The sequence below is a fragment of the Agrobacterium sp. MCAB5 genome (assembly GCF_052114365.1).
Lineage (GTDB): Bacteria > Pseudomonadota > Alphaproteobacteria > Rhizobiales > Rhizobiaceae > Agrobacterium > Agrobacterium tumefaciens.
The window spans coordinates 115344-230686 of record NZ_JBFREP010000002.1; the positions used below are offsets into that span (position 1 = coordinate 115344).

Here is a 115343-nt window from a genome sequence, read left to right on the forward strand (position 1 = left end):
GCCACGAAGGCCTGGCCGTCTGGCAGGGAATCCACGTTTACCGGCTGGCGGTTGACGTAAACCAGCGGAATCTTGGCTTCAGCAGCAAGTTTCGACATGGCCGCCGTCGCATCCGTATCAACCGGATTGACGATGATCGCATCGACCTTGGAGGCGATGAAATTCTGGATCTGGCTCTGCTGCTTGGCAACGTCGTTCTGCGCGTCCTCAACTTGCAGGGTGACGCCCTTCAGCTCCTTGGAATAATCCTGCATGCCGTTGCGCAGCACGGTCAGGAAGTTGTCGTCGAACAGGGCCATCGAAACACCGACGGTCTCGGCATGTGCCGCCGTGCCCAAAAGCACAGACATAGCCGCACTGATAATAAGCTTTTTCATTGTTTTCTCCTCCTCGGTGTCCAGCGCCACCTCTCCCAGCCGGAAACGGACCCGAGAGCCCGCCGCTAACTCCTCACATCCAGAAAACGGAATAATGAAACCGAATTTCTGTTGTTCGATATATTTATTCCATTTTTGGTTCGAACGTCAATGCTTTCTTCGTGGTCGTGGAGCGAGACGGCACACAAGGCGGTGATGATCAGGAGTTTTCAGAGAAAACGGGGATAGCCCCCTCCGCCCTGGCGTGGGCGGAGGGGGCTCATGCGCTTGCTGAGCACTTTCGCGGAAGTCGCTGGGCTGCCTGCGATAAAACATCACGGACAAATGGAAGAGTTGGACGGGCGCGAAAGACGCCACGTCTTAATCGTGAAAACCGGGCATCACATCCGCCGGAATGGGGCAGACATAATCACTGCCCTCGGTTTTTTCCAGCCATTCTTTTTTGACACTTTCAAGCAGCTCGGGCGAGGTCATCAGCGAAAGACCTGTCGATGCGAGCGTCTTGGCAGCGTGTGCCATAGCTTTGTGGGCGGCCGGGCTTTTGCCCTGCGCCACCACCTGCCATGTATGCGGATTGGTCCCGATTGCCCATGCGGGTGTCCAGCATTGCGCTGTCGGCGTCACCCAACTGACATCACCGACATCGGTCGATCCGGCACGAAAATGCGACTGCCCCTCGAAATCGCGCAGGCCGAGATGCAGCGGCGTCGACCCGTCGATCTTCCCGTTGGAAAAGACGTCGCCCTTGATCTGGTAGAGCCGGATGCTGCTTTTGATCGCCTCTTCCGTGAACGTGTCCTGAATGACCTTGGCGAAGGCCTGATCGGCCTCGTCGAAGGCTATGGGTCCAAGCGCCACCATGTTTTCATGCATCGCCGTTTCGAGTGTGATGTTGGGCAGGAGATTGGTGGAGGCGGTATCGAAGACGATCTCCACCTCTGTTTCGGTCATCATGGCCGCACCACGCGCGACCTTGTCCACACGGGCTGCGAGATCGAGCGCCTGGCGCATTTCAGGTGCGCGGATCAGATAGAGCACTTCGGCCTTTGCCTGCACAACATTTGCCGCTTTGCCGCCGGCATCGGTGATCGCATAATGCACCCGGCAATCCTGCGGCATGTGTTCGCGCAGGAAATTGACGCCAACATTCATCAATTCGACAGCATCTAGCGCCGAGCGACCAAGATGGGCGGCGTTGGAGGCATGGGAAGCAACGCCCTTGAAACGATAAAAATATTCCAGCACCGCGAGATTGTTGGTGGAGCGTACGCCGTTAAAGGGCGCGGGATGCCACGTCAGAGCCGCATCGACATCGTCAAACAGACCGGCGCGCACCATGAAAGTCTTGCCGGAACCGCCCTCTTCGCCGGGGCAGCCATAATAACGCACCGTGCCGGGCAGGTTGTTGGCTTTCAGATGCCGGGCAAGTGCGATGGCGGCCATCAGCGAGCCGACGCCGAGCAGATTGTGGCCGCAGCCATGGCCGGTGGCGTCGGGTTCAAGCGGTTTTGGCTCAGCCACGCCGGCCATCTGACTCATGCCAGCAAGCGCGTCAAATTCGCCTAGGAAGGCAATAACCGGCTTGCCGTGGCCGAATTCACCGATGAAGGCCGTGTCCATGCCAGCTACACCGCGGCGGACCACAAAGCCGTTCTCCTCAAGCGCGTTTGCCAGAACCCCGGCAGATTGCCTCTCCTCGAATTTGAGTTCGGCAAAATCCCAGATGCTGTCGCTCAAAGTGGTGAAATGTGGCTTCATTGACTCGATTTCGGCGGCAATCGACATCACGGCTTCACGGTTCATGGCTTGTCCTCGCATTCCTGCCCTTTAAGGGCGCACGCAAACGCTTCGGCGGGGGGCCGCCAAATCATTACGGTCATGATGGCAAATGCCCGCGCCGGGCTTTGCTTCCGGCGCAGGCAATATTGGATCAGTTGTCGACCGAGACTTCCCAGAGGCGGGCGTTCGACTGCCAGACCGGCTGACCCTTGAGCTTCTTGGTCGCGCCCCAGACATCGACCATGTCGTAAAGGAAGATGCCGGGCATTTCCTTCAGCATCAGTTCGTGGAACTCGTCGAAAATTTTCTGGCGCTTCGCCTGGTCGGCCTCAACATAGGCAGCCTTCATCAGCTCGATCGCCTTCGGATCATCCCACATCAGGGAGGCGTTCTTGTCCTTGTTACCGACGTAGAATGCATACATCAGGGCCGGATCGAGACGCGGCGCGACAGACTGCGAGATCACCTGATAATTGCCGGAACGGCGACGATCCACCTGCGTGGCATAGTCCAGCACCTCGATCTGTACGTTCAGACCCGCCTGCTGCATCATGGCCTGCGCCATGACGGCTGCCGGAAAACTCGGTACATTGCCGCGCTTGTTGGCGATGATAGAGATCGGCTCGCCCTTGTAACCGGCTGCCGCCAGTTCCTTCTTGGCTGCCTCGATGTCATAGGCCGGACGCTTCTTCTGGGTTTCATCGAAATAGACCGAGTCCTGCGAAACCATCGAGCCGTTGGCTTCGCCCGTACCGTTCGATGCGGCGGCGACCAGTTCATCGAGATCAAGCGCCATCGCCATGGCGCGGCGCACGCCGGGATTGCTCAGCACCTTGTCGCGGGTCTGAATATAGAAAAGGTTCTTGCCGTTGTTGCGGGCAACAATGAGCTGCATCTTCTCATTCGTCTTGAACTCCGGAATGAGATCGGGAGAAATCTCGGCGGTGTCGAGCACGCCGGATTCGAGGCCCGCCTTCACGGTCGAGGCGTCCGGAATAACCATGAACTTGATGCCGTCGGCCAGCGGCCGCTTGGAGCCGACCATGCCATCCGGCTTGCCGTCGTTCACAGGCGAAACATAATCCGCAAATTTGGCGAGGCGGATATATTCACCCTTCTTCCATTCGTTCCACTGGAACGGACCGGTGCCGATGGGCTTGACGAAGCTGCCGTCAGCGGCAACAGATTCCGGCGAGATCATGCCGGTATAACCGCATTCGGGCCGCGACATCAGGCCGAGGAAAACGGCTGACGGCTTTTCAAGCGTAATCTGAACCGTGGAGGCGTCCGTAGCCTTGACGCCGGTGACATGCGCGGCACCGCCTTCCACGAAATCATTCAGGCAGGCCCATTTGGTTTCGGGCTTCAGATAGCGCGTCCAGTTCCAGACGACATCTTCTGCGGTGAGCGGCTTGCCGTTATGGAATTTTACGTCCGCGCGCAGCTTGAACGTATAGGTGAGGCCATCTGGCGAAACCTCGAAGCTCTCGGCAAGCAGCGGCTTTACTTCGCCGCCATTGTTGTAACCGACGAGGCCTTCGACGATGTGCAGGATCACCCCGTCCGTATTGCCGTCACGATTGACGCCGGGATTGCTGCTGCGCAGATCGGAGCTCTGCGCGATGGTGATGTCGCGAGCCGCCGCGATATTGGCTGTTACGAGCAGGGCCGCGCCCGCGAGAAGAAGTTTGTTCACTGTTCTACCCTCTTTGTTGTCGTTGATTATCATTGTTGAAAGCCGTCCCAGCAGGCCTGCGCCAGCCGGCCAATCGTTTCGAGCGCGATGGTGTATCCCGGCGTGCCGTCAGGCATCACCTGCGGCACTTCATCGGTATAGGCGGTGATGATGAAAGACGGCGCGCCGTTTCTGTAGACGATGCCGGCGTCCATACGCCCGCGCTTTCCGCGTCCGCTCTTGCTCGCCACCACAGCCTCGAACGGCAGGCGGGAGCGGATTCCGTAGCGCAATATCTGGTTTTTTAGCGTCTGCATTGCCCAGCCGCACAATTGAGGGCTGCAGCCGAGCTTTGCCTGCGCCTCTGGCGAGGACTGGGCATCAAGAATGGTCTGAAGCAGCAGCACCTGGTCCGCCGCCGAGGTGGTGGTGACGGTCTTCAGCGGATGATCGGCCGCCAGCGCCAACGGCGGAATGAGGAAACGGTGGTGGGTATTGGCCATGCCGAGCGTCTTGCAATAGCTGTCCACCTCCTCAAGCGTCAGCCGCTCCAGCACCATCTTGGTGCAGACATTGTCGCTCAGCACCATCATGCCGGCGAGCGCATCGCGCAGGGAAATTACGATGCCTGGCGTCAGATAGCGGAACATGCCGCTGGCCACCTCTTCCGCCAGCCTCTTCTCATAGGTGACGGGCTGGTCGAGATCGAGCCGCCCTTCGCTGGCAGCCTTGAGCACTGCCATCATGATCGACGTCTTGCGGGTGCTGCCCGATGGGGTCTCCTCGTTTTCTCCCCGTCCGATCTCTTCGCCGGTCAGGAGATTGCGCACCATGAAGCGCGTCACAAAAGGCTGTGCATCACAGATAGCATTCAGTTGGGCAGCCACAGTCATTGTCATGTTCCTGTTAAACTTCTTCTTCCAGACGCCATTTGAGTGTCACACCGCCCTTTTCGTTCTGGTCGAGGGCGGGAATGGCCGAGAGGAGCCGGCGTGTGTAGGCCTCTCTCGGGCTGTCGAAAATCGTGTCGCGGTCGCCCTCTTCGATGATACGGCCGTCCTGCATGACGACGACACGGTCGGCCACCTGTTCGACCACGCCGAGATCGTGGCTGATGAACAGGCAGGAAAAGCCGTAACGTTTCTGCAGATCGGAAAAGAGATCGAGCACCTGCGCCCGCACCGTCACGTCAAGGGCGGAAACCGGTTCGTCGGCGATCAGGAACCGCGGACGGCGGGCAATGGCACGGGCAATCGCCACGCGCTGGCGTTGGCCGCCGGAAAGCTCGTGCGGATAACGGCTGGCATAGTCTGCGCCGAGCCCCACCTCTTCCAGCGTTTCCAGCGCCCGCTTGCGCTTGGCAGCCTGATCCAGGCCTGGGACGAGACGCAACGCCTCCTCCACCAGCGCCTGAATGGTCATTCGCGGATCGAGCGAGGAATAGGGATCCTGAAACACCATCTGGCAATTCAGGCGATAGTCGTTCCAGTCTTCTTTGCGTTCCCGCCCCTGAAACTGGATCTGCCCTTCGCTTTCCTTTACGAGACCGGCAATGGTGCGGCCAAGCGTGGTCTTGCCGGAGCCGGAGCCACCGACCAGTGCCACGACCTCACCTTCGTGAATATCGATGCTGACCCCATGCAGCGCCCGCTTCGGCTTGGCTTTCTTCAGCAGTGACTTGCGTCCGGCATAATCGACAACAATGTCTCGGGCTGAAATCATCGGCGCCTTGCTGGTGTCGACGACACGCGGCTCGCCCCGGAAGGGCAAAGAGGAAAGCAGCTTTTTCGTATAGGGATGCTGCGGCGCATCGAGCAGGTCTTCGGTTCGCCCCTGTTCGACAATCGCGCCCTTCTCCATGACCACGATACGGCTCGTATAGCGGGCCACCATCGGCAGGTCATGGCTGATGAGAAGGACGGCTGTTCCCTCCGCCCGTGTCAGTTCGACCATCAGCTCCATGACGTCGCGCTGGATGACGGCATCGAGCGCCGTCGTCGGCTCGTCGGCGATCAGCAGCGCCGGTTTCAGGAGCATGACCGAGGCCAGCATGATGCGCTGGCGCATGCCGCCGGAAAACTCATGCGGATAGGCAGCAAGCGCCCCTTCGGGATCGCGGATACCGACCCGTCTCAGCATCTCGAGAATTTTCTCGCGGCGCTCTTCCGGCGATAACTTGGTGTGAAGGATCAGGCCTTCTTCCAACTGCCGGCCAATCGTCATCGACGGATTGAGAGAGGTCATCGGCTCCTGGAAAACGACGCCGATTTCCGCGCCGCGCAGGCGACGAAGTTCCCTTGCCGGCAGGGACATCACGTCCCTTCCCTTGTAGATGACCGATCCACCGGTGACGGCGATTGCCGGGGGCAGAAGCGAGATGAGTGCGCGGGTGGCCAGCGTCTTTCCCGATCCGCTTTCACCGACGATGCCGAAGATTTCGCCAGGCGCAATATCGAAGGAAACATCCTTGACTACCCGGTGGCCGCTTCCCGCGACCTCCAGCGAAAGGCCGCGCACGGTAAGAAGAGTATTGTCCGTCATTTGAGACCTCTCATGCGCGGGTCAAGCCTGTCGCGAAGGGCATCCCCCAGAAGATTGATGCCGAGCAGTGTCAGCGCGATGCAGAGACCGGGGAAAAGCCCGAGCCAGACGGCCTGCTGGATGAAGGGCCGGCCAGCGGCCAGCATGTTGCCCCAGGTGGGGGCCGGCGGTGGCACGCCAAGGCCGAGGAAGGACAGTGCGCTTTCCGAGAGGATTGCCCAGCCGAACATGGATGTGGCAAGCACCGTGATCGGCGCGATGCAATTGGGCAGGATGTGGCGGAACATGGTGTAGATCTCGCCATTGCCCATCACCAGCGATGCCTCGATGAACTCGCGCTCACGCAGCGACAATACGGCGCCACGCACCACGCGGGCCATTGATGGCGTGTAGGCGATGCCGAGCGCAAAGATGATGCCGTACTGGTTGGCACCAAAGACCGCGAGAAGGCCAAGCGCCAGGAGAATGCCGGGAAAAGCGAGAAGCGCATTGTTGATGGCCATGATGACGCCATCAATCCAGCCGCGCGCATAACCGCTGACAAGACCGATCAGAGTGCCGCAGATCGTCGCGAAGCTGACCGTCAGGAAGCCGATCCAGACGCTGGCACGCGCGCCGACCATCAGGCGGCTGAGAACATCGCGCCCGAATTCGTCGGTGCCGAGAAGATGGCTGGGACCGGGCGCGGCCAGCCGCGAGGCGAAACCGAGCTTCATCGGATCATAGGGCGTCCAGAACAGGCCGGTAATGGCGGTGATGAGCAGGAGGCCGATGAGAACGCCGCCGATAAGCCCGTTGAGTGTGAACTTTTTCATTCGGCAACCACACGCGGATCGAAGAGGGGATAAAGAAGGTCGACGAAGAGATTGACCAGCACGTAGGACAGGGAAACGAACAGCAGGCAGCCCTGTATGACGGGGTAGTCACGCGCAAAGATACTGTCGACCATCAGCCGCCCGAGCCCCGGAATGGTAAAGACCGTCTCGATGACGGCGATGCCGCCGAGAAGATTGCCGAGGATGAGGCCGATCATTGTCCATGTCGGACCAAAGGCATTCTTGAAGGCGTGCCGCCAGAGGACGGCACTCTCCGAAAGTCCCTTGGCGCGGGCATGGGTAATGTAATCCAGCCGCAGCACTTCAAGCGTGGAGGCGCGGGCCATGCGGATCAGAACACCCATTTCGTGGATCACCAGCGTCATGACAGGCAGGACAAGATAGAGCATGCCGCCAACGAGATTGTCGCTGATCGATACGTATCCCAGCACCGGTAGCCAGCCGAGCTTTAGACCGAAGAACAGCAGAAGCAGAAGCCCGAGCCAGAATGTCGGTATGGACAAAAGCAGGGTTGCCGTTCCAACCAGTGCAAGATCGGTCAGGCTGTTCTGTTTCCAGGCGGCGATCACACCCGCCGGAACCGCAATCAGGCTGGCCAGCAGAACGGCGACGACGACGATCTCAGCACTGACGAGGAACCGCGACACGACCAGCGGCAATACTGCCTCGTCGTTGACGATGGACCGGCCGAAATCGCCCTGCACCACATTGCCCGCCCAGATGACGAACTGTTGCGGCATGGACTTGTCGAGACCAAGCTCTGTTCTCATCGCCTCGATCTGTTCCGGTTGCGCCATGTCGCCCAGCATCAGGGCGGCCGGATCACCCGGAATGAAGCGGATGAGCGCAAAGACCGTGATCGACACAAAGGCGATCGTCGGCAGCGCCATCAAAAGACGGCTCAGTATGAATCTTATCATCGGTTCCCCACGATTGATGGCCGGGAACGTGCTCCCGCCTCTATCGGTTTCGTTGCGAATGACTATGACGGATTGATAAATAACGCGCAATATTATGCATAAACGTCATATGCCTATGCAGAATGGTGGCACGTTTCATCCTGACAGGGACAATGAGATTTCTCGTGAAAAACCCTGTTTTCAGTCGATTTTTTGCGAAAGCTGGATTTGCTGCTTCAAGGCGTCGCTGAGTGCCTGCGCCGCGATGGACAGCGGTGCGCCCGATGCCCGGGCAAGACCGAACTCCTGCGTTGATTGCGGAATGAAGGGCAGCGCCACGACGGGGAGGTGCCTGTAGAGGTTAGCATAAAAACTGCTGATGATCGTAACGCCCAGACCATGCGCGACATATGCACATGCGGAACTGTTGGTGTGGGTCTCGATCTTCACCATGGGCTTGACGCCCGCCTTCTTGAAGACCTGCTCGAGCGCCATGCGGTTCGGCCGCTGCCGGCCGATCAGAATGAGCGGAATGTTGCGCAGGTCCTTCACCGTTATCTCGGTAAGCTCGGCTAAAGGGTGATCCTGACGGACCACGCAGACGCTTTTGCCTGTGGCGACACGCTCGACATCAATGCCCGGTCCAATCTCACCTTCCATGCGCAGGAAACCGAGGTCGATCACCCGCTCGCCAACCAGCCTGTTGATGGCGGTGGTCGTTTCAAAAAAAGTCTCGATGCGCACGCCGGGGAAATCCCTGACATAGTCTATCAGCATGGCGGGCGCGAAGTTCTCCCACATGCTGCTCGGCAGGCCGATGCGGACGATTTCCGGACCGGCAGCACCATTGCGCAGATCTTCGGCGTGGCCGGACATGCGATCGACAGCAAGCAGCACATTTTCCGCGTCACGCGCGAGAAGCGCTGCCTCCGGCGTCGGGATCAGCCGCCCCTTGTCACGGGCAAACAGCGTCAGCGACAGGTCCGCCTCGAGCTGAGCCAGAAGCCGGCTGATACCGGACTGGCTTAGCCCCATGGCCTTGGCGGTGGCGATGGTCGAGCCGGTGGAAAGAAGCGTGCGAAGGACTTCGAGCTGCTTGATATTCATGAGGCCAGCACCATGGGATGAAAAGACGAGCCGGTTTCGGTTCAGACCTTTTGCCGCCGATAGGCCTTCATGTCACCGGTTTTTTTAGCATTGTCATTCGGCCCGGTCGGTCGCCGGTTACAATTCCACGTCATAGACCCTGTCGTGGGTGGCAACACGGGCCTCTCCTGTTGGAGTCTCCCAGCCCCGGAACATGCCGGGCGTATTATAGGGTGCGGCAATGCCGCCTTCGGCATCGATGGCGACAAGACCCGCACCGATATCGTAGGGCGCCAGATCCTTGTGGACGAGGTTGCCGGCGGCGGTTTCCAGATCCTGCCCGAGATAGGCGACACGGGACGCGATCTCATGGCCGACGACGTAACGGATGAAAAATTCACCCTTGCCGGTGCCGGAAACGGCGCAGGCGCCGTCGCGTGCATAGGTGCCCGCCCCGATCACAGGGCTGTCACCCACCCGGCCGTCAGGCTTGTTGGTGTAGCCGCCGGTGGATGTCGCGGCTGCGAGATGCCCAGCAGCATCGAGTGCCACGGCACCGACGGTTCCGTGTTTTTCGTTTTCCGTCGCTTCCGTACCTGCCGTGGCATGGGCCTTCATGGCCGCCAGCGCCTCGACACGCTTTTGCGTGGTGAAGTAGGATTGAGGCTCCGTGGCAAGCCCCTTCTCCTGCGCAAACCGGTCAGCCGCTTCACCGGTGAGATAGACTGCGCGTTCGTCCTCCATTAGCACCCGGGCCGCCTTCACCGGGTTGCGGATGGCGCGGGAGGCGCTGATTGCGCCTGCCGCAAGGGTCTTGCCATCCATGATCGACGCGTCGAGTTCGTGAATGCCATTCTCGTTGAGCGCCGCCCCATGGCCTGCGTTGAAATGCGGGCTGTCCTCCATAACGACGACTGCCGCCTCAACCGCTTCCAGCGCAGTTCCGCCAGCCTTGAGCACACCATAACCGGCGCGCAGTGCCCCCGCCAGATCGTGGCGCGCCGCTTCCCATTCCTCCGGAGTCATGCTGTCTTCCGGCATAACCCCGCAACCACCGTGAATGGCCAGTGCGATCTTCGTCATATCCTCACTCCACTGTTGCCCCGCCGCAGGCAGGGCCTCTTACCATCAATGAAAGGCTATATCGCCGATAACACGCACGCGGACCCTGCGAGCGCCGCCTGGCAAATAGGCGATGGGAATATCCTCCACCTCAAGCGTCTTGAGGCTCGCGCGCTCCGCTCCCGAAGCGACCGCTGCGTTCTGCGCTTCGGTCTCGGCTTTCGCAAGGGCCTCGTCGCGGCTCAACCCGGAAAAGACCTGATCCACCTCACCGGACACCTGCGCCATCGCTGCGCCGAGCGCATTGGCAACGCCTGCATTTTCCACACGCAGCACCTCGGATGCGCCCGGCACCTGCTCCGGTATCAGGAATGCGCCGCCGCCGACCGCAACCAGCGGCACGTCTTCGGCTGATGTCTTCATCTGGTCGAAACTGTCGGCCACCATGTCGCGGATACGGCCGAGCGTCGCCTGCACGAATGCCGGATCGAGGCCCTTCACACGATCCCTGTCGCCCATCTCGATCAGGCCTGCCGCAACGGCGATATCCGATGCCGTCAGTGTCTCGCCGCCGAAAACGCGGGCTTCGGTCAGGATGCGATACCCAACCGAGCGCGGGCCGATCTTGCCTGTCTGCGGGTCGACAATGGTGCCGCCGCCCAGTGCTACAGGTAGAAGATCGGGCATGCGGAACAGGGTGCGGACCCCGCCAATATGGACAATATTATTTGCCTCACGCGGAAAACCACCGACAAGGCAACCAATATCGGAGGTAGTGCCGCCGACATCCACCACCATGGCATCGGAAAGCCCGGTGAGAAAAGCCGCACCACGCATCGAATTGGTCGGGCCGGAAGCGAAGCTGTGCACGGGGTTTGCGGCAGCCACATCCGCAAGCGCCACGGTGCCGTCATTCTGTGTAAGATAAAACGGCGCCTTCACACCTGCTTCGCGCAGCGCATCCGAAAATGCCTGTACCGTGGTCCTGCCAAGGGTCTGCAAGGCGGCATTCAGAAGTGCAACGTTTTCGCGCTCCAGAAGCCCGATACGGCCCAGCGTATGGGAAAGCGTGATGCGTGCATCGGGGATCACCGAACGGACAATCTCCGCCGCCCTCACCTCGCACTCCGTGGTCAGCGGCGAAAAGGTTGCCGAAATGGCGATCGAGGTAATGCCTGCATCGCGGATTTTCATCGCCGCTTCACGGATTTCATCCGGGATCATCGGCACCAGCGGACTGCCATCGTATTCATGGCCACCATGAACCATGAAGATCAGCGGATCGACAGCCTCGTAGAGATCCTTCGGCCAGTCGCACATGGGCGGCAGTGAAGAGCCGGTCGGCAACGCGATGCGGATGGCCGCAACTCGCTCCAGCCGGGCGCGCTCCACGACAGCATTGGTGAAATGGGTGGTGCCGATCATAACCGCATCGATCGGGCGATCTGCCGTGCCGACATGGCCAGACATGTGAGCGAGGGCCGCCTTCACGCCGGACAGGACATCCTGCGTGGTCGGAACCTTGATCGAGGCAACGATGGCGTCTCCATCGATCAGAACGGCATCCGTATTGGTGCCGCCAACGTCAATACCGATGCGTTTCATGGGAATACCGATCTGAAATCAATGTCATAACCGAAGGCACGCGGGCCAACGGCAGCAATGCCGGCAGGCGTCGTCAAGAGTTCCGGCGCCCGCAGGGCGATAACCGTGACACGCTGGCCATAGCGCACCGATTCCGTGCCGATGGCGCTGCCCGAAACAGTGTCGAGAAGGCAGATCAAATCCGGCGTCATGGCGACCGGCTGGCCGTCGCGGAAGGCGACCGCCCACTCGTTCTGGAAGGCAAGTTCCATGCGTGAGCCGCGATCGGCGTCGATGCCTTCAATGGTCGTACTGCCGCGCAGAAAGCCACCGGTGGTCTCGCGGGCGACATCCACCACCTTGCCGCGGAACAACTGTTTGCCACCCTCATGGTTGAGAACCGCCTGAACCGGGTCATCATGGCGTGCACGCGCCTCCATCACCGCGCGCCCGAGTTCGGTCGCCTTTGTGACGGTGTAATGAATGCCCCATTCCTTCACTTCCTTGCCGGTGCGCGGCGCCTTGCAGGTGGCGGCGGTGGAACCAACTTCGGTGCAGACCTTGCGCGAGATGCGCTCCATCCATTTCCACGATGCAGCGCGTGTCACGATCACCTCATTGTCTCGTACATCGACCAGCGATAATGGAAACATCGGCAGATTGCCGATGGCGAATGAGGTCATCTGCGCTTCGGGATAAGCACGTCCCATGGCATCGGCATTGACGACGGGACGGTCGAGCATGGCGGCGGCGAGGAAGGACGATAACGCATTCGAACCGCCGATTTCCACGCTCATGATCGCCCGGAAAGGCTTGCCGAGATAATCCTCCATGACCTCGACCGCGCGGGCAAGATGAACGGGGTCTCCCAGCCGTTCCTGACCAACAAGCGGTGCACCCATCTTGGAGACGACCGCAACCATGTCGTCATCAGCAAGCGCCATGGGGTCCATGACCTTCACCCGTCTGCCTTCGGCATAAAGACGGCGCAGATTGAGCGTCGAGATATAGGGATTGCCTCCACCGCCCGTTCCCAGAATCCAGGCGCCGGTGGCAAGAGGTTCGATGTCGTCTTCGGAAAATTCCTGGATCATGCGTCATCCTCGGGCATGCCGCAGCCTTTCCGGCGCAAGCGATGCTCCTTCCCTTTATCGTTCCAAGTCTCATCGGCCCCGCCATGCGGCGGGACCGCTTTTCATGGGACGGAGATCACTCCGCCTTGCAGTCCCAATGGAAGTTGGAGAAGTTCAGGTCCCAGCTCTGCATGGGAATGAACTCGTAACCCTGAAGGCACTTGTTCGCCGCATAACGGCGGTTCGGCGCAACCGCCCACACATCCGGTTGAAGATCGGCGATCTTGGTCTGCAGTTCCTTGTAGGTTGCGTTCTGTTCGCTGGTATCGGTCGTGGCACGGACCTTGTCGACCAACCCGTCGATTTCCGCGTTCTGCAGCCATTCCATCGACATCCATGTGCCTGATGCCTTGGAGTGATACTGGTTGTAGAACATCGCATCCGGAGACGGATAGGTCGGCGAGATATTCACCTGCGTCGACGCAGGCGTCGTTTCAGGCTTGGAGGAAAGCTCAACGATACGGTTCCACGGCTCTGGCTTGATATCGAGCGTAATACCGATTTGCTCGAGGCTGGATTGCAAAAGCAGCGCCACTTCCGCCTCGAAGGCCAGCGAAGCGACATAGCTGTTGACCAGCGTGATTTTCTGGCCGGCATATTTCGACTTCGCCAGTTCTTCCTTCGCCTTTTCCAGATCGTAGACGCCGGGCTGAATATCGCCGTTATGCGCGTCCTTGAAAGCGTCGGATAGCGGCCCCTGCATGTCGAAACCGGGATAGATCACTTCCTGGATCGTCTTGTAATCCGTCGCATAGGCAATGGCGCGACGAACGTGAACGTCGTCGGTCGGGTAAACCTTGGTGTTGAGCTTGATGACGAAACCGCCGGCGGTGCGGGTCTGGATGAGCTTGTAACCCTTCATCCGGCCGATGGATTCATAGGTGTCGTTGCCAAGGCCGTGCGAGGAAAGGCCAAGTTCGCCCTTTTCAGCCAGCGCCTTGACGGTAGCGTCGTCGCTCGTCTGGACGAAGCGTACTTCGTCGATCGGCTTGCCCTTGGTCCAGCCAAGGAAATAGTCCGCATTGCGGGCAATGACCATATCGGCAGAACGGTTGTAGCTGACGAGCTTGTATGGGCCGGAACCGGCGGAATGTTCGCCCACATAGGACTCGCCCCACTTGTCTTCGGGCTTGGCATTGGCTTCGATCAACGTCTTGTTCAACGCCATCATCAGCGGCGTGGAGGCCATGAAGGGCGAAAACTGACGCTCGATCTTCATGACGAGCGTCGCATCATCAGGCGCGCTGACGTTTTCGGGCTTCAGCACGCCGACGATGAGGTTCGACGGACCCTTGTTGATGCCGAGCAGGCGCTGCACCGACCAGACGAGATCGGCAGCCTTGACCGCCGTGCCATCCTGGAACTTCGCATCGTCGCGCAGATGGAAGGTATAGGTCAGGCCGTCTTCAGAAATATCCCAGGACTTTGCCAGATGCGGCACGATTTCGCCCTTGGCATTCACCGTGGTCAGGCCGTCATACATGTTCACGATGGCCATGTAGCCGGTATAGTCAGTCACTTTCGCCGGGTCGAGCGAGCTGAATATCTGCATGGTGTTGACCGCGACCGAAACCTTGTCCTCCGCAAAAGCAGCGGAAGAAACAAGCGGCAACGCGATTGCCGTGCCGAGCGCAAGCACGGCAAGGCGGGAAGGAAGTCCTGGCATTTTCATTGTCGTTCTCCTCTTTATTGCGGGTCATTTGCCCCGCTTATGGTTAGGCAGCCTTGCCGACCGGGACGGGCAGCGGTGAGAAAGGAATGTCCGGGTAACCGAAAGCCGCCGGTCCAACGACTTCGAGCGCGCGGGCGCTGCGCAGCAGATCGTGGCAGGGGATCGCGACCACGGCCACGCGCTGGCCGTAACGCAGGACTTCGGTGGTGATCGGGTAACCGGTATCGACATCGAGCAAAACGATCAGATCAGGAACGGTCACTTCCACCTTGCCGTCACGGCGGAACAGCAGGAATTCGTTCTGGATCGCCACGCTCGCCGTCTGACCCGAGCAATCGTCGAAGCCGGAAAGCTCGACATCGCCCACGGCGAAACCGCCGCGCAGATGGCGTTTCAGATCGGTGATCTTGCCGTTGAAGATGCGCCGTCCGCCTTCAAGCGCGCAGACTGCCGCAATCGGGTCTTCCTGCTGCTTGCGGGCACGGATCACCGCCTCGCCGAGCGCGATCGCCTTGGTGTAGGTTTTCGGAATACCATACTGGTGCACGTAGTGCGCCTGCATCGGCGCGGTCGCCAGCATTGCGCCGCCGCCCTGAGAAACGACGCAGGCACGGGCCATGCGCTCGTGCCAGACTTCGGAAACGGCGTGGCTGAAGATCACGGCATTGCCGTGCAGGTCGCACATCACCGATGGCGTCGAACTGTGGCCGTAGATGGAGAAGGTCGTCATCTGCATCTCTGGGAAAGCCCGGCCCATGCCGTCGCAATCGAGGATCGGCAGGCCACCAAGCGCCGCCGTCACCAGCGGGTTCATGGAGTTCGAGCCACCGATTTCCTCGCAGACGATGGCGTCTACCGGCGTGCGGATCAGCTCTTCCATGGCGCGCAGGCAACGCAGACCCTCACGGCCCTCGCGAATGCGCTCCACGCCGACAACGGGGGCGCCAATGCCGCCGATGGACATGCAAAGCGCGTCCGGCTCGATGGCGTCTGTCGCAAGGATCTTCATCTCGCAACCGGCCTTCATGGCCTCGAGTGCAAGCAGCTTGCCCAGATAGGGATTGCCGCCGCCGCCAGTGCCGAGAATGCCCGCACCGATTTCCAGCGCGTCGAGATCTTCCCTCGTCAGCGTACGCAATGCCGCTTCGTCATATTTCAGCTTGCGCGTCTCAGCCATGATTGGCTCCCATTTCTCCAACGACTTTCACATGAATGCGGGTGGCATTGCCGGGCAGATAGGCAAGCGGCATATCCTCGCGCTCGATGACTTCCAGCGTTTCGGCCACTGCACCAGCCGCAATCGCCTTTTCGCGTGCCTCGGCCTCCGCCTCCGCAAGCGCGCTTTCACGCGTGCGCCCCTCGATCAGCGAGAAGACGCGGTCCGTCTCGCCGCTAATCTGCGCGATCGCTGCACCCACGGCATTCGCCACCGCGAAATTCTCGGGGCGGATGACGTCCAGATCACCGATACGGTCAGGCATGAGAATGGAGCCGCCGCCAACGGCGATCACCGGCACCGGTGATGACGAGATGCGGCTGCGTTCCACACAGGACTCGAGCATGTCGTTGATCTTTTTGACTGCGGCATCCACCAGCCGCTTGTCCAGAGTGGAAACCAGAGCCTTCTCGCCCACGTCCGCCTTGCCGGAGGCGACAGCGATATCGGTTGCAGTCAGGGTCGTGCCGCCGAAGCAGAGCGCCTCACGGCGGACGCGGTAACCGACTGATTTCGGGCCAACGGTGAGGCCATGTTCGCCATTGACCACCAGCGAGCCGCCACCGAGACCGATCGAGAACACATCCGGCATGCGGAAATTGGTGCGCACGCCACCAATATCCACCGTCGTGGACGCCTGGCGCGGAAAGCCGTGCGACAGCGAGCCGACATCGGAGGTGGTGCCGCCGACATCCACGACCACGGCATCCTTGAGGCCGGTGAGGAAAGCAGCGCCGCGCATGGAATTCGTCGGGCCGGAGGCGAAGGTGAGCACAGGGAAGCCGCGCACCACATCCGCCGCCATCAGCGTGCCGTCGTTCTGGGTGATGTAGAACGGGCAGGTTATGCCCGCTGCCTTCAGCGCCTCGCCGAAAGCGGCAACGGTGCGGTCCGCAAGCGAAAGAAGGCTGGCATTCATGATCGCAGCACTTTCGCGGGCGAGCAGACCATGCCGTCCGATATCCTTGGACATAACCACCGGCAGGCCGGGGCAGCGCTCCTGCAGGATATCCTTCGCCCGCACTTCCATCGCATCATTGATGCCGCTGAAGACGCAGGTGACGGCCGCGGCCTTCAGGCCCTTTGCGCGGATATCGGCGGCGATGCGGAAGATTTCGTCCTCATCGAGGGCTGAGATTTCGCGACCGTCGAATTCATATCCGCCGCGGACCTGATAACCGTGGTTACCAACGATTTCCCGGAGGTCATCCGGCCAGTCGACCATCGGCGGCAGGCCGGCGCCGGACGGCAGGCCGATCCGGATGGCGGCGACCTCGTCCATATGCCGCCGCTCGATCACCGCATTGGTGAAATGCGTGGTGCCTATCATCACGGCACCGATGTGTGCCCTGTCGATGCCCGACGCCTCGATCACCTTTTCAAGGGCTTCGATGACACCGGACGTCACATCTTCGGTGGTGGAGGCTTTCACCCCCGCCAGAACAGTCTTTTCCTGTAACACAACGGCATCGGTATTTGTGCCGCCGACGTCAATTCCAACGCGATACACGTCAGGCTCCTCTTTTATCAATCGGTCGTTTTTACGAGGAAGCGCATACGCTCTTCCTCTGTCACGGTGGGTTTCAGGCGCTCTTCCTCGTCGGTGACGACGGGGATCGCCGCGATAAGGGCGCGGGTGTAGGGATGCTTCGGCTCGGCGAAAACCGCAGACGTCACCCCTTCCTCGACGATCTCGCCACGCAGCATGATAGCGATGCGCGAACAGAAATTGCGCATCAGCGAGAGGTCGTGCGAGATCATCAGATAGGTCAGGCCAAGCTCTTCCCGCAGCTGCAGCAGAAGGTCGATAACGGTCTTCTGCACGGAGACATCAAGCGCCGCCGTCGGCTCGTCGAGGATGAGGATCTTCGGTTCAGCCGCGAGTGCACGGGCAATGGCGACACGCTGCTTCTGTCCGCCGGAAAGTTCATGCGGATATTTACCGAGATAGGATTGCGGCAATCGCACCAGCCCCATCAGTTCCTGCATCCGGCGTTCGCGCGCCTCACCGTCCATACCGATGGATTTCAACGGCAGGTTAAGCGTCTGCCTGACCGTGCGCTTCGGATTAAGGGAAGTGCCCGGATTTTGATAGACGATCTGCGTCAGCCGCTTGCCACGCCCGGGAGATGGGGCGTCGATGACAAGATTGCCGGAGGTCGGGCGAGAAAGTCCCATGATCATCCGGGCGACCGAGGTTTTTCCAGAACCGGACTCGCCCGCAAGACCGAAAATTTCGCCGTCCTTCAGCGTCAGGTTCACGTCGCGCACGGCGTGGTAACCGTTGCGTCTGCCGTAAATCTTGTTCAGGCCCTCGATGGTAACGATCGGCGAGCGTGTGCTCTGCGCCAGATCGGCGACACGCGGACCGTAGAGCGGCGGCACCGCATCCAGCAGCGAACGCGTGTAGTCCGCAGCGGGAGCGTGCAGGATTTGCGTGCAGGGACCGGTCTCGACGATGTCGCCATGGTGCATAACCACGACCCGATCCGCCACCTTACGTACGACACCGAGATTATGGGTGATCATCAGCAGCGCCATATTTTCTTCGGCAACCAGCTGGTTGATGAGATTGAGAATTTCGTCCTGCGTGGTGACGTCGAGCGCGGTGCCGGGCTCATCCGCGATGAGGAGCTTCGGCTGATGCAGCAACGCAAGCCCGATCAACACGCGCTGGCGCATGCCGCCCGAAAGCTCGGACGGATAGGCATTCATGACCCGCTCGGTATCGCCAAGCTGCACGCGGCGCAGAACCGCTGCGATACGGGTGCGGCGCTCTGCCTTGGACGAGTTGATGCCGTTGCGCTTGTCGGCAAAGCGCATGACATCATCGAGATGCGTGCCGATCTTGAAGACCGGATTGAAGGAAGACAGCGGGTCCTGCATGATCAGCGAAAACGCCGTTCCCTTCAGCGCCTCGCGTTCCCTTCGCGGCATGGCGAGCACATCCCGCCCGTCGATGACAATGGCGCCGGAGGCAATAGTGGCATTCTTCGGCAAAGTGCCGATGATCGCCTTGGCGGTGACCGATTTACCCGATCCGGTTTCGCCGATCAGCGCCACCCGCTCGCCGGCTGAGACTGTGAAGGCGACATCGCGCAGCACCTGGCGCGTGCGACCGTAGTTGGTGAAGGTGACGTTGAGGTTTTCGACTTTAAGAAGCGGTTCAGTCATGGCTTTAGCTTTCCACGTCGAACATGTCACGCAGGCCGTCGCCCAGCAGATTGAAACCCAGCGTCACGTAAAGCACGGCCGCGCCGGGGCAGAGGACTTCCCACCAGAAATCCGGCATGAACTGGCGCCCATCGGCAACCATTGAGCCGAGATCGGGAGTTGGCGGTTTGACGCCGAAACCGAGGAAACTCAGCGTCGCGCCAAAGAGGATGACGAATGCCGCATCCAGCGTCGTCTTGACTGATATGACCGAGACGCAATTGGGCAGAATTTCGCGAAAGAGAATGTGCAGCGGACCCGCACCTGCAAGACGTGCCGCTTCGATGTAGTCCTCGGATGCGATGGATTTCGACACCGAATAGATCAGCCGCGCATGCCAGGTCCACCATAGAAGCGTGATCGCGATCATGGCGTTCATCAAGGTGGGTTCCAGCAGGTTGGAGACCGCCAGCGCCATGACGAGGGGCGGCATGGCCAGCATCACATTCGTCAGGCCACTGATGATTTTCTCGGTCCAGCCGCCGAAATAACCGGCGACCAGGCCAAGCACAGTGCCGACCGGGACCGAGATGCCGAGCACGCCGATGACGAGAAGAAGCGAGACCCTGAGCCCGAAGACAGTACGGGAAAAGATGTCGCGTCCGGCCTTGTCGGTTCCGAACCAGTGCTCCAGATCCGGCGGCATGTGGCGGGCACGGAAATCGACGACCGCGCCGATATGTTTGGGATAGGGTGTAAGCCAGGGCGCAAAGATCGCCAGAACCAGCACCGACAACAGGATCAGCGAACCGATGACCGCTGCCGGATTGCGGCTGAAGCGGTACCACATCATGTAACCGGCGCTTAAGCCCCGATCGGTGGGTTCGAGCATTTTCATATCAGCCATCAGCGAGCCTCCTTGCGGCGCAGGCGCGGGTCGATGATCGAGATCAGGACATCAACGATCAGGTTCGCAACGATGAAGAACAGGCCGGCCACCAGCACCACGGCAGTCACGGCATTGAGGTCTTTCTGAAGGATGGCGTTCAGCCCGTAGGACGCGAATCCGCCCCAGGCGAAGACCATTTCGATCACGAAGGCATTGCCGATCAGCGAGGCGAATTCGAGCCCCATGATCGTCAGCGGCGCGATGGAGGAAAGCTTCAGCAGATAACGGAAGATGATGACCCGCTCCGGCACGCCGAAGCTTTGCAGGGTGAGCACGTGATCCTTGCGCTGGTTCTCGATCATCGAGGAACGCGTGATGCGGGTGATCTGGCCGATACCGGCCATGGAGAGCGCAAAGGCCGGCAGCGCAAGGTGCTTCAGCGCATCCAGCACTACATCGAACCGTCCGGCAAGCGTACCGTCGATCAGGATGAAGCCCGTCGGGCCACCCTGCCAGCCAAGTGAGTGATCGATCCTACCGATGATCGGCCAGCCGGAGAGAAAGCGAGCGGCCAGCAATTGCAGCGTGATGGCAAACAAAAAGCTCGGGATCGTCACGCCGGTGAGCGAGAGGATACGGCCGATATGGTCGAGCGGACGGTCGCGGTAATGCGCCGTGATGACGCCGAGCGGGATGGCGACGGCAAACATGAAGATGACTGAGACCAGAACCAGTTCGACGGTCGCAGGAACGGTCTGGGCCAGATCGGTGGTGACGGGGCGCTGGGAAACCAGCGAGAAGCCCAGGTCACCGTGCAGGGCGTTGCCGATGTAGTCGAGGTATTGGGCGGAGAGCGGCTTATCGAGACCCATCTCGCCGCGCAGCGCATCAACTTGTTCCTGTGTTGCCGCAGGGCCGAGCGCCATGCGGGCGGGATCACCCGGCACCACACGGGCTAGAGCAAAAATCATGATGGACAGGGCGATCATGACCAGTACGAAAGCGCCGAGCCTGTTCAAAATCGCGACCAGCGGATGTTGCTGCATCGGTGGACCGTTCCTTGTGCATCAGTTTCCTGAGCACAAGTTTTCACCACATGTCCTTTTGAACAATCTCAGAAAGGTATAGTTTTTTGATAAATGAGTATAGGTTTTTGAATTAAGATCTCCTATCCCTGTCTGAATGACGCTTCTGCCGCGCACCACACTCTGCCGCCGTATCGCCAGCGAAACCGCAGGCGTGATCTTTCTGCGCGCGCCGGCGGGCGCCGGGAAAAGCGTTCTTATGGACTTGCTGGCACAAGAGCTGGGGACCGAGGTATGCCGGACGCACCAGCCCAGAAGTGATGAGGCGGCAAAAGGCTGTCTGCTATGGGATGTGCCGGTCTTCGCACGCGCGGTCCGCATGCCCGCCCCTATTCTGGAAACCGTGCGTTTCGTGGTCATCGCCTGCCGTCCGGATCAACGTATCAGCGGGCTGGCGCGGCAAATATTGCATCGTGGTTCGCTGACGATCGGAGCAAATGAACTGGCCTTTGGCCAAGATGAGACCGCGGGCCTTCCAACAGAACAGAAGCGTCTGGCGCTCGATGATTATGCGGGGTGGCCGGCCTTTCTGTCTCTCGCTCGCCTCGCCGACGAAAAACTATGCGTTGACTATCTGCGGGAAAATTATCTGCCGCATCTGTCACCGGCCCAGACGGTCGCGCTTTCGCTCTGGCTGGAAAATCCCTCGGCAGAACCCGACGCTGAATGGGCAGAACTTCTGCCGCCCTTCCTGATCGCAAACCCGGAAAAACACGGCACACTGATAAGGCTTCTGACCGTGGCAGCGGGAGAACGTCTCGCCACATTACAGGCTGGCAGGGCAGTGGTAGAGGTCGCTTCCGCATTCGAGAAGGAAGGGCGGGCGCTTGCGGCAATGGCCATGTTGCTTGACCGCGGTTATGAGACCCACGCCGCGCAAATCCTAGAACGCGCCCATGGGCGCGAACTGATCTACCGAAGCAGCGTCGACAGATTTCGCGAGATCATCATGCGGTTTTCGCAGGACATGATCGCGGCGAATGAAACAGTCCTCTTCGCCGTCACCCGCGCATTGCTGAAACAGGGCGAATTGCAACGCGTGCGCCATCTGCTTGGCAAGAGCCTGGGTTCGGATTATCTCGATCCACTCAAGGTGCTTGCCCGCGGTTCGCGTTTTTCCTTTGCCGCCCGCACCTTCCGGCTGAACCTGATGATTGCCGAGGACCTGACCCCCAATGACGCTGTGATAACGCGCCTCGGGGAATTCATGGCCGATTACCCCATGGACGATCACGGCAAATGGGCGGCCTATTACAATGCGTTGCTGGAATTCGAAATCCGCCGCCGTAATTTTCGCGAGGCCGAGGCCGCTGCCGCCCGCGCGCTTATCTATCTGCGCAAGATGGGCGGGCAGCCGCTGCTCGAATTCTTCATCCATCTGCACCAGATCGTCCTGCGACTGATGAGCGGTGATGTGCTCTTGGCCCGTCGCGCGGCACAGGATGCGCGCACGAGGTTGGAACAGGTGCCACACGACGCCGCGCAGGAGTTCCGAATGCTGCGGCTGGCGGAAGCCTGCCTTGCCTATGAGGCGGGAAAACCGCGCGACCTGTTGCACTTCGTCGAGCATGAATTCGACCACTTCGCCGCCTCCGAGATATGGCCGAGCCTGATGCAGTTTGCCCTGCATTATGCCTCGCAGGTGCTGATCGATCATTTTCCGATGACCGTTCGTCCGGGCTTTCTCGACGGCCTGTGGATTCACCTTTCGGAAGGGCTGCAATTCCATGCGATGATGGAGATCAGAACGGCCATCGCCTACCAGAACGCCAACCGCTGGGCGGATGCGGCAGCAACGCTATCGGCAATTCGCATGCCGATGGGTCGCAACTGGGTGGAGAGCGCAAATGAGGACCTTGCCCGGCTCACGCGGCGCGACGAAATCGCCTATGTGATGGCCTGGCTCCGCGACGCGGTACATCTTTTCACGCCGCGCGCCTATCTCGCCCGGCAGATGGATGCAATGATCGCCAACCCCAAGGTCACCAACCGCGAAAAGGTCGCGCTCAGAATATGGCAGAGCTATGCCGCACACCAGCGTCGTGACAGTGCCGGCGCCCGCGCCCATATCCTCAACGCACTTGAATCGGCGACGCGCCTTGGCTGCAACGGCGTCCTGTCGGAGGAGCGCATATTCCTGTCGCCGCTTCTGAACAATCGCCGTATCCGCGGTTTCATCGAAACCTCTTCCGATGTCCGGAACGCGCTGTCGATTTTCGCCGCCTCGGTCAACTCGCCGCAGGCACGCGCCCTGCATGGCGGGCTTTCACAGCGGGAAGCACAGATGCTGCAATTGCTGGCCAGCGGCATGTCGAACAAGAAGATCGCGCAGACCCTCAACATCTCGGAAGTGACGGTAAAATTCCATCTCGGAAACCTGTTCCGCAAGCTGGATTGCAAACGCCGCGCGGAAGCGATCCGCGCAGCGAAAGCGCTGGGCTGGCTTTGATCTCAAGTCGTGACTGCCGATCAGAAAAGCCAGCTACTCTTCCCGGAAGGCGCGGTTGATCTGGTCCGTCAGCGGCTTGGCGATATAGGACAGCGCGGTGCGCTCGCTGGTCTGGATGAAGGCCTCGGCGGGCATGCCCGGCATCAGCGGCGCATTGTTCAGCTTTTCCCGCTCGGCAACCGGTATGGAAATCCGCGCCAGATAATAGGAGAGGCCGGTCCTCTGGTCGGTGGTGATATCGGCGGCGATGCGGCTGACATGGCCTTCCAGTTCCGGCGTGACGCGCTGGTTGAACGCGGTCATCCGCAGCATCGCTTTTTGCCCTACCTGCAACTGGTCTATATCCTTCGGCACAATCTGCACCTCGAGCGCCAGTTCGTCCCCATCAGGCACGATGAGCATGATCGGGTCGGCCGGCGTCACCACGCCGCCCACTGTATGCACCGCCATTTCATGCACCATGCCGGATTGCGGCGCGATGATATCGATGCGCTTCAGCTCGTCCTCCGCAGCGACCTTCCGCTCAACATATTCACCCGTCTGCGCCTGTATCTCGCGCATTTCCCGGCCCACTTCGGTGCGCAATTCCTGATCGATCTGCAGGATCTGCAGTTTCGTTTCGGTGATCCTGCCCGCCGTCTGCGCCTGATAGGCGATTTTTTCGCCACGCTCACCGCCAAATGTCGCGGCCTGGGTCTGCAGGCTGTTCAGCCGCTGCACGGACACGATGCCCTGCTCCCGTAAGGACTTCTGCGAGGTTATCTCAGCCTGCAAAACCGCAAGCCCGTTGTCGTAGGCGACTTCCTGTGCCCTCAACCCTTCGATTTCATGTTCGAACTGGGTGATACGCTCCACAAGCTGCGCTTTGCGCCCCTCACGGTAGGATTTGCGGAATTCGAACAGCCTGGTTTCGCTGCGCATTGCGGAAGCGACATCGGGATCGTCCTTGCGCGCCACCAGAGCCTGTGGAAAAACGAGTTCCGGCAGATCGTCCCGTTCGGCCTCCAGCCTTGCCATGCGCGCGCTCAGCTCATCCAGCCGCTTGGTCACTATGGCGAGATTAGCGCGGGTCTGGGTGGCGTCGAGACGCATGACGACGTCGCCGGCCTTTACCCTGCCACCTTCGCTCACCAGAATTTCACCGACGACGCCACCCTTGGGGTGCTGTACCTTCTTGATATAGGAATCGACCACAAGATGACCGGACGCGACGACCGCGCCAGCAAGATTTGTCGTCGCTGCCCATCCGCCGACGCCGGCCAGCAGTGCGGCGCTTGCGGCAAGACCGGCAAGAAGATGTTTGCGGATAGAGCGGGACACCTGCGTGCGCTGGTCAATTTTTGACATCCGTATCTCCTTCCTGCCTGTTCTCCTCGCCGCTCTCTTCCACCGCCACCGTCTTAGGTTGGGTATTCGCGACGACACGCAATGGTGAAACCGTGTGCGCGGATGCGGTGAAACCTTTCGCCGCTTGAGCATTCGGAGTGCGCAGCACTTTCGAGAGAACCTCGTCGCGCGGACCGAAGGCCTTCATCCGCCCCTCCTCCATCATCAGAATGAAATCGACGGCACCGATCGCGCTGGGCCGATGCGCGACGACGATGGCGATACCGTTGCGCGCCTTGACCGACGCGATCGCCCTGACGACGGCGGCCTCGCCCTCTGCATCGAGATTGGCATTCGGCTCGTCCAGCACGACGATGAAGGGATCGCCATAAAGCGCACGCGCGAGACCGATACGCTGGCGTTGTCCTGCCGAAAGCGCGGAACCGGCCTCACCTATATCGCTGTCATACCCCTTTTCGAAGCGCAGGATCAGGTCGTGCGCACCGGCGGCTTTCGCAGCGGCAATGATTGCGTCGGGATCGGGATTGTCCTCGAAACGGGAAATGTTTTCGCCGATCGTGCCGTCGAAAAGCTCCACGCCCTGCGGCAGATAACCGATATGGCGGCCGAGGGCTTCGCGATCCCATTGATCGAAGCTCGCACCATCAAGCCGCACCTTGCCGGCGGCGGGCGTCCAGGCTCCGGTGAGAATGCGCGAGAGGGTGGATTTTCCCGAGCCGGACGGGCCGATGACACCGAGCGCATTCCCGGCGGTCATGACGAAACCAAGGCCCGCGACGGTCGGTTTTCTCTCTCCCGGCGGAATGATGGTGACGTTTTCGACTTTCAACTCTCTCTCAGGCTTCGGCAGTGCCATTGCGGTCGCCGTTACCGGCATCTGCGCAAAAAGCTCCCTTAGCCGCGCCCAACTCTGGCGGGCGGCAACAAAGGACTTCCAGTTGGATATTGCAAGATCGACGGGCGCCAAAGCCCGACCCATCATGATCGAACTGGCGATCATCACGCCGCCTGAGGCCTCCTGCTGAATGACCAGCCATGCGCCGACCGCCAAAATGGCCGATTGCAGCACGATCCGCAGGGATTTTGCGATATTGCCGAGGCCGCCGGCCACGTCGCCCGCCTTGCGGTTGGCGGCGAGATAAGCCTCGTTGGAGATTTGCCAGCGTTTGCCAAGCCGGCCGCCGAGCCCCATGGCCTGCACGACTTCGGCGTTGCGGCGCGAGGCTTCCAGCTGCCGGTTGCGCGCCATGTTTTCGACCATGGTGTCGCGGATCGGCTTCTGAGAGAACATATTCGTCAAGATGGTCAGGGATATAAGCAGAACGGCACCGGCAAGAGCCGTCACGCCGATCCAGAAATGGAACAGAAAACATATGCCAAGGTAGAGCGGCATCCAAGGCAGATCGAAAAAGGCGGTGGGCCCCGTGCCGGAAAGAAAACCGCGCACGTTGTCGAGATCGCGCAGCGGCTGCAGGCCGTCCCCCGGCATACGGTTGACGAGCGGCAGGCGCACCACCGCATCATGCACCTTGCCGGAATAGCGCATGTCGAAGTCCTCGCCGATACGGATCAGGACCCGGGCGCGGATGATGTCGAGCAGGCACTGGAAGCCATAGAGGCCGAGCGCAAGAATGGCGATCCCGACAAGTGTCGGCAAACTGCCGCTGGCCAGCACCCGGTCGTAAACCTGAAGCATGAACAGGGGCGACGTCAGCGCCAGGATGTTGACCACACCGCTGACGAGCGCCACACCGAAAAACGTGCTTTTAAGGGGCGAAACAACCGCCGCAGTGAGGGACTGCGGCGGTGTCTGCTGGTGGTTTTGAAAGCCCACAGCCTGATTTTCCTTTAAGCGGCAAGCGCCGATGCGCTGGCGAAAATGAAGTCCGATGCGTCCAGTACGCTTGCATCGACACCGTTGAGCGTGATGGATACGGACGTGTCTGCTGCCGAAAGGATAACGGCATTTCCGTTATCGTTATACCACAACAAATCATTCACCGAAGTTGCACCCCAAGCGGAAACATCAAGCGTATCCGTACCATCCTGATAACCGTAGGTTCCGGTCGGGCCGGCGTTCACGACGTCATTGCCGCCGGAGAATAGGAAGGTGTCCGCGCCGGCAAAGCCCGTCAGGGTATTGGAAGCGGCCGTATCCTCGATCACCGTGCCGGTGGCCGCGAAGTAGTCATAGAAGCCGGACAGAGAGCCGAAACGGGCAAGCTGGTAAACGGCGAGATCGAGAAGATCGCGAGCGCCTGCGAGCGAGTAGGAGCCGTCGGGATCGATCAACAGTTCCTGCTGGCTGACGGCGATGCCGCTAGTGGACTGGCTGTAGCCGGTGCCGAGAACGATGCTGTCGACCGAACCTGTCAGGTTGCCCTGGGAGTATTGCAGGGCACCGCTCATGACAATGCCCTTGCCACCGTTGCTGCCATCGCCCCACGCCTCATAGGTCGTGTTCGGATCGATAGTGGTAGTGGCGAGAGAGCTGGTCTGAGCGTCGTAGAACGCACCATAGGTCGAACCGAAACCGCTCGTCCAACCGTTGAGGTAACCGATCAGGTCGGAGGAAGACTGCGTCAGTTGAATTGTGGTAGCCATAGGTGTACTCCTTTGCTGGCCAATAGGGATACCTTTGTCATGTGACGAAGGCGTTTCATCTCCGGGACGGGCTGCAACCCCAGCCCGGAGAATTTCTTCCGCGCATCAGAACTTCACGTTCATCGTTGCGATAAATGTGCGGCCCGGCGCGGTATAGGCACTGGCTGCCGGGATGTATTTGCGGTCGGTCAGGTTGTTGACCGCGAAACGAAGCGTCGCCTTTTCGTTGAAGGTATAGGAGCCGTATAGGTCCACCGTCGTGTAGGGATCGGTTACCTCCCGCAGATTACCCTCCGTATCGAGCGTCCGCGATTGCGTCGGCGTGACATGGTTGAGCCGTGCGCCCATAGAGAATTTTTCCTCGAAGAAACGCATGCCGCCATCGAGCGTCAGCTTCACCTTGGGTGCAACGTCACCCGGCCATGCGACGATCTCGCCGCTTGTCGTGGTCGTGCCGTTAGAGAAAACCTGGGTTTTGTCCGGCCAATCGGTCTTCAGCAGCGTCGCTGAGCCACCAAGCCAGAAGCTTCGCGCATCGTAATTGCCCTCGAATTCAAGGCCGCGCATATAGGTCGTGCCATCGAGATTGACGAAGCTGGTATAGGTCCGATCCGCCACCTGATCCGTGACGAGATAACCGAGAGCGATGTAATCCTTCACCTCACGGCGAAAGGCGGCCATTTTGATGCGGACGGAATCGTTGTCCAGCAGCACGCCGTCAAAGCTCATATTCGCGCCGATTTCGTAAGTGGTGGCTTTTTCGGCCCGCAGGGATGTGTTCGGGGCATATTCATATCCGGGGCTGTCCCCCGGACGGGCACCGGCAAAGAGAGCCTCGAGAATTGTCGGCGGACGCAGGCTTTGGGAATAGCTCACATAGGGACGGAACCAGTCGACGGGTTTCAGTTCAATCGTGGCGGAGGGTAGCCAGGCACTGTAGGTGCGATCGATATCGACATTGTGCTCCGGGTAGTCGGTAACGGGTATCGGTGGCGTAATTGTGCCAGTTCCAGGCATGCAACCTGCCGAAGCATTAGGCCAGGCACGCGCCAGATAAAGCGCGTAGCGCGCAGTCCAGGACGGGTTGGCGGGAAGGAACACCTGATTGAAATAGTCGAGAGGTGTGTAATGGTTGCCGACTGGATCGCAGGGGACAGAGGTGTCTACGAGATAGCTGCGGGTACTGTAATAAGTCGCCGATCCCTTCAGGCGTGACCAGTCGTAACGCACGCCGCCACTTAGCGTGATCCAATCCGCCGGCTCCAGCTCACCGTTTAAAAACAGGCTCGCGACATCGCGCCGCCCGGCGGGGCTGAAAGCCGTGTAGCTGGTAGCAAAGGAGGGGTTTTCCTTGATCTTGGAGCTCATAGCAACGGATGTGGCTATATCCCGGAAGGCTTCGGCCCCATAATTTAGGCTGAGCGCACCCGCCTTGGTGTCGAAACGACTGGTATTTTCCAAGTTGCCACCGAAGCTGCGCAGGCCCATATCTAGATTGGTCTCCACCGCATAAGTGCGCGCCGATCGCAACTCGTGCGTCATATTGTCGTTCAGCCACAACGACGATTTGAAATCGATGAGTTCGCTTTCGGGGTCCCAGTCCAGCTTCGCGACGACGCTGTCGTTGCGTACACTTTCCCTGTCGACCACGGTGGACGCACCCTGAACAAAATCATTCTGCTGATGCATCCATGACAACGAAGTCTGCACATCCCCGAAGTCACCTTCGCCCTTGAAAAAGGTCGACCAACCGTCCCTGCCGAGCAGATCCTTCATCGTCAAAGCGGTGCTTTGGGCCTCACCCTTGGTTCCGATCTTGTATTCATCCATGATCGTGCGGCTGTAACCGGCAACAAAGGAGAGAGGGCCATTCGGCTCACGAACTGCGGCCAGAACCGAACCCTGAAAATCGTAACCATTGGTGCCACGGGAGACATTCACCTCAGCCCCCTTGTTCGCACCCTCGGGGATCAGATCGGCGGCGCTGACGGTACGGAACTCGACCTTCCCGCCAAGCGAACCCGCGTTACCCGACCTCGCATTGGTTATTTTCTCGATCTCGACAGCACGGATAAAGGCAACATCGACGTAACCCTGCCCGGCGCTCGCGGTGTAACTCGTGGCCCCGCCGAAAGCTGCGCCACGCTGCGCATTCTGCCGCGCACCATCAATGGAGACGACCACGCGGCCGCTTTCCTGCAAGCCACGTATATTGGGCGAAACGGTAGGGAAGCTGCCGTTGCCCTCACCGGCATAGACGCCGGAGACGCGGTTGAAGACATCGCGCGTGTTGCGCACGCCAGCGGACTGGATCGCCTCGCGACTGACGACGCTGACACTGGCGGGTGTTTCATAAACCCAGTCGGGCGTTCCCTGATAACCGGTGCCAGCAATGGAATTGCGTCCGGTTTTTCCGGTCACTGTAATTTCTTCCAGAACGGTAGTGCCTTCCGCCCCGGAAAGATCGGCAGCGGCCTGCCCCGAGCCGATGACGACGGTTCTGCCACTTCCGGTAAACCGGAAATTCACGCCCGTGCCGGCCAGAAGCCGGGACAGCGCATCCCGCACCGTAAAACTGCCGGTAACGGCATTGGTGCGCACATTGCCGGCGGACGGCGTGGCAAGCGTAACCTGCAGACCGGATTGCCGCCCGAAAACGCCGACAACGGAGGACAGCGGCTGGGCGGGAATATTAAAAGGCCGCGTTGCACCCTGCTCGCCACCGGAGCGCTGACCATTGGCGGCATTCGGTCCGCTCTGCGCAAAAGCCGGTACCGACATAGAAACGACCACCGCCGTTGTCGCCAAAAGCACGGTCATACGTGCCGGCTTTGCCGCGTTTTTCCCTGAACCGTTCATACGTATCTGGAGGCGCATACTGCTTTTGTCTTCCTGTCTTCGCTCCGGCTATATCTTGACCGGATTACTCAACAAAAAGACGATTGCCTCGGCAGTTTTTTTCAGGGTTTCGGAGAATTTTTTATAAACGACTGAAAATAAATACGATTTTTTGTTTTATGGCGCTTCAGAAACGGGTGATGATGCGGGCGGTATTGGCAATTGCATGCACCTTGCCCTTATAGGGTTCCACCAATGCTTCCAGCGCACGGTCCGGATCGCGAAGATTGTAGAAGCCAGTCACACGCTGCTCTGCAAGCGTCTTGTCCGCCATCGTCAGCCATGCGGGATGATACCGCTGGATTTGCTCGACGACAGAACCGATCGTCGCATCCACAACGTAAAGCTCGCCGTTGCGCCAGCCACCAATATCCTCGACGGGAACGGTCTCTTTCCGGATTGTACCGGAGGCGTCGACAACCAGCATCTCACCCGGCACCAGCCGCGTTGGTGGCGCGTTGCGGAAGGAAGCTTCCACGGAACCATGCGCAAGCGCGACTTGCGTCACGCCATCCGTCATGTCGACATCGAAAGCCGTGCCAAGCACTTGGACGGTCAGGTTTTTCGCCTCCACGACAAAGGGACGGTCGCTATCCGGCACGACATCAAAAAAAGCTTCGCCCTTCAGCACCTTCACATTACGGCGGCCATTGGCAAAATCAGTGGTAAGCGCACTTGCCGCGGCAAGCTGCACCCTGCTGCCGTCTTCAAGGGTTATGGTGCGGCTCTCTGCGGTACTGGTCTGATATTCGGCCTTGATATGGACGAAAAGCGTGGGAACGAACAGCACCGCAAGACAGAGAGACACTGCTGCCACCGCCATGCCGGCATAATGCCGCAAGGACCAGCGCCGTCGCGATGCCTGTTTTCCGGCAACGCCAGGCAGGTGCTCCGCGTATTCCCAGAGGCTCTTTAAACCCGGCTCGACCAGACCGAGATTGCGCCAAGTCTTGCATGTCCGCTCCCAGGCCAGACGATTTGCCGGCGAAGCAGCCAACCATCGATCAAATTCCGCCTTCAGCCGCGGTTCCGCCGAACCCGTCTGCAGGCGTATCAGCCAGTCGGCAGCCTCTTCCGCCTTCCCGGTCGGCAATGTTATTTTTTTATCGGGATCAATTGTCATTGAGCCGGTCAGTTCCTTTGACTGGGCGGAGGAGATGCCTCGTCTTCCGTGTTGCTTTAAAGACGTTTGAGGGAGAACTTTTTTTCACAAGATGAAACAATAAAGGCTATTTTACTGCATTTCTTTGGTAATGGCGGCAATACTACTCTTAATCAGACGGTGGGCGCTAGCCACGGATACGCCGAGGTGACGGGCGATCTCTTCCATATTGTAGCCGCCAAATCTATGCATTTCCAATGCCACACGCGCCTGGACCGGCAGAGAGGCCAAAATAGTCTGCATCTGCCGGACCTCGTCGCAGAACAGGGCATGCTCTTCTGGTGTGCCGTGACCCTGCGGTACGCCCCAGAACGGGGTATCGTCGGGCCGCTCCCGCAGGTCCTGCCGGTTGCGGCGGCGATTATCGAGGGCGAGGTTGCGGACGATGCGGAAAAGATAGGATTTGAGGTTGGAAGGATTGCCGGAACCTTCGGGAACGAATTTCAGGAATGCCTCCTGAACCACGTCCTCCGCGTCCGCCCGCGACCCTAAAATAAGCGCGGCGTATTTGATCAGGTCAACCCTGTGCGCGACGTAAGCGTTATAACGCTTGTCATCTTCCCGTATGCCCATGTCTCAACCGAGAGAAATTTCAAGGATAAACGAAACTGCAAGCCCCCAAACGACAAAGCAGTTTTCCCGTCTAAACCTCTAGCACCCAAACTCTCGACCGAACAGCTATTTCATGACTATTATTATCAAGAATTTGTGCGGTCGCGGGCCCTGCAACAGCCAGAGACTCGCAGACCCGGCGGCAGGCGCGGCCGGGTCCTGTGATAGCGTCAGATTGCGCCGTCGACTATTACCATCGGCCTGCCCTGCGAACAGGGTTCGATGCGCGCATCGATGCGGTAGATATCGCGCAGCATGGCCGGGGTTATCACCGTCTCGGTGCTGCCGCTCACCACCATTTCGCCGCGCGCGATCACCATCGTATTCTCGCAATAACGAAGCGCATGATTGAGGTCGTGCAGGGCGATCAGCACGATCATGCCAGTCTTCTGGGCAAGGTCGGTCACAAACCCCAGAACCTCGACCTGCCGGTGGAGGTCGAGAGCAGATGTCGGCTCGTCCATCAACAGCACCTCCGGCTTGCGGGCCAGCGCCTGCGCCAGGGACACAAGCTGCCGCTGACCGCCAGACAATTCGCCGAGCCCCCGGAAGGCGAGATCGTGGATTTTCAGCGCCTTGAGAATGGCGTCGATCTCAAACAGCTCATCGTCGTGAACACGCCACCCGCCGCCCTGCTTGGCGGACAGAAGCACGGATTCGTAAACCGTCAGCACGGCGTTGGCGCCGGTGTCCTGCGGCATGTAGCAGATGGCCCGGTTGCCGCGTGCCGTATCTGACAACTCGACAAGCCCGGGACCGGAGATCAGGCTGGCGATGCGCTTGAAAAGCGTGGACTTGCCGGCAGCGTTCGGGCCAATGACCGCCGTGACACTGCCGCTTTCCAGCGTATCGATGCCGACCTTGGAGAGAACAGTCGTGCGGCCGTAGGCAGCGCCGACATCCTTCAATGCGAGCGCTACCATGCGCGTCTCCTGTTGCCGAAAATGAGCGCGAAAAAGAACGGTACGCCAACCAGCGCCGTGATGACGCCGATTGGCAGAATTGCGCCGGGAATGAGTATCTTGCTGATGACAGAGGTTGCCGACAGCAGCAGCGCCCCGCAGATCACCGAGCCCGGCAGGAAGAACCGCTGATCTTCGCCCACCACCATGCGGGCTATGTGCGGGCCGACAAGCCCGACGAAACCGATGGTACCAACGAAAGAAACCGGAATCGCGGCCAGAAGGCTGACCGTCAGCATGGTCTGCAGCCGCAGCCGACGCACATTGATGCCCATGCTGGCTGCCTTGTCGTCACCCAGCCGAAGCGCAGTCAGCGCCCATGCGTTGCGCATGAACATCGGCACCGTAACGAGAAGAATACCACCGGTGATATAGACCTTTTCCCACGTGGCCTTGGTCAGGCTGCCCATGGTCCAGAAAACGACGGCGGCGAGCGCCTGTTCGGAAGCCAGATATTCAAGCAGCGACAATGCGGCATTGAAGGTGAACACCAGCGCGATGCCGAGAAGGACGATAGTCTCCACGGTTACGCCGCGCATCGTCGAGGCAAAATGAATGAACAGGGCGGCAATCATCGCCATGATGAAGGCGTTGATCGGCACCATGTACTGGACGGCACCGGGAAAGATCGCAACGCCGCCAACAAGGGCCAGCGCGGCGCCGAAACTGGCAGCGGCCGAAATGCCGAGCGTAAACGGGCTGGCGAGAGGATTGGACAGGATGGTCTGCATCTGTGCGCCCGCAACCGAAAGCGACGCGCCGACGGTGACCGCCATCAGCGCAATCGGCATGCGGATATCCCATATCACCACCCGAAGCTGGTTTGCAGCAGCAGCCGGATCGGCAATCGTCGCCAGAACTTCTGATATCGTGTAGCGCGCCGGACCAAGTGCCATGTCGGCAGCCATAGTGAAACAAAGGGCGATGAAAAGCCCGAAGAGAATAACGATCCTTCGTGCGGCAAGGGCGCGATATTGATCGCGCCCACTTACGCCAACGGCGCTTTCATTCAACGAACTCATTCATTCGAACCTTTTTCGAGGGATGCGAAGTATCCCGGCTTGTAGGTGACGGGCAGGAATTTCCGGTGAAATTCCTCAAAATTCTTCTCGGGATCGAGATCGGCGAAGAGCTCGGGATGGAACCACTTGGCGAATTGCTGAATCGGAAAGAACTCGTAGGGCGCGCCGTAGAACTGGTGCCACACGGCATGGACATTGCCCTGTTTGACAGCCTTCAGTTCCGGAAACGGCGTGCGCCTCATCAGGTTTGTCAGTCTTTTCCGGGAAAGAGCCATGTCGGCTCCGCGTCCAACGGGAACGAACTGGTTGATATCGGATTCAGCCGCCCAGTTTGAGCCGGTTACGATGACATGATCCGGATCGGCAACGACGAGCTGCTCGGGATTGAGATCGCCGAACGTCGTCTTGATGATGCCGTCGGCAATATTATCGCCGCCAGCGAGATCGACCATTGCGCCGAAATTGACCGGGCCGAAGGTGCGGCAGCAATTGTCCTCACCGGAAATGCCGGGCGCGCGCTCGATGAAGACGCCGGGACGCTTCAGGTCTTTGACGCTGGCGAGCCGGTCGGTCACGCGGGCGATTTCTGCACGGCGATAGGCGATGAATTCCTTTGCGCGCTCTTGCGCGCCAAACATTTTCCCGAGAATTTCAATCGAGGCTTCGCTGTTCTTTTCGGGATTGATGCGAAAATCGAGATAGACGATCTTGATTCCGGCGGCGGCGGCCTTCTCTTCGAAACCACTTTCCTTGGCGGATTTTTCCGCTTCCAGATTGAGGGTGATCACGTCAGGCGAAAGGGTAATGGCCGTTTCCAGACTGAAATCGCCCTGCGGCACATAACCGAAGCGCGGCAGTTTTTCGATCTGCGGAAAGCGCTCGACATAGGCGGCGTAGCTGTCAGGGTCCTTCTTGAGGAGATCGTCACGCCAGCCGACGATGGTGTCGAAGGTCTGGTCGCCCTTGAGCGCCGCGATGACGTGGATCTGGCGCGCCTCACCGACTATGACACGTTTGACAGGCAGGTCCAGCTCGACCTTGCGTCCGGTGACATCGGTGATTTCTCCGGCATAAGCCGGCAAAGCGAGAAGAGACAAAGCCAGCACCGCAAGATGCCTGAGAGCGTTAAGCCGCATGAGAAGTCCTCTTAGTTCCAAAAGAAAATGATGAAGCCGCATGGCTGCGGCTTCATCCATCGATCGGACGGCGCTCCCCTTCACCGTCCCTGTATTATTTCGTGTCCTTCAGCGACACAAAGTAACCGGGCTTGTAGTCGAGCGGCAGGAAGCGGGCATGCAGCTCCTTGAAGGTCGCCTCGGGGTCGAGATCCTTAAAGAGGTCCGGGTGCAGCCACTTGGCGATTTCCTGAATGGCCACGAACTGATACGGGTTGTTGTAGAACTGGTGCCAGATGGCGTGGACATTGCCGTTCTTGACCGCCTGTACCCCGGTGAAAGCCGGGCGCTTGGTCAGGTTTTCAAGCTTGCGGTGGGCTTCCTTCATATCCGCGCCATAACCGACACCGACCCAGTTACCGCCGGGAACATAACCGTTCCAGTTGCCACCCGTGATGATGATCTGTTCCGGATTGGAGGCGATGATCTGTTCCGGATTGACGTTGCCGAACGTGCCGGGAATGATGTCCTTGGCCATGTTGATGCCGCCGGCGAGTTCGACCATCTTGCCGAAATTCTCGTTGCCGAAGGACATGCAGCAATCGTCGGAATAACCGCCGGCGCGTTCGACGAACACGACGGGCTTCTTCGGATTGGCCTTTTCGAGCGTATCGGTGACCTTGGCGATGGAGTCCGCGCGGAACTTTATGAAGTCCTCGGCGATCTTTTCCTTGCCGGTCAGCTGGCCCATCAGACGCATGCTCGGCTCGGTGTTTTCCATCGGCTTTTCGCGGAAGTCGACGTAAACAAGCGGGATGCCGACCTTTTCGAGCTTCTCGATGTAACCGGCCTCCTGCGTCGCGGTCTTCGCGTCGATGTTCATCAGGATCACGTCTGGCTTCAGCGAAATGGCCTGCTCGATGTCGAAGGTGCCGTCTTTCATGCCGCCAAAGGTCGGCAGCTTGGCAATATCAGGGTACTTGGCAAGATAGGCCGCATAGGTTTCCGGGTCGGCTTTCGCCAGGTCGTCGCGCCAGCCGACAACGTGCTGGAAAGGGTTTTCCTTGTCGAGCGCCGCCAGGAAATAGATCTGACGGCCTTCGCCGAGGATCACATGCGAAACGGGCACATTGACTTCCACGTCGCGGCCGGTCACATCCTTGACGGTGACCTTTTCGGCCAATGCAGGCCACGCTGCGGATACGAGAAGGCCAAGGGCAAGTGCCGCGGATTTGGCTGAGATGCGCATCGGATATTGCTCTCCAGTGTTGACTGGCGCGGCTGTATTATTTTCTGACTATACTAGTCAAGTTTTATGTTTTAGAGCCATTCTTAACTGACCGGTATGTGAGCTGAAGACCGATGATCGACACTATCCACTATGGCAAAAACGACAGTCTGAGAGACGAAATCAAAACCTATTGGTCCGGCCGCGCCGCGACTTTCGACCTTTCCCCGGGTCATGAGATTTTCTCCCAAGAAGAGCGCGAGGCCTGGCACGCGCTGGTTTTGAAGCATCTGGGCCAGGGAGAAGGCCGCAAGGCGCTGGATCTGGCCAGCGGCACCGGCGTTATCTCGCACCTGATGGACGATCTCGGTTTTCAGGTCACCGGCATGGATTGGTCGGAAACCATGCTGGAGCTTGCAAGGGCGAAGGCGAAAACCCGCGGGCGCAATATCCGCTTTTTTGTCGGCGACGCCGAAAACACGATGGAGCCGGACGAAAGCGCCGACGTCATCATCACCCGCCATCTGGTCTGGACGCTGGTTGACCCGAAGGCAAGCTTTGCCGAATGGTTCCGTGTCTTGAAACCCGGCGGACGCCTGCTGATCGTCGATGGCGATTTCGTCAACACCGGCTGGCGCGAAAGACTGGTCAAGAAGCTGGCGGCGGGTCTGGAAAGCATCGGCCTTGTGAAGCCGGACCAGCCGCACAAGCCGGCGGATCCGGAAAACACCTTCAACAGCATTCTATCGCGGGTCTATTTTTCACAGGGTGCAAGAGCTGGTGACGTTGCGGCGCTGTTGCGTGAAACCGGCTTCGAGCCCGTTGCCATCGATCAGGAACTTCAGGCCATTCATCGTGCCCAGGCAAAAAATTTCAGTCTGCTGAAAGGCATCTTGCGGGGATTGCAGCACCGTTATGCAGTATGCGCTGTGAAGCCGCACACGTCCGGCAAGGGATAGGGCGACCAAAGCCACCAAGCTGCCGCCCAGCTCTCCGTCACCCCGGATGTGATCCGGGGTCCAGTGCGACCAAGTCCTTGATCGCTTAATAATAGTTTCTCACGGTGCAGACGCGCCGTGGCTGGATGCCGGATCTAGTCCGGCATGACGCATGAAAACGCGATGCAGGGACCTCATTTTTCCGCCCGCTCGAATAGCTCCTCAAAGCGCGGCTTCGCCCGGCCTGGGACCTCTACCGTCCTGTAGCTCTGCGGCAAAACCGCGTCCCCCACCTTAATCAGCATGACCATGCCCATGCCGTAATGCGGCGAGCATTTGATGCCGTAAAAGCCTGGCTTTTCGAAGCCGGTCTCGAATTCGTCGTTGATCCGGCTTTTGAAACCTTCAATACCTTCGGGAACCATACCATCGATCGTCGCGGCATTATGGCTCTTGTGGCTCGGCACGAAGCGCACGCGGTCGCCGGGAGCGATCTCCAGAAAATCGGGTTCGAACACCATTGAGCCCTTTTCGCCACGGTTCAGCATCTTCACCTCGAAGGTCTCGGCTCCGGCTTGAATGGAAAACCCTGTGGCCACAACCATGGCAAGTCCCGCGGAAACGCAAAGCTGTCGGGCGCAAAAGCGGAGATTTGCAAGTCTTTTCAATTTCATCATCGTGCCGTTGCTTTCCTTGCGTGATCGGCCGCACCGTGGGCCGGCAGAAAACGAATATGTGAAAATCCGCTTTCATCCGTGGTGACGACGGATTGCACCCCGAACACATCGGCGATGGTCGAAGAGGTGAGGACCTCGCGCGGTGGGCCGACAGCGATCATTTCACCGCGATGCATGATGGCGACGCGGTCGCAGAACATGGCGGCATGATTGAGATCATGCAGCGCCGCCACAACCGTCAGTCCCTGCCTGCGCACCAGATCGAGCAGGCCGATCTGGTGGCCGATATCGAGATGGTTGGTCGGTTCGTCCAGCAGCAGAATATGCGGCTCCTGCGCCAATGCGCGGGCAATGTGCAGGCGCTGGCGTTCGCCGCCGGAAAGGTGATGCCAGTTTCGCTCGGCCTTGTCCGCCATATCGACATTTCCGAGCGCCGCATCGACGATGGCGTCGTCCTTTGGCGACCATGCGGAAAGCGGGCCGAGATAGGGCGTGCGCCCCAGTTCCACGGCCTGTCGCGCGCTGATGCGCTCGGTGGTTTCGGCCTGCTGCTCCACAAAGGCCAGCCTGCGGGCAAGTTCGCGCCGCCCGAATGTGGCAAGCCGTTCCTCACCAAGCATGACATGACCCCGACGCGGCATGCGAATGCCGGCCAGCATGGAAAGCAGCGTGCTTTTGCCCGAACCGTTCGGCCCGATGATACCCAGAAACTCGCCCGGGGCGACCTCCAGCGAAACCCCGCGCACGATGTCGAGATTGCCGGCATGAAAATGCAGATCGTGGGCGGATAATTTCATGACCGGCCTCTCTTCTGCCCGAGAATGAAGGCGAAGGCGGGCGCGCCGACCAGCGCAGTGATCACGCCGATCGGCAGCACCTGCCCCGGAATGACGGTGCGCGAGAGGATATCTGCGATGATCATGAAAATTGCACCGGTCAGGGCCGTCACCGGCAGCAACATGCCGTGGCGAACGCCAACGAAGATGCGCGCCGCATGCGGGATGACGAGACCGACGAAGCCGATGGAACCGACCAGCGACACCATGACTGCCGTCATGACCGCCGAAACCGAGATCAGCACCGCATAGACCCGGCGCACCGGAATACCGAGCGAAGCTGCTGCCTGACCGCCGAAAGCGAAAGCATCAAGCGCGCGTGCGTACCAGAGGCACACCCCAAGACCCGCAATACTGACGGGCAAAGCCAGCCAGACATCCGGCCAGCGCACGCCCGAAAGATTGCCCAGCAGCCAGAACATGATGCCGCGCGCCTGTTCGGCATTGGCGGATTTGGTGACGATGAACGACGTCATGGCGTTGAACAGTTGCGAACCGGCGACCCCCGCCAGGATGATGGCGCTGTTGCCGTGCCCTGCCCGCACCGCCAGAAGGCTGACAAGCGAAAAAGCCACAAAAGCCCCGATCAGGGCGCCGGCCGGCATCGTCAGGAACCCCGCCCCTAAGCCCAGAAGCGCCACGGCCACGGCCCCGGTTGAGGCGCCTGCGGAAATACCGAGGATATAGGGATCGGCGAGCGGGTTGCGCAGAAGTGATTGAAGCACCGCACCGGCCAGCGCCAGCGAGGCGCCACAGCACGCGGCAACAACGGCGCGGCTGAGGCGGTAACTCCAGACGATGCCCTCATCCAGCGGCTCCAGCGGATAACCCGCATGGAAGACACGATTGGCAATGGTCTTTGCCACCACGTCGAACGGAATGGCAGTCTCGCCGATGGCCGCACCGGCCATCAGCGCGACGAGCAGCAGGGCGAGTGCGGCAAAAGCCAGACCCGCCCTGCCAAGATTGACGGAAAGACCGTTCACTTGGCGAGACCGGCTGTGGAAATCGCCTCGGCCAGCGTTTCAATGCCTTCGATCGTGCGGATGGTCGGGTTCATCGCCTGCGCGTCCATTTCGAAGACATGGGCCGCCTTGACGGCGGGCATGATGCTGGCAACCGGATCGGTAGCGAGGAACTTGAGCTTGACGGCGACGTCATCGGCGGGGAAACGCCGGCGGTCCATCTTGCCGGCAACGATCACGGACGGATTGGCCTTGGCGATGGTTTCCCAGCCAACAGTCGGCCATTCCTCATCGCTTTCGATAACGTTCTTCAGCCCGAGCGCGGACATGATGTAACCCGGCGCACCATTGCGGCCCGCCACGTAAGGATCGATATCCAGCTCAGCGCTGGAGAACCAGAAGACTGCTGAAATCTTGCCATTCGCCGAAGCGATCTTGGCGCGGGCGGCTTCCTCACGCTTTTTCAGGTCGGCAACGACTTCCTCGCCGCGATCCTGCACGTTGAAAATTTTCGCAAGGTCGCGGACCTCCTGGTAGATCAGGTCCATGGTGAAAACGGACTTGCGCACGCCGTCGCCGCCGCCGGAATTGTCCTTGCCCATGCAATCGGCAGGCGAAGTATAAACGGGAATACCGAGTTCGGCGAATTGCTCCGGTGTTCCGACAACGCCTTCGGGACCGATCTGCCACTGGAACTGCGTCGTCACGAGGTCCGGCCTCTTGCCAACCACCGCCTCGAAGCTCGGATCATTGTCGGCAAGCCGCTCCACCTTGGCATTGGCGTCTTCGTAACCCTTCAGAACCGGGCCGATCCACAGCGCCGTGCCTACCACCTTGTCGGCCACGCCGAGCAGATAGAGAACCTCGGTCGTGCTCTGGCCGACCGATACTGTGCGGGCGGGCGCCTGCTTGAAGGTGATTTCGTGGCCGCAGCTATTGATCGTCAGCGGATAGGCGGTTTCGGCAGCCTGAGCGGCACCGGCGGGCAAGGCCGCTAATGCGACAGCCAGAAGACCGGCGGAAACCGGCAGGCGTTTGAAATGAAACATATGTTCTCCAGTCTAAATAAAGTGGCGTGATCCGCAGGCCGCGCGTCAAAACGCGTAGTGACAGAGCGACAACAAGTGTGGAGATGGAGAACGGGACTCTAAATACGTTTCCGCGGACGGAAAGGTCATAATAAGCTCCTCTTCCGGGCATCCCCGCCCGTAACGATGGTCAATATTATGACGGCAGGTCTCCTGGCTCACGAATATACGCCGTTCATCTGCCTTCCCGCACCTTGAAGGGTGCAGTGGCATGACGCTTTTCAGGCGTCACGAGGATGAACGGCAATCCGCTTACAGTTGCGGGGGCAGCCACGGCATTGGGCGATAGAAATCACCCGCACCATGTTCCCTATTAATCCCTTTGCCCTTCGGCTTCAGGAACCGTCGCTTTCTGACATAAGGGGCAAGCGCCGGGGCGTCAATTGCGATAGTGCTGCAGCTCAACACAAAGACGGACCCGCCAACGCGAAAATTTTTGTAGCGCCGGAAGGCGCCGGTTGCGGCGCGTCTTTGGACATGGTGGTAAGGGTTTCAATCACCACCAAGCCGGATTGCGCAATAAAATCAATAAAGAGATTGTTGTCGCTGATGGTGTCGAGACGCACCAGCTCATCGTCCAGATCGGTAAAATGCCGCCTTACGAGCGCAATCGCATCGATGTCCGCACCCGCAACGACCGGACCGATAATGTGGCCCCGCCCCGCCGCACGGCGCAGCGCAAAAGCGGTAAGACGGTCCGCCTCAAACACACCGTAACCCGCATTCTGCGTCAAAAGTCGCTGCAAAACGTTCCGGCGCGAAACGCCAAAAGCCGCCCGGTCTAGTTCCACCACATCAGTCAGATGACCTGCGGATAACGGCTCTATTCGTTGTTTTCTGCCGGGCGGCGGTATCTCGAAAAGGCAATTCGCCCTTCCCCGGAACAGATATACTTTTTCCGTATCACCGGCAAAACCCAACCTTGAAAACAACCGCCGCGACGCTCCCGTCGCGTTCAACCGCAGGGAGACAGTGGGGAATTTTGCGACAAGTTTCTGCACAAGCCATGGTGCTACGCCATGCCCCTGCAAACGGGGCGAAACAATGACCATGCCGAGCGTCGCAAACCCCTGATCATAGGGAAAGAGCATCGCGGTTGCGACAACACGGTCGATCTCATCGAGCGCGGCGAGACCCACGCCGCATTGCCGCAGAAAACACCATTCATTCGCGTGATATCGCCATCCGACGGCCATGGAGAGTGCATGCAGATGATCGGCATCCACGTCCGCGATATCCACGGTCCGCAGCTCGAAACTATCGACTTTGAGCAGGTCCATAACCAACGGCCCTCATCCCCTACGGCTCACAACCTTCATCCGGTCCCGGCCTAGCCCACGACATCCGACGGTAGCCGGTTACGCCAGCACGAATTTTCTGAAAGCACTGGAAGGTCACAACAATCTACCGAAATCATTCGCATTTCAGCAGATAAACGTCGCAGTCCATTCTAAGCTTTCGGGATGACAATCCGGTCAGCGGAGACGACCATTGAACGCAATCGAAATCCTTGAGCGTCTCGTCGGTTTCCCGTCGGTCGTTGGAACCGCCAATGGCGATATTGCCGGCTGGATCGCCGATTATCTTGAAAGCCACGGCGCGAAAGTATCGCTGCTTGCGGGACCGGAGGGCGACCGCGCCAATCTCTTCGCCACCTTCGGCCCGGCCGATCGCGCCGGCTATGTTTTGTCCGGCCATATGGATGTCGTACCCGCCAGCGAGCCGGAATGGTCTTCCGATCCCTTTACACTGCGGGCGGAAGATGATCGTCTCTACGGGCGCGGAACCACCGACATGAAGGGTTTTCTGGCCACGGTTCTCGCCGCGGCGCCTGCATTTTCGCGCAGGGCGCTGAAACGTCCCGTGCATATCGCCTTTTCCTATGACGAGGAGGCGGGTTGCCGTGGCGTTCCACATCTTCTCGCCAGATTGCCTGAACTTTGCGCCGCACCGGCGGGCGCAATCATCGGCGAGCCCAGCAATTTGCGGGCGGTTCGTGCACACAAGGGCAAAGCAGCAGCTCGCATTACCATCCGTGGCCGTTCCGGCCATTCGTCCCGGCCTGATCAGGGGGTTAATGCCATTCACCTGATGACCGGTATCATGGCAAAGGCCGTGGAGACGGCACATGAGCTGACGAAAGGCCCCTTTGAAGCGACTTTCGAGCCACCCTACTCCTCGCTGCAGATCGGCACGATGAAGGGCGGCCAGGCGATCAACATCATCCCCGATTTCTCGGCCATCGAGCTGGAAGCACGGGCGATTTCCGGCATATCGCCGCTTGAACTGCTCGGGCCGGTTCGCGCAAGCGTCGAGGCTCTTGCAGCAAAGGGTGTCGATATCGAATGGACGCCTATGAGCGATTATCCGGCGCTTTCGCTAGCAGCTAATGCTCCGCTTGTTCTGCTTCTGGAGGAATTGACCGGCACCCCCTGTCTCGCCGCCGTCAGCTACGGCACGGAGGCGGGGCTGTTCCAGGCGGCGGGCATCGACGCCATCATCTGCGGACCAGGGGATATCGGCCGCGCCCACAAGCCGGACGAGTTCATAACGACGGGCGAACTTTCGGCCTGCCAGTCGATGCTGGAAACACTCGCAAGCCGCTGTGCGGCTTGAACCTTCGGGAAGCATAGATTTCAGATGACTTTTCTCTTCAATTCCGACGCCAAGCGCGGCGAGATTTTCCGGCAGGCTCTAGCTGCAGAACTGCCTGATCTGCCGTTTTCGATGGATGCGTCAACTGTCGATCCCGACGCAGTCCGTTACCTCATCACCTGGACGGTACCGCAGGACATTGCCCGGTATCGCAATCTCGAAGTCCTGTTTTCGATCGGCGCGGGTGTCGACCAGTTTCACATCGAGGCGATCCCTGAGACGGTAAAGGTCGTACGCATGGTGGATGAGGGCATCATCCGCATGATGCAGGAATATATCTGCCTCGGCGTACTTTCCCTCCACCGCAACCTGCCGGTCTATTTAAACCAGCAGCGCCAGCAACTGTGGAATGCCCTGCCCCAGCGTCAGGCGGAAGAGTGCCGGGTGGGCGTTCTCGGCCTCGGCATGCTGGGCGTTGCGGCGCTGGAGCGGCTGAAACCCTTCGGCTTTCCGCTTTCCGGCTGGAGCCGCTCACAGCGTCAGATTGATGGCGTCACCTGCCATCATGGCGACGACGGCCTCAAATCCCTTCTCTCCACCAGCGATATTCTCGTCTGCCTGCTGCCTCTCACCGACGAGACCACGGGGCTTCTGAACGCCGAGCGTCTAGGGATGCTTCCCGACGGGGCTGCTCTGGTTCACGCCGGGCGCGGCAAACAGCTCGATCATGACGCTTTGCTCGATGCACTCAACAGCGACAGGCTTTCAGGTGCGGTGATTGACGTTACCGATCCGGAGCCCCTGCCCAAAGACCACCGCTTCTGGACCCATCCGAAAATTCTCCTGACGCCGCATATTGCCAGCGTCACCCAGCCCCATTCCGCTGCCCGCACCGTCGTCGAAAATATCAAACGATACGAATCCGGTCTCGAACCGCTCGGCCTCGTTGACCGTAGCCGCGGATATTGATCCTACCGTTCCAAGAAAGGACACCCATGTCTCTCCTCAAGACCATCGACACCAATCCCGCCTTTGAACCGAAAGCCTCCAAGGCCCTGCCCGAACGCCTCATAGCGGGCGACCCGTCGTTCAAAACCTGGCCTCTAGATGAAGCCCGTGATGGCACCGTACATACTGGCATCTGGGAAGCGACCCCCGGGGAAAGCCGCTCGATCAAAGGCGAGACATTCGAGTTCTGCCACATTCTCGAAGGCGTTATCGAGATCACACCGGAAGGCGGCGCGCCGCTGCGTTACACCGCGGGCGACAGCTTCGTCATGAAGCCCGGTTTCGTTGGCGTCTGGAAGACAATCGAAACCGTGCGCAAGATCTATGTGACCGTGAACGGATGATTTGCCGAACAGCATGCCTGGCATCCCGGCTGATGCAGAGGCATTTTTGAGAACAGCGATAGCTGGCAATCCGCAGGTGGATGCCAGCCATGGTTTACATGGGTATCCTGCCCGGATGCCTTTCGACCGGATTTACGGCCCTCGATCGGACCCGTCGCAAGGTTTTCGGCGCGGTCTTCATGCCCGCCGAAGATTGCGCTGTGGGCCACCAGCAAAACAGGATTTTCGTTCACCGCCCCCGCCGCAGTCGGTCGATGCTGCTTGCCATCAGGGAGTAGCTTTGGCGCATATCCACAGAGGATCATCCATGACGCTCAGCTTCGATCCAGACAGCCTGTCCCTGCCGATCGGCCATTTCATCGGCGACCGGCTGATCCCGGCTAAAAACGGCATTGACATGCATCGTCCTTCGGACGGCATCGAATATGCCGGTTGCCCGAAGGCGGATGCGGCACTTGTCGATGAGGCGGTGCAAACCGCCAAAGCCGCACTGAAGAGCAGTAACTGGGGCGGCGTGCGCCCGCGTGAGCGCACCAGGGTACTGCAACGCTGGGCAGACCTGATCGAGCAGGAAGCCGAGACGCTGGCGAAAATCGAGGCGCTCTCCTCAACCCGGCCCGTGGGCCACCTGATTGCCGGCGATATCGCCGTCACTGCCGAACAGATCCGCTTCTTTGCCGAATTTGCGGACAAGGAGGGCGGTGATCTCGTGCCGACCGACGACACAAGCGTCGGCATGATCATGACCGAGCCCTATGGCGTCGTGGGCGCCATTACGCCTTGGAATTTTCCGGTGTCCATGGCGGGCTGGAAGCTTGGCCCGGCACTCGCAGCCGGCAATGCCGTGGTGCTCAAGCCATCGGAGATGACGCCCTTCTCCAGCATTTTCATGGCGCAACTGGCCATCAAGGCAGGGCTGCCCGCCGGGCTCATCAACATCGTGCTGGGTGACGGGCCTGTGACAGGCAATGCCATCACCGGCCATCCCGAAATTTCAAAGGTCAGCTTCACCGGATCGACGGCAGCAGGTTCGGCCATCATGGCAAATATCGCGCGTACCGGCGTCAAGCCCATGACGCTGGAACTGGGCGGCAAAAGTCCGCAGCTGGTTTTTGCAGACGCCGATATCGAAAAAGCCGCCGCCGCGATCGCCGGCAATATTCTGTCCAATGCCGGGCAAGCCTGCGTTGCCGGCTCGCGCATCATCGTTGAAGAGAGTGTCGCAGAGGCGCTTTCCGCCGCAATTATCGCTCGCATGAAGACAGTGAAGCCCGGCCCGACCTGGGACGAAGCAACACAGTATTCGCCGATCATCTCCGAAGTGCAGCGCCAGCGCATTGACGGCATCGTGCAGGCGGCTGTCGCGCATGGCGGCGAATGCCTGACGGGCGGCGCGATCATGGACGGTCCGGGTTATTTCTACCAGCCGACCTTGATCGCAAATGTCGACCAGACCTCCCCTGCTGTCACAGAGGAGATATTCGGGCCGGTGCTGACCCTGCAAAGCTTCAAGACGGAAGAAGAGGCACTGGCGCTCGCCGATCATCCGACCTACGGTCTTGCCGCGGGTCTTTTCAGCCGCGATATCTCGCGCGTCATGCGCCTGTCTCGCGCCATCCAGGCAGGAACGATCTGGGTCAACCGGTATGGCCGCTCCCGCGACCATATCCTGCCGACCGGCGGTTACAAACGCTCCGGCATCGGCAAGGATCTCGGGCGGGAGGCCTATCTCGCCAACCGCAAGAGCAAAAGCGTCCTGATCGGACTGTAACAGGGGAAACATCTTGAAAACGCATCGCATCGCACTCATTCCCGGAGACGGCATCGGCAAAAGCGTGACTGATGCCGCCTGGCAGGTTCTCAACACCGCAGCAAAAAGCTCCGGTTTTGCGCTTGAAGGCACCGAATTCCCCTGGTCCTGCGCCTTCTACAAGGAGACCGGCGCGATGATGCCGAAGGATGGCATCGAGACCCTGCGCGGCTTCGACGCCATTCTGCTGGGCGCGGTCGGCTGGCCAGCGGAGGTGCCGGATTCGGTATCGTTGCACGGCCTGCTTCTGCCGATCCGCAAGGCATTTGTGCAATACGCCAATATCCGCCCGCACCGGCTTCTGCCCGGCGTGCAGGGACCGTTGAAAGCGGATGGATTCGACATTCTCTGCATCCGCGAAAATACCGAAGGTGAATATTCCGGTGCCGGCGGACGAGTCCATCAGGGCACCGAAGACGAGGTCGCTGTCGAAACCTCCATCTTCACCCGCAAGGGCGTGGAACGCATCCTGCGCTTCGGCTTCGAGCAGGCGCAAAAGCGTCGCGGCAAGTTGGCTTCCGTCACCAAATCCAACGCCCAGAAATATTCGATGGTGTTCTGGGACGAGGTGACGCAAAAGCTCGCCGCCGAATATCCGGATGTTGAAGTTTCCAGTTATCATATCGACGCCATGGCGGCGCGCATGGTGATGGCACCGGAAAGCCTTGATGTCGTGGTCGCCTCAAACCTCTTCGGCGATATCCTGACCGATCTCGGCGCAGCCATTCAGGGCGGCCTCGGTTTTGCCGCCTCCGCCAATATCAATCCCAACCGCACGGCACCCTCCATGTTCGAGCCGGTGCACGGTTCGGCCCCTGACATCGCCCATCTCGGCATTGCCAACCCCATCGCCGCCATCTGGTCCGGCGCCATGATGCTGGAGCATCTGGGTGAGGCGGATACGGCCAGGCGGGTCATGGCGGCGCTGGAAAAGGCGACCGGCCAGGGCATTGGCACCGTGCCGGGCAAGGACAAGACAGACGTAATAACTGCCGCAGTTCTTGCGGCTCTCGACTGATTTCGGAGACAGATAATGCAGGGCTTGAAGGACAAGGAACTCTTTCGCCAAATGGGTTTGATTGGCGGGGAATGGAAAGCGGCCGCATCAGGCAAGACGGTCGACGTGATCGACCCGGCGACGCAGGCGGTGATCGGCACCGTGCCGGATATGGGCAGCGTGGAAACCCGCGCGGCCATCGAAGCCGCCAACGCTGCCTTCGGGCCGTGGAAAAAGAAAACGCACGCGGAGCGCGCGACGCTTCTGGAAAAATGGTTCGCGTTGATGATCGAACACATCGACGATCTCGGCCTGATGTTGACCATCGAACAGGGCAAGCCATTCGAAGAGGCCAAGGGGGAAATCCGTTACGGAGCATCCTTCGTCAAGTGGTTTGCGGAAGAAGGCCGACGCATCAGCGGCGGCACCATTCCCTCCCCGACGCCGGATCGCCGTATCGTAGTGCTGAAGGAGCCAGTCGGTGTCTGCGGCATCATCACACCGTGGAATTTCCCGAACGCCATGATCACCCGCAAGGTCGCACCTGCATTGGCGGCTGGCTGCACCGTGGTCATCAAGCCCTCGGAATTCACGCCCTATTCGGCCCTAGCGCTCGGAGTTCTCGCCGAACGTGCAGGCATTCCGGCTGGCGTCATCAACATCGTCACCGGCATGCCGACGGAGATCGGCAACGAGATCATGGCCAATGAGACGGTGCGGAAAATTTCCTTCACAGGCTCTACCCGTGTCGGTTCGCTGTTGATGCGCGGTGCGGCCGACAGTGTAAAACGACTGTCGCTGGAACTCGGCGGCAATGCCCCTTTCATCGTATTCGACGATGCAGATCTCGATCTCGCCATCGAAGGCGCGCTCGTTTCGAAATTCCGCAATGGCGGTCAGACCTGCGTCTGCGCCAACCGCATTCTCGTTCAGGCGAGCGTTTACGATGCGTTTGCGAAAAAACTGGCTGATCGCGTCGATGCCATGCGTGTCGGACCCGGAACGGAGCTAGGTGTTTCCATCGGTCCGATGATCAACGAGCCGGCAATCGCCAAAATCCGCGCGCATATCGATGACGCCGTTTCCAAGGGCGCCGAGATCATTACCAAGCCTCATGATCTGCCTGAAGGTTCGCAATATACCGCACCGGTGGTGCTGACGGGCGCAACAACCGCCATGCGGCTGGCGAGCGAAGAGACCTTCGGGCCAGTCGCCCCGCTCTTCCGCTTCGAGACGGAAGAGGAGGCGATTGCGATCGCCAACGGTACGCCCTTCGGCCTTGCCGCCTACTTCTACACTGAAAGCCTCAAACGCGCCTGGCGCGTGGGCGAGGCGCTGGAGTTCGGCATGGTCGGCCTCAATACCGGCGCGATCTCCACCGAAGTCGCCCCCTTCGGCGGCGTCAAGCAATCCGGCCTCGGCCGCGAAGGCGCACAGGTCGGCATCGAGGAATATCTGGAAATGAAGACGTTCCACATCGGTGGACTTGCCTGAAGACTGTTTCTTTCTCCCCGCCTAAAGGGCCGCTCTGCGGCCCTTCTTTTTTGGTGCTAAATTGAAAAGCAGCATTCCCAGGGGTGGAAGAAAAATCCGGAGGCATGAATTGGTTTGGCAAAGCCACGGCATTCACGTGTCGCGACCTCCGAATAGATCCGGGGTCCAGCGCGATCACGTCATTGATCGTAAAAGACTATTCACCGTGCAGGAGCGCAGTGGCTGGATGCCAGATCAAGTCCGGCATGATGAAGAAATGAACTAACGCGCTACTGAATCTTATCCAGCATCTTGTAATAAAGCCCCACCAAGGGAAGAAACCAGGGCTTGCCGAAATGGCCAGGCACCGCCGGCCAGTCCATCCCCTTCAGCGGGTTGTTGTCCGGGCGGCCCAGAATGGCGTCAGCCATGATCATGCCCAGATGGGTGGAAAGCTGGGCGCCGTGGCCGGAATAGCCCATGGCGTACCAGACGCCATCATGGAAACCGGCGCGGGGATAACGGTCCTTGGTCATATCAACCAGTCCGCCCCAGCAATAATCGATAGGCACATGCGCAAGCTGCGGGAATATGCGGTGCAGGCTATCCATCAGGATCGCGCCACTTTTGGCATCCGAACGCTGGTCCGATGTCGTGGAAAAGCGCGCGCGGCCGCCGAAGATCAACCGGTTGTCCGGTGCAAGGCGGAAATAATTGCCGATATTCATGGTGTTGACGTAGGTGCGGTTACCCGGGACGGACGCCTTGATCTCGGCATCCGTCAACGGCCGCGTGGCGATGATGAAACTGCCGACCGCGATGATGCGGCGGCGGAAATAGCCGAAACCGGAGGGCGTGTAGGCGCCGGTTGCCACCAGAACATTATCGGCAGTGACCTTGCCGCGCGTCGTTTCCAGCGTGTGTGTCTTGCCGTTCTGAGAATGTTTCGTCACCGCCGCATTTTCGAAGATGACCGCACCATGGCGGCTGGCGGCCTGCGCAAGGCCGGCCACATAGCGGCCCATATGCATCATGGCGCTCTTCTTGGACAGCATGGCGCCATAAAAGGGAGAGCCGATTTCCGCCTTGAGATCGTCAACCGACAGAAGCGCCGTGTCGGGATCCACCTCGGCATGAACAGCCTCGAAATTCTTCGCCAGACTTTCGAAATGCTGCGGTTTCGAAGCCATTTTCAGCTTGCCGGCGCGGCGGAAATTACAGTCGATCCCTTCCACGGCGATCAGGCTTTCCAGCGTGTCGATCGAGGCATCCAGCGCCTTGTAGAGCGCGATGGCGCGCTCCTTGCCGAGTTCCGCCTTGGCGGAGAGGTAGGAGTGGGCCAGCCCGTTGTTGAGGTGGCCGCCATTGCGCCCGGAAGCACCCCAGCCGACGCGCTGTCCTTCAAGAACAACCACGCGCGCGCCCGCTTTTGCCAGCTGGCGCGCAGCACCCAGACCCGTGAAGCCGCCACCAATGACGGCCACATCGTAATGGCCTTCGACAGGACCTTGCGCCGCCCCCGCAAACAGGGGCGCCGTGTCGTGCCAATAGGAGACGAGCTTCATGATCCGGTCCTTCCTTACAGTCCAACGACGCCCGCGAGACCGGAAATATCGGAGATCTCCGTATAACCGTAATAGGGGTTTGCCGGTTCGTGGCCGCGGTTGACCCAGACCTTGTTCTTGATGCCGAGATCGTGCGCGGACATCAGGTCGTAGCGGAAGGAGGACGACACGTGCAGAATATCTTCCGGGCCGCAGCCGAGCATGTCGAACAAATATTCGAAAGCCTTGAAATGCGGCTTGTAGGCCTGCGCCTGTTCGGCGGTATAGACAGCATGGAACGGCGCGCCAAGCTTTGCCACATTCGACATGATCTGCGAATTCATGGCGTTAGACAGAATGACCAGCGGAATTTCCTTGGCAACCTTCGCCAGACCGGCCGGAACGTCCGCATGCGGACCCCATGTCGGAACGCGCTCATACACCATTACCGCATCTTCGTCCTTGAAGGCCACACCGTTGCGCTTGCAGGTGCGCGACAGGGCGTTATGGACAACTTCGGCGTAAGGCTTCCAGTCATGCATGACCTCGTCCAGGCGATAGGCAGAGAAGTCCTTGATGAATTGCTGCATCTCGGCCTCGCCCAGACGATCACCATAGAGATCGCGGGCAGCTTCTGCCATCTGGAAATGAATCAGCGTACCGTGGCAATCGAAAGTGATGTATTTCGGGCGGAAGATGGTCATGTCGTCGTCGTCCTTGCTTGGGGATGGGTGGTGGCTGCAATAACAAGATCATAGAGGCCTTTGCCCGGTCGACGCACTGCAATTGCTATTCGCGAAAGCAGATTGTTGCGTATGCGGCCGCCAGTTTGGCAGAGAGTTGCGTGCGACAAAACCGGAAGCCGCCGCCCACCCCCGTTCTGCGGATGGAAGCAGATGATGTGCGGCATAAGATGCGGCGGCGGGTAAAAGCAACAGTGAAACATATCGAACCTTGCCATTCGTCGGGACAATGTTCTTTTGCCGCCGGTCTATCAATGAACATGAAGAATAAAACGGAGTTGGGCCATGCAAGCCAGCCTCATCGATATCCAGAAATTTGAGCCGCAACACCTCGATGCCGCCGTCGAGCTTTCCCGCCAGGCCGGTTGGCCACACCGCCGGGAAGACTGGGCGCTCGTCCTTTCACTGAGCAAGGGTTTCGTCGCTATCGAAAACGGTCGCGTCGTCGGAACCGCAATGGCCACGCTTCTCGGAGACACCTGCGCCACCGTCAACATGGTGATCGTGGACGAGGCCATGCGCGGCCGTGGTCTCGGACGCAAGCTGATGCAGGCGGTCGTCGATGCTGCGGAAAATCGCGAGTGCCGTCTGACCGCCACCGCTGAAGGCCTCCCCCTATATGAGAAGATGGGGTTCGTCGCATGCGGCGAGGTGCGTCAGCACCAGGGAATTCCTACGGCCGCCGATAAGCCCGATAACGTGGCATGGGCAGAAACGATTGTACCGGCCGAGCTTGCCGCACTCGACGCGCAGGCATTCGGTGCGGATCGTACGGCACTCTTTACCGAGCTTGCGGATAGGGCACGGTTTGCGGTGGTTCAACAGCATGGCGCCATCATGGGCTTTGCAGGCCTTCGCGCCTTTGGCCGTGGTGAAGTCATCGGCCCGATTGTCGCGGAAACTGCTGAAATCGCAAAGGATTTGATTGCCTTCGTCGTTTCCGAGCGCCCCGGCGCATTCCTGCGCGTAGACACCACCACCGAGACGGGCCTCGGTCCCTGGCTTGCCGAATACGGTCTTGCCCATGTCGGTGGCGGCATCGCCATGCGCCGGCCGAAGGCGGAAACCTCTGCCGACAAAAAACTGAAAACATTCGCGTTGACCAGCCAGGCGCTGGGCTGAATCCGGAGAGACCCATGTTAAGCAATTCACTGATCGAGCTCGACCGCGCCCATCTGGTGCACCCTGTCTCTTCCTTCCGCGGCCATGAAAAGCTTGGCGTTCGCGTGCTGAAATCGGCAAAGGGTGCCACGATTACCGACATGACCGGCCACCAGCTGATCGACGGTTTTGCCGGCCTCTGGTGCGTCAATGCAGGCTATGGCCATGACAGCATCGTGGAAGCGGCGGCAAAGCAGATGCGTGAACTGCCCTATGCCACTGCCTATTTCGACATTGGCAGCGAACCCGCCATTCGCCTGGCCTCCGAACTCGCCGACCGCGCGCCCGGCGAACTCAACCACGTCTATTTCACGCTTGGCGGATCCGACGCGGTGGACAGCACCATCCGCTTCATCCGCTATTACTGGCACGCCAAAGGCCAGCCGCAGCGCGACCAGTTCATTTCCATCGAACAGGGTTATCACGGCTCCACCACCGCCGGTTCAGGCCTGACTGCGCTGCCTGCCTTCCATGCAGGTTTCGGCGTGCCTTACGACTGGCAGCACAAAATTCCGTCTCACTATGCCTATCGCAATCCGGTCGGCAGCGACCCCGCCGCCATCATCGCCTCTTCCCTGCAAATCCTGAAGGACAAGATCGAGGCTATCGGCCCGGAGCGGGTCGCCGCCTTTTATGCAGAGCCCATTCAGGGCTCCGGTGGCGTTCTGGTGCCGCCGCCTGGCTGGATCAAGGCCATGCGAGAACTCTGCCGTTCCTACGGCATTCTCTTCGTTGCCGACGAAGTTATTACCGGCTTCGGCCGCACGGGACCACTGTTTGCCTGTGCCGACGAAGATATCGTGCCGGACTTCATCACGGCCGCCAAGGGTCTGACTTCGGGCTATGTGCCGATGGGCGCCGTCTTCATGGCCGACCATGTTTATGATACAATAGCCGACTTCGCTGGCGATGCCGCGGTCGGGCACGGTTATACCTATTCCGCCCATCCCGTCAGTGCCGCCGTTGGTCTCGAAGTGCTGAAACTTTACGAGGGCGGGCTGCTGGAAAACGGCCGGCGCGCCGGTCAGCGGCTGATGGCCGGGCTGGAAGGATTGAGAAGCCATCCGCTGGTTGGCGATGTGCGCGGCCGGGGTATGCTCGCCGCTATCGAACTCGTGACCGACAAAGAGAAGAAAACTCCGCTGCCGGCTGCAGCGGCCCCTGCACGCAAGGTTTTTGACCGCGCCTGGGAAAACGGCCTCATCGTGCGCGCCTTCGCCAACGGCATCCTCGGCTACGCGCCGCCGCTGTGTTGCACCGATGACGAGATCGACGCCATTATAGAGCGGACGCGGAAAACCCTCGACCAGACGCTCGAGGACCCGGCAGTGCGGGCCGCCATGGCCTGAGGCGAACAGTGGATGGCGTTGCGGCACCTTCTCGAAATGTCGCAACGCCGCACATATTCGCAATATTCTGCCGAAGACCCGATCCTTTTCGGAGAATCCGGCGCGCTGGAACTGCCAAACTATCAACAGAAAAAGCACTAAACGCCATAAAAAAGGGCGTTAGCAAGAATGGGAACGGGGCAAGGATCCCGTCCGGGAACAGAATAAAATGCCGCAGCCTTCCCAATGGCTCTGCGCGGCAAAGCGGAGACCGACATTGCCCAAGAAACTGAGCGACTTCAAATATATGAGCTTCGACGTGGTGGGAACTCTCATCGATTTCGAAGGTGGCTTGAAATCGACCCTGATCCAGATCGGCGCTGAAAACGGCGTTGAGGTCGACGGTGAAAAGGCGCTCGGCCTTTACCGCGCGGCGCGTTACTCCGACGCCACCGATCTGTTTCCGGACGATCTCGTCCGCGTCTACCTGATCATCGCTCCGGAACTCGGTTTGCCGGCGGAGCGCGCTCTGGGTGAGCGCCTGCGCGACGCGGCAAAAAACTGGAAAGGCTTTGAAGACAGTCGCGCCGCGATGGCCGAGCTTGCAAAGACGCATCGTCTCATTGCCATGACCAACGCCCAGCGCTGGGCCTTCGAGTATTTCTCGAAGGAACTCGGTAGTCCCTTTTACGCCGCTTTCACAGCGGATGATACCGGCACGGAAAAGCCGGATCCCGCATTCTTCGAGAAGGTTTTCGCCTTCGTTGAAAGCGAAGGCGCATCGAAGGACGACATTCTGCACGTTGCGCAGAGCCAGTACCACGATATCGGCATTTCACGGAAACTCGGGATGACCAATTGCTGGATAGAGCGCCGCCACGCCCAGAAGGGATATGGCGGCACCATCGAGCCGGAGAACTTTACCGAACCGGACTACCACTTCACCTCGATGGCCGGCCTTGCCGAGGCCACGAGACACTCGGGCCGCTGAAGCGCCTGCGGCATGACGCGCACTCGGGCGTGGATGCCGAAAATTACTGCAGATGCCATTTCAACAAATCATACAAAAGGGGAAGACCATGAGTGACAGGATTACAAATTGGACCCGCTCTGACGATGCCGCCGTTGAACAGGCTATCCGTCGCGGCGCGACGCGGCGAGAGCTGCTTCACATGATGCTGGCCGGCGGCGTAGCACTTTCCGCCGGTTCGGCCATTCTCGGCCGCGCCTCGCAGGCTCTGGCGGCCACTCCCGTTTCCGGCGGCACGCTGAAGGCGGCCGGATGGTCCTCCTCCACGGCCGACACGCTCGACCCCGCAAAAGCCTCGCTTTCGACGGATTACGTTCGTTGCTGCGCGCTCTATAACCGGCTGAGCTTCCTCGATGTTTCCGGCACGCCCCAGATGGAGCTGGCCGAATCCATCGAAACGAAGGACGCCAAGACCTGGACCGTGAAGCTGCGTTCCGGCGTCACCTTCCATGACGGCAAGGCACTGACCGCCGATGACGTGGTCTATTCGCTGAAGCGTCACCTTGACCCGGCCGTCGGTTCGAAGGTCGCCAAGATCGCCGCCCAGATGACCGGCTTCAAGGCGATCGACAAGAGCACCGTCGAGATCACGCTGGCAAACGCGAATGCAGACCTGCCGGCCATCCTGGCATTGCATCACTTCATGATCGTTGCCGATGGCGCGACCGATTTCTCCAAGGGGAACGGCACCGGTGCCTTCAAGCTGGAGAAATTCGAACCCGGCGTCCGCTCGATCATGTCGAAAAACACCAATTACTGGAAACAGGGTGGTCCGCACGTCGATAGCTTCGAATTTTTCGCGATTGCCGAAGACAATGCCCGCGTTAACGCCCTCATTTCGGGCGATATCCACCTCGCAGCGGCTATCAATCCGCGTTCGCTGCGCCTGCTCGACAAGCAGGAAGGCATCGTTCTGTCAAAGGGAACGTCCGGCAACTACACCAACCTCAATATGCGGCTGGACCAGACGCCCGGCAACAATGCCGATTTCATCGCCGGCATGAAGTCGATCGTCAACCGCGAGCAGATCGTGAAGGCGGCTTTGCGTGGCCTCGGCGAAGTCGGTAACGACCAGCCCGTGCCGCCAATGAGTCCCTACCACAATCCGGACCTCAAGCCGAAGGCCTTCGATCCTGATAAGGCGAAGTTCCACTTTGAAAAAGCGGGTCTTATCGGTCAGTCCATCCCGGTCATCACCTCAGATGCTGCAAATTCTGCCGTGGACATGGCGATGATCATCCAGGCGTCGGCCGCAGAAATCGGTGTAAAGCTGGATGTGCAGCGCGTTCCCTCGGACGGTTACTGGAGCAATTACTGGCTCAAGGCGCCTATTCACTTCGGCAACATCAACCCGCGCCCGACCCCGGATATTCTGTTCTCGCTGCTTTACGCCTCCGACGCGCCGTGGAACGAAAGCCAGTACAAGTCGCCGAAGTTCGACAAGATGATGCTCGAAGCACGCGGCATGCTGGACATGGACAAGCGCAAGCAGATCTACTTCGAAATGGAAAAGATGATCGCCGACGAAGCCGGCACCATCATTCCCGCCTATATCACCAATGTCGACGCCATCACCTCCAAGCTGAAGGGTCTGGAAGCCAATCCGCTCGGCGGCATGATGGGTTACGCGTTTGCTGAATACGTCTGGCTCGAAGCCTGATAGACCAAGGGGCCGGGCGCCGACGCGCCCGGCAACCTTTCCGCCGGTGCGGGAAGCCTCCACAGCTGGAGCGACACTTTGAAAAACAAGCGGTTTTCGCCTGATATCTCGCTCCAGCCATATAATTTGGATCATGACGATTTCAGGTCGATCGGGCCTGAAATCATCATGATCCAGGCAGGTCGCAGGAGCATGTAAATGAACAGCCGGATACTCTCCCTTATCGCCAGGCGGCTGGTCGTCATGCTGACGACGCTGCTTATCGTATCGTTTATCGTCTTTTCCGCCACCAGCCTGCTGCCCGGCGACACGGCAACGATCCTTCTTGGCCAGTCGGCAACGCCGGAGGCCGTGGCCGGTCTGCGCACCGCCATGCATCTCGACGACCCGGCCCTTCTGCGTTTTGTCCGCTGGCTTTTTGGCCTGCTGCACGGCGAACTTGGCACGTCCTACGCCAACAATATGGCGATCGCCGACCTCATAGGCCCACGTTTCGTCAACTCCATGAAGCTTGCCGGCATCACCACTGTTATCGCCGTGCCGCTGGCCCTGACGCTCGGCATCAGCTCCGCCATGCTGCGTGGAACGCTTTATGATCGCGCCGTCACCATCCTGACCATCGGTGTCATTTCCGTGCCGGAATTCATGATCGCGACGCTCGCGGTTCTGCTGTTCGCCGTATATCTGAAGTGGCTGCCAGCCCTGTCGCTGGTCAGCGAGGTGCATACCGTGTTCGATGTGCTGCGGGTTTACGCCATGCCGGTCATCACGCTCACCTTCGTCGTGTCGGCACAGATGATCCGCATGAGCCGCGCCGCCGTCATCGAGACGCTCGATACGCCTTATGTGGAAATGGCGCTCCTGAAGGGCGCACCGCGCATGCGCATCGTCCTGCGCCACGCACTTCCCAATGCGCTTGGCCCCATCGTCAATGCGGTTGCTTTGTCGCTTTCCTATCTCGTCGGCGGCGTCATCATCGTTGAGACTATCTTCAATTATCCAGGCATCGCCAAGCTGATGGTTGATGGCGTCGCGACCCGTGATCTGCCACTGATCCAGAGCTGCGCAATGATTTTCTGCGTCGGTTATCTCCTCCTCATCACAACCGCCGATATCATCGCCATCATGTCCAATCCGAGGCTGCGCTGATGACCGACAATATCAAAACAACTTCGGGGACCTCGCGTTTGGGTTACAAAATCAACGTCGTCGGCGTTTTCGGCTTTCTCGTCATTTTTCTCTGGGCCATGGTTGCGATCTTTGCGCCCTATCTCATCCCGCATCCCGTCGGTGAAATCGTCGATCTCGATTATTTCGGTCCGATGACCTCCGATCTCTGGCTCGGCTCCGACTATCTCGGCCGCGACGTGTTTTCCCGCATTCTCATGGGCGCGCGTTTCACGGTCGGCATCTCGCTTGCCGCCGTAACGATCGCCTGCGTGTCGGGCGTCGTTCTCGGCATGAGCGCTGCCGTGGTCGGCGGCTGGTTCGATGCGGCACTCAGCCGTTTTCTCGATGCGGTGAACTCCATTCCAAGCAAGCTTTTCGGACTTGTGGTTGTCGCTGCCGTTGGCTCCTCCATTCCTGTGCTGATCGTCACCCTGTCGGTTATCTATACGCCCGGCGCCTATCGCTTTGCCCGGGCGCTCGCCGTCAATGTCAACACCATGGATTTCGTCACCGTGGCCCGCGTGCGCGGCGAGAGCCTCTTGCACCTTATCAGCTCCGAAATCCTGCCCAACATCATCCGTCCCGTGCTGGCCGATCTCGGCGTGCGCTTTGTGTTCATCGTGCTGCTTCTGTCGGGCCTTTCCTTTCTCGGTCTTGGCCTGCAGCCGCCGAATGCAGACTGGGGTGCGCTGGTGCGTGAAAACATCGGCGGCCTGCCCTTTGCCGCGCCAGCCGTGATCTTTCCGTCGTTGGCGATTGCCAGCCTGACGATCAGCGTCAATCTGCTGATCGACAATCTGCCGCAGAAAATCCGCGACAGGAGCGAATAATGACAAATCTTGTTGAAATCCGTGGACTTAAAGTCGAGGCGACTACCGATTCCGGCCGCCGCATCCAAATCATCAGGGGTGTAGACATCGATATCGCCGATGGCGAGATTGTCGCATTGATCGGCGAAAGCGGCTCCGGCAAGACGACCATTGCACTGACATTGATGGGATATGCCCGTCCAGGCTGCCGTATTTCCGGCGGCAGCGTCACGGTGGCAGGCCGCGACATGGTACAGCTTTCCGAAATGGAACGGGCGAAGATCCGCGGTACGAAAATCTCCTACGTCCCTCAAAGCGCCGCAGCCGCCTTCAATCCGGCGCAAAAGATTATCGACCAGGTCATAGAGGTCACCCGCATCCACGATCTGATGCCGCCGCAGGAGGCGCGCCAAAGAGCGGTGGAACTGTTCAAGGCATTGTCGCTGCCCAATCCCGAAACCATCGGCGACCGTTATCCGCACCAGGTTTCCGGCGGCCAGCTTCAGCGTCTCTCCGCCGCCATGGCGCTGATCGGCAACCCGGACCTGGTCATTTTCGACGAACCGACCACAGCACTCGACGTGACGACACAGATCGAGGTTCTCCGCGCTTTCAAATCAGCGATGCGCAAGGGCGGTATCGGCGGCGTTTATGTTTCGCACGATCTCGCAGTCGTCGCCCAGATTGCCGATCGGATCGTGGTGCTGAAAGGCGGCGAGATACAGGAAACCGGCACGACCACGGATATTCTCGAGAATGCACAGCATCCTTATACGCGGGAGTTGCTCACCGCGTTTAACGACAAGGTACGCACCGTAGCGCCGCTAAAACAAAGTGACGCGAAGCCGCTGCTGGATATCGAGAAGCTGATCGCCGGATATGGAACGAAAGGCGAAGACCATATGCCGCTGGTGCGTGCGGTCGATTCCGTCAGCCTTGCAGTCTATCCCGGACGCAATCTCGGCATCATCGGCGAATCCGGTTGCGGAAAATCGACGCTGGCGCGCGCCATTGCCGGCATTCTGCCCGCCGCCAGCGGTCATGTCATCTTCGAAGGTCGGCAGTTGGACGCCGATGCCCGCCAACGCACCAGCGATCAATTGCGCCGCATGCAGATCGTCTTCCAATATGCCGATACGGCGCTCAACCCGGCCAAATCCATCGAGGATATTCTCGGCCGGCCGCTGACCTTTTATCACGGCATGAGAGGCAAGGCGCGCGACGCCCGGATCGACCAGTTGCTGGATATGGTGAAGCTGCCGCGCTCGGTTCGCCACCGCCATCCTTCCGGCCTATCGGGCGGACAGAAGCAACGCGTCAACTTCGCCCGCGCGCTCGCAGCAGAACCGTCGCTCATCATTTGCGATGAAATTACCTCGGCGCTTGATACGGTCGTCGCAGCCGCGATCATCGACCTGCTCGGCGAACTCCAGCGAGAGCTGAACCTCTCCTACATCTTCATCAGCCACGATCTCTCTGTGGTGGAAACCATCTGCGACGAAATCGTCGTGATGTATGGCGGGCAGAAAGTGGAGCATCTGGCAACGGAAGCGATCAAGTCGCCGACCCATCCCTATTCGAAGCTCCTGTTCTCCTCGGTACCGAAGCTCGACCCGAAATGGCTCGACAATCTTCAGCAGGATGCAGAGTTGGTGCGGGCATTTTCCAAGAGGTGACAACATCAGTTTCGTCATCCTCGGGCTCGTCCCCAGGATGACGTTGAGTATGAAGCGACGCGTCTCGACATTCTGGCGCCCCTGCAAAGGGACGTCTTCCACCTCAAAGCGGAAACAGGCTGGTCAGCGGCATATGCGATTTGATGATCGGAGATTTCAGCACAACGAAGCTGAAATATTTGTCGATACCGACATCCATGTCCGTCAGCCGCTCCATGATCGACTGATATTCGACGATGCCGGAGGTGACGAATTTCAGGAGGTAATCGTAACCGCCTGAAACGAGGTGGCATTCTACCACCTGATCGATCTTTTCTATAACGCCGAGAAAACGGGCGAAGTCGATCTGGCGGTGGTTCTTGAGCGTGATCTCGGTGAATACCGTCAGCGTCTGGCCGAGCTTGTTGATGTTGATCTGTGCCGAATAACCTTCGATATAGCCCTCGGCCTGAAGCTTCTTGACGCGCATCAGGCAGGGGCTTGGCGAGAGATTGACAAGCTCCGCCAGCTCGACATTGGTGATGCGACCATTTTTCTGGAGTTCGTAAAGGATCTTGATGTCGATCCGGTCAAGTTTCATCACGTGCGGAACCCCTTTTATATTTTTTCGTGCACGCGGCATAAAATTCTGACGCGGCCATGGAAATCTTATCACATGAGCGTGCCCTGTCGACGCGGGGATGTTTTTTTCATCCAGCATAAAGAGTTGCAGACATGGCTACGAACAGCAGGAGATTCCGGCAATCGGCGCAGTCTGGCAGCGTTTACCCGGCGACCACGGTAAATTAGGACGAATACAAGGAGCCCCACCATGCCTGCGCCGCTGCAACAGATCACGACATCACCGGAACTGCCGAAATCGGCGGACGCCGTCATTATTGGCGGCGGTATCGTCGGCGTGTTCGCAGCCTATTACCTCGCCCGGCGTGGCCTGAAAGTGGCTCTTGTCGAAAAAGGTCTTGTTGGCGCGGAGCAATCCAGCCGCAACTGGGGTTGGTGCCGGCAGCAGAACCGAGACGCCCGCGAATTGCCGATTTCAACGCAGAGCCTGACGCTCTGGGAACGGTTTGCCGCAGAAAGCGGCGAAGACACCGGTTTCCGCCGCTGCGGATTGTTCTACCTGAGCGACAACGAAGCTGAAATTGCCGGCTGGGCGCGCTGGCGCGACTTTGCCATCACCGCAGGCGTGACGACGCATATGTTGAGCGCGGATGAGGCGAGCAACCGCGGACGCGCGACTGGGAAACGCTGGAAAGGTGGCGTCTTTTCGCCAACGGACGGCACCGCCGATCCCTCGATGGCGGCGCCGGCCGTCGCGCGTGCCCTCATGAAACTGGGCGGAACGGTGCACCAGAATTGCGCCGCGCGCGGTCTGGAAACGGAAGGTGGTCGCGTTAGCGCCGTCGTTACCGAAAAAGGCACGATCCGCACCAAAACCGCCATCATGTCCGGCGGCGCCTGGGCCTCGTCCTTCTGCCGCCAGCTCGGAATTCGTTTTCCGCAAGCCGCTGTCCGCTCCTCAATCCTGTCCGTCACAGCAGGTGCGGAAGGACTGCCGGATGCGCTGCATACAAAAGCCGTTTCTGTAACACGCCGGAGCAACGGTGGTTACACGCTCGCCATCAGCGGCCTCGGTCGCATCGACCCGACCGCGCAGCAAATGCGGTTTGCACGCGAATTCGTTCCGATGTTCCTCAAGCGCTGGCGCAGCCTGCGACCGGGTGGATTGGAAGGGATTCGCGGTGGGCACGAAACGCTGAAACACTGGCGGCTCGATGCGCCGACGCCGATGGAGCGGGTTCGTATTCTCGATCCGAAACCGAATGCCGCCGCCATCCGTGAGACCCACAAAAGGGCGCTGGAACTTCTGCCTGCACTCCGCAAAACCCAGATATCCGCTGCCTGGGCCGGCTTCATCGACAGCACGCCGGATGGTGTGCCCGCCATCGGCGAGACCAGCGAATTGCCCGGCTTCATCCTCGCCGCCGGTTTCAGCGGCCACGGTTTCGGCATCGGCCCCGGCGCTGGCCACCTGATCGCCGATATCGTGACGGGTTCAACCCCGATCGTTGACCCGGCCCCGTATCATCCCAGCCGTTTCCTTGACTCGTCATGGGGCAAGGTCGCGGATTTCTGATTGTTCTGCGCAGGCCAACAGACAAATAAAACAGCACCCGCAGGCATGACCTGCAGGTGCTGCCGTCCACCGCATTTATTCGACCGGTCAGCTTTTCGGCAGGCCGGGTGGGTTGGTTCTCGATTCCGGCAAGGCCTCTTCCGAAAGCTGCCAGCGTTCCAGTATCTTCGCGTAAGCGCCGCTCTTGATCAGATCGTTGGTGGCGAGCGTCAGCGCATCGGCCAATCCCGAACCCTTGCGGGTGGTGATGGCGACATCCGAACGTTCCGGCCAGCCGGCGGAGAGTGTTCCGACACGTTTGATGGTCTTGTCACGCGCGGCGATGAAGACCAGCTGCGCATGCGGCTGGACGATCACATCGGCCCGCCCGGCAGAAAGCGCGACAAGCCGGGTGGCCTCGTCGTCATAATATTGCAGCTCGAGCGGCTTTAAACCGGCGGCTACATTCTCGTCATTCCATTTCAGCAGAATACGCTCCTGATTGGTGCCAGCGCCGACGATGATCTTCAGGCCCGCCGCATCCTTCGGCTCATTTATGGCGGTGATGCCGCTGTCGGACTTCACGAAAAAGCCGTGCAGGCCCTGACGATAGGTGGAGAAGTCGAACTTCTCCTTGCGCTGCTCGGTCACCCCGACATTGGAGATGACAGCATCGTATTTGCCGGAGGCAAGCCCCAGCGGCCAGTCGGCCCAGGCGACAGCAACCAGCTCAAGCTCAAGGCCGAGACTATCAGCCACCGCAAGCGCATAGTCCGGATCGGCACCCACCACGGTCTTGGCGTCCGTCGCATAGGTCGCGAGCGGTGGTCCGCCAGGTGCAACCGCGACCGTGAGTTTGCCCGGGGTGATGAACTTGAAATCTTTCGGGATGGCGGCAATCGCTGCGGGGTCTTTTTCTACCCTGATCCGGCCAGGCTGGTCTGGCGAAAGATCGAAGACATCAGTTGCGAAAGCCGACCCGAAAGCGGCGATAGAGAGAAAAACGCCGAACGTGACTGTGGCAAGACGAGAGGTGAGTGCCATTCTGGCTCCCCGATAAAATGGATTGCGGGACGGAGGTAGCGCGGACGGGAGGAGGCCCGCGCTACCGGCTGAGTGATGTCCCACCTTCAACTCAGCTTTGTGGAAACTCAGCTTTCTGGCAGCAAACCAGCACTCAGCTCTTGGGCAGACCGGGCGGATTGGTCCGGGATTCGGTGATGGCTTCCGAACCGAGGTTCCAGCGGGCGAGAACCTTGCCGTAATTGCCGTTCTTGATCTGGGCGTTCAGTGCCGCCGTGATGGCTGCGGCAATTCCGGCATCCTTTTTGGAGGCAACGGCGATTTCCGCCGCTTCGGGCCAACCGCCGGAGAAGGTGCCAACGAGCTTGGTCTTCTTCTGGCTTGCTGCCTGGAAGGCTGACGTCGCATTGGGGCCAAGATAGGCGTCCGCGCGGCCGGATTGCAGGGCGACATCGAGCACGGCCTGATCGTCGTAATATTGCACATCGGTGTCGGCCAGACCCTTGGCCTTGTTGTCCTTGATCCATTTCAGCAGGATCTGCTCCTGATTGGTGGCAGCGCCGACGATAACCTTCAACCCGGCAACATCCTCGGGCTTGCTGATGCTCGTCACCTTGCTGTTGCTGCCCACGTAAAAGCCGAGCAGGTCGTTGCGGTAGCTGGAGAAGTCGAATTTTTCCTTACGGGCTTCCGTCACCGTGATGTTGGAGGTGACGGCATCATATTTGCCGGAGGTGAGGCCCAGCGGCCAATCGGCCCAGGCGATGGGAACTAGCTGAAGTTCAAGGCCAAGACTGTCAGCAACCAGCTGGGCGATATCCGGCTCCACGCCAATAGGCGTTTTTGTATCGCTGGCATAATCGACCAGCGGCAGCCGAAACGGCACGGTCGCGACCGTCAACTTTCCATCCGCGACGAACTTGTGGCCAGCGGGCAGAAGCTTGATCGCTTCTTCCACCTTCTCGGCGCGCACTCGCCCCTTCTGCTCCGGCGACAGGTCGATTTCCTGCGCATGCGCAGCCGGTATCAGCGCGGTGGTAGCGGTGAAAAGACCGCCTGCAAGCAACGACAATAATTTCGATGAAAAAGCCATGCGAGTGTTTCCTTTGTTGTTTTGATTAGAGAACTTTTGCGAGGAATTCGGCGGTGCGGGGATGTTCCGGGCTGTTGAACACCTGGTCCGGCGTGCCTGTTTCGATGATGCGGCCCTGTTCCATGAAGACGACCCTGTCGGAGACTTCACGGGCAAAACCGATTTCATGGGTAACGATGATGAGCGTGACGCCGGAGCGGGAAAGCTCCTTGATAACATCAAGCACTTCGTTGACGAGTTCAGGATCGAGCGCGGATGTCGGCTCATCGAACAGCAACACCTTCGGCCGCAACGCCAGCGCCCGGGCGATCGCCACGCGTTGCTGCTGACCGCCGGAAAGCTGACGGGGATAAGCGCCAGCTTTTTCGGCAAGGCCGACGCGAGCCAGAAGATCGCGCGCCTCGGTCTGCGCCTGCTCTTTCGATATGCCACGAACGGCTATGGGTGCTTCGATGATGTTTTCAAGCGCGGTCAGATGCGGGAACAGGTTGAAGCTCTGAAACACCATGCCCACTTCGGCGCGGCGCTTGAGGATTTCCCGTTCCTTCAGCTCATAAAGCGTATCGCCCTTTTGACGATAACCGACCAATTCACCGTCTATGGCGATAAAACCGTCATCGACACGCTCGAGATGGTTGATGGAGCGCAGCAATGTGGACTTGCCGGAGCCGGATTGGCCGAGAATGGTGGTAACACTGCCTGCCGGAATGGAAAGGCTGATATCATCAAGCACCTTCAGCGACCCGAAGGATTTCGAAACGCCATGAATATTGACCGACCCGCCACGATTTCCGAGCTGAAAGCTCACGGCACGGGCAGGCACCGAACGCTCGGGCCTTACGGCTGTCGTGGCCACCGTTTCCACGGCTTCAGGCAAGGGTTTGCGCGGCAGGAAGGTGCGGTAAATCGTGGCGAACAGTGACGACGGCGGATTGCGCAGTGCACCGCGTGAAAAATGCCGCTCGATATGGTGCTGCACGATCGAAAGCGCCGTCAGTATCACCAAATACCAGACGGTCGCGACCATCAGCAGCGGGATCACTTCCAGATTTCGGCGATAGATGATCTGGATCGTGTAGAACAGCTCCGGCAGGGCAAGGATATAGACCTGCGAAGTCCCCTTGGCGAGGCCGATGATGTCGTTGAAGGCGGTGGGCAAGATGGAGCGCATCGCCTGCGGCAGAACAATGCGGGACGCCTGCCGCCGCCGGGGAAGGCCGAGTGCTGCGGCAGCCTCAAGCTGCCCCTGATCAACCGAGAGAATGCCGCCACGGACGATTTCGGATGCGAAGGCGGCCTGATTGAGCGTCAGCCCCAGAACGGCGGCCGCAAACGGCGTCATCAGCTGCGTGGTATTCCAGCTGAAGAAGTTGATGCCCGTATAGGGCACACCGATCGTCACGGTCTCATAGAGATAACCGAGGTTGTTGAGGATCAGCAAAAGCACGATCAGCGGAATGGATCGAAAAATCCAGATATAGGTCCAGGATACGGCAACCAGCAGTGGCGAGCGTGAAACGCGGGCAAGCGCCAGCAGCGTTCCCAGCGCGAAGCCGAGCACCGCACCGAGCGCGGTCAGCAGCAGCGTCCGTCCTAAGCCGACCAACACCGGTTCAGCGAAAAACCATTCCGCAAAGACATCCCAGCCCCAGCGCGGATTGCCGAAAACGGAATGCAGAACGGCCGCAATGATGAGTACGGAGAAGACTGTTCCCACGGTCCGCAAGGGGTAGCGGGCCGGCACGATGCGGAAATGGGAATACCCACCCTTGATCGGTTCACCCTTCTGGTCGTTCAATGCAACATGCGGAAAATCAGAGGCTATCGTCATCTGAAAAAGCCTTTCACGGGTGGGCCGGGGAAGAATGCGGCCGGGCCGCCGGTATCGAAGCGCCTTCCGCAACGGAGGCGGAGGCGCTATCGGCAAGCCATTTTTCGAAAGGCAGCGACCTGATCGTTTCAGGATCGGCCGACGTATCGAACAACGCGCGATAACCGTTGGTGAGATATAGGCCGACCGCTTCCGGCTGGCGGAAGCCCGTGGTCAGATAGACACGGGCGTAACCCTGCCGGATCGCCTGCCGCTCCAGCTCCTGAAGAACTATTTTGGCAAGCCCCTGCCGGCGGTGGGCCGAATGGGTCCAGACCCGCTTGAACTCGGCGGTTTCCTCGTCGTAGCGCATGAAAGCACCGCCGGCGATCGCCTTGCCGCCACGCAAGAGCAGCAGGAAATTGCCCGACGGCGGGCTGAAAGCCTCCGGCGGATATTTGTTAAGTTCCGCCTTGGCGCCTTCCGCGTTGAAATATGTGCCGTAGCGGCTGTCATATTCGAACAGCAACTCCTCCAGAAGCGGGGTTGCGAGCGGATCCTTGACCGATGTGTAGAGAAAACTGTCGCTCATCTCATTGTCCTAAACTCGTTGCATCAGGAGAGGTATGCTTCGGCCAGACGCACCCAGAAGCGTGCCGCAGGCGCAATGATCGCATCGTTGAAATCGTAGTGAGGGCTGTGCAGTGGCGCGCTGTCGCCATTGCCGACGAAGAGATAGGAGCCCGGCCGCTCCAGAAGCATGAAGGCGAAATCCTCGCTCGCCGTTCGCGGCTGAAAGCCTTCGGCAACCTGTTCGGCTGGAAAATGCCGTTTGGCGACGTCGCGGGCAAAAGCTGTCTGCCTGATGTGATTGATGACGGGCGGGAAGCCACGGGAGTAGGTGACATCGGCGCTTGCGCCGAAGCTTTCCGCCTGTGCTTTGGCAAGGGCGGGAAGCCGCTCCTCCAGTCTGTCGCGCACGGCGGGCGAAAAGGCCCGCGCGGTAATCTGCAGTTCGACACTCTCGGGAATGACGTTGGAAGCAGTTCCGCCATGGATGGAGCCTACCGTCAGCACCGCCATGTCTCGCGGGTCGACATTGCGCGAGACGATGCTCTGCAAGGCGGTGACGAAGCTTGCCGAGGCAAGAACCGGATCAACCGTTTCATGCGGCGCCGCCCCGTGCCCGCCCTTGCCGATGATCCGAACCTTCGCCTTGTCGACGGAGGCCATGGCAGGCCCTTCGACAAAGCCGAATTGTCCGGTTTCGACACCCGGCCAATTGTGCAGTCCGAACACGGCATCGACGGGAAACCGCTCGAAAAGCCTGTCCTTTATCATCGCTCTAGCACCCGCACCGATTTCCTCGGCTGGCTGGAAAATCAGCGTCAGCGTGCCGGAAAAACTCGATGTTTCAGCTAGATAACGGGCAGCGGCGAGCAGGATAGTCGTGTGACCGTCATGACCGCAGGCATGCATGACGCCCTGTGTCTGGCTGGCATAGGCAAGACCGGTTTCCTCGACGATGGGCAGGGCGTCGATATCGGCGCGGATACCCAGACGCTTGTCACCATGACCACGTTTCAACGTGGCGACGACGCCATGGCCCCCGACACCCTCGGTTACCTCATATCCGAAGGAGAGGAGGTAACGGGCAACGAGCGCCGCCGTGCGCTTTTCCCCAAGAGAAAGCTCCGGATGTCGGTGAAGATCGTGCCGGATGGCGATGCTTTCCTCGATGAAGGCAAGGATTCCCCGTTCGGCGTCGTCCTGCGGACGCGCACCGTCAATGCGGATATTCATGGTTCTGGTCTCCTGCGCTGCGCTTTACCCGCACAGCACCTTGAAATTCTCTCCGGGCGGCAATGGCTGCCGCCCGACCCCGCTTTTATGCGATCGCCTTGCTGGAACCGCTTTCAGCGTGGGAATAGATGCTGTCCTTGAAAGGCAGGCCGAGATGCTCACGCAGCGTCCTGCCTTCCAGATGCGGTTCGAAATATCCGCGCCGTTGCAGCACCGGTATGACGAGGCGGATGAAATCATCCAGCCCTTCGGCAATCACCGGGAAGCCCAGAATGAAACCGTCGGCCGCATCGTGCTCCACCCAGCGGATGATCTCGTCCGCCACCTTGTCCGGAGTTCCGATGAAACCTTCGCGCGGGGTCGCCGCCTCCAGTGCCGCTTCGCGCAACGTCTGGTTTTTTTCCTTCGCACGGCGCTTGATGCGGTCGGTCGTCGAACGGAAGCTGTTCTTGCCGATCTCGCCAAGTTCGGGGAAAGGCTCATCCAGCGGATAGACACTGAAGTCGTGGTGGTCGAAGAAACGGCCGAGATAGGCGAGCGCATCCTCGATGGTGATGAGGTTGCGGATGATGTTGTATTTCGCTTCCGCCTCCTCCTGCGTCTCGCCCACAATCGGCCCGATGCCAGGGAAAATCTTCACGTCGGCTGCGGATCTGCCCTGCGCGACAGCACTCTGCTTCACGCGCTTGAGGAATGTTTGGTTTTCCTCGAGCGATGCAGAATTAGTAAAAACGGCGTCGGCATGTTTGCCCGCAAGCCCGATACCGGCATCCGAAGACCCCGCCTGGAAAATCACCGGCTGCCCCTGCGGCGAACGCTGGATGTTCAGCGGACCTTCCACCTGGAAGAAGCGACCCTTGTGGCCGAGCGTGTGGAGTTTTTGCCTGTCGAAGAACTGTCCCGTCTCGCGGTTACGCACGAAGGCATCGTCGTCCCAGCTGTCCCACAGGCCCTTGATCACCTCCAGATATTCATCGGCGATCTCGTAACGCAGCGCATGTTCGGGATGGTTGCGGCTGTAGTTCCTCGCCGTACCTTCGAGTGGCGTCGTTACTGCATTCCAGCCGGCCCTGCCACCGCTCAAAAGATCAAGCGAGGCGAACTGGCGCGCAATGGTGAAGGGCTCGCTGTAGGAGGTCGAAACCGTGCCGGCAAGACCGATCTTCGAGGTGACGGAGGCGAGCGCCGAAAGGATGGTCAAAGGCTCGAACCGGTCGAGGAAATGCGGAATGGACTTGTCGTTGATGTAAAGCCCGTCGGCAACGAAGGCGAAGGCGATGCCGGCGGCTTCTGCCTTCAGCGCGTTCTTCCTGAAGAAATCGAAGTTGACGCTGGCATCAACAAGGCTTTTCGGGTGCCGCCAGGCGTTCATGTGCCCGCCGGGGCCCTGGAGCATGATGCCGAAACGGATTGTCTTTTTCGTCATGTCATTTCCTCCTGAGGACAAGTTCACGCGGCCCTGGAAAGGCGGTGTGTGGCCAGCAATTCGATCGAGGCGAGCCTCTGATCGGCCCCCACATGCGGCGGCTCCACGATGAATTCCTCGATACCGTGCTCATCGGAAAGCGCACGCAGCGCCTTGTGAATATCGTCCGGCCCGCCATGCAGGACGTTGGGCTTACGCTCCTCGATGCGATAATCGGTATCGCCGGACTGGCGGGCGAATTCTTCCGCCTGTTCACGGCGGCCAAGGTTGAACGCCTTGCCGTCGCTGAGGAACACCCGGTAGATGCGCTGACCTTCCACCTGACGCGCCGCATGGTCGGGATCACTGGCGGCAAAGACGGAGAGGGCAAGGATCGGCGCCCTGCCGCCGCTCTCCTCACGGAAAGCCGAGAGGCTGCTGCGAAGAACCTCCGGATCACCATTGAGGTGGCCGGCAAAGACGAAATTCCATCCTTTGGAAGCTGCAAGCCTTGCGCTTTCCGGGCTGGCACCGAGCAGAAACCGTTCCACCGCAACCGGCGGCACCGGTGTTGCCTGCAACCCGGCCTGCGCATGCCCCTGCGGCGCGGCACCGGAGAGAAACGTGGTAAGTTCACCAAAAGCCGTTTCGAAATCCGGCTTGCGGGCGGGATCATAGGCCTGCTGTAGGGCAGACGTCGCAAGCGGCAGCCCGCCCGGTGTCTTGCCGACGCCGAGATCGACCCGACCGGGGGCGAGCGACGACAACACGTTGAAAACCTCGGCGACCTTGTAGGGGCTGTAATGCTGCAGCATCACGCCGCCCGAGCCGACGCGGATACGAGAGGTCTTCGCCAGAATCCATGCAACCAGCGCTTCCGGCGCGGAACCGGCAAGCTCCGGCGAATTGTGATGTTCTGCCACCCAGAATCGACGATAGCCCAGTTCTTCGGCGCGTTTGGCGAGATTGATCGTGTCGCGGAACGCGCTTGCCGCGTTCTCACCCGTTGGAACAGGGCTCTTGTCCAGCAAACTGAGAGTATACATCATCACCTCGCACGTCTTTTGATGCATACTTTGTCTACTGATTTTATATAGTAATAAAGGACGTTCGTTCCACGTTGCGACGCGATCAGAGAAAATATTATTTCCCGCTATGGTTTCGGCAGGCGTCTTTGGCAAAGCAATCCGAAACGATGAGGAAACAGGGCGAAAAACGATGGTGTAAAGCCGCTTTGTGCATCGAGCCGGGACGAAACGGACTTGCGCGGGAATTCGGTAAAAACTACTTAGTAAGTTGAGAACACCATAACCCGGCACTCAGAAGGTGCTGGCCCTCTTTGCGGATCATGCGATGTTGACCAAAAAAGGCAAATACGGACTGAAGGCTCTTGTCGATCTGGCGCGGTTGCCCCAGGGCGAGACCGCCTTTGTGACCGAGATTGCAACCCGCAACAATATTCCGAAAAAATTTCTGGATACTATTCTTCTGGAACTGCGCAACAGCGGCATTCTGCGTTCCAAGAAGGGACCGAATGGCGGTTATTCGCTGTCGAAAATGCCATCGGAAATCATGATCGGGCAGGTCATCCGCACGCTGGACGGGCCCTTGGCACCCATCCGCTGTGCCAGCCGCACCGCTTTTGAAGCCTGCGACGACTGCGACGATCCCGAGACCTGTCAGGTCAGGGTTTCGATGACGGACGTGCGGGACGCCATCGCAACAATCCTGGACAATATGACGCTCGCACAATTCGTGGCAAAAGGCGGACAAGACGCGCAATTTATTCCGGCAGGCGAATAAGCGCGGTTTACTGCCGGCGCAGATCGTCTCCCAGGGTCGCAATCAGCCCGGATTCGCTTGCACCATCGATAAGTCCGAGACGGGCCATTAGAATTTCCAGCGTGATGGCATTGTTGCGGACAGAGCGAAAGGTCACGCTTTCCGCCCCCACCTGCGCCGCATCGATATTGGCCGCGAGGCGGGAAATCTGTGCCTTCAGCAATTCGATTGCGAGAAATATTTCGCCGATAAGGGGGCGCGCATCACCTTCCTCGGCCAATCTGTCAATCAGCAACGCTGAAAGCTCACGCTGTTTCTCACCCAGAGCCACGGCGGCCTTCAGAAGGATGAAAACGGAGGCTGCCAGATTTCCAGCGCCCTGCGCAAGAAACGCGACCTGATCGGCGCGCAGCAGGCCGTCCCATGATGTATCCGGGCGATTGCGAAGAACAACGAGCACGGCCTGCCCTGCCGCGTTGACTGCCGGGACAACGATCCAGTCTGCATCTGAGGTAAGAGATCGGGCAATGTCATCGGGCAGCCGCAAGCCATAGTCGTCGCCAGTCAACAGAACCGCCTGATCCACGCCGGCGTCAGATGAGGCAAGCGCAAAAGTCTCACCAAGATCGAGGCGGGCGAAGAGGGTTTTGCGCTGCTCTTCGCTACCGGCGTTCCTGATGAATTCGAGCGCCGTGAAGTGTTCGGCAAGCGCATGCGCCGCCTCCGCATCCGCCGCGGAAATAATCGAGAGAGCTTGCGAGAGAACGTCGTTAGTGATGTCCGCCCCGCCCAGATCGTTTGGAACGGAGAGGGCGAGAAGGCCGGAACGGGCAATCCGCGCGTGGATTTGTGCGGCACTTTCCACCGCGCATTTTTCGGCAATCGTCCGGGCAACGGTCAGTACATCCCCATCCGCGCCGAGACGCGGGGACACGAAACGAATTCTTTCGCCGAGCGGCGTGACAGATCCCATGCTCAACTCCCTCAAAGAATGACCCAGTGAAAGCGCCGGAAAGGCCGGAGCTCAGTCCAGCGAATGATAACGGCCGTTTTGATAGACCAGCGAGTGACCCGATCCGATGCGGATCGCCTCCACCTTGCCGATAATGATGACGTGGCTGTGGCGCTCGATCGCCTCCTCGATGGTGCAATCGATCGCGGCAACGGCGTCCTCGAGGATGGGCGCGCCGCTCGCCAGACGGGTCCATTCCGCGCCGCGATAACGGTCCACACCTTTCAGACCGCCAACACCGGCAAACTGGTTGGCGATGAACTGATGGTTCGGGCCGATAATATTCACCGCCAGATGGCCGAAGCGCTGCACCACAGGCCATGTGGAGGAGGAGCGGTTGAGCGCAACCAGAATTCTTGGCGGATCGACCGACAGGGCGGTGGCGGATGTTACCGTAGCACCCGTGCGCGCATCACCCTCGCCCGCCGTAATGACGCTGACACCGCCGCCCAGCGTCCTGAGCGCCGCCTTAAGGCTATCGGCATCCGGCGCCTTGCCAGAGACGGGATCGCGGAGATTGATGAATTGTTGATCCTTGGCCGCATATTGCAATGTCATCGATCGCTCCTGAAAACAGCTTGTTGCTCAATAGTTAGCAGCGGCGGCGGGGCGTGAAATAGACATCGTTTTCCATAATACTTATATTCTATGGAAATAATGTTTTATATGCCGCTCTCCCGTGAACGCTCCGCCGAATGACGCCCATAGGAAAGGCTAACCGGAAGACAGGGCCGCCTGCCTTCCGGCGATTGATCACGAGCCGGATACCAGCTTGACGTTACCGCCGTGGCCGCCGCCGCCGAAAACCTGTTTCGTGCCGAAAGACGAACGGATCTGATTACGTGGCCCATCAAGCCCGATTTCCGGAAACAGCAATTCGGATAGACGGTAGGCTTCCTCCAGATGCGGATAGCCCGATGCGATGACGGTATCGATGCCCAGCGCCTGATACTCCCGCAGCCGCGCCGCAACTGTCTTCGGCGAACCCACCAGCGCGGTGCCGGCGCCAGAGCGGACAAGACCGATTCCCGCCCACAAGTTCGGAGAGACTTCAAGCTGGTCACGCCGGCCATTATGCAGCGCCCGCATCCTTGCCTGACCGACCGAATCCGACGCCTTTAAGAAGGCCTCCTGAGCGGAAGCGATGGTTTCGTCGGAAAGCTTGGAAATCAGTTTGTCCGCATCGGCCCAGGCCTCCTCATCGGTTTCGCGCACGATGAAATGCAGGCGAATGCCGAATGTCACTTCTCGCCCTTTTTTCGCTGCGGCGGCGCGAACCTTGGCGATTTTTTCCGCCACCTGTGCCGGCGGCTCACCCCAGGTCAGATACTTGTCGGTGATACCGGCCGAGAACTCGATCCCGGCATCGGAGGAGCCGCCGAAATAAAGCGGCGGACGCGGTTCCTGCACCGGTGGCAGGCCGAGCCTGGCACCCTGTGCCTTGATATATTTGCCGTCGAGATCTCCCTTGCCAGTTTCGATCAACGAATTGAACACCTGGAAGAACTCGTCAGCGTGGTCGTAACGCTCGTCGTGCGGCAGGAAGATGCCATCACCAGCCAGCTCCTGCGCGCTGCCGCCAACGACGATGTTGAGAAGCAGCCGACCATGGGAAACACGGTCCAGCGTGGAGGCCAGCCGCGCATAATAGGCCGGCGAGGCAACGCCCGGACGGATAGCGACGAGGAATTTCAGTTTCTCGGTATAGGCGGCGAGATTGGCCGCGAGGATGAAGGATTCCTCGCAGGCGACGCCGGTGGGAATAAGCACCCCGGAATAACCGAGCCGATCCGCAGCCTGCGCTATTTCCCGAAAATAGCCGGGATCGGCGGGACGTGACAGATCGTCGGAGCCAAGATAGCTGCCGTCGCCTGAGGTGGGTATGAACCACAGAAAATCGAGTGGTTTGTCAGCTGTACTCATCGACAGGTCCTTTGCAATCCGCCCATCGGGCAATTCGGCTGGGTACTAAAAGGGTAGCCAATTCCCCGCCGCGTTTAAGAAATTTTGTTCCAATTTCCGTGCCGCAAGGAGAGTTTATCTCCGCTGGGAAATGGGTCTGGGAAGCGAAAACAAACCTTTCGCCTCCCTGTGTCAGAGGACCGGATAAAGTCCGAGCATCGCGAAATTCATTTCGTAAATCTCTTCCCGCTCAAGGTCGAGATCGCTCTTTTCCCGCTTGATACGACCGGAATGATCCAGCGGCTGGAGCCTGCCCTGATCATCCCCTCGCGGCCTACGCCTGGCCAGACCGAACAGATCGACAGTAAACGCATGAAGTCCCTGCGGCATGTGCGCCTCCTTTGGTCAATTCGCTCTATCCTCCGGCGAGCGCCCAGATTGGTCAATATTTTCCATAAAATTACTATTCTATAATTGGCGGATTGCCGGCAAACGTGGACTAAGGTTGCGGCAGCGGGAAAAATTCCGTTTCGAACCGCCAATAAAGGGGTCATCGCAATGGCACCGACACGATGGCCGCTCAAAGCACGGACTTGGGACGAAAAGACTATAGAGCGCCGGCATCACCCTGCAGCAGCGCACCGTGCAGAACGGGTGATCCGCGCTTCTTCGATCTGCTGGCCTTGATTTCGGACGCCGCTTTCAGGCGTGCGAAAAGAGCATAGCCCTCGGACCACCGGCCGAAACCGGCGGCAATATTGATGTGTCCAACCGAGCCGAGATTGACGATATCGCTTCCCCAGTAAGCAGCGGTGCGGGCTAACTCGTCCGGGTTCATATAGGGGTCGTTCATGCTACCTACGACGAGACTGGGGAAGGCGAGCGGCGACCGAGGAAATGCGCCGAAGCGGACGATGCATGGATGCATTGCCTCCACTCTGTCGAGATGGGCGGGCGCCACCAGAAGCGCACCCCTGATTTTGCTGGCCACGGGTCGTGTCGCCATATTGGCGACAAGCAGGCAACCCAGGCTGTGGGCGACAATATAGGCGCTTTCGGTTGCGGCGAGCGCCGCTTCCAGACGCTCAAGCCAGTCTTCAAGAACCGGGCATTCCCAATTCTGCTGATCGACCAGCTGCGCCTCCGAATCTTCCAGCAGCCAGTGCCGCTGCCAATGCCCCTCATCCGAACCGTTGAGGCCGGGGACAATCAAGGTGGTACACATGCCTACTCCGTGGTTTGCGGGCGGGGTGTGCCAAGAATGGTGAATTTCGCAATTTTAGTCGACTATTGCCTTGCTCAGCTTTTCCGAACTCGAGAAAAATCGATCCATACAATTCCGCTCTGGCAAAAAATACGTCCTCGGCAGCGGGCCTCAAAACTGCGCATGTGGAATCATTGCCTAAAATATTTTCCATAGAAAATATGTTCTAATTGAGCAAAAGACGCGGAAAGCTTTTCCTCTGCCGCATCCGAAAAGAAACGCCGCTGCTTGGCCGTGCCGCCGCCGGTTTGTCATTCTCGCACTATCGGAGACCTCAACCTCCCGAACCCCAAAATGGCAGATGCCGAGCCTCGGCAGGGCCATTCCACCGCGACATAAAGCGAAAATTCAGGCGGATAATGTGAGCAGCACGAGCGAATTTCTCTGGTACATCCCCAATGACGTCAAACCCGGACATCGGGGCGACGCCGTCAGCGAAAACCACAACAGCCTCGATACTTTAACTACCCATGCCAGGGCGCTGGAAAACCATGGCTGGAAGGGCGCGTTGATCGGCACCGGCTGGGGGCGTCCGGATACCTTTACGGTTGCGGCGTCGCTTACCGCGCGTACCACCACTTTCGAGCCACTGATCGCTATCCGCCCCGGCTACTGGAAGCCGGCCAATCTCGCATCGGCCGCCGCCACGCTCGATCAGCTTTCTGGTGGCCGGGTACGAATCAATGTCGTTTCCGGCCGGGACGAGCTTGCGGCCTATGGCGACGAAGAAGGCGATCAGGCGCAGCGTTATGCGCGCACGAAGGAGTTCATGCGGCTGGTGCGGCGGCTCTGGACTGAGGAAAACGTCACTTTCAATGGCGACCATTTCCGGGTCAAGAACTCCACCGTCTCGCCGCGTATCAGCGAGAGTGCCGGACGGCCACATCCCAAACTTTATTTCGGCGGCGCGTCCGAGGCCGCCGAACAGGTTGCCGCAACTGAAGCCGATGTCCAGCTCTTCTGGGGCGAACCGCTCGCCGGCGTGCGCGAAAGGATCGAACGTCTCAGACATTTCAGTGAGACCCTCGGCCGTGACCTGCCGCCGCTGCAATTCGGTCTGCGGATCACCACGCTGGTGCGCGAAACCACGGCTGAGGCTTGGCGCGATGCGGAAACAAAGGTGGCGGAGATGGCTGCGAACAATGGCGTGCGCTGGAACGATCATCTGCAAGGTGTCGCAGTCGGCCAGCGCCGCCTGCTGGATCTGCACACGCAGAGCGATGTGCTGGACGACAATCTTTATACCGCACCCGGCAAATTTGGCGGAGGCGGTGCCGCAACGACATGGCTCGTCGGTTCGGCGGAAGACGTCGCCGCGTCGCTGCGCAAATACCGCGCGCTTGGCATCACCCATTTCGTGCTTTCCGACACGCCCTATCTTCAGGAAATTGAACGGCAGGGCGACAAGCTGTTGCCGCTACTCCGGGACTGATGCGGGCGGCGTCAACATGGGCGGTCTGCCAAACAAAGCCGCCCATGTCTTCTACGGTCAGCCGCCAACAGCCTTGATGCTCTGACGGCCGAGGATAGTTCGGATCATGTGGCTTTGCGGCGCATGCGCCCTTGCCGTTATGGCGTCGCGGTGATGCCGCTCGAGATTATAGTCCCGGCGAAGGCCGCGATTGCCGCCAAGCTCCAGCGCCAGATCCGTCACCGCCACCGCATTGTCGATCACCACATGACGAACGGCGAGCGCATCCGTGCCTACCCTCTCACCCGCATCGACATCACGCGCGACGGAGCGGAGCAGACGCCTGTTGGCCGCAAGAAGCACCTCGATCTCGCCCAGACCTTCCTGAATACGGGGAATGGATGACAGCGGCGCGCCGAGGCTTGCCGGAACATGGCCTGTCAGATGGCGCAAGAGGGCGTCACGCGCCGAAAGCGCGACACCGTGATAGACGGAGGCCAGCAGCACGAAGAAATTGTAACCGTCCGCCTCATCCCGCCGCAACGGCTCGTCCGCCGGCTGTTCGGCAACGATATCGGCGAGCGGCACCCTCACATTCTCAAGCAGGAGATCGTCGCTGGCGGTGGCATACATTCCGGTCGCTTCCCATGCCTTTTCCCGGCCGATGCCCGGCGCATCGAGCGGGACCAGAAGCTGGATCAGGCGCGGCACCTCTTCCGTCGTGACGGCAAGTACAATCGCCCATTTCAGACCCGGCAGGCCGGTGACGAAGCTCTTGCGGCCATTGACCACCCAGAAATCGCCCTCGATCCGCGCCGTCGTTTCCGGCAGGCCGCCATGGGCCGGGGAACCGATCCCCGGCTCTGCCTGTGCATTGTTCAGAAGCGCCCGCTCCCTGTTATTGGCGGCCAGCACCTTTGCCGCGAGATCTGCCGGCCACCTGCCGCGCCGGATGGCAGCATGAACGCTGTAATGCATGGCAAGGATGAGGGCGGTTGACGGATCACCCTTGGCAATGGCGGCGATGACGGCATGCGCGGTTTCCATGCCCTCCCCCCAGCCACCGTCCTTTTCAGCCGTCACGAGACCAAGCAGGCCAGACTTGAAAAGCGCCTCGAAATTACCGGCGGCGAATTCGCCGCTTTTGTCATACTCCGCCGCAGTCAGGCTGAAATCTTCGGCGAGCGCGGTTGCGATGGCGACGGGATTCAAGTGCTGCTCCGGGCTCGGAACGGCGGATAAAGCGCCGCTCATGCCACCGCCCTTTCACTGGTCGTGACGAAACGGTCATCGATCCACGCAGCGAGATCGAAGTCGTTTTCAAGGAAACCCCATTGATACAGGAAATCCTTGTAATGGCCGACGGCGGCGACGAGGTCCGCATCGAGGCTAAGACCTAGATGGCGGTGGACATCCGGGCCGTTGGCGGCCAGAACCTGCTCTTCGGTCGCACCCGCCTCGCGCGCGATAAAACGGCGGGTCTCTTCCGGATGCTGCTCCGCCCAGAGCGAGGCTTTGGCAATGGCGGCAACCAGCCGCTCCACTAGATCGGGGCGCTCATCGGCAAGCCGACCGTCGACTGTCAGCACGCGGGGAGAGCCGGAGTTGATACGTATCTTCGGGTCGGGGTGAAAACCGAATTCCGCCACCTGCACGGCGCCGATCAGGTTCGCGGCGGCGATACCGGCAGTACCCTTGACGAAAATCGCATCGACCTCACCTCGCAACAGCGCGATGATCTCCTCACCGAACGATTGTCGCCGCTTCAGGCCGAAAAGGGATGGTCCCTCCTGTGTCGCCAGCACGGAATCCTTGATCACGATATCCTTCAGCTCGACATCCTCGACCTTACGGCCCTCCAGCGAAAGCGCCGAAACGATTCCCTTCAATGCTGTCGCTCGCATGAAATCGACAATCCCATCAGGTCTGCGCGGCACACCGAAACGGCGGCCGACGAGATCGGCAAGCGAGCGGATACCGGTTTCCGGAAGGGTGATGATCGCCTGGAACTCATCGGTCCAGGTAATGCCGATAAGACGCGTATTGCGCCCTTCCGAGCGGGCGCGGATAGGGGGCACATTACCGCCGTGGCGGAAGGACCATTCCAGCGTGTGGTTGAAGTGGCTCTGCCGCACAGAACGATCCGGTGAATCGATGATGGATTTCAGCGATATTCCGACATCCTCGAAGGTCTGTGCGAGATAACCGAGCTGCGCCGCAAGCCCCACGGGCGTGGGCACCGGGCAACGTGTGTACCAGATTTCAGAAAGTGTCGTGCTCATGGCTTTGGCCTCGATGAAAACGATGACACCAGAAAGCGATGCTGCGGTGCCCGTCGACGAAAGGGAGATATCCCTACCCGCCGCAAACGGCGGGCAGGGGCTGGCGAGACGATCAGGATGCCGCGATATGCGCGAAGGCCAGGCTGCCCGCGACGCCTTCGGCACCGATCGTGTGATCGGCAATGCGCTTGTTGAAGATGGTGATTTCAGGTGCCGCAACGATGTCGATGGCAGGAACGTCATCGACGAGGATCTGCTGTATTTCCTTCCATTGCGCGACGCGCTTGTCCGGATCGATCTCGACAGCGGCAGCTTCCAGCAGCGCATCCACCTTGGGGTTGCTGTAGGCGGCGCCATTTGAGAAGGGCACGCCCTTCTTGAAGTTTTTCGACCAGTATAGCCGCTGCACACCGACGGTCGGGTCGAAGAGATTGCTCATGCCCTCATAGGCAAAATCGAAATCGCGATCCGTGTAGATGCGCTTGGTATAGGTGGCGAAATCCTGCGTCCGCACCGTCACATCCACACCGACCTTCGCCAGCGCCTGGCGAATATAGTCCGCGCCACGCGGATAGGCCTCGGTGCTCGGCACATAGTCCAGATTGAGCTTGAAACGGATGCCATCCGCACCGCGCTTGTATCCCGCCTCGTCCAGCAGCGCTTCGGCCGCCTTCAGATCGATCGGATAGGTCTTCAGATCGTCCACGAACCATTTCGTCAGCTTCGGATTGATCGGTCCGGTAATCGTCGCACCATAGCCATAATTGACCGTGTTGAAAATGACGTTACGGTCAATGACATGCGCGAAGGCGCGGCGGACGCGGACATCCTTGAACACGTCCTTCTCGAGGTTGAACTCCACGCGGCTGATCGAATTGGTATATTGATAGCCATTGGTCTCGAAGCCGAGGCTCGGTAGTTCCTTCAGGCGGTCGAGATCGCTATAGGCGACCGGGGTGCTCGGAGCGAGATCGATTTCACCGGTTTCGATGGCAATCGCCCGGGCCGAAGCATCAGGAATGAAGCGAACAATCAGCTTGTCGAGATAGGGGCGCGGCGCATCCCAGTAATCGGCATTGCGCTCAAAAACGATATGGCTGCCCCGCACCCACTCCTTGAACTTGAACGGGCCGGTGCCAACAGGCGCGAGATTGATGGGATTTTCGGTAACTTTCGTGCCTTCATAAAGATGCTTGGGCACGATAGGCGTTTCAGCAGCGGCAAGCGCTGTTATCAGATACGGCGCAGGCTTGGAAAGAACCAGCACGGCCGTCAGATCATCCGGGGTCTCGACACTGGTGAGGTTCAGGAAGGTATTGCGCCCGCGCGGATGCACTTCCTTGATGGTGTTGATGGAGAACGCCACATCGGCAGATGTGAAAGGCTTGCCGTCATGCCATTTTACACCGGGTCTCAGATTGAAGGTGTAACGCAGGCCATCGCCGCTGACATCCCATGATTTGGCCAGCAGCGGCTTGGGATTGAGGTCGAAATCATAGGTCAGCAGCCCTTCCGTGACCTTGGGCGATATGTAGACGGAATTATAGGCCGTGTGCGCGATCGTCGTCAGAACCGGCGGCTCCGATGAGATGAGCAAAGTGGCCGTTCCGCCGCTTGCCGGCTCTGCTGCGTTGAGCTTCAGCCCCGGCAACGACACCACGCCAAGCGCCACCGACGCCAGCAGAAATCCGCGGCGCGTCGTCTGGTTGAAAACAGTCATGCGATACCTCTCCTTAATTGAACCGGCGAAAAACCGGCAAAACTGAACGGCCGCGCTTGGGAAGAAGTTTGTTCCGCAGACGAGAGTGAGATTGGCATGAAGCACCAACCATTCTCATAAATAGGAATTATCTTTTCTTTATGGCGCATTTTTCCGTAAATTTCAGAAAATAATTCTATTACTCTTTGACAAATTCCATAAAATTAGTCAACTAATACCAACGCCTTTACGGGCCGATTTCATGTTTTCAAGCGAATGGACTGGAGCCGATGTCGAATTCGAAACGGATTTTATCGCAGGCAAGGCGGGTGGCCATTCAGGCCGTCCCGACGGTTCTCGGTATCGTCATCCTGAACTTCTTCCTGCTGCAGCTGGCGCCTGGTGATGCGGCTGACGTGCTGGCCGCGGAAGCGGGTTCGGCGACCGTCGAGACCATGGCCGAAATTCGCTCACGCTTCGGGCTCGACCTGCCGGTCGTCCATCAGCTCATGAACTATCTCGGCAATCTGGCCCAGTTCAGCCTCGGCTTTTCACCCCGCTACGGCATGCCGGTCGCCGATCTTATCGGCCAGCGATTGCCCGGCACGCTGGCGCTGATGGGAGCAGCACTTGGCATTGCGATTTTCGTCGGCGTTTTCCTCGGCTCCATCATGGCGCTCTTTTCCGGCAAGCTGCCGGACCGGATCATTTCGATTGGCTCGCTAATCTTTTATTCCGTGCCGGGCTTCTGGATCGGCCTGATGCTTATCCTCACCTTCTCGGTCAAGCTCGGCTGGCTTCCGTCTGGCGGCGACAGCACCATCGGCAGCAGCCTCACCGGCCTCGACGCCCTTCTGGACAGGCTGCGCTATATCGTTCTCCCCGCCCTTTCGCTGGCGCTTTATTTTCTGGCGATTTATGCCCGCCTCACGCGCGCGGCGATGCTGGAAGTCAAATCCCAGGACTATGTGCGCACGGCACGGGCAAAAGGCGTTTCACCCTTCCGGCTCACCACACGCCATATTCTGCGCAACGCGCTCATCCCGATCACCACCATGGCCGGCATGCATATTGGCGGCCTGCTGGGCGGTGCGGTCGTGGTCGAGACCGTCTTCAGCTGGCCAGGCCTTGGCCGTCTTGCTTTCGAGGCCGTCATGGCCCGCGATTTCAGCGTGCTGCTCGGCATTCTGCTTCTGTCTTCCCTTGTCGTCATCATTGTCAATGCCGCCGTGGACCTGTTGCAGGCATGGCTCGACCCCCGCATCGGAGAAAGCCGATGAATTCCTCCCAGACATCAGCAGTTCTCGACGCGGCCGAACTCAGTGCCGAAGAGAGCAATCCCAAACCTAAAAAACCTGAAGAAAAAGTCTGGCCCTATATCCATGCGCCGGACGCGCTTTCAGCCCGCTCCGTCTCCGTGCCGCGGCGCGGCTTGCGGCGGGAACTGAAGATTTTCCTGACCAATCCCAACGCTATCGTTGGGCTGCTGTTCCTTGCCACCGTCCTCATCGCCGCTGTCACGGCCCCGCTGATCTATCCGGGCGATCCGCTGGAAATGGTGGCCCGCCCCTTCCTCTGGCCCGGCCAGAATCCAGCCTATCCGCTCGGCACCGATTCCATGGGGCGTGATGTGCTGGCGGGCATTGTGCACGGCGCACGCATCTCGCTCACCGTCGGTGTCGTTGCCACCCTGATCGGGCTGACGATCGGCATAACAATTGGTGCTTTCGCCGGTTATTTCGGTGGCGTCATCGACGATATTCTCGTGAAGATCATCGAAATCTTCCAGACATTGCCGAACTTCGTGCTGCTGGTGGTGCTCGTCGCCATCGCCCAGCCTTCGGTCACCACGGTAACCTCGGCAATCGGCATCATTACCTGGCCACTTGTTGCGCGCCTGACCCGCGCCGAATTCCGCGCCATCCGCGAGAAGGACTATGTGCTTGCCGCACGAAGCCTCGGTTATGGCCATGCGCGTATCGTGTTTCAGGAAATTCTGCCCAACGCCCTGCCGCCGATCATCGTCACCTCCTCCGTCATGGTGGCGGGTGCGATCCTCATGGAAGCAGCCCTTTCCTTCATGGGACTTGGCGACCCCAACCGTGTTTCCTGGGGTTCGATGATCGGGTCGGGACGCGACGTCATTCGCACCGCCTGGTATCTGACCGCCCTTCCCGGCCTCGCCATCGTCTTCACCGTCATTTCGCTGAACCTCATCAGCGACGGTCTCAACGATGCGCTAAACCCCCGTTTTTCGGAGGAACGCCGATGAGCAAACTTATCGAAGTCCACGATCTCTCCGTCAGCTTCGGCTCAGCCCAACCGGTCAAGGGCGTCAGCTTCGATGTGGAGTCCGGCGAAATGCTGGCAATCGTCGGCGAAAGCGGCTCGGGAAAATCGCTGACTGCGCTCGGCCTGATCGGCCTGTTGCCGTCGCATGCAAAAACCGGCGGGCGTGTTCTGCTCGAAGGCCGCGATCTCCTGCCGCTTTCCGAGCGGCAATGGCGCGGCATTCGCGGCCGCGATATCGGCATGATCTTTCAGGAACCGATGACATCGCTGAACCCCGTCCTGACGGTGGGCGAACAGATCGTCGAGGTGCTGCGCATCCATGAAAGGATCGACAGGCACCAGGCGCGCAAACGCGCCATCGAGCTTCTGGACCTCGTCAATATTCCCGACGCTCAGCGCCGCGTGGACGATTATCCGCACCAGCTTTCCGGCGGCATGCGCCAGCGCGTCATGATCGCCATCGGCGTTGCCTGCAATCCCAAACTGCTGATCGCCGACGAGGCGACGACCGCGCTCGACGTGACGATACAGGCGCAGATCCTGCAGCTGCTCGACAATCTGCGCCGCGATCTCAACATGGCCGTCATCCTCATCACCCACGATCTTGGCATTGTGGCGCAATGGGCCGATCGGGTCATGGTCATGTATGCCGGCCGCAAGGTGGAAGAAGGATTGCCTGAACCGGTTTTCTCCAATCCTTACCACCCCTATACGCGCGGCCTGCTGGCTGCCTCTCCGCGCGCTGAAGACGGCCAGCATTATCGCGACGGGCCACTCATCGAAATTCCGGGTTCAATCGTTTCCGCTACGGGCGAGCGCGGCTGCGCCTTCCGGCCACGCTGTCCGAGCGCCCGCGGTTTCTGCGGGCAGTTCGTACCGCCGCTGAGGCTCGTCTCGGAAGGCCGCTACGCCGCCTGCCCCTTCGTATCCCCCACATCCCAAGAGGTATCCGATGACGCTCTTGTCAGTGCATAGTCTTTCCACCCACTATTCGGGAGGACGCGGAACAGTCCGCGCCGTCGACGATGTGTCGCTCGACATCGAGGCGGGCGAGACCGTGGCGCTGGTGGGTGAATCAGGCTGCGGCAAATCCTCGCTCGGCAAGTCGCTGATGCGGCTGGTGGAGCCCACTTCCGGCAGGATCACCTTCAAGGGCGCCGATGTCACGGCGATGTCGTCGTCGCAGCTGCGCGGCATCCGCCGCCGCATCCAGATGATCTTTCAGGACCCATTCGCGTCGCTCAATCCACGCCAGACGGTGCGAACCATCCTTACCGGGCCGTTGAAGGTGCACGGCATTGGCGACAGGGAGCAACAGCGGGAGATCGTCGAGGCGATCGTCGCGCAGGTGGGTCTGCCGCCTGATGCACTCGACCGCTATCCGCACGAGTTTTCCGGCGGCCAGCGCCAGCGCATCGGCATTGCCCGGGCGCTCGTTCTCGAGCCGGAACTGGTCGTCTGCGACGAGCCTGTCTCGGCGCTCGATCTTTCCATCCAGGCGCAGATCCTCAACCTTCTGGTGGAGATGAAGAAACGGCTTTCGTTGTCCTATCTCTTCGTATCCCACGACCTTTCGGTCGTACGCTATTTTTCCGATCGCGTTCTGGTCATGTATCTCGGCAAGATCGTGGAAAGCGCGCCGACCGCGGAGCTTTGGGCCTCGCCGAAACACCCCTATACCCGTGCGCTTCTCGCAGCCGTTCCCGATCCCGCGCGCCGCAAGCAGGCAGCGCCCATTTCCGGCGACCTGCCGAGCCCCCACAACCCGCCATCCGGCTGCCGGTTTCACACCCGCTGCCCGCTCGCCACCGATCTCTGTCGCGAAAAAGCGCCGGATTACACCCTTTTCGGCAAGAACCACGCCGTGGCTTGCCACCATGCCCAATAAACTGAAGGAGCAACCATAATGGTCGACTATCGCTATCTCGGACGCAGCGCGCTGAAAGTTTCACCGCTGAGCCTCGGCACGATGATGTTCGGAGGCCCGACGCCGGATGACGTGGCCTTCCGCATCATCGACAAGGCACGCGAGCAGGGCATCAACTTCATCGACACTGCCGATGTCTATCACGACGGCAAGTCGGAAGAAGTCGTTGGTCGCGGTATCAAGGCCAGTCGCGATCACTGGGTTCTGGCAACGAAATTCGTCAATTCCCACACCAAGGGTCCGAACCTTGGCGGCCATTCGCGCAAATGGGTGATCGAGACCGTCGAGAATTCGCTTCGCCGTCTCAACACCGACTACATCGATATCCTCTATTTCCACCGCGCCGTCTTCGACGCGCCGCTGGAAGAGCCGGTACGCGCCATTGCCGATCTCATCCGTGCGGGCAAGCTGCGCTATTTCGGCGTTTCCAACTTCCGGGGCTGGCGCATCGCCGAAATTTCGCATCTGGCCGATCAGCTCGGCATCGACCGGCCTATCGCCAGCCAGCCGCTCTACAACATCGTCAACCGCACAGCCGAAGCCGAGCAGCTGCCCGCGGCACATAATTACGGGCTGGGCGTCGTTTCCTATTCGCCGCTGGCACGTGGCGTGCTGACCGGGAAATATCAGCCGGGTGAGCAGCCGGGCGCAGATACCCGTGTCGGCCGTGGCGACAAGCGGGTTCTGGAAACCGAATGGCGCCCCGAGTCGGTCGAAATCGCCCAGAAGGTTGCGGCGCACGCCGCATCAAAGGGTGTTTCGGCAGCGGATTTTGCGCTCGCCTGGGTGCTGAACAACAAGTTCGTCACCGCCGCGATCACCGGCCCGCGTACTGAAGACCATTGGGACGGTTACGTCCGCGCCCTCGATGTGAAGATCGATGCGGAAGACGAGGCGCTGGTCGACAGCCTTGTGACGACAGGCCATCCCTCGACACCCGGCTTCAACGATCCGAGCCATCCCGTCGAAGGCCGCGTGCCGCGCAATATCGAACCGGCTCCCCGCCCGGTCGTCAAGCCGCGCGCGGTCGCCTGATCGTCCAGAAGAAAATGCCTGCGGCGCGACCGTGCCGCAGGTCATCACATCCGCTCAGGGAAAATCCGCAATGTCCAATCCTAAAATACAGACCGCAACCACCGATAATTCCGGCGTGCCGAGCCGAGACGACATTCTGGCCCGCACCAGGGACATTGCGGCTGTTGCCGCCAAGGATGCCGCTCGCCGTGAGCGTCAGCGGGAACTTCCCTTCGAAATCTTCGGCCTGATCAAAGAAGCCAGGATCGGCACGCTGCGCATCCCCGAGGCCAAGGGTGGGCCGGGAGGCTCGATTGCGGACTATATAGAAGTGCTGATGATCCTCGGGGAAGCCGACAGCAATATTCCGCACGCACTCCGCAGCCATTTCAATTTCACCGAAAACCTCGCTCTCACACCGATCGAGCTCGAGGATCGGCGGCACCTGGAAAATGTCCTCACCGGCAAGCTCTTTGCGGGCGCCAGCACGGAACAGGGCACCAAACGCCCCGGCGAAATCACCACGCGCCTCAGCGCCGATGGCGACCGTTATCGTCTGAACGGCCGCAAATGGTATGCGACCGGCACCGCCTTCGCAGATTTCGGCACCTTTAGCGCTGTCGGCGACGACGAACAGCCGATCGGCGTCCTCATTCCGCTTGATCGGCCCGGGATCACCATTCTCGACGACTGGGACAGCATGGGCCAGCGCATGACGGCAAGCGGCGGCGTTTTGCTTGAAAATGTCGAGGTTCTCCCGCATGAACTGACGACCCGCAAGCTCGGCAGCCAGATCGGGCGCCACAGCTCGGCCATGCGACAGTTGCATCTCGCTGCCTCTGCCGCCGGTGCCGTTCAGGGTGCACTCAACGATGGCATCGACTATGTTCTGCGCCAGGCGCGCACCACGCTCCACAGCAGCGCCGAAACCGCCAATCAGGACCCCTTTGTGCAGAAGATGCTCGGAGAGATCAGCGCCGGTGCCTTCGCCGTCAAGACGCTGATCCGCGAGGCGGCAAGAACGCTCGACAGGACCGCCGCCGCCTTTTCCAGCGGCGACGAAGAGGCGATAGAAGCGGCTTTGCTGGAAGGTTCTCTCGCCACCGCCCGTACCCAGATCATCGCATCGCAGCTTTCGCTGACGGTCGCCACCAACCTTTACGAACTGGGCGGCGGATCGGCGACGTCCAGCGAGCGGAATTTCGACCGCCACTGGCGCAACATCCGCACGGTCTACAACCACAATCCGCTTGCCCACAAGGCGCGTGTCATCGGCGACTACTATCTCAACGGCACCACGACGCACCTTAGGGAAGGCCGTGTATTCTAGCCATGAAGGGAAAACGGCCATGAGAACGGAATTCATCCCTCCTTCGGTCGCAAGAGCGGCTTTCCGGTTGCCGACGCTTTCCCGGCTGCCGCCGCTGACGGCCCTGCGCGCATTTGTCGTGGCCGCGCGTCACGCCAGCTTCTCGCGGGCGGCGGAAGAACTGCATGTCTCGACTGCCGCAATCGGCCAGCAGGTGCGCATTCTCGAAACCCATCTCGGGCAAACACTCTTCAGCCGCCAGCGCGGCGAACTGGTGCTGACCGAGGCCGGCAGCACGCTTTACCCCGGCCTTGCGGACGCTTTCGAGACGATGATTGGCAGCCTTTCCGATCTCATGGCCTCCGGCGGCCGGCGGCAGATGAAGGTTCTGGCGGAAGGCTGTTTTGCGGCCCGATGGCTGGCGCCGCGGTTGGGAACCATCGTTCCAGCCCTTGGAGACGTAGATATCTCGATTGAATCTCTCGAGGGCGATACCATCGACCTCACCCATTTCGATGCCGATTGCGCGATCGTAGCGACCCACGGACAAATCCCCGGTTTCATCCACGAACCGCTTTTTACCGACACCGTCAGTGCCGTCTGCACTCCGGATTTTGCGACCCGCTACCAGCTTGGTGGTGAACCCGAGCGGCTTCGGGATATCTCTTTTGCGATGTTGCGCGGCAACGGCACCGATGCTGCCTTCGAATGGGCAAACTGGCTGCGCGCCTGCCGCATTCCGCTTCGGCTTTCCGCAGCAGGACCGCGCTTTTCGCGTCAGACCGCGCTGATAGAGGCACTCTTGTCCAGCCACGGCATCGGCCTTGCGCGCCACTCGCTCATTTCCGAAGAGCTTCGAACCGGCCGTCTGATCGCACCTTTCGGTGTGCCTCAGCCGACCGCCAGCCGGTATCATCTTCTGACCAGTCCTGACAGGCGGCGGCTGCCGGAAATCGCATCTCTACTCGCCTTGTTGCGCGAGGATACACGCTCTCTCGAAGCCGCCGCCTGAACACGCCCGTCCCACATCAGGCGCGTTCCCTTTGCAACTCCCTGGTCGTATGGATGTTTTCCGGCCGGGGCAGGCCGTAATGATCACGCAGCGTGTCGCCCTCGTAATCCTCGCGGAACAGCCCGCGCTGTTTGAGGATCGGCACGACCTCGTCGACGAAAATATCGAACCCGCCATTCAGCCATGGCGGCATGATGTTGAAGCCGTCGGCAGCACCTTCACGGAACCAGGTCTCTATCCAGTCTGCCACCTGTTCCGGCGTTCCCGAAATCACCTTGTGCCCGCGCCCGCCGGCAAGCCGGTGCAGCAATTGCCGGATCGTCGGATTTTCCCGGTCGATGACATCGAGAACCAATTGATGCCGGCTGCTGTCCGCCTGCGCGCGCGTCGCTTCCACCGCCTCCTTCGGCAACGGCTGATCGAGATCGGCCGATGAGAGATCAATGCCTGTAATGCGCTGCAACTGCCCAAGCGAAAAGGCCGGCTGGATGAGATCGTTGAAACTCGCCTCGAGCTTTCGCGCCTCCTCTTCGGTGGAGGCGATGAAGGGGCTGATCCCCGGCAGGATTTTCACATGGGCGGGATTGCGCCCCGTGGCCGCCACGCGCCTCTTTATGTCGGAATAAAAAGACCGCGCACTCTCCAGAGTTTGATGCGCGGTAAAGATTGCCTCGGCATACCGGGCAGCAAAGCCACGGCCGTCCTCCGAAGAGCCGGCCTGCACATAGACCGGCCTGCCCTGCGGCGAGCGTGGCAGGTTGAGCGCGCCCCGCACCCGGTAGAACTCGCCCTCGTGACTGGCGGGATGGATGCGGTCGGTATCGGCGAAAAGACCGCTCTCCTTGTCGGCGACGATGGCATCGTCTTCCCAGCTGTCCCAGAGCTTCGTCACCACATCGACGAACTCAGTCGCCTGCCGGTAACGGTCGGCATGCGGCGGATGCTGCTGGAGATTGAAGTTTCCGGCAGCCGCATCGGCCGAGGTCGTCACGATGTTCCAGCCCACCCGGCCGCCGCTGATATGATCGACCGAGGCGAACAGCCGCGCGAGATTGTAGGGCTCGTAATAGGTAGTGGAGGCCGTCGCAATGAAGCCGATCTTTTCGGTGACGGCCGCCAAGGCCGCCAGCATGGTGATCGGTTCCAGCCGGTGCCGGGCGGCATAGCGGATATTGGCGTCCAGCACCGGCGCATCGGCAAAGAAAATGGCATCCAGCTTTGCCGCCTCGGCCTTGAGGGCGATATCCTGGTAGAGCCTTATATCCGTGACGCGCAGTGGCTCCGACTCGGGGTGGCGCCAGGCTGCTTCATGGTGCCCACCCGGATAGATGAACGCATTGAGGACCAGCTTCTCGGATTTTCTGCTCATGGCGATGAACCCTTTTCAACTTTGACGCGGCTTTAAACGAGAGGTGAGGATGCGCTTACGCCTCCTTCGTCACCCAGGCTTTGGCGAGATTGCCGCTGAGCCCCTCCGCCCCTGTCGCGTAATCCTTGATGCGGACGCTGCCGACGACCGGCTGGATTGGCGAAACGAGATTGATGACGGGAAGATCCTTGGCGACGACGGCCTGAAACTCCTTGAAGAAGGCTGCGCGCTTTTCGATATCCGGCTCCACCGCGGCCGCTTCCAGCAGCCGGTCCACTTCCGGATTGGCGTAGTGGCTGGCATTTGAGAATGGCAGGCCGATCTTGAAGTTCTTGCTCCAGTAGACACGCTGCACGCCAGCCGTCGGATCGAAGGTATTGGAGAGGGATTCGACTGAAAGGTCCCAGGCGCGATCGGTATAAACGACCTTCACATAGGTGCCGAAATCGAATTTCTGGATATCCGCCTCGATGCCGATCTTGGAGAGCGCCTGCGCTATGAAATCCGAATAGGTCTGCGGGTTGAACGGGTTGGTGGTGACCCTGAGCTTGAAGCGCTTGCCGCCATCCTTGCGCGGAAAGCCCGCCTCATCCAGCAGCTTTTCCGCCAGCGCGACGTCGAATTTCGCAAAACCGATATCCGGATTGTGGAACTTCGCAAGGCCGGGGCTGATCGGCGTGGGCGATGGCACGGCGTAACCGTAAAGCACGGTATCGATCAGCGCCGGAACGTCGATCGCGTGGGCAATGGCCTGCCTCACCTTCAATTCCTTGAGATATTCGTTCTCAAGGTTGATGACGAGCTGGTTCTGCTGGCCGGCATAGGCGTAGATGCGGTCATCCACCTTCAGCGTCGGGATGGATTTCAGCCGTTCCAGATCGGCAAGCGCCACCGGGTTCGGGCCAATGTCGCCCTCTCCGGTTTCCAGCGCCGCCGCGCGAGCGCCCGCATCATTGATGAGGCGAATGATGACGCGGTCGAGATAAGGACCTGACGCGTCCCAGTAGTCGGCATTCTTTTCCAGAAGAATATGGCTGCCCGGCACCCATTCCTTCAGGACGAAGGGGCCGCTGCCGATGATCTGGGCGGGTTTTGGATTGTCAGTCGGCTTGAAGGTCTCGAAGATGTGCTTTGGCACAACAGGCGATTCCGACGAGGCGAGCGCGGTTATCAATCCCGGCGCCGGCTTGGAAAGCTTCACCTTCGCGACCAGCGGATCGGAAGTATCGACGCTTTCAACATGCGAGAAAGTCGCCCGCCCGCGCGGATGGGCTTCCTTCAGCCGCAGGATCGAGAACTCCACATCCGCCGATGTCACCGGCTTGCCGTCATGGAACTTCGCATTCGGCTGCAGATGAAAGACATATTCCAGCCCGTCGGCGGAAACGCTCCATTCTTTGGCAAGGCTCGGCTTAGGCGAAAGTTCGTAATCGTACGTCAAAAGCCCGTCATAAATCTTCGAGCCAATGAACTGCGGACCGCCCGCGCTGGTATTGATTGCCACGAGCTGCGTCGGCTCGGGAAAATAGACGATCTTGAGCGTACCGCCCGAAACGGGCTCTTCAGCAGCAGCGAAAGAACCGCCGGGAAGCGCCACGAAAGCGCCAGCGGCGAGTGCAATTTTATGAAACTGGCGTCTGGAAAAGGTCATGTCTATCTCCGATAAAAATCCGATGTGCGGGGTGCGGCATCTCAGTGCAGTTGCGGGAACCCGTGACGCTCGGCGAGGATTTGCAAAATGCGTTTCGTGTCCTGAATGAAGTGCGTGTCGCCTTTGGTCGTCGCATCGGCTGGTGCATCGCCGGTAAAGACGAACAGCGGCAACGACTGGTTTTCCTCACCCACGACGGCGATGACCGCTTCGCGCGGACGCTGAAAACCGACCCGGTGGATATCGATCCCGGCGGCAAGGTCCGGAAAGGCGGCAAGCAGGCCTTCGATCTGGTTACAATGCGGGCAGACGAACCGGACACCGGGGTGCTTGGGGTCTTCAAAACCGGGGGCGATCAAAAAAAGCGTATCCTTGGCCATGGCATCCATCGTGTGCGGGTGAGATTTCATGGACACAGTGCAGGCAGAGAAATCAGAGGTCCAGAAAGCTATTCTTCCCGCAAAACGAAGAATTCCTTCGCCCTAAATTATTGAAGAAATTGATTTTTTTAGAGTTCCGATAATTGGCATCACCGTTCCTGCCGGCCTGTTCCAAAGGCAACGTTTTTCCCGAAAACGCCGTTATCCCGCGATAGTGAAAAAAGGCCGGAGGGCCGTTTTCAGCAATAAAAAACCCGGCAAAATTGCCGGGTTTTTTATTGCCATATGCAAAACGCTCACTCGTTCTTCCAGGCCGTCGACAGATCGCCATAGGCAATGTCGATGGTGGTGACGAGAGACTGCAGGCTGGTGTTGCGCAGAATGACGGTCGGCAGGGCGACGATAGAGAAATTCGGCAATTCGTCACCGGTGATTTTCTGGATATCGTGGAACTGCCCCGCCCGTTTCGTTTCATCCACTTCAATCGCAGCGGCGCGGAAAAGATCATCCACCCTGGGATTGTTGTAGTGGGCGGCATTGACGTATGGCGCGGGTTTCTTGATGCCATCGGACCAGTAGAGCCGCTGCACGCCCGCTGTCGGATCAAACAACCGGCTGATGCCGTTCACCGTCAGGTCAAAACCGCGCTCCGTATAGACGCGCTTGATGAAGGTCGCGAGATCGCCTTCGACGATATCCACCTTCACGCCGAGCTTGCCGAAGGACGAGCGTAGATATTCGGAGGTTTTGCGGAAAACGTCGGAGGGCAGGAAGGCCAGCCGCAGCGAAAAACGCGTGCCATCCGCACCCCTCGGATACCCCGCCTTGTCCAGCAGCTCATTCGCTTTGGCCAGATCGAAGGGATAGGTAAAGGGCTTCTCGTCATTATAGGCGGTGAATACCGCTGGAATGTTCGAACCGGCGGGTTTCGCCGTGCCGAAAAAGATCGCGTCGTTGATGAAATTGCGGTCGATGGCATGTGCCAGCGCGTGCCGCACCTCCTTTTTCGCGAGGATCGGGTTCTCCAGATTGAACTCGAATATGGCGGCGTTATTGAGATAGGAGTCGGTATAGACCTCCACCGAAAGCTTGGGATTCTGCCGCAAACGCTCCAGATCGCTGTAGGAGACATCGGCGGTATAATCCGCCTCGCCCGTTTCCACCGAGATGGTGGTGGAGGCCGCGTCAGCGACGAACCTCGCCACGAAGCCATCTAGATAGGGAAGATCGGCCTGCCAGTAGTTCGGGTTTTTCCTGAGCTTCACATAGCTGCCGCGTTTCCATTCCTCAAACACAAAGGGGCCAGTACCAACGGGCGCGTTGCCATTCGGGCTTTCATTGTAGTTTTCCGAAGCATAGGCATGGGCCGGCAAAATGGGCGTTTCGCCACCGGTCAGCGCCCGCAGAAGATAAGGCGCAGGTTTGGAAAGCACCACCACCGCCGTCAGCGGATCGGGCGTTTCGATATCGGCAACATTGGCGAAAGTGATACGGCCGCGTGGGCCCACCTTCTTGAAGGCAAGCAGGGAAAATTTCACATCCTGTGCAGTGAAATCCTTGCCATCATGCCATTTGACGCCCTTGCGCAGCTTGAAGGTGTAGCGCAGCCCGTCGGCGGAGGTTTCCCAGCTTTCTGCGAGAACCGGATGCGGCTTGAACTCGCTGTCGAAGCGCACCAATCCTTCCAGGATTTTGGTGGAAATCGCGCGCGTGCGCGTATTGGAATCGGAAAGCGGCACAAGCGTCGTCGGCTCACCGAGGCCCGCAAGGGTAACAATGCCGCCCTTTTTCGGCGTCTCCGCCGCCAGCACCGGCGCGGATGGCAGCAGCATGGCCGCACCTAGCGCAGCACTCAAAAGCAATGTCTTACGTCTTGTAATATCCATGGATGTTTCCTCTTGCAGGCTTGTTTTCAAATTTTCAGGCAGGCTTCAGCCGGGTTTCGACCAGCCGGGCAAACAAGGTGGCGCCGACCGGCAGGATGGCATCGTCGACAATGAAACCGGGATTATGGGCCGGCACGGTGCCGGAATGACCGAGGGTGAAAAACGCACCGGGCGCATGTTTCAGGAGGTCGGCGAAATCCTCGCTGCCCATGAAGCGGCTGGGCTCGGTGGAAACGCGCTCGTCTCCGAGAACTTCGCGCGCCACCCCGGCCACAATCTCCACCGACGCGTCGTCATTGGTCAGAACCGAGAATATGTCGCGAATATCCACCTCGGCGGTGAGCCCATAAGCGGCGGCAATGTGATCGGAAATCGTGCGGATTCGGCCCCTTATGGTCTCGCGCACGCTGTCGGAGAAGGCCCGCACCGTGCCTGCAATCGAGGCCGTTTCGGGGATGACGTTATAGGCAGATCCCGCCTCGATGCGGGTGATCGACAAGACGGCCGGATCGGTCGGCGGCACATTGCGGCTGACGATGGTCTGCAAGGCCTGGATGAGTTCACCCGTCGCCGGCACCGGATCACGCGAGACATCCGGGTGAGCCGCATGCGCGCCCCTGCCCTTCAGCCGGATATCGAAGAAATCGGCGCCTGCCAGAATGGTGCCGGGCGAAACCTTCAGATGGTTGGGTGCTGCATGGGAGGAATTGTGCAGCCCGTAAATTTCATCAACGGGGAAATCCTTGAACAACCCATCGGCGATCATGGCGCGCGCGCCACCCAGTCCTTCTTCGGCGGGCTGAAAAATGAAAATCACCGTGCCGGCGAAATCACGGGTTTCCGCCAGATAACGGGCGGTGCCAAGCAATATGGTGGTGTGCACATCATGCCCGCAGCCGTGGAACTTACCGGGATAGACCGATGCATAAGGCAGCCCTGTTTCTTCCGGCATCGGCAGGGCATCCATATCCGCCCTCAACCCGATTGAACGGTTGCCAGCATGACGGCCACGCAGCACGCCGACCACGCCGGTCTTGCCATAACCGCGATGCACCTCGATGCCCCAGGAGGTGAGCTTCTCGGCGACGATGCCGGAGGTGCGCACCTCTTCGAAACCGATTTCAGGATGCTGGTGCAGATCGTGGCGGATGGAGACGAGTTCGGGAACATAGGTCCCGATCCGGTCTATGACTTTCGGCGCGGGCGTTTTGACGGGATCGACGGCAATATTCACGGTATCTCCTCAGGGCAAAAAAGATCGTTCTCGCAATCTCTGTGATTGCGAAGTGCTAAGCTTCAGAACTGGAAATCTGAGGCCGGAGAGGCGTCAGAGCCTCAGGCCAGCCTCCTTCATCAAGGGCAGAATGCGCTCAGCGAAATATTCGAGATCTTCGCGGAAATCGTAGAAATTCAGCTGCACGCCATCGATGCCAGCCTTTTTCAAGCCGACAAGCTGCTCGACCACCTGCTCCGGCGAGCCGATGATTTCGATATTGCCGCCGAGATTGCGCCCCTGCTTGTGGCGCGCATCGCCGCGACCCCGCCAGGCATGGGCGTCGCTGTCGTAATTGTTGGTCGCAAAGGCACGGGTGCCGGGCTGCGGTTTTCCCGCCTCGATGGCGTCGGCATAGGCGATCGCTTGCCTCTCCGTATCGCGGCTGACGATGATCGGATTGATGAGCGTCTTCACCTGACGGCCATAGGCCTTGGCGCGGTTCTTGATGGTGGCGATATGATCGGGAAGCGTTTCCAGCGCGCTGTCGATATGCGCGCCGCCGGGCGAGGTAACGAAAACCAGATCGGAATGGCGGGCGGCGAAATCGATACCGGCCGGCGAGCCGGTCGCCGTCACCAGCGGCGGGCGGCCAAAGGCGGGCTTCGGCGTTATCCAGCCGTTGTTGATGGCCCAGGGGTTAAGCTTGCCCTCGTAGGAGAAGTTTTCGGTTTCTCCCCACAGGCGATGCAGCACATCGAACAACTCGTCCGCCATGTCGTAGCGCTTGTCATGGTCGATCCGCTGCCAGCCGAACATTTCATGCTCTATGGCGCGATGGCCGGTGACGATGTTGATGCCCCATCGTCCCCTGGCGATATGATCCAGCGTTGCGCCATATTTGGCGAGATGAAGCGGATGCAGGGGACCGTAAAGCACATGAATGGTGGAGATCAGAAGAATGCTCTTGGTGACCGCCGCCATGGCGCCCAGCGCAATGAAACTGTCGAGCGAGGATTCGCCGTCATAACCGCCCTTGGGCAGCCATTGCGTGCGGCTGAAGGCGATTTCGAAACCAAGCTCCTCCGCGCGCTTCACCAGTTCCGCATTGTAGTCGAAGGTCCAGCTATTGCTGGTTGGCAGGCTGGAGAAGTTGATGTCCTGCAGATTGAGGAACAGCCCCAGCATCAGTGGCTGCTTCACCGCGCGGCTGAGCGGGCTGTCTTCGAAATCAGTGGGGCTTTTCAGTTCGGGACCTTCAGGCAGTGAAACAGTCAGCGCCATGTCTTTTCTCCCTCGGAATGATTACCCTGCGGGGTGGTCGCTGCCAGCCGGGCGCGCAAATAGGCCTCCACGCTGCGGGGCTGACGACCGGTAATCCGTTCGATGTTGTCGTTGACGGGGGCCGCGAGGCCCTCGCGGATAAGTTGGCCGAATTCACCAATCGCCTTCTGTTCGAAAGCTCCGATATGCGGTGGAAAAACCGAAGCGGAATGATGCGATATCCCCACGGGGCGATGCAGGATACGGGCCGCGATGCGGGCGATTTCCAGTGCCGTCAAGGCTTCACCGCCGGTTAGCACCAAGGTGCCGGAAACAGACGTGCTCGCAGTCAAGGCGTGAACCGCCACATCGGCTATATCGTCGGCATCAATGAAGGAAACTGCCGCATCGCCGAAACGGGCGGGCACATCCTCCCCCTGGCGTAGTGCTGCGACGACGGGTTCCAGCGCCACCTGCATCCAGGCATTCGGCCGCAGCACCGTATGCGCAATGCCGCTCCCGGCTAGATGTTTTTCGACCTCGGCATGGGCGGCACCCGAGATGGAGCGTGCGGCATTGGCGATGGTCCAGTCGGAACCGGATATTTTCACGATCCGCGATACGCTGGCGGAGAGAGCGGCATCGATGACCGCTTTCTGGTCCGCCGCCAGCGTTTCACCGATTGGGGAAAGCAGGAACACCGTGTCTGTTGCGCGTGAGGCCTCTTTCAGGCTGGCCGGATCGGAGAAATTCCCCTCCGAAATATCCACCCTGTCGCCCCAAAGCTTGAGCGCGTCCTCACCCCGGCGGGTCAGCACCCTAACCTTCGCCTCTTTCTGCAAAAGGCGGCTGACGACGCGTTGGCCGAGCTTGCCGGTTGCACCCGTTACAAGAATGGTTGCTGTCATGACGCCCTCACTTCGCCGCAGCCTGTTGCAGTAAAGAAAGCGCGCGCGGATCGGCCCAGTCGTTCACATCGAAATCGTCAGGGATGAATTTCCATTCCAGCAGGAAATCCTTGAAGTGGCTGAGCGCATCCAGCTCCGCCGGATCGAGATCGAGCCTCAGGTTACGGTACACATCCGCCCCGTTGGCGGCGATAACCGCTTCCTCGCTGACACCGATCTCGCGGGCGATGAAACGCACCGCTTCCGCCGGATTGGCGTTCGCCCAGCCGGCAACCCGCTGTACCGTGGCCACGAGGTCGGCGACGAGATCGGGCCTTTCATCGGCAAAGGTGGCATCTACAGTCAAAGGACGTGGCGTGCCGTTATTGATGCGGATTTTCGGATCGGGGTGAAACCCGGTCGACACGACGACGTGCGCGCCAATGAGATTGGCGACGGTGACGCCCTCCGCTCCTTTGACAAAAAACGCATCGATCTTTCCGCGATGCAATGCCGCGATCTCCTCCCCATAGGGCAGCCGTCGGCGCAGGCCATGGAACCTGTCGTCAGCCGGTCCGAGCAGCACCGGCTCGGTTGCGGTGAGATCGACCAGCTCGACCTCCGCCACGGAAAGGCCGGAAACGGTCAGTGCCGACACGATGCCCTTGAGCGATGTGGCGCGCTGGAAGTCGATGGTTTCGTTCGGTCGTTTCGGCAGCCCGATGCGCCGGCCCTTCAGTTCGCCGCCCTTTGTTATACCACTGGCTGGCAGCGCTATGACCGCCTGAAACTCGTCGGTCCTGGTCAAACCGACAAGACGCGTCTGGCGTCCGCCGGATTTTGCCCAGATAGGCGGAATATTACCGCCCTGACGGAATGACCAGTCCAGACGGTGATCGAAATGGCTTTGGCGAATGGCCGGATCCGCCGCATCGCGAATGGAAGAAACAGTAATGCCGTGGCCGGCGAAACTCTCCTCGATCCAGCCAAGCTGCGCCGCGATGGAAAGCGGCGTTGGCGCCGGGCAGCGCGTGTACCAGACGGTTTCAGGGTGGGTTATCTGGCGAAGGGCCGCATCAGCCATGGCGTTCGTCCTCTCAATTGCGATCTCTACGACACGCTACACGCCATAAAATATTTTCTATAGATAAAGTGTACTATTTGAGAGGCCATTGAGGAAATTCGTTTCCATATCATCATGGCTTCGTACTTCCGGTAAAATATCCTTTCGGAAACGGCGTCATTCGCAAGCGATACTTCGGCGAAGAGCGGCACGCGATGTGAGCCTTTCCTTGGGAGCGTCGGCCATGGCTGGGAAGTTTTTCTTCTCCTGACAGCAAGGATTTTTAACTCGCGACCGGAACCCCGGCTGTTACGCTTCCCCGCAATTGTGTCGGAACCGCAAGCCGGCAATCCAACAGACCTGAAAGAAAAAGTGGCAGCATGAGCACGAACAAACGCCGGCTCAATCTCAATGTCGGCATCAATACCACCGGATACCTCGCCAATGCCTGGAAATACAGGAGCGGAGACCGGCACGATATCAACGATATCGGCTATTACCGGCGACTGACGGAACTGGCTCACAAAGGCCGGTTCGACGCCGTTTTCCTTTCGGATCACCCGGCATTGCTGACCGACCCGACAAGCCGGCCGTTTCACACCATCGATCCGCTCATCCTTTCCACATCGCTTGCCGCACAGGTGCCGGACATCGGATTCGTGGCGACGGTGTCCTCCACCTATAACTCGCCCTATAATTTTGCGAGACGAACGCAATCCATCGATATCGTCACGGGCGGTCGGTTGATCGTCAACATCGTCTCCTCCTTCAATCCGAACGTCGCCGCCAATTTCGGCAACGACCCGCTGCCGCCGCGCAATGAGCGATATGCCAAGGCCACGGAATTTCTCGATGTCGCGAAAAAGCTCTGGTCGAGCTGGGATCCGCGCCGCGAAGGCGAGATACCGGAAGACCGCTTCTGGGATGCGGCGACGGCCGAGACCATCGATCACGAGGGGCAATATTTTCATGTCAAAGGCCCGCTCAACGTCCCTCGTGGACCGCAGGGGCACCCCGTCATCGCCCAGGCGGGCGCTTCCGAGGGCGGCATCGATCTGGCGGCACGTCATGGCGAGATCATCTATTGCAACATATTGTCCCGTCCCGCCGGCCAGGCCTTTGGCAAAAAGGTCCGTGACCGCGCAGTGTCTTTCGGCCGCGATCCCTCCCGCATCCGCATCGTTCCCGGCCTCGTCGTCATTCTCGGCGAGACGCGCGAGGAAGCGCTGCGCAAACACGAACTCTACAGCGGAACCGGCTCGGAAGACGGTCTTCTGGCACGCTTCGCCAAGGAAAACGGTATCGATCCCCGCGATTTCGATCCCGATGCGAAACTGGATGGCGAGCGCTTCATTCCCGACCAGAACCGACAATGGGCTGTCGGCATGGGGCTTGGCCTTTCCGAACTGCTGACCCATGAAAAGCTCACCGCCCGCGAGGCCGTGCGGCGCTCGGAGGGGCATCACCGGCTGCTGCTCGGCACAGCAGAAGAGGTGGCGGACGGCATCATCGATCTCTGGCAGGACGGAACGGTTGACGGCTACACATTGCAGCCGCCCCGTGCCCCTGACGATATCGCCGAATTCGTCGAACAAGTCGTGCCGGTGCTGCAAGACCGCGGCGTTTATCCGCGCGAATACGAAGGCACGACCATACGCGAGAGATACGACCTGCCTCAACCGGACTGACGCTGTTCGCCTCGTTCGCCATTCCCACGCTCGGCGAAGGAATGGCGACGTTGTGAACGCACTATTGAGCTGTTGCCACTTTCAAAACCGGCCTTTCGCCGGAAAGCTGCGGCAGCACAGAGGCGAAATCCGTCACGATCTGGCGATAATCTTCCGGCTGGAATTCATAGGGAAGTTCGAGGCGGAATTCCGAGACAAACGGCAGAACGGGGTCGCGCGACAGCTTCTCCAGAATTTCATCCGTCGTCCCGACAATATCAGGCAGAAAAAGCGTGCGGCGCGCACCATGCGGCGTATGCGTGCGCTTGTCGCGCTCGGCCGCAAACTCCGCATAACGGCGGCGTGTCGCCGGGCTGGCACTGTCCGTCGGTAAAATCACGCGGCCAAGGGCGACGCGCGGCTGGCGCTCATGCGCCCATTCCTGCCGGAACCGGGCAACGAGGGCCGCCTGCGCCGTCAGAAAATCATCGGTATTTTCACCGCTGACGATATTGCCGGTCAGCAGATTGAATCCCGCCTTCCCCGCCCAGCGAGCGGAATTCTGCGATCCGCCGCCATACCACAGCCGGTCGGTCAACCCCTTGGCGAAGGGCCGAAGGCGCGGCACCTGCGCGCCCGCTGCATTGCCCGCCTCCGTTTCGCTGGACAGCGGTTCTGATCTCAAGGCCCTGGTGAGCTTCTCGGCGCGGGCATGGCTGTAATCCGCATCGGGCGCCGTATCGACATAATCCGAAATCAGATGGGCGAAGGGCGGCGCGCCGACAGAGACGCCGACATTCAACCGTCCGTGTGACAGCACATCCACGGTGGCGAGATCTTCCGCCAGCCTGAAAGGGTTTTCATAACCCAGTTGAATGACGGCGGTGCCGAGGCCAATCCGCTTGGTGCGCTGCGACGCCGCCGCGAGAAAGGTGGCGGCCGAGGACACACCGCGTTCCAGATGACGCTGGCGGACCCAGGCGCTATCATAACCCAGCGCCTCGCCGGCTTCGAAAAGCTGCAGAGTTTCCTCCAGCCCCTGCGCAGGATCATCATCGTGATAGTTGCCGGGAACCAGAAAAGCAAAATGCGAGATATGGGAAATAGGCATGGTGTGCATCCGGGAATGTTTGTTGAGGCATGATGAAGCTCAGACAGCGCAGGTGCGGCCATCATCCTGTACCGCGCATACCCAAGCAGAATGCACGATGACCGGCATCGCTGGCGCGGCATGGTCTTTTATAGTCCCGGCGATTTTTGAAAGATCGTTGCGCGATTCAGTAGTCTACTAAAATTATAGATTAATCCTCAAGGAGCGGTCGCTTTGTCCCCTCTCCATCCTTTTAAATACGCCGACGTATCGAGCGCCGCGCGAATGCCCTTGATTTTCCTCCACAACATGTAATACAGATTATCATACATGTTGACAAATAATGCATACATGTATGACATTGCAGCCACCACGAACGCTGCGATACCTGCATGAGGGAGGAATTATGATCATCACCGACGTCGAGGTCCGTGTTTTCCGCACGACGACCCGTCGGCACTCGGACAGTGCCGGTCACGCACATCCGGGTCCGGCGCATCAGGTGGAACAGGCCATGCTGACCATCCGCACGGAAGACGGGCAAGAAGGCCATTCCTTCACAGCGCCGGAAATCGTTCGCCCGCATGTCATCGAAAAATTCGTCAAGAAGGTGCTGATCGGCGAGGATCATCGCGACCGGGAACGCCTTTGGCAGGACCTTGCTCACTGGCAACGCGGCTCGGCGGCGCAGCTGACTGACCGCACGCTGGCGGTGGTGGACTGCGCGCTCTGGGACCTTGCCGGCCGCAGCCTCGGACAACCTGTATACAAGTTGATCGGCGGTTATCGCGACAAGGTGCTCGCCTATGGCTCGATCATGTGCGGGGACGAGCTGGAAGGCGGCCTAGCAACGCCTGAAGACTATGGCCGGTTTGCCGAAACGCTGGTGAAGCGCGGTTACAAGGGCATCAAGCTTCACACCTGGATGCCGCCCGTCAGCTGGGCGCCGGATGTGAAGATGGACCTCAAGGCCTGCGCGGCCGTGCGCGAAGCGGTCGGGCCCGATATCCGCCTGATGATCGACGCCTTTCACTGGTATTCCCGCATCGATGCGCTGGCATTGGGACGTGGCCTTGAAAAGCTCGGCTTCGACTGGATCGAAGAGCCGATGGATGAGCAGTCGCTCTCCTCCTACAAGTGGCTCGCCGACAATCTCGATATTCCCGTCGTCGGCCCGGAAAGTGCAGCTGGCAAGCACTGGCACCGCGCAGAATGGATCAAGGCCGGCGCCTGCGATATTCTTCGCACCGGCGTCAACGATGTCGGCGGCATCACGCCGGCGCTCAAGACCATGCACCTGGCCGAAGCCTTCGGTATGGAATGCGAGGTGCATGGCAATACGGCCATGAACCTGCATGTGGTCGCCGCCACCAAGAATTGCCGCTGGTACGAGCGTGGCCTCCTGCATCCCTTCCTCGAATATGATGACGGCCACGACTATCTGAAGTCTTTGTCCGACCCGATGGACCGCGATGGGTTCGTTCACGTTCCCGACCGGCCGGGCCTTGGCGAGGATATCGATTTCGATTTCATCGACAACAACCGGGTGAGATAAGGCTATGAAAACCGTGCTCGCCTTTGGAGACAGCCTCACCTGGGGCGCAGACCCGGCAACGGGTCTCCGCCACCGGCCTGAGCATCGCTGGCCGGAGGTGCTGGAGGCCGAGCTTTCCGGAATGGCGAAGGTTCATGCCGAAGGACTTGGCGGGCGCACCACCTGTTATGACGACCATGCCGGCCCGGCCTGCCGCAATGGCGCGCGAGCTCTTGAAGTCGCGCTTTCGTGCCACATGCCGCTTGATCTCGTCATCGTCATGCTGGGCACCAACGACATCAAGCCGGTGCATGGCGGTCGCGCGGAAGCCGCCGTTTCGGGCATGCGGCGGCTGGCGCAAATCGTCGAGACCTTCATCTACAAGCCGCGAGATGCAGTGCCTAAGCTTCTTATCGTCGCGCCACCGCCCTGCGTCGCAGGCCCCGCTGGAGAACCGGCGGGCGGCCGCGATATCGGACAATCACTACGGCTTGCGCCGCTCTATCACAAACTCGCCGCCGAACTTGGGCATCACTTCTTTGATGCCGGATCGGTCGCCAGCGCCTCGCCAGTGGATGGCGTGCATCTGGAAGCGCCGGCAACGGCCGCAATCGGCCGGGCGCTCGCCGCTCCGGTCAGAGACATTCTTGGCTGATCACACGAAGCCTGTGGAGGAACAGGCGCGCGGATCGAAACGTGGAAGGCCGTATGAACCGGCCGTATGGGAGGAAAAATGAGACATTTTCTTGCAACCGCAGCCCTCGGTGCACTGCTGATCGGCGCCGTGCCGCTCAGCGTCTTTGCAGAAACGCCGAAGGACCAGCTCATCGTCGCCACGACCATGAGCAATATCCTGACCCTTGATCCAGCCGCCATTACCGGCCGCGAGACGGTGCAGGTTCTGAATAATATCTACGACACGCTGGTCGTGCTTTCGCCCAAAGATCGCAGCGTCCAGCCCCGCCTTGCCGAACGTTGGGAAATCGGCGAGGACCGGAAATCGATCCGCTTCCACCTGCGCGCCGACGCCAAGTTCGCGTCCGGTAACGCCGTGACGGCCAAGGACGTGGCTTGGAGCCTGAAACGTCTGCTCGCCCGCAATCTGGCGCAATCGTCTTTCCTCAAAACGCGCGGTTTCAAGCTGGAGGATGCCGACAAGCTTTTCGTCGCCGAAAACGACCAGACCTTCGTGCTTAATATTCCGAAGCCTGATGATCCCAACCTGCTGCTGATGATCCTTGCACAGAATGGGCCCGGCTCGATCATCGACAGCCAGACGGCGCTTGCCAACGAAAAGGACGGCGATCTCGGTGGCGCGTGGCTGACGCTCAATTCGGCGGGCTCCGGCCCGTTCAAGCTGACCCAGTGGAAATCCAACGAATATATCATTCTCACCCGCAACGACGATTACTGGGGTGAAAAGGCCAAGATGAAGCGCGTCCTGATGCGCCATCTGCCGGAATCGCAATCGCAGCGGCTGATGCTGGAAAAGGGCGACATCGATGTCGCCTACTCCCTGCAGGCGCCGGACCTGAAGTCGCTCGAAGCCGACAAGACCATCGCCATCGAATCCACACCCGGCTCCGGTTTTTATTACCTCAGCGTTTCGATGAAGGACGAGCGCTTCGCGAACAAGAAAGTGCGCGAAGCCCTGCGTTACCTGATCGACTACGACGGTCTCGACAAGGCGGTCATGCCCTATTACGGCAAGCTGCATCAGCGCTCTCTCAGCACCGGTGTGATGGGCGCGCTGCCGGATCAGGGCTACAAGCTCGATATCGCAAAAGCCAAGGCGCTTCTGGCTGAAGCCGGTTATCCAAACGGTTTCAAGACGACGTTGCGCGTGCTCTCGGAAGACCCCTTCATGAAAGCGGCAACGGCAATCCAGAACACACTGGCCCAGGCCGGCATCCAGGCCGAACTTATCAGCGGTTCCGGCGACCAGATTTACGGCGCCATGCGCGAGCGCAACTTCGAACTGCTTCTCGGCCGCGGCGGCGGCGGTCAGCAGCCGCATCCGGACAACAACCTGCGCTCCATCGCCTATAATCCGAACAATGCGGACGACGCCAAGCTCACCAACTATCAGAGCTGGCGCACGAGCTTCTTCGATGAAAAGCTGAACAAGATGATCGAGGAAGCCCTTGTCGAGCGCGACGTGGCGAAACAGACGAAGCTCTACGAGGACCTTCAGGCCTATATGGACGAGATCGTCATGTCCATTCAGCCATTCTCCGAAGTTGTCGACACCGCCGCTTTCCGCAGCGACATCAAGGGTATGATCGTCAGCCCATGGCTCTCGCGCTTTGAAGAGGTGAGCAAGGAGCGGTGATCGGCTGCCATATCTGCGAGTAGGAGAAGGCGCGGCTAACCCCGCGCCTTTTTGCTGTAATGAAGCTCCATTCACCCAATGTGTTAGGCGAAGCCTCCGCACTCCGTAACGCCGGACGAGATCCGGGGTCTTGTGTGAGCAGCCTAAGCGCAGTTGGCGGCCCGCCATCCCGCCGTAGCCATCCAAAAAAATTGCCCGGCACTGAAGGCCGGGCAAGGAAGGAGGATTTTATTATTCGTGATGCCCCGGAGGAGGACGATCACGCTTTGGGAGGTGTCATGCGCCTTCATATTCCAGCGAGGCGCCGATCAGTTCGCGCGCATAAGGATGTGTCGCACCATTGCCGGCGATGGCCTCACGCGGCAGGATTTCGGTGATTTCGCCGCGCAGCATCACGGCGAAGCGATCGCACATGTGGTCGACCACTGCGAGATCGTGCGTCACCATGATATAGGTGAAGCCGCGCTCTTCGCGCAGGCGCTGCAACAGGTTGAGGATTTCGGCCTGCACCGAAACATCGAGTGCCGAGGTCGGCTCGTCGAGCAGAAGCAGCGACGGTTCAAGGATCAGCGCACGCGCAATCGCTACGCGCTGCCGCTGGCCGCCGGAAAGCTGATGCGGGAAGCGGTCCAGGAACGACACGGGCAGACCGACATCCGTAATTACCTTGCGCATGCGCTCTTCACGATCGCCCAGTTTATGGATGGCAAGCGATTCTCCGAGAACGGTGCGCACCGACTGGCGCGGATGCAGCGAACCATAGGGATCCTGAAACACCATCTGCAACGTGCGGCATCGCTCAATCAGCGGCATGTCGCGAACCGACTTTCCATTGATGAGGATTTCGCCGCTCCAGAAATCATTCAGCATCGACACGCAGCGCAACACTGTTGATTTGCCCGAACCGCTTTCACCGACCAGACCGAAACACTCGCCCGGCTCGACGCGAAAGGACACCGAAGGCAGCACTTTAAGCGCCGTGTGGCCGCTGCCGAAGGTGATGGAGAGATCGCGGGTTTCAACGGAAACGGCCATTATACTTTCTCCTCCAGCCATTCGGGGCGGCGATCCAGCACCGCAAGTGGCGCACGCGTGCCGCCAATCCGCGGCTGCGCCGCGAGCAGGCCGCGCGTGTAGGGGTGCTGCGCTTGATCGAGGTCGCGCGCGGCAAGCGTTTCCACCACCCGGCCGGCATACATGATGAGTACCCGGTCGCAGAAATTGCGCACGAGATTGAGGTCGTGGCTGATCATGATGAGACCGATGCCTCTATCCCGAACGAGGCCATCGAGAATATTCAGAACCTGCAGCCGTACCGTCACATCCAGCGCGGAGGTCGGCTCGTCGGCAATGACCAGATCAGGATCGGCAAGCAGCATCATCGCAATCATGACGCGCTGGCCCATGCCACCGGAAATCTCGTGCGGATATTGCTCGTAGACGCGCGCGGCGTCGCGGATTTTGACCGCATCGAGCATGGCGAGCGCCTTTTCGCGGGCTTCCGATTTCGACGCCTTGAAATGGCGCAGATAGGTCTCCGTCACCTGATCGCCGACACGGCGGATGGGATTGAGAGAGAATTTTGGATCCTGAAGGATCATCGACATGCGCCGTCCGCGAACCTTCAGCATCTCCTTCTCACTGAGCGACAGAAGATCGAGGCCATCAAAATCAAGCTTGTCGGCCGTTATCGTCGCCGATGGAAGGAGGCGCAGCAAGGCCCGGCCGACGGTGGACTTGCCCGAGCCGCTTTCGCCGACAATGCCGAGACGCTCCCGGCCAAGGGTGAAGGAGATGCCGCGCACGGCCTCGGTGGGCGAACCGCCATAACGGATGCGAAGATTCTCGACGTCGAGGATTGGTTTTTCCATGGCCCTATTTCCGGTTCATCTGCTTCGGATCGAGCGCATCCCGCAGGCCGTCACCCAGAAGGTTGAAGGCAAGGCTGACGGAAAGGATCGCAACGCCGGGGAAAGTGACGAGCCACCAGCTGTCGAGCATGTAACGGCGTCCGGTCGCGATCATCGCGCCCCATTCAGGCAGGGGCGGCTGCGCGCCAAGGCCGAGGAAGCCGAGGCCTGCGGCGGTCAGAATGACGGTCGCCATATTCAGCGTCAGACGGATCAGGACCGAAGGCAGGCACATGGGCATGATCGATTTTATGATGATACGCAGCGGCGAAGCACCCTGAAGCCTTGCGGCGGCAATGTAGTCCGCCTTGCGGAATGTCATCGCTTCGGCGCGTGCGAGCCGCGCGATCGGCGGCCATGAGGTGAGCGCGATCGCGATGATCGCATTGTTGAGGCTGGGTCCGAGCGCGGCCACGAAGGCGAGCGACAGGATGAGGCTCGGGAACGACAGGAAAATATCCGTGATGCGCATCATCACCGTATCGAACTTGCCGCCGAGATAACCGGAGGCCGTGCCGACCAGCAGACCGACCGGACCGACGATGATCGACACCAGCGAGATGATGGTGAGAGTGATGCGCGCGCCCCACAGAAGGCGACTGTAAATATCGCGTCCAAGCTCGTCCGTGCCGAAGAAATGGCCGTTACCGGGCGGCTGCAGCGTCTTGGCGAGATCCTGCACGTAAGGATCATGCGTCGCAAGCCAGGGCGCGAAAATCGCCGCGATGACGAGAAGCAGCAATATCACCAGGCCGAAGGCCGATGTCGGGCTTTTCAGCAGGAAGACAATGATGTTCTTCAGCGCGTTCAAAGGCACGGGAAGACGCAAGGAAGTTTCTGCACGAGCCGTCATCAGCGGGTCCTCGGATCGAAAAAGCGGTACATAATGTCGGACAGGAGATTGAGCCCGATGAAGATGACGCCGACGATAAGCACGCAGGTCATCACGGCATTCATGTCGCCGATGATAAGATTGCTGGTGAGATATTGGCCGAAGCCCGGCCAGGCGAAGACGGTCTCGATAAGGACAGCGCCTTCCAGCAGTGAGCCGTAAGCAAGGGCAATGATGGTGACGAGCTGCACACGAATATTGCCGAAGGCATGCAGCCACACCGTCTGGCGTTGCGACAGGCCTTTGACGCGCGCAGTCGTCACATATTCCTGGCCCAGCTGGTCGAGCATGAAGCTGCGCGTCATGCGGGTGATATAGGCCGACGATGAATAACCAAGCAGAGCGGCGGGCAGGATGAGGTGATTGATGGCCGACCAGAAGACTTCCATATCGCCCGCCAGCAGGCTGTCGATGAGCAAGAAGCCCGTTCGTTCCTCCACGAGACCGATATAGAACTGGTCCATGCGGCCACCGCCGCCGACAAGCCCGAGATGAGCGTAAAAAACGATCAGCGCAATCATACCGGTCCAGAAAATCGGCATGGAATGGCCGAACAGGCTGAGCACCCGCACCAAATGGTCCTGCCAGCGGTCTTTCTTGACGGCGGCATAAACCCCCATGGGAATTCCGAGGCCGGCACCGATCAGGATCGCGAAGGTCGCAAGCTCCATCGTCGCCGGCATGACGCGTATGATATCCTGGATGACAGGCTGGCCCGTGCGGATCGAGGTTCCGAAATCGCCGGTGAACACATCGCCGAGATAATAGATGAATTGTTGCCAGAGCGGACGGTCGAAACCGAGCGCATGGTAAACCTGCTCATAGGTTTCGCGGGTCGCGTCCTCGCCGACGATGGCCCGCACCGGATCAGCGGGCATCAGGCGGCCGATGAAAAAGGTCAGCAGCAGCAATCCGAGCAGCGTGACCGCAATACTTCCGATCTGGCCGGACAGGCCATACAGCGAAAGGCGTCTTTTTGGCATGGTTCCTCCCTTGCCAGAAGTCGATTGCACAAAATAACAAAGGCGCAATCCTGTCTGACAACTATTCGCAAGTTGTCACAGGTGTGGAGAGCTGTCAAGCATATGCCGATAAAATTGGTCCTGCGGCAGGCTTGGAAAATGACTGAAGCAGGCAACAACGCTGCCTTTCAAGACCGAGATTTCATCCGAAAACCAGCGGTTCTTTGCTTTGCCGGAGAAAGGAATCACACATATTGCCGCGATGACAAAAGCCTGTATTCTTCGCTTCGAACTGCCTGTGGAGATGCCGGTCCGGCACCGGCACATCTCCTGCTTCAAGGGGGAGGAAGACATGGCGGAAATGACACTTCTGGCATTTGCGATAGTTGCCTTTATCGGTATTGCCACACCTGGCCCGACGGTTTTGCTGGCGCTTGCGAATGGCTCGCGTTTCGGGGTTCGCCGCGCCTTTACAGGTATGGCCGGCGCGGTCCTCTCCGATTTCGTCCTGATCGGCGCGGTTGCACTGGGATTGGGAGCATTGCTCGCCGCCTCGGAGTTCTGGTTCGGCGTCGTCAAATGGGTCGGCGTTTGTTATCTTGCCTTCCTGGGCGCCATGCTTTTGCGCTCGAGAGGCTCGCTTGATGGCGCTCTTCAATCGGCAGACACTTCCGGGGCCACTTCCGCCCGCTCGATTTTCCTCAAAAGCTTCCTTGTAGCCGTGACCAACCCCAAGGGATATCTGTTCTTTTCGGCTTTCCTGCCGCAATTTATCGATCCGGCAGCACCGCAGATCCAGCAATATGCGGTGCTTGCGCTGGTTTTTGCCGGCATCGATTTCATCGTCATGTTCGGATATGCCCTGCTGGGCTCGCAGGCCGTCAGACTGTTGCGGAAGTCAGGGGCGTTATGGCTCGACCGCATTTGCGGCGGCGCACTTTTGACGCTTGCCGCCTCTCTGGCTTTCTACCGACGGGCGAGCGCTTAACCTGCTGAGAAAGCTGAAATTTCCGAGTTATTCGGCGGCTGTGCGGGAGCGCAAAAGCACCTTGTAGCGCTCAAGACTACCGCGCAGATGCGCCGCCATATATTGGCGGGCAGCATCGGCATCGCCTTCGATGATGGCGTCAACGATCTTCGCATGCTCCTCCTGGAGATGAAGATTGTAGTCCTTCGGACGGGAACCGGGCGCCGCCCCCTGTAATTCGCCACGCGGGATGATGCCGGAGCGGATGAGTTGAAGAAACTCGGGGAATCGCCTGTTCTGCGTCGCCTGTGCAATGGCCAGATGGAACTCGAAATCGGCATCCCGCGTCGGCAACCCGGCGGCGAGACAGTCGCCAACGCGCCGATGCGCATCGACAATCGACTCCACCTGCACGGCGGATCGGCGCGATGCCGCAAGCCCTGCGGATTCGACCTCGAAGACGGTGCGCAATTCCAGTAGTTCGATAACCGAGGAGATCCGTCCCACGGCGAGATCATTGAAAGGCACTTCCTTGGCCGGCTTCACCTCAATGGCAAAAACGCCCGCTCCCTTGCGGGCCTCTACGAGACCATCCGCGCGTAGAATGGCGATGGCCTCCCGCACCACGGTGCGGCTGACGGAATATTCGCGTGTCAGCGCGCTCTCACTCGGGAGACGGTCGCCGGGACGGAACACGCCTTCAGACAAATCTCGCCGCAATGCGGAGCTGATTTTCGCCGCGAGCGATATTCCCGGCTTCGTGCTGCTCTCAACGTCCATTCCGGCCCACCTGTTTTAAACTTGTCTGGCATGTTAGCAAACACCCGCCACATTGCAAGGGCCGCGCTCTCGCACCAACCTCGTTGCAAAGCGGCAATGTCGCAACTGCGGGATTTGCCCTCAGGCGGCCACCATGGCCGAACCGCTGGAAAAGCGGTTTCTGTACTCGCCCGGCGAGAGGCCGAGAATACGGTGAAACACACGACGGAAGGCAGCGGCATCCTCGTATCCCACCGACCAGGCGATCTGGTCTACCGAACGACGGGTGAATTCCAGCAGTTCCCGCGCCTTGCCGACACGAAGATGCTGGACATATTCGATAGGCTTCATACCGGTGGCGGCCTTGAAGCGGCGAAGGAAGGTTCGCTCCTCAAGCCCGGCATGTGCGGCCATATCGGAGACACTGGTCGCCCGCCCGGCGCGCGCCTGCAGCCAATGCTGCACCTTCAGGATCGGCTCGTCGCCATGCGTCAGCCGCGGCGCGAAACTGCTGTAATGTCGCTGCTCCCGACCGGAGGGGTCGATCAGAAGGAACTTACCGGTCTCGATCATCACCGAAGGCCCAAGCAGCCGGTCAACAATGCCCAGACCAAGATCGGTCCATGCCATCAGCCCACCCGCCGTGATGATATCGCCGTCTTCGATGACGATCTTGTCTATCTCCAGGCGGATATCGGGAAAGCGCTCGCGAAACCGTTCCGCAAACAGCCAGTGGGTAGTGGCCGGGCGGCCGGCCAAAAGACCTGTCGCAGCGACGATGAAGGAACCTCCGCAACTGGCGGCCAGCGTCGCGCCCTGCGCATGCCGGTCCAGCAGCCAGCGGGCATAGGGCCCGGCCTCGTCGATTTCGGCTGGCCCGGTCAGCCTGCCGGGTACGACGAAGATATTGGGATGCCCCGCCCTGCCCGGCTCGGTGTCATGACAACGGGAAAACTCACCGCCCTCACCCATGCTCCAGTGGCTGACCCGCAGTTTCGGCCCACCACGATCCTCTGAGAAGACCGACGCGATGGCAAAAAGATCGGTGATGCCGTGCACCATGGCGACCTGACAGTCCCGGTAGAGAACCAGACCGACTTCCAGCGCACTTCCCGCAACACCCGCCATGCCCCACATCCCCGTTTTGTCAGTTTCGGCTCGTTTTCTGTCAGAAGCGCCAATCCAGCCCCGGCTGTCTCCAGAGTATCTCTATTCCCACAGGACGCAAGCAAACCACCCGCAACAGGAGAGAGAGCCATGACAACGATAGTCACCAGAGACGGAACGCACATCTTCTACAAGGACTGGGGTTCGAAAGACGGCCAGCCCATCATCTTTTCCCACGGCTGGCCGCTCAGTGCCGATGCATGGGACGCGCAGATGGTATTCTTTGCCAATAACGGTTTCCGCACCATCGCCCATGATCGCCGCAGCCACGGCCGCTCCGACCAAGTCTGGCACAACAACACCATGGATCAATATGCTGACGATCTGGCCGAGCTGATCGAACAGCTCGATCTTCACGACATCATTCTCGTCGGCCATTCCACCGGCGGCGGCGAGGTAACGCGCTATATTGGCCGCCATGGTACGGCCCGCGTCGCCAGGATCGCCCTCATCGGCGCAGTACCGCCACTGATGCTGAAGACGGAAAGCAATGCCATCGGCCTGCCGATCGATGTTTTCGACGGCATCCGCAAGGGTACCTACGACAATCGTAGCCAGTTCTTCAGGGATCTGACCATTCCTTTCTACGGCTACAACCGTGAAGGTGCTGTGATTTCTGAAGGTATTCGCGACGAGTTCTGGCGGCAGGGCATGATGGGCGGCCTCAAGGGCCAGCTAGACAGCATCCGCGCCTTTTCGGAAAGCGATTTTCATCAGGACCTGAAGGCTTTCGACAAGCCAACGCTCGTACTGCACGGCGACGACGACCAGATCGTGCCGATCGGCGCTTCTGCGCTCTCCACGGTCAAGATCGTCAAACATGCGACCCTCAAGGTCTATGAGGGCGCCGACCATGGACTGACACAGACCCATCAGGACCGGTTCAACGCCGACCTTCTTGCTTTCATCAACGCCTGAAACCATCAGACAAAGGAAACACGTGACATGACACAGAATACGTTTCTCATCACCGGCGCGTCCGATGGCATTGGCGCTGTTTATGCCGAGCGCCTGGCAAAACGCGGCCACGATCTTATCCTCGTGGCGCGACGCGCCGAAAAGCTTAAGACGCTGGCCGAGCGGCTGGAAAAGGATCACCAGATCGCTGTCAAGGTTCTGGCAGCAGACCTTTCACGGGCGGAAGACCTCGAAAGGGTAGAGGCACGGCTGCGCGAGGACCGGCGGATCATCGGTCTCGTCAACAATGCCGGTATTGCCGGAGACGGCGCTATCACGGAACTGGACCCGGCCCATGTCGCGACGATGATCAATCTCAATATCCTTGCCGTCACCCGGCTTGCAGCGGCGATCGCACCGCGTCTTGCAGCAGATGGAAAGGGCACGATCATCAATATCACCTCGGTCACGGCCTTGATGCCGGCTGCATTTACCGCCGTTTATCCGGCGACCAAAGCCTTTGTGCTTGCCTTCACCGAGGCGCTGCACGCGCAGCTTTCCCCTTCCGGCGTTCGGGTTCAGGGTGTCCTGCCGGGCATCACCCGCACGGCCATCTGGGACGAGGAACGTCTCGACGCCATTCCCGCCGCCATGGTCATGGATGCCCACGAGATGGTGGATGCAGCCCTGGCCGGTCTTGATCTGGGCGAGACGCTGACCATTCCTTCCCTGCCGGATACGGCAGACCTTGAAAATTTCCTTGCGGCCCGCGCTGCATTGAGGCCCAATCTATCGCATGCACATGCCGCCAGCCGGTATGGTGCAACCCAAACTGAATAGAGGGAGACGCATCATGATCCTCGGACTGACCATTCCCCAATTCACGACATTGCACGTTGCCTTGAGCCTCATAGGCATCGTAACCGGATTGATCGCCCTGCCCGCTTATGCGGCAGGGCGATGGATGCCGCGCATGATGGCGCTGTTTCTCGTCACCACGCTCGCCACAACGCTCACCGGCTTCCTGTTTCCAATCGGCAACTTCACACCGGCACTCGGCGTTGGCATCATCTCGACCATCATTCTGGCGGTCGCGCTGGTCGCGCTTTACGGATACGGTCTCAATGGCAGGGCGCGAACTGTTTATTCGATCACCGCCACGATGGGCCTTTATCTGAATATGTTCGTGCTGATCGTTCAGTCCTTTCTCAAGGTCGAGGCACTGAACGCACTTGCTCCGAACGGCAACGAACCACCATTCCTTGTCGCTCAACTCGCCCTGCTTGTTGCGGCAATCTGTCTTGGCTGGAAAGCGACGCGCCGCAAGCTTTTAGCCTGAAGCCAGCCCCCGCCCACACTCACCTGCGGGCTTCCCGGAAAAGCACACTTGCTCGATCCCCTTCGGGCAAGCTTGTGATTTCGTCGCGAACACAGGAAATCGCCACCTCTGAAATTTTCTCTTCCGTCTGTTGCCGCCGAACAATATACATTATATGATAACGTATATTAATTTAGAACAACAGGAGAAACCGATGAGTGCCGTGAGGATCAACGAACGTCTGACGGTCGCAGGCCAGCCGGATATCTCCGACTTTTCATCGCTTTCCGATCAGGGCTACAAAAGCATCATCAATGCCCGGCCGGATGGCGAAGAGCCCGGCCAGCCGGGCAATGAACATGAAAAAAGCGCCGCCAATGCTGCGGGTCTTGCCTACAGTTTCATTCCGGTCAATGGCCCGACTATTACCGAAGCCGATATTCGTGCCTTTCAGCAGACGATGACCGAGGCAAAAGGCCCCGTATTTGCCCATTGCAAGGGTGGAGCGCGAGCGCTGACCCTCTATGTGCTTGGCGAAGCGCTGGACGGGCGCATGAAACAAAGCGAGATCGCGACTTTCGGCCAACAGCATGGTTTCGATCTTTCCGGCGCCGTCCGCTGGCTGGAGCGGCAGGCTGCGGCAAAGCCGCACGTCAAGGCTTTCTTCGATCCGAGCACATCGAGCGTGCAATATGTCGTTTCCGACCCCGCAACCCGGCGCTGCGCCATCATCGATCCGGTCTACGATTTCGACGAGAAATCGGGGGCGACCGGCACGGTGAATGCCGATGCCATTCTGGCCTATGTCAAGGAGCAAGGCCTGGCGGTGGAATGGGTTCTGGACACGCATCCGCATGCCGACCATTTTTCCGCCGCCCACTATCTCAGCCAAAGAACCGGCGCGAAAACGGCAATCGGCGCCAAGGTCACCGGTGTGCAGCGGCTGTGGCAGGAGAAATATAACTGGCCCGATCTTGAAACAGACGGCTCGCAATGGGACCGGCTGTTTGAAGCGGGAGACCGGTTCACCATCGGCTCGCTGGAAGCTCGCGTGCTGTTTTCACCCGGACATACGCTTGCCTCCGTAACCTACGTGGTGGGCGACGCCGCATTCGTGCATGACACTCTTTTCATGCCTGATTCCGGCACGGCGCGCGCCGATTTTCCAGGCGGCAGCGCCAGAGAGCTCTGGGCATCCATTCAGGACATCCTCGCCCTCCCCGACGAAACGCGGCTTTTCACCGGCCACGACTATCAACCCGGTGGCCGCGCGCCCAAATGGGAAAGCACTGTTGGAGAACAGAAACGCGGCAATCCGCATCTGGTTGGCATGACAGAGGAAGGCTTTATTCAACTGCGCGAGGCGCGGGATCGCACCTTGCCGATGCCGAAGCTCATTCTGCACGCCTTGCAGGTGAATATCCGTGGCGGCCGCCTGCCGGAGCCGGAGGCCAATGGCAAACGTTATCTGAAATTCCCGCTCGACGTGCTGGAGGGCAGCACATGGTAAAGGAAAACATGCGGAAACAGATACCTGATATCACCGAAATCCCGCTTGTCGAGATGGAGGAACGCGCAGTCGAGGTCGCCATACTCTTGAAGACGCTTGCCCATCCCGCGCGGCTGATGCTCGCCTGCACGCTGGCGCAGGGGGAGTTTTCCGTTGGCGAGCTGGAAGCCAAGCTGGATATCCGCCAGCCTACACTTTCCCAGCAGCTTGGGGTTTTGCGTGAGGCGGGCGT

100 protein-coding genes and 1 riboswitch (2 of these 101 cut by a window edge) are annotated in these 115343 nt (G+C 59.7%); of the genes, 35 read left to right on the forward strand and 65 right to left on the reverse strand.

All coding sequences use genetic code 11. From position 1 onward, the window contains the following. From AB4Z23_RS05300 to AB4Z23_RS05380, 17 genes are all read right to left on the reverse strand, one after another. Positions 1-377, reverse strand: partial view of a sugar ABC transporter substrate-binding protein gene (locus tag AB4Z23_RS05300; protein ID WP_003510994.1) — the 5' end (the start) only. 553 nt of this gene lie to the left of the window's left edge; only the first 377 of its 930 coding nucleotides appear in the window; it begins with the start codon at positions 375-377; its stop codon lies beyond the left edge, outside the window. A 360-nt stretch (positions 378-737) separates the two neighbouring features. Further along, positions 738-2180, reverse strand: a complete 1443-nt coding sequence (locus AB4Z23_RS05305; protein WP_113291571.1) for a M20 family metallopeptidase — start codon at positions 2178-2180, stop codon at positions 738-740. Between the two features lie 127 nt (positions 2181-2307). Continuing rightward, the gene (locus AB4Z23_RS05310) at positions 2308-3852 is read right to left on the reverse strand and encodes an ABC transporter substrate-binding protein (protein ID WP_162690576.1); all 1545 of its coding nucleotides are present in this window, start codon (positions 3850-3852) and stop codon (positions 2308-2310) included. Positions 3853-3881: 29 nt separating this feature from the next. Then, positions 3882-4724 carry a serine hydrolase gene (locus AB4Z23_RS05315; RefSeq protein ID WP_026330689.1) on the reverse strand — a complete coding sequence of 281 codons (843 nt, stop codon included), beginning with the start codon at positions 4722-4724 and terminating at the stop codon, positions 3882-3884. Positions 4725-4737: 13 nt separating this feature from the next. Further along, positions 4738-6372: an ABC transporter ATP-binding protein gene (locus tag AB4Z23_RS05320; RefSeq protein ID WP_112192086.1), complete on the reverse strand. Its 1635-nt coding sequence runs from the start codon at positions 6370-6372 to the stop codon at positions 4738-4740. Continuing rightward, complete coding sequence (locus AB4Z23_RS05325; RefSeq protein WP_013761618.1) at positions 6369-7187, reverse strand: ABC transporter permease; 819 nt, start codon at positions 7185-7187, stop codon at positions 6369-6371. Before AB4Z23_RS05325 ends, AB4Z23_RS05320 begins: the two co-directional genes overlap by 4 nt. Continuing rightward, positions 7184-8128: an ABC transporter permease gene (locus AB4Z23_RS05330; protein WP_003511005.1), complete on the reverse strand. Its 945-nt coding sequence runs from the start codon at positions 8126-8128 to the stop codon at positions 7184-7186. The genes AB4Z23_RS05325 and AB4Z23_RS05330 overlap by 4 nt, the downstream gene beginning before the upstream one ends. A gap of 180 nt (positions 8129-8308) precedes the next feature. Further along, a complete protein-coding gene (locus tag AB4Z23_RS05335; protein ID WP_003511007.1) occupies positions 8309-9214 on the reverse strand; it encodes a LysR family transcriptional regulator in 906 nt (301 codons plus the stop codon). 117 nt (positions 9215-9331) lie between these two features. Continuing rightward, positions 9332-10276, reverse strand: a complete 945-nt coding sequence (locus AB4Z23_RS05340) for an isoaspartyl peptidase/L-asparaginase family protein (RefSeq protein ID WP_441360019.1) — start codon at positions 10274-10276, stop codon at positions 9332-9334. 45 nt (positions 10277-10321) lie between these two features. Continuing rightward, on the reverse strand, positions 10322-11860 hold the full coding sequence (locus tag AB4Z23_RS05345) for a hydantoinase/oxoprolinase N-terminal domain-containing protein (RefSeq protein ID WP_065687771.1): 1539 nt from the start codon (positions 11858-11860) through the stop codon (positions 10322-10324). Further along, positions 11857-12933: a DUF917 domain-containing protein gene (locus AB4Z23_RS05350; protein WP_065687772.1), complete on the reverse strand. Its 1077-nt coding sequence runs from the start codon at positions 12931-12933 to the stop codon at positions 11857-11859. Before AB4Z23_RS05350 ends, AB4Z23_RS05345 begins: the two co-directional genes overlap by 4 nt. A gap of 115 nt (positions 12934-13048) precedes the next feature. Then, positions 13049-14644 (reverse strand): ABC transporter substrate-binding protein, encoded by a 1596-nt coding sequence (locus AB4Z23_RS05355; protein WP_065687773.1) that lies wholly within the window; start codon positions 14642-14644, stop codon positions 13049-13051. Positions 14645-14687: 43 nt separating this feature from the next. Further along, positions 14688-15821 carry a DUF917 domain-containing protein gene (locus AB4Z23_RS05360; protein WP_413373040.1) on the reverse strand — a complete coding sequence of 378 codons (1134 nt, stop codon included), beginning with the start codon at positions 15819-15821 and terminating at the stop codon, positions 14688-14690. Then, the gene (locus AB4Z23_RS05365) at positions 15814-17370 is read right to left on the reverse strand and encodes a hydantoinase/oxoprolinase N-terminal domain-containing protein (protein WP_065688002.1); all 1557 of its coding nucleotides are present in this window, start codon (positions 17368-17370) and stop codon (positions 15814-15816) included. Before AB4Z23_RS05365 ends, AB4Z23_RS05360 begins: the two co-directional genes overlap by 8 nt. A gap of 17 nt (positions 17371-17387) precedes the next feature. Continuing rightward, positions 17388-19034, reverse strand: coding sequence for an ATP-binding cassette domain-containing protein (locus tag AB4Z23_RS05370; RefSeq protein ID WP_035199488.1), 1647 nt, complete (start codon positions 19032-19034; stop codon positions 17388-17390). A gap of 4 nt (positions 19035-19038) precedes the next feature. Beyond that, a complete protein-coding gene (locus AB4Z23_RS05375) occupies positions 19039-19920 on the reverse strand; it encodes an ABC transporter permease (RefSeq protein WP_019564714.1) in 882 nt (293 codons plus the stop codon). Beyond that, positions 19920-20948 carry an ABC transporter permease gene (locus tag AB4Z23_RS05380; protein ID WP_111782960.1) on the reverse strand — a complete coding sequence of 343 codons (1029 nt, stop codon included), beginning with the start codon at positions 20946-20948 and terminating at the stop codon, positions 19920-19922. Before AB4Z23_RS05380 ends, AB4Z23_RS05375 begins: the two co-directional genes overlap by 1 nt. A gap of 136 nt (positions 20949-21084) precedes the next feature. Here AB4Z23_RS05380 and AB4Z23_RS05385 point away from each other — a divergent pair, with 136 nt between their 5' ends. Further along, entirely contained in the window at positions 21085-23436 is a 2352-nt protein-coding gene (locus tag AB4Z23_RS05385; protein ID WP_161986913.1) for a helix-turn-helix transcriptional regulator, read from the forward strand. 33 nt (positions 23437-23469) lie between these two features. On the opposite strand, the gene AB4Z23_RS05390 is transcribed toward AB4Z23_RS05385, so the two are convergent. The 10 genes from AB4Z23_RS05390 to AB4Z23_RS05435 form a co-directional block, all read right to left on the reverse strand. Then, complete coding sequence (locus AB4Z23_RS05390) at positions 23470-24783, reverse strand: HlyD family type I secretion periplasmic adaptor subunit (protein WP_065687776.1); 1314 nt, start codon at positions 24781-24783, stop codon at positions 23470-23472. After that, entirely contained in the window at positions 24770-26617 is a 1848-nt protein-coding gene (locus tag AB4Z23_RS05395) for a type I secretion system permease/ATPase (protein WP_065687777.1), read from the reverse strand. The genes AB4Z23_RS05390 and AB4Z23_RS05395 overlap by 14 nt, the downstream gene beginning before the upstream one ends. Positions 26618-26631: 14 nt before the next feature. Then, positions 26632-27387: a hypothetical protein gene (locus AB4Z23_RS05400; RefSeq protein WP_065687778.1), complete on the reverse strand. Its 756-nt coding sequence runs from the start codon at positions 27385-27387 to the stop codon at positions 26632-26634. A gap of 105 nt (positions 27388-27492) precedes the next feature. After that, positions 27493-30264 (reverse strand): TonB-dependent receptor, encoded by a 2772-nt coding sequence (locus tag AB4Z23_RS05405; RefSeq protein ID WP_065687779.1) that lies wholly within the window; start codon positions 30262-30264, stop codon positions 27493-27495. A 148-nt stretch (positions 30265-30412) separates the two neighbouring features. Next, positions 30413-31408 carry a FecR family protein gene (locus tag AB4Z23_RS05410; protein WP_441360020.1) on the reverse strand — a complete coding sequence of 332 codons (996 nt, stop codon included), beginning with the start codon at positions 31406-31408 and terminating at the stop codon, positions 30413-30415. 111 nt (positions 31409-31519) lie between these two features. Beyond that, the gene (locus AB4Z23_RS05415; RefSeq protein ID WP_065687781.1) at positions 31520-32020 is read right to left on the reverse strand and encodes an RNA polymerase sigma factor; all 501 of its coding nucleotides are present in this window, start codon (positions 32018-32020) and stop codon (positions 31520-31522) included. A gap of 209 nt (positions 32021-32229) precedes the next feature. Next, positions 32230-32982 (reverse strand): ABC transporter ATP-binding protein, encoded by a 753-nt coding sequence (locus AB4Z23_RS05420; protein ID WP_003511038.1) that lies wholly within the window; start codon positions 32980-32982, stop codon positions 32230-32232. Further along, the gene (locus AB4Z23_RS05425) at positions 32976-34043 is read right to left on the reverse strand and encodes a FecCD family ABC transporter permease (protein WP_065687782.1); all 1068 of its coding nucleotides are present in this window, start codon (positions 34041-34043) and stop codon (positions 32976-32978) included. The genes AB4Z23_RS05420 and AB4Z23_RS05425 overlap by 7 nt, the downstream gene beginning before the upstream one ends. Beyond that, positions 34040-35179, reverse strand: a complete 1140-nt coding sequence (locus tag AB4Z23_RS05430) for an ABC transporter substrate-binding protein (RefSeq protein ID WP_065688003.1) — start codon at positions 35177-35179, stop codon at positions 34040-34042. The genes AB4Z23_RS05425 and AB4Z23_RS05430 overlap by 4 nt, the downstream gene beginning before the upstream one ends. A 94-nt stretch (positions 35180-35273) precedes the next feature. Further along, complete coding sequence (locus AB4Z23_RS05435) at positions 35274-36407, reverse strand: ABC transporter substrate-binding protein (protein ID WP_003511043.1); 1134 nt, start codon at positions 36405-36407, stop codon at positions 35274-35276. Between the two features lie 113 nt (positions 36408-36520). Between AB4Z23_RS05435 and AB4Z23_RS05440 the strand changes: the two genes are divergently transcribed. After that, positions 36521-37345: a class I SAM-dependent methyltransferase gene (locus AB4Z23_RS05440; RefSeq protein WP_441360021.1), complete on the forward strand. Its 825-nt coding sequence runs from the start codon at positions 36521-36523 to the stop codon at positions 37343-37345. Between the two features lie 173 nt (positions 37346-37518). Here the strand turns inward: AB4Z23_RS05440 and AB4Z23_RS05445 are convergent, their stop codons facing one another. The 5 genes from AB4Z23_RS05445 to AB4Z23_RS05465 all read right to left on the reverse strand — a co-directional run bounded on the left by AB4Z23_RS05445 (position 37519) and on the right by AB4Z23_RS05465 (position 42170). Then, on the reverse strand, positions 37519-38001 hold the full coding sequence (locus AB4Z23_RS05445; RefSeq protein ID WP_065687784.1) for a pseudoazurin: 483 nt from the start codon (positions 37999-38001) through the stop codon (positions 37519-37521). Beyond that, a complete protein-coding gene (locus AB4Z23_RS05450) occupies positions 37998-38798 on the reverse strand; it encodes an ABC transporter ATP-binding protein (protein WP_013761639.1) in 801 nt (266 codons plus the stop codon). Before AB4Z23_RS05450 ends, AB4Z23_RS05445 begins: the two co-directional genes overlap by 4 nt. Beyond that, on the reverse strand, positions 38795-39823 hold the full coding sequence (locus AB4Z23_RS05455; RefSeq protein ID WP_025595575.1) for a FecCD family ABC transporter permease: 1029 nt from the start codon (positions 39821-39823) through the stop codon (positions 38795-38797). The genes AB4Z23_RS05450 and AB4Z23_RS05455 overlap by 4 nt, the downstream gene beginning before the upstream one ends. Further along, entirely contained in the window at positions 39820-40851 is a 1032-nt protein-coding gene (locus AB4Z23_RS05460; RefSeq protein WP_013761640.1) for an ABC transporter substrate-binding protein, read from the reverse strand. Before AB4Z23_RS05460 ends, AB4Z23_RS05455 begins: the two co-directional genes overlap by 4 nt. A 165-nt stretch (positions 40852-41016) precedes the next feature. Then, positions 41017-41252, reverse strand: a riboswitch (cobalamin riboswitch). A gap of 39 nt (positions 41253-41291) precedes the next feature. Then, positions 41292-42170, reverse strand: a complete 879-nt coding sequence (locus tag AB4Z23_RS05465; protein ID WP_065687785.1) for a GNAT family N-acetyltransferase — start codon at positions 42168-42170, stop codon at positions 41292-41294. A gap of 211 nt (positions 42171-42381) precedes the next feature. On the opposite strand from AB4Z23_RS05465, the gene argE reads away from it, so the two are divergent. From argE to AB4Z23_RS05495, 6 genes are all read left to right on the forward strand, one after another. After that, positions 42382-43506 (forward strand): acetylornithine deacetylase, encoded by a 1125-nt coding sequence (argE, locus tag AB4Z23_RS05470; protein ID WP_065687786.1) that lies wholly within the window; start codon positions 42382-42384, stop codon positions 43504-43506. A 24-nt stretch (positions 43507-43530) separates the two neighbouring features. Then, entirely contained in the window at positions 43531-44454 is a 924-nt protein-coding gene (locus AB4Z23_RS05475; protein WP_113291575.1) for a 2-hydroxyacid dehydrogenase, read from the forward strand. Between the two features lie 26 nt (positions 44455-44480). Next, the gene (locus AB4Z23_RS05480; RefSeq protein WP_013761644.1) at positions 44481-44837 is read left to right on the forward strand and encodes a cupin domain-containing protein; all 357 of its coding nucleotides are present in this window, start codon (positions 44481-44483) and stop codon (positions 44835-44837) included. A 307-nt stretch (positions 44838-45144) separates the two neighbouring features. Continuing rightward, positions 45145-46608 carry an aldehyde dehydrogenase family protein gene (locus AB4Z23_RS05485; RefSeq protein ID WP_065687788.1) on the forward strand — a complete coding sequence of 488 codons (1464 nt, stop codon included), beginning with the start codon at positions 45145-45147 and terminating at the stop codon, positions 46606-46608. A gap of 13 nt (positions 46609-46621) precedes the next feature. Further along, positions 46622-47665 carry a tartrate dehydrogenase gene (locus AB4Z23_RS05490; RefSeq protein WP_065687789.1) on the forward strand — a complete coding sequence of 348 codons (1044 nt, stop codon included), beginning with the start codon at positions 46622-46624 and terminating at the stop codon, positions 47663-47665. A gap of 15 nt (positions 47666-47680) precedes the next feature. Continuing rightward, entirely contained in the window at positions 47681-49138 is a 1458-nt protein-coding gene (locus AB4Z23_RS05495) for an NAD-dependent succinate-semialdehyde dehydrogenase (protein ID WP_065687790.1), read from the forward strand. 269 nt (positions 49139-49407) lie between these two features. Here AB4Z23_RS05495 and AB4Z23_RS05500 read toward each other — a convergent pair whose 3' ends face one another. Both AB4Z23_RS05500 and AB4Z23_RS05505 read right to left on the reverse strand, forming a co-directional pair. Then, the gene (locus AB4Z23_RS05500; RefSeq protein ID WP_065687791.1) at positions 49408-50682 is read right to left on the reverse strand and encodes an NAD(P)/FAD-dependent oxidoreductase; all 1275 of its coding nucleotides are present in this window, start codon (positions 50680-50682) and stop codon (positions 49408-49410) included. A gap of 14 nt (positions 50683-50696) precedes the next feature. Then, a complete protein-coding gene (locus tag AB4Z23_RS05505; RefSeq protein ID WP_003511068.1) occupies positions 50697-51365 on the reverse strand; it encodes a haloacid dehalogenase type II in 669 nt (222 codons plus the stop codon). 324 nt (positions 51366-51689) lie between these two features. Between AB4Z23_RS05505 and AB4Z23_RS05510 the strand changes: the two genes are divergently transcribed. The 7 genes from AB4Z23_RS05510 (at position 51690) to AB4Z23_RS05540 (ending at position 60238) form a co-directional block, all read left to right on the forward strand. Further along, positions 51690-52526, forward strand: coding sequence for a GNAT family N-acetyltransferase (locus AB4Z23_RS05510; protein WP_065687792.1), 837 nt, complete (start codon positions 51690-51692; stop codon positions 52524-52526). Between the two features lie 14 nt (positions 52527-52540). Next, on the forward strand, positions 52541-53914 hold the full coding sequence (locus tag AB4Z23_RS05515) for an aspartate aminotransferase family protein (RefSeq protein ID WP_025595551.1): 1374 nt from the start codon (positions 52541-52543) through the stop codon (positions 53912-53914). Positions 53915-54170: 256 nt separating this feature from the next. Then, positions 54171-54884, forward strand: a complete 714-nt coding sequence (locus tag AB4Z23_RS05520) for an HAD-IA family hydrolase (protein WP_065687793.1) — start codon at positions 54171-54173, stop codon at positions 54882-54884. A gap of 88 nt (positions 54885-54972) precedes the next feature. Continuing rightward, complete coding sequence (locus AB4Z23_RS05525) at positions 54973-56583, forward strand: ABC transporter substrate-binding protein (protein WP_013761652.1); 1611 nt, start codon at positions 54973-54975, stop codon at positions 56581-56583. A 198-nt stretch (positions 56584-56781) separates the two neighbouring features. After that, positions 56782-57732 carry an ABC transporter permease gene (locus AB4Z23_RS05530; protein WP_003511075.1) on the forward strand — a complete coding sequence of 317 codons (951 nt, stop codon included), beginning with the start codon at positions 56782-56784 and terminating at the stop codon, positions 57730-57732. Further along, positions 57732-58583, forward strand: a complete 852-nt coding sequence (locus AB4Z23_RS05535) for an ABC transporter permease (RefSeq protein ID WP_013761653.1) — start codon at positions 57732-57734, stop codon at positions 58581-58583. Before AB4Z23_RS05530 ends, AB4Z23_RS05535 begins: the two co-directional genes overlap by 1 nt. After that, a complete protein-coding gene (locus AB4Z23_RS05540; RefSeq protein ID WP_065659592.1) occupies positions 58583-60238 on the forward strand; it encodes an ABC transporter ATP-binding protein in 1656 nt (551 codons plus the stop codon). Before AB4Z23_RS05535 ends, AB4Z23_RS05540 begins: the two co-directional genes overlap by 1 nt. A gap of 103 nt (positions 60239-60341) precedes the next feature. On the opposite strand, the gene AB4Z23_RS05545 is transcribed toward AB4Z23_RS05540, so the two are convergent. Continuing rightward, positions 60342-60818, reverse strand: coding sequence for an Lrp/AsnC family transcriptional regulator (locus AB4Z23_RS05545; RefSeq protein WP_013761655.1), 477 nt, complete (start codon positions 60816-60818; stop codon positions 60342-60344). Between the two features lie 231 nt (positions 60819-61049). Between AB4Z23_RS05545 and AB4Z23_RS05550 the strand changes: the two genes are divergently transcribed. After that, the gene (locus tag AB4Z23_RS05550; protein WP_060642327.1) at positions 61050-62375 is read left to right on the forward strand and encodes an NAD(P)/FAD-dependent oxidoreductase; all 1326 of its coding nucleotides are present in this window, start codon (positions 61050-61052) and stop codon (positions 62373-62375) included. Positions 62376-62462: 87 nt separating this feature from the next. On the opposite strand, the gene AB4Z23_RS05555 is transcribed toward AB4Z23_RS05550, so the two are convergent. The 7 genes from AB4Z23_RS05555 to AB4Z23_RS05585 form a co-directional block, all read right to left on the reverse strand. Beyond that, positions 62463-63398, reverse strand: coding sequence for an ABC transporter substrate-binding protein (locus tag AB4Z23_RS05555; RefSeq protein ID WP_035199520.1), 936 nt, complete (start codon positions 63396-63398; stop codon positions 62463-62465). Between the two features lie 133 nt (positions 63399-63531). Next, a complete protein-coding gene (locus tag AB4Z23_RS05560) occupies positions 63532-64470 on the reverse strand; it encodes an ABC transporter substrate-binding protein (RefSeq protein WP_065662550.1) in 939 nt (312 codons plus the stop codon). Positions 64471-64495: 25 nt separating this feature from the next. Continuing rightward, entirely contained in the window at positions 64496-66301 is a 1806-nt protein-coding gene (locus AB4Z23_RS05565; protein WP_081308480.1) for an amino acid ABC transporter permease/ATP-binding protein, read from the reverse strand. A gap of 13 nt (positions 66302-66314) precedes the next feature. After that, positions 66315-66872, reverse strand: coding sequence for a GNAT family N-acetyltransferase (locus AB4Z23_RS05570; RefSeq protein ID WP_003511088.1), 558 nt, complete (start codon positions 66870-66872; stop codon positions 66315-66317). A gap of 23 nt (positions 66873-66895) precedes the next feature. Continuing rightward, positions 66896-68083, reverse strand: coding sequence for a M20 aminoacylase family protein (locus AB4Z23_RS05575; RefSeq protein ID WP_013761660.1), 1188 nt, complete (start codon positions 68081-68083; stop codon positions 66896-66898). 85 nt (positions 68084-68168) lie between these two features. After that, entirely contained in the window at positions 68169-69509 is a 1341-nt protein-coding gene (locus AB4Z23_RS05580; protein ID WP_441360022.1) for an LLM class flavin-dependent oxidoreductase, read from the reverse strand. A 23-nt stretch (positions 69510-69532) separates the two neighbouring features. After that, a complete protein-coding gene (locus AB4Z23_RS05585) occupies positions 69533-70537 on the reverse strand; it encodes an LLM class flavin-dependent oxidoreductase (RefSeq protein ID WP_065687796.1) in 1005 nt (334 codons plus the stop codon). Between the two features lie 304 nt (positions 70538-70841). Here AB4Z23_RS05585 and AB4Z23_RS05590 point away from each other — a divergent pair, with 304 nt between their 5' ends. Further along, positions 70842-71291 carry an RrF2 family transcriptional regulator gene (locus tag AB4Z23_RS05590; RefSeq protein WP_003511094.1) on the forward strand — a complete coding sequence of 150 codons (450 nt, stop codon included), beginning with the start codon at positions 70842-70844 and terminating at the stop codon, positions 71289-71291. A gap of 7 nt (positions 71292-71298) precedes the next feature. Here the strand turns inward: AB4Z23_RS05590 and AB4Z23_RS05595 are convergent, their stop codons facing one another. The 5 genes from AB4Z23_RS05595 to AB4Z23_RS05615 all read right to left on the reverse strand — a co-directional run bounded on the left by AB4Z23_RS05595 (position 71299) and on the right by AB4Z23_RS05615 (position 75409). After that, a complete protein-coding gene (locus AB4Z23_RS05595; protein WP_441360023.1) occupies positions 71299-72243 on the reverse strand; it encodes an acyl-CoA dehydrogenase family protein in 945 nt (314 codons plus the stop codon). Positions 72244-72294: 51 nt separating this feature from the next. After that, a complete protein-coding gene (locus AB4Z23_RS05600) occupies positions 72295-72840 on the reverse strand; it encodes a flavin reductase family protein (RefSeq protein WP_003511097.1) in 546 nt (181 codons plus the stop codon). A gap of 195 nt (positions 72841-73035) precedes the next feature. Beyond that, positions 73036-74205, reverse strand: coding sequence for an FMNH2-dependent alkanesulfonate monooxygenase (gene ssuD / locus AB4Z23_RS05605; RefSeq protein WP_003511099.1), 1170 nt, complete (start codon positions 74203-74205; stop codon positions 73036-73038). 171 nt (positions 74206-74376) lie between these two features. After that, on the reverse strand, positions 74377-74574 hold the full coding sequence (locus AB4Z23_RS05610) for a hypothetical protein (protein ID WP_003511101.1): 198 nt from the start codon (positions 74572-74574) through the stop codon (positions 74377-74379). A gap of 217 nt (positions 74575-74791) precedes the next feature. Next, complete coding sequence (locus AB4Z23_RS05615) at positions 74792-75409, reverse strand: alpha/beta hydrolase (protein WP_065687798.1); 618 nt, start codon at positions 75407-75409, stop codon at positions 74792-74794. A 400-nt stretch (positions 75410-75809) separates the two neighbouring features. Between AB4Z23_RS05615 and AB4Z23_RS05620 the strand changes: the two genes are divergently transcribed. Next, a complete protein-coding gene (locus tag AB4Z23_RS05620) occupies positions 75810-76880 on the forward strand; it encodes an LLM class flavin-dependent oxidoreductase (RefSeq protein ID WP_065688004.1) in 1071 nt (356 codons plus the stop codon). Between the two features lie 57 nt (positions 76881-76937). On the opposite strand, the gene AB4Z23_RS05625 is transcribed toward AB4Z23_RS05620, so the two are convergent. From AB4Z23_RS05625 to AB4Z23_RS05635, 3 genes are all read right to left on the reverse strand, one after another. After that, complete coding sequence (locus AB4Z23_RS05625) at positions 76938-78113, reverse strand: acyl-CoA dehydrogenase family protein (RefSeq protein ID WP_065687799.1); 1176 nt, start codon at positions 78111-78113, stop codon at positions 76938-76940. Next, a complete protein-coding gene (locus tag AB4Z23_RS05630) occupies positions 78110-79141 on the reverse strand; it encodes an ABC transporter substrate-binding protein (protein ID WP_441360024.1) in 1032 nt (343 codons plus the stop codon). Before AB4Z23_RS05630 ends, AB4Z23_RS05625 begins: the two co-directional genes overlap by 4 nt. 112 nt (positions 79142-79253) lie before the next feature. Further along, positions 79254-80861 (reverse strand): ABC transporter substrate-binding protein, encoded by a 1608-nt coding sequence (locus tag AB4Z23_RS05635; RefSeq protein ID WP_065687800.1) that lies wholly within the window; start codon positions 80859-80861, stop codon positions 79254-79256. Positions 80862-81130: 269 nt separating this feature from the next. On the opposite strand from AB4Z23_RS05635, the gene AB4Z23_RS05640 reads away from it, so the two are divergent. The 7 genes from AB4Z23_RS05640 to AB4Z23_RS05670 all read left to right on the forward strand — a co-directional run bounded on the left by AB4Z23_RS05640 (position 81131) and on the right by AB4Z23_RS05670 (position 88394). Then, positions 81131-82120, forward strand: a complete 990-nt coding sequence (locus AB4Z23_RS05640; RefSeq protein WP_065687801.1) for an ABC transporter permease — start codon at positions 81131-81133, stop codon at positions 82118-82120. Then, positions 82117-83112 carry an ABC transporter permease gene (locus tag AB4Z23_RS05645; RefSeq protein WP_003511114.1) on the forward strand — a complete coding sequence of 332 codons (996 nt, stop codon included), beginning with the start codon at positions 82117-82119 and terminating at the stop codon, positions 83110-83112. Before AB4Z23_RS05640 ends, AB4Z23_RS05645 begins: the two co-directional genes overlap by 4 nt. Then, positions 83109-84107: an ABC transporter ATP-binding protein gene (locus AB4Z23_RS05650; protein ID WP_003511115.1), complete on the forward strand. Its 999-nt coding sequence runs from the start codon at positions 83109-83111 to the stop codon at positions 84105-84107. Before AB4Z23_RS05645 ends, AB4Z23_RS05650 begins: the two co-directional genes overlap by 4 nt. Next, positions 84085-85020, forward strand: a complete 936-nt coding sequence (locus AB4Z23_RS05655; protein WP_065687802.1) for an ABC transporter ATP-binding protein — start codon at positions 84085-84087, stop codon at positions 85018-85020. Before AB4Z23_RS05650 ends, AB4Z23_RS05655 begins: the two co-directional genes overlap by 23 nt. A gap of 18 nt (positions 85021-85038) precedes the next feature. Further along, the gene (locus AB4Z23_RS05660; RefSeq protein ID WP_003511118.1) at positions 85039-86094 is read left to right on the forward strand and encodes an aldo/keto reductase; all 1056 of its coding nucleotides are present in this window, start codon (positions 85039-85041) and stop codon (positions 86092-86094) included. Between the two features lie 70 nt (positions 86095-86164). Then, a complete protein-coding gene (locus AB4Z23_RS05665) occupies positions 86165-87403 on the forward strand; it encodes an acyl-CoA dehydrogenase family protein (protein ID WP_065687803.1) in 1239 nt (412 codons plus the stop codon). A gap of 19 nt (positions 87404-87422) precedes the next feature. After that, positions 87423-88394, forward strand: coding sequence for a LysR substrate-binding domain-containing protein (locus tag AB4Z23_RS05670; RefSeq protein ID WP_065687804.1), 972 nt, complete (start codon positions 87423-87425; stop codon positions 88392-88394). 16 nt (positions 88395-88410) lie between these two features. Here AB4Z23_RS05670 and AB4Z23_RS05675 read toward each other — a convergent pair whose 3' ends face one another. From AB4Z23_RS05675 to AB4Z23_RS05710, 8 genes are all read right to left on the reverse strand, one after another. Then, a complete protein-coding gene (locus AB4Z23_RS05675) occupies positions 88411-89763 on the reverse strand; it encodes an LLM class flavin-dependent oxidoreductase (RefSeq protein ID WP_113291585.1) in 1353 nt (450 codons plus the stop codon). Positions 89764-89818: 55 nt separating this feature from the next. Beyond that, positions 89819-91414, reverse strand: coding sequence for an ABC transporter substrate-binding protein (locus AB4Z23_RS05680; RefSeq protein ID WP_111788629.1), 1596 nt, complete (start codon positions 91412-91414; stop codon positions 89819-89821). A 41-nt stretch (positions 91415-91455) separates the two neighbouring features. Next, entirely contained in the window at positions 91456-91794 is a 339-nt protein-coding gene (locus AB4Z23_RS05685) for a DUF3088 domain-containing protein (RefSeq protein ID WP_026330699.1), read from the reverse strand. A 296-nt stretch (positions 91795-92090) separates the two neighbouring features. Further along, complete coding sequence (locus AB4Z23_RS05690) at positions 92091-93680, reverse strand: ABC transporter substrate-binding protein (protein ID WP_065687807.1); 1590 nt, start codon at positions 93678-93680, stop codon at positions 92091-92093. Positions 93681-93714: 34 nt separating this feature from the next. Then, positions 93715-94914, reverse strand: coding sequence for a M20 aminoacylase family protein (locus AB4Z23_RS05695; RefSeq protein ID WP_019564768.1), 1200 nt, complete (start codon positions 94912-94914; stop codon positions 93715-93717). A 93-nt stretch (positions 94915-95007) separates the two neighbouring features. Next, positions 95008-96177 carry an LLM class flavin-dependent oxidoreductase gene (locus AB4Z23_RS05700; RefSeq protein WP_065687808.1) on the reverse strand — a complete coding sequence of 390 codons (1170 nt, stop codon included), beginning with the start codon at positions 96175-96177 and terminating at the stop codon, positions 95008-95010. Continuing rightward, the gene (locus AB4Z23_RS05705; RefSeq protein ID WP_065687809.1) at positions 96168-97064 is read right to left on the reverse strand and encodes an NmrA family NAD(P)-binding protein; all 897 of its coding nucleotides are present in this window, start codon (positions 97062-97064) and stop codon (positions 96168-96170) included. The genes AB4Z23_RS05700 and AB4Z23_RS05705 overlap by 10 nt, the downstream gene beginning before the upstream one ends. Positions 97065-97071: 7 nt before the next feature. Next, positions 97072-98127 carry an ABC transporter substrate-binding protein gene (locus AB4Z23_RS05710; RefSeq protein WP_065687810.1) on the reverse strand — a complete coding sequence of 352 codons (1056 nt, stop codon included), beginning with the start codon at positions 98125-98127 and terminating at the stop codon, positions 97072-97074. Between the two features lie 359 nt (positions 98128-98486). On the opposite strand from AB4Z23_RS05710, the gene AB4Z23_RS05715 reads away from it, so the two are divergent. Then, a complete protein-coding gene (locus AB4Z23_RS05715) occupies positions 98487-99794 on the forward strand; it encodes an NtaA/DmoA family FMN-dependent monooxygenase (protein WP_065687811.1) in 1308 nt (435 codons plus the stop codon). A 61-nt stretch (positions 99795-99855) separates the two neighbouring features. Here AB4Z23_RS05715 and AB4Z23_RS05720 read toward each other — a convergent pair whose 3' ends face one another. Beyond that, entirely contained in the window at positions 99856-100884 is a 1029-nt protein-coding gene (locus tag AB4Z23_RS05720) for an LLM class flavin-dependent oxidoreductase (RefSeq protein ID WP_065688006.1), read from the reverse strand. A gap of 385 nt (positions 100885-101269) precedes the next feature. On the opposite strand from AB4Z23_RS05720, the gene AB4Z23_RS05725 reads away from it, so the two are divergent. The 3 genes from AB4Z23_RS05725 (at position 101270) to AB4Z23_RS05735 (ending at position 104729) form a co-directional block, all read left to right on the forward strand. Further along, positions 101270-102418, forward strand: a complete 1149-nt coding sequence (locus tag AB4Z23_RS05725) for a mandelate racemase family protein (protein ID WP_065687812.1) — start codon at positions 101270-101272, stop codon at positions 102416-102418. A gap of 4 nt (positions 102419-102422) precedes the next feature. Next, positions 102423-103052: an SGNH/GDSL hydrolase family protein gene (locus AB4Z23_RS05730; protein ID WP_065687813.1), complete on the forward strand. Its 630-nt coding sequence runs from the start codon at positions 102423-102425 to the stop codon at positions 103050-103052. A gap of 78 nt (positions 103053-103130) precedes the next feature. Next, positions 103131-104729, forward strand: coding sequence for an ABC transporter substrate-binding protein (locus tag AB4Z23_RS05735; protein WP_003511152.1), 1599 nt, complete (start codon positions 103131-103133; stop codon positions 104727-104729). A gap of 276 nt (positions 104730-105005) precedes the next feature. Here the strand turns inward: AB4Z23_RS05735 and AB4Z23_RS05740 are convergent, their stop codons facing one another. The 4 genes from AB4Z23_RS05740 to AB4Z23_RS05755 are packed head-to-tail and all read right to left on the reverse strand — an operon-like array spanning position 105006 to position 108514. Then, the gene (locus tag AB4Z23_RS05740) at positions 105006-105764 is read right to left on the reverse strand and encodes an ABC transporter ATP-binding protein (RefSeq protein ID WP_003511153.1); all 759 of its coding nucleotides are present in this window, start codon (positions 105762-105764) and stop codon (positions 105006-105008) included. Continuing rightward, positions 105764-106600 (reverse strand): ABC transporter ATP-binding protein, encoded by an 837-nt coding sequence (locus tag AB4Z23_RS05745; protein WP_013761686.1) that lies wholly within the window; start codon positions 106598-106600, stop codon positions 105764-105766. The genes AB4Z23_RS05740 and AB4Z23_RS05745 overlap by 1 nt, the downstream gene beginning before the upstream one ends. A gap of 4 nt (positions 106601-106604) precedes the next feature. Continuing rightward, positions 106605-107492 (reverse strand): ABC transporter permease, encoded by an 888-nt coding sequence (locus AB4Z23_RS05750; protein WP_003511156.1) that lies wholly within the window; start codon positions 107490-107492, stop codon positions 106605-106607. After that, positions 107492-108514 (reverse strand): ABC transporter permease, encoded by a 1023-nt coding sequence (locus AB4Z23_RS05755; protein ID WP_065687814.1) that lies wholly within the window; start codon positions 108512-108514, stop codon positions 107492-107494. Before AB4Z23_RS05755 ends, AB4Z23_RS05750 begins: the two co-directional genes overlap by 1 nt. A 331-nt stretch (positions 108515-108845) precedes the next feature. Here AB4Z23_RS05755 and AB4Z23_RS05760 point away from each other — a divergent pair, with 331 nt between their 5' ends. After that, positions 108846-109481 (forward strand): LysE family translocator, encoded by a 636-nt coding sequence (locus tag AB4Z23_RS05760; RefSeq protein WP_065688007.1) that lies wholly within the window; start codon positions 108846-108848, stop codon positions 109479-109481. A 27-nt stretch (positions 109482-109508) separates the two neighbouring features. On the opposite strand, the gene AB4Z23_RS05765 is transcribed toward AB4Z23_RS05760, so the two are convergent. Together AB4Z23_RS05765 and AB4Z23_RS05770 are read right to left on the reverse strand one after the other, a co-directional pair. Next, a complete protein-coding gene (locus AB4Z23_RS05765) occupies positions 109509-110240 on the reverse strand; it encodes a FadR/GntR family transcriptional regulator (protein ID WP_003511162.1) in 732 nt (243 codons plus the stop codon). A 120-nt stretch (positions 110241-110360) separates the two neighbouring features. Next, entirely contained in the window at positions 110361-111347 is a 987-nt protein-coding gene (locus tag AB4Z23_RS05770; protein ID WP_441360025.1) for a GlxA family transcriptional regulator, read from the reverse strand. Positions 111348-111476: 129 nt separating this feature from the next. Here AB4Z23_RS05770 and AB4Z23_RS05775 point away from each other — a divergent pair, with 129 nt between their 5' ends. The 5 genes from AB4Z23_RS05775 to bigR all read left to right on the forward strand — a co-directional run. Then, on the forward strand, positions 111477-112304 hold the full coding sequence (locus AB4Z23_RS05775) for an alpha/beta fold hydrolase (RefSeq protein WP_013761690.1): 828 nt from the start codon (positions 111477-111479) through the stop codon (positions 112302-112304). 27 nt (positions 112305-112331) lie between these two features. Beyond that, positions 112332-113123: an SDR family NAD(P)-dependent oxidoreductase gene (locus AB4Z23_RS05780; protein ID WP_113291588.1), complete on the forward strand. Its 792-nt coding sequence runs from the start codon at positions 112332-112334 to the stop codon at positions 113121-113123. 13 nt (positions 113124-113136) lie between these two features. Next, a complete protein-coding gene (locus AB4Z23_RS05785) occupies positions 113137-113622 on the forward strand; it encodes a hypothetical protein (RefSeq protein WP_003511169.1) in 486 nt (161 codons plus the stop codon). A 193-nt stretch (positions 113623-113815) separates the two neighbouring features. Beyond that, complete coding sequence (gene blh, locus AB4Z23_RS05790; protein WP_065687816.1) at positions 113816-115111, forward strand: bifunctional sulfur transferase/dioxygenase Blh; 1296 nt, start codon at positions 113816-113818, stop codon at positions 115109-115111. Beyond that, positions 115105-115343 carry the 5' portion of a sulfite-sensing transcriptional repressor BigR gene (gene bigR / locus AB4Z23_RS05795; protein ID WP_065687817.1) on the forward strand. It continues 115 nt past the right edge of the window, so the window shows 239 of its 354 coding nt (coding positions 1-239); the start codon lies at positions 115105-115107; the stop codon falls past the right edge of the window. Before blh ends, bigR begins: the two co-directional genes overlap by 7 nt.

Bases quoted from the DNA above. Each gene is read 5' to 3' on its own strand.
- AB4Z23_RS05445 (WP_065687784.1), bottom strand. From the start codon at position 38,001: ATGATGAAATTGAAAAGACTTGCAAATCTCCGCTTTTGCGCCCGACAG.
- AB4Z23_RS05565 (WP_081308480.1), bottom strand. From the start codon at position 66,301: ATGACGATAGCCTCTGATTTTCCGCATGTTGCATTGAACGACCAGAAG.
- AB4Z23_RS05585 (WP_065687796.1), bottom strand. From the start codon at position 70,537: ATGATGTATACTCTCAGTTTGCTGGACAAGAGCCCTGTTCCAACGGGT.
- AB4Z23_RS05660 (WP_003511118.1), top strand. From the start codon at position 85,039: ATGGTCGACTATCGCTATCTCGGACGCAGCGCGCTGAAAGTTTCACCG.
- AB4Z23_RS05385 (WP_161986913.1), top strand. From the start codon at position 21,085: ATGACGCTTCTGCCGCGCACCACACTCTGCCGCCGTATCGCCAGCGAA.
- AB4Z23_RS05390 (WP_065687776.1), bottom strand. From the start codon at position 24,783: ATGTCAAAAATTGACCAGCGCACGCAGGTGTCCCGCTCTATCCGCAAA.
- AB4Z23_RS05495 (WP_065687790.1), top strand. From the start codon at position 47,681: ATGCAGGGCTTGAAGGACAAGGAACTCTTTCGCCAAATGGGTTTGATT.
- AB4Z23_RS05690 (WP_065687807.1), bottom strand. From the start codon at position 93,680: ATGGATATTACAAGACGTAAGACATTGCTTTTGAGTGCTGCGCTAGGT.
- AB4Z23_RS05330 (WP_003511005.1), bottom strand. From the start codon at position 8,128: ATGATAAGATTCATACTGAGCCGTCTTTTGATGGCGCTGCCGACGATC.
- AB4Z23_RS05760 (WP_065688007.1), top strand. From the start codon at position 108,846: ATGGCGGAAATGACACTTCTGGCATTTGCGATAGTTGCCTTTATCGGT.
- AB4Z23_RS05415 (WP_065687781.1), bottom strand. From the start codon at position 32,020: ATGGGCATACGGGAAGATGACAAGCGTTATAACGCTTACGTCGCGCAC.
- AB4Z23_RS05570 (WP_003511088.1), bottom strand. From the start codon at position 66,872: ATGAGCGACAGTTTTCTCTACACATCGGTCAAGGATCCGCTCGCAACC.
- AB4Z23_RS05535 (WP_013761653.1), top strand. From the start codon at position 57,732: ATGACCGACAATATCAAAACAACTTCGGGGACCTCGCGTTTGGGTTAC.
- AB4Z23_RS05785 (WP_003511169.1), top strand. From the start codon at position 113,137: ATGATCCTCGGACTGACCATTCCCCAATTCACGACATTGCACGTTGCC.
- AB4Z23_RS05550 (WP_060642327.1), top strand. From the start codon at position 61,050: ATGCCTGCGCCGCTGCAACAGATCACGACATCACCGGAACTGCCGAAA.
- AB4Z23_RS05500 (WP_065687791.1), bottom strand. From the start codon at position 50,682: ATGAAGCTCGTCTCCTATTGGCACGACACGGCGCCCCTGTTTGCGGGG.
- AB4Z23_RS05780 (WP_113291588.1), top strand. From the start codon at position 112,332: ATGACACAGAATACGTTTCTCATCACCGGCGCGTCCGATGGCATTGGC.
- AB4Z23_RS05645 (WP_003511114.1), top strand. From the start codon at position 82,117: ATGAATTCCTCCCAGACATCAGCAGTTCTCGACGCGGCCGAACTCAGT.
- AB4Z23_RS05345 (WP_065687771.1), bottom strand. From the start codon at position 11,860: ATGAAACGCATCGGTATTGACGTTGGCGGCACCAATACGGATGCCGTT.
- AB4Z23_RS05545 (WP_013761655.1), bottom strand. From the start codon at position 60,818: ATGAAACTTGACCGGATCGACATCAAGATCCTTTACGAACTCCAGAAA.
- AB4Z23_RS05685 (WP_026330699.1), bottom strand. From the start codon at position 91,794: ATGGCCAAGGATACGCTTTTTTTGATCGCCCCCGGTTTTGAAGACCCC.
- AB4Z23_RS05630 (WP_441360024.1), bottom strand. From the start codon at position 79,141: ATGAGCACGACACTTTCTGAAATCTGGTACACACGTTGCCCGGTGCCC.
- AB4Z23_RS05510 (WP_065687792.1), top strand. From the start codon at position 51,690: ATGCAAGCCAGCCTCATCGATATCCAGAAATTTGAGCCGCAACACCTC.
- AB4Z23_RS05405 (WP_065687779.1), bottom strand. From the start codon at position 30,264: ATGCGCCTCCAGATACGTATGAACGGTTCAGGGAAAAACGCGGCAAAG.
- AB4Z23_RS05430 (WP_065688003.1), bottom strand. From the start codon at position 35,179: ATGCGGCTTAACGCTCTCAGGCATCTTGCGGTGCTGGCTTTGTCTCTT.
- AB4Z23_RS05465 (WP_065687785.1), bottom strand. From the start codon at position 42,170: ATGGACCTGCTCAAAGTCGATAGTTTCGAGCTGCGGACCGTGGATATC.
- AB4Z23_RS05770 (WP_441360025.1), bottom strand. From the start codon at position 111,347: ATGGCGGGTGTTGCGGGAAGTGCGCTGGAAGTCGGTCTGGTTCTCTAC.
- AB4Z23_RS05375 (WP_019564714.1), bottom strand. From the start codon at position 19,920: ATGGCTGATATGAAAATGCTCGAACCCACCGATCGGGGCTTAAGCGCC.
- AB4Z23_RS05615 (WP_065687798.1), bottom strand. From the start codon at position 75,409: ATGTGTACCACCTTGATTGTCCCCGGCCTCAACGGTTCGGATGAGGGG.
- AB4Z23_RS05320 (WP_112192086.1), bottom strand. From the start codon at position 6,372: ATGACGGACAATACTCTTCTTACCGTGCGCGGCCTTTCGCTGGAGGTC.
- AB4Z23_RS05560 (WP_065662550.1), bottom strand. From the start codon at position 64,470: ATGGCTTTTTCATCGAAATTATTGTCGTTGCTTGCAGGCGGTCTTTTC.
- AB4Z23_RS05580 (WP_441360022.1), bottom strand. From the start codon at position 69,509: ATGACGAAAAAGACAATCCGTTTCGGCATCATGCTCCAGGGCCCCGGC.
- AB4Z23_RS05370 (WP_035199488.1), bottom strand. From the start codon at position 19,034: ATGACTGAACCGCTTCTTAAAGTCGAAAACCTCAACGTCACCTTCACC.
- AB4Z23_RS05555 (WP_035199520.1), bottom strand. From the start codon at position 63,398: ATGGCACTCACCTCTCGTCTTGCCACAGTCACGTTCGGCGTTTTTCTC.
- AB4Z23_RS05480 (WP_013761644.1), top strand. From the start codon at position 44,481: ATGTCTCTCCTCAAGACCATCGACACCAATCCCGCCTTTGAACCGAAA.
- AB4Z23_RS05765 (WP_003511162.1), bottom strand. From the start codon at position 110,240: ATGGACGTTGAGAGCAGCACGAAGCCGGGAATATCGCTCGCGGCGAAA.
- AB4Z23_RS05530 (WP_003511075.1), top strand. From the start codon at position 56,782: ATGAACAGCCGGATACTCTCCCTTATCGCCAGGCGGCTGGTCGTCATG.
- AB4Z23_RS05680 (WP_111788629.1), bottom strand. From the start codon at position 91,414: ATGACCTTTTCCAGACGCCAGTTTCATAAAATTGCACTCGCCGCTGGC.
- AB4Z23_RS05360 (WP_413373040.1), bottom strand. From the start codon at position 15,821: ATGGCTGAGACGCGCAAGCTGAAATATGACGAAGCGGCATTGCGTACG.
- AB4Z23_RS05400 (WP_065687778.1), bottom strand. From the start codon at position 27,387: ATGGCTACCACAATTCAACTGACGCAGTCTTCCTCCGACCTGATCGGT.
- AB4Z23_RS05355 (WP_065687773.1), bottom strand. From the start codon at position 14,644: ATGAAAATGCCAGGACTTCCTTCCCGCCTTGCCGTGCTTGCGCTCGGC.
- AB4Z23_RS05340 (WP_441360019.1), bottom strand. From the start codon at position 10,276: ATGACGAAGATCGCACTGGCCATTCACGGTGGTTGCGGGGTTATGCCG.
- AB4Z23_RS05670 (WP_065687804.1), top strand. From the start codon at position 87,423: ATGAGAACGGAATTCATCCCTCCTTCGGTCGCAAGAGCGGCTTTCCGG.
- AB4Z23_RS05350 (WP_065687772.1), bottom strand. From the start codon at position 12,933: ATGATCCAGGAATTTTCCGAAGACGACATCGAACCTCTTGCCACCGGC.
- AB4Z23_RS05675 (WP_113291585.1), bottom strand. From the start codon at position 89,763: ATGAGCAGAAAATCCGAGAAGCTGGTCCTCAATGCGTTCATCTATCCG.
- AB4Z23_RS05665 (WP_065687803.1), top strand. From the start codon at position 86,165: ATGTCCAATCCTAAAATACAGACCGCAACCACCGATAATTCCGGCGTG.
- AB4Z23_RS05730 (WP_065687813.1), top strand. From the start codon at position 102,423: ATGAAAACCGTGCTCGCCTTTGGAGACAGCCTCACCTGGGGCGCAGAC.
- AB4Z23_RS05315 (WP_026330689.1), bottom strand. From the start codon at position 4,724: ATGACTGTGGCTGCCCAACTGAATGCTATCTGTGATGCACAGCCTTTT.
- AB4Z23_RS05635 (WP_065687800.1), bottom strand. From the start codon at position 80,861: ATGACTGTTTTCAACCAGACGACGCGCCGCGGATTTCTGCTGGCGTCG.
- AB4Z23_RS05600 (WP_003511097.1), bottom strand. From the start codon at position 72,840: ATGACATTGCAATATGCGGCCAAGGATCAACAATTCATCAATCTCCGC.
- AB4Z23_RS05505 (WP_003511068.1), bottom strand. From the start codon at position 51,365: ATGACCATCTTCCGCCCGAAATACATCACTTTCGATTGCCACGGTACG.
- AB4Z23_RS05715 (WP_065687811.1), top strand. From the start codon at position 98,487: ATGAGCACGAACAAACGCCGGCTCAATCTCAATGTCGGCATCAATACC.
- AB4Z23_RS05475 (WP_113291575.1), top strand. From the start codon at position 43,531: ATGACTTTTCTCTTCAATTCCGACGCCAAGCGCGGCGAGATTTTCCGG.
- AB4Z23_RS05335 (WP_003511007.1), bottom strand. From the start codon at position 9,214: ATGAATATCAAGCAGCTCGAAGTCCTTCGCACGCTTCTTTCCACCGGC.
- AB4Z23_RS05305 (WP_113291571.1), bottom strand. From the start codon at position 2,180: ATGAACCGTGAAGCCGTGATGTCGATTGCCGCCGAAATCGAGTCAATG.
- AB4Z23_RS05525 (WP_013761652.1), top strand. From the start codon at position 54,973: ATGAGTGACAGGATTACAAATTGGACCCGCTCTGACGATGCCGCCGTT.
- AB4Z23_RS05595 (WP_441360023.1), bottom strand. From the start codon at position 72,243: ATGGGATCTGTCACGCCGCTCGGCGAAAGAATTCGTTTCGTGTCCCCG.
- AB4Z23_RS05720 (WP_065688006.1), bottom strand. From the start codon at position 100,884: ATGCCTATTTCCCATATCTCGCATTTTGCTTTTCTGGTTCCCGGCAAC.
- AB4Z23_RS05440 (WP_441360021.1), top strand. From the start codon at position 36,521: ATGATCGACACTATCCACTATGGCAAAAACGACAGTCTGAGAGACGAA.
- AB4Z23_RS05625 (WP_065687799.1), bottom strand. From the start codon at position 78,113: ATGAGCGGCGCTTTATCCGCCGTTCCGAGCCCGGAGCAGCACTTGAAT.
- ssuD (WP_003511099.1), bottom strand. From the start codon at position 74,205: ATGAGTACAGCTGACAAACCACTCGATTTTCTGTGGTTCATACCCACC.
- AB4Z23_RS05610 (WP_003511101.1), bottom strand. From the start codon at position 74,574: ATGCCGCAGGGACTTCATGCGTTTACTGTCGATCTGTTCGGTCTGGCC.
- AB4Z23_RS05325 (WP_013761618.1), bottom strand. From the start codon at position 7,187: ATGAAAAAGTTCACACTCAACGGGCTTATCGGCGGCGTTCTCATCGGC.
- AB4Z23_RS05515 (WP_025595551.1), top strand. From the start codon at position 52,541: ATGTTAAGCAATTCACTGATCGAGCTCGACCGCGCCCATCTGGTGCAC.
- AB4Z23_RS05590 (WP_003511094.1), top strand. From the start codon at position 70,842: ATGTTGACCAAAAAAGGCAAATACGGACTGAAGGCTCTTGTCGATCTG.
- AB4Z23_RS05775 (WP_013761690.1), top strand. From the start codon at position 111,477: ATGACAACGATAGTCACCAGAGACGGAACGCACATCTTCTACAAGGAC.
- AB4Z23_RS05655 (WP_065687802.1), top strand. From the start codon at position 84,085: ATGACGCTCTTGTCAGTGCATAGTCTTTCCACCCACTATTCGGGAGGA.
- blh (WP_065687816.1), top strand. From the start codon at position 113,816: ATGAGTGCCGTGAGGATCAACGAACGTCTGACGGTCGCAGGCCAGCCG.
- AB4Z23_RS05710 (WP_065687810.1), bottom strand. From the start codon at position 98,127: ATGGCTGATGCGGCCCTTCGCCAGATAACCCACCCTGAAACCGTCTGG.
- AB4Z23_RS05705 (WP_065687809.1), bottom strand. From the start codon at position 97,064: ATGACAGCAACCATTCTTGTAACGGGTGCAACCGGCAAGCTCGGCCAA.
- AB4Z23_RS05435 (WP_003511043.1), bottom strand. From the start codon at position 36,407: ATGCGCATCTCAGCCAAATCCGCGGCACTTGCCCTTGGCCTTCTCGTA.
- AB4Z23_RS05540 (WP_065659592.1), top strand. From the start codon at position 58,583: ATGACAAATCTTGTTGAAATCCGTGGACTTAAAGTCGAGGCGACTACC.
- AB4Z23_RS05745 (WP_013761686.1), bottom strand. From the start codon at position 106,600: ATGGAAAAACCAATCCTCGACGTCGAGAATCTTCGCATCCGTTATGGC.
- AB4Z23_RS05420 (WP_003511038.1), bottom strand. From the start codon at position 32,982: ATGGTAGCGCTCGCATTGAAGGATGTCGGCGCTGCCTACGGCCGCACG.
- AB4Z23_RS05740 (WP_003511153.1), bottom strand. From the start codon at position 105,764: ATGGCCGTTTCCGTTGAAACCCGCGATCTCTCCATCACCTTCGGCAGC.
- AB4Z23_RS05725 (WP_065687812.1), top strand. From the start codon at position 101,270: ATGATCATCACCGACGTCGAGGTCCGTGTTTTCCGCACGACGACCCGT.
- AB4Z23_RS05650 (WP_003511115.1), top strand. From the start codon at position 83,109: ATGAGCAAACTTATCGAAGTCCACGATCTCTCCGTCAGCTTCGGCTCA.
- AB4Z23_RS05380 (WP_111782960.1), bottom strand. From the start codon at position 20,948: ATGCAGCAACATCCGCTGGTCGCGATTTTGAACAGGCTCGGCGCTTTC.
- AB4Z23_RS05410 (WP_441360020.1), bottom strand. From the start codon at position 31,408: ATGACAATTGATCCCGATAAAAAAATAACATTGCCGACCGGGAAGGCG.
- AB4Z23_RS05575 (WP_013761660.1), bottom strand. From the start codon at position 68,083: ATGAATATCCGCATTGACGGTGCGCGTCCGCAGGACGACGCCGAACGG.
- AB4Z23_RS05700 (WP_065687808.1), bottom strand. From the start codon at position 96,177: ATGGCGCTGACTGTTTCACTGCCTGAAGGTCCCGAACTGAAAAGCCCC.
- AB4Z23_RS05735 (WP_003511152.1), top strand. From the start codon at position 103,131: ATGAGACATTTTCTTGCAACCGCAGCCCTCGGTGCACTGCTGATCGGC.
- AB4Z23_RS05750 (WP_003511156.1), bottom strand. From the start codon at position 107,492: ATGACGGCTCGTGCAGAAACTTCCTTGCGTCTTCCCGTGCCTTTGAAC.
- AB4Z23_RS05640 (WP_065687801.1), top strand. From the start codon at position 81,131: ATGTCGAATTCGAAACGGATTTTATCGCAGGCAAGGCGGGTGGCCATT.
- AB4Z23_RS05755 (WP_065687814.1), bottom strand. From the start codon at position 108,514: ATGCCAAAAAGACGCCTTTCGCTGTATGGCCTGTCCGGCCAGATCGGA.
- AB4Z23_RS05425 (WP_065687782.1), bottom strand. From the start codon at position 34,043: ATGAGTTCGTTGAATGAAAGCGCCGTTGGCGTAAGTGGGCGCGATCAA.
- AB4Z23_RS05460 (WP_013761640.1), bottom strand. From the start codon at position 40,851: ATGTTTCATTTCAAACGCCTGCCGGTTTCCGCCGGTCTTCTGGCTGTC.
- AB4Z23_RS05485 (WP_065687788.1), top strand. From the start codon at position 45,145: ATGACGCTCAGCTTCGATCCAGACAGCCTGTCCCTGCCGATCGGCCAT.
- AB4Z23_RS05450 (WP_013761639.1), bottom strand. From the start codon at position 38,798: ATGAAATTATCCGCCCACGATCTGCATTTTCATGCCGGCAATCTCGAC.